This is a genomic window from Roseisolibacter agri, assembly GCF_030159095.1.
Classification (GTDB): Bacteria; Gemmatimonadota; Gemmatimonadetes; order Gemmatimonadales; family Gemmatimonadaceae; genus Roseisolibacter; species Roseisolibacter agri.
The window spans coordinates 402,425-517,330 of sequence record NZ_BRXS01000003.1; the positions used below are offsets into that span (position 1 = coordinate 402,425).

The window sequence follows — 114,906 nt, forward strand, 5'->3', positions numbered from 1 at the left end:
GTACGGGTTCCGCGTCTGCCCTCCGCGGCCGCTCCAGCCGCTGGTCGAGCGCGTCGAGCGGAAGTTGGCCCACTCGCTGAGGTTCGTCTTGCCGAGGAGGACCGCGCCGGCCTCGCGCAGCCGCGTGGCGAGGAAGGCGTCGCGCGGCGCGGGGGCGCCGGCCAGCGCCAGCGAGCCGGCGGTCGTCAGCATCCGGTCGCCGGTGTCGATGTTGTCCTTCAGCAGCACCGGGATCCCGTGCAGCGGCCCGCGCACCCGCCCCGCCTTCCGCTCCGCGTCCAGCCGGTCGGCGATCTCCAGCGCCTCGGGGTTCACCTCGATCACGCTGCGCACGTCGGGCCCCGCGTGGTCCAGCGCCGCGATGCGCGTCAGGTGCGCCTCCGCGATCGCGCGCGCGGTGTGCCGGCCCGCGGCCATGTGCGCCTGGAGGTCGGCGACGGTCGCCTCCGCGAACGCGAAGTCCTGCCCGACGGGCGTGGCGGCGGTGGAGGACGGGAGCGGGGCGGCGGCGCCCAGCGGGCGTCCGGTAGCCAGCGCGGCGGCGCCCAGTGCGGCGGCGCCCAGCGCGCCCGTCCCGAGGAAGCGGCGACGATCCATGACGGTCGATGCGAGGTGGAATCGGGTCAGTCCGGGTCGCGGCGTCCGTGCACCTCCAGCGCCGCTCCGCCCAGCAAGGTGCGGCTGCGCCGGCCCGGGCGGCACTCCCGCCCACTGCCGGGGAGCGTCAGGCAGTCGCCCGGCTCGCGGCCGACGGCGCCCATCGCGAACACGTGCAGCGTGGTCCGCGCCCCGCCGACGTGCCCCACCAGCCCGGGCACCCAGGCCACCGACCGCGACCGGAACTCGCTGCCGCGTCGCACGCTCCACCCCTGGACGGTGGACCAGCCGGTGCCCCGCGCCGACACCCGGCCGACCTGCAGGTAGGGCGTCGCCTGCTCGGTGCCGACGTTCAGGCCGACGCCGCCGGCCGCGCCGCCGGTCCACGCCCGCGGCGCCTGGAGGTAGACGTCGAGCTGCGCCACCGGGAAGTAGACGGGCACGAACGCCCCGACGAAGAGCGAGGGCCGCGCGTCCGAGGCGGCGCGCCAGCCGTGGCCGACGCCCAGCCCGATGGGCGCGTTGCGGAGCCGGATGCCGCCCTCGTCCCCCTCGACGTAGGTGGGGCCGGTGGCCACGGACGCCACCGCCGACCCACGCAGCCCGGGCTCGACCTGCGGGCCGTGGAGCACCGCCGGGAAGCACCCCGCCACCAGAACAGGCGCCAGTGCCGCGACAGCGACCCCGATCCGCTCCCTCACGTCGCGCCACCCGACGTCGTCGGCACCGCCATCAGCCAGTCGTGCTGCACCTCGCGCCCCATCGTGAACGTCGCGGTCGCGATGGTCCGTGCGCCCCGCTTCCGGTAGAACGCGACCGCGCGCGGGTTCCGCTGGTAGACCGAGAACCAGAGCGCCCCCGCCCCGGCGGCTGCGGCCTCCGCTCGGGCCGCGTCGAGCAGCCGCGCCGCCACCCCGCTGCCGTGCCACGGACGGTCCACGTAGAGCCGGGCGAGCTCCGCGGTCGCCACTTCCAGGAGCGCTGTCGCTTCCTGCTCCGACGCTGGCGCGAAGTTGTCCGCCTCGCCCGGGCGCGACGCCGTGCGCACCACCGCGTACCCGGCCAGCGCCCCGCCCGACTCGGCCACCACGACCCGCAGGCGCGCGTCGGCCAGCTCGGCCCCCTGCAGCGCCGGCCCGAAGTGGTCGGCGACGTACGCCTCGACGTCGGCGGGATCGCAGGGCCCGGCCGGCGGCGCGTACGTCTCGCGGAAGGTCCGCGCGGCGAGCTCCGCCAGCGCGACCGCGTCGCCGGGGGTCGCGCGGCGCAGCGTGGCGGCGGGCGGGGTGGGGGTGATGGAGCTCACGCCGAACGGGGGCTCGGGTCCGAGTGTTGCCCTTGTGGGAGGGACCGCGGGGCGGGCGACGGCCTCGGCATGGCGCCACCCCGCTTCACCCTAGCAGGAGAGCATCGGATGATCACTCGCCGCATCGTCACCACCTTCGCCACCCTGGTCGCGCTCGCGGCGCCGGTGGCCGCGCACGCCCAGACCAAGACCGACAAGCCGGTGACGCCGGAGCAGGTGGCGAAGAACACCGAGTCCGAGTCGAAGCGCGTCGCCAACCGCACGGGCAAGACGGTCCGCAAGGCGGGCAAGCAGACCGAGAAGCAGGCGAAGCGCACCGCGAAGTCGATCAAGAAGGTGTACAGTCGCAAGGCGCGCCGCGACACCGCGGTCCTGACGCCGGGCTGGGTGCCGTCGGAGCGCCAGGTCACGTACGTCACGGGCCTCGCCTGATCGACCCGACGCGACGTCGGCAGGCTCGCTGAACGGCGACGGGGGCGCGTCCACGTGGACGCGCCCCCGTCGCCGTTCAGCGAGCCTGCCGGACCCGAACGACAAGAGCGGCAAGGATGAAAGTCTGAGAAGATCTGATAACGACGGATGGCTCCGGTGGAGTGCGAGGACCCTCGCGCCACGCGGAGCCATCCGTCGTTCTCAGATCTGGTCCGATCTTATCCTTGCATGCCGTTCGCCGTTCGGGCCCGGCGCGTTCGACTCAGCCCGTCCACGGCGCACCGCCGCCGGCCGCGCAGCGGTAGTCCAGCCCCTCCAGCCCGCCGGCGCCCTGCAGCCGCCACGCCTCGTGCCGCGCGTGCGGCGCGACGCTCAGCATCGTCCCGTCGCTGAACGCCACCAGCAGCGCGCCCTCGCGCTCGACCTCCAGCGACTCCGCCCGCCGGCCGACGAGCGTCAGCAGCGGCGCCAGCTGCTCGGGCTCCTGCGGGTCGATCCGCCGCGACACCCCGTCGGCCTGCCGCAGGTGGAAGGCGACGCCCACGCGCAGCTCCAGCGCGTCGTGCAGCGTCCAGGTCAGCAGCCGCACCGCGCCCAGCTCCACGACGAACTGCGTGACGCGATGGTCGAGCAGGGTGAGCACGTGCCGGTCGGGCGATTCGTCGAGCGAGGCGGACATGCAGCAGCGGGTACGGCGGTACGGCGTGAATCAGCGACGTCCGACGGCTCAGTCGGCGCGCGGCGGCGTCGCGCGCGGCCGCTCGTCGTCTCCGCCGCGCTCCGCCGCCTCACGCCGGTCGAGGGCGGCGGCCGCGCGCGACAGCTCGCCCGCCGCCGCCGCGATGCGCGTCCACGCGTCGCTGAGCCGCAGCAACGAGTCGCGCAGCACCAGCAGGTCCGCGGCCGCGGTGCGCGGGTCGGGCTGGAGCAGCGCGTCCACCTGGGCGGGCGTCAGCGGATCGGGAGCGGTCGACATGCGGAGAGGGGATGAGGCCGGGGAGGTCGCGCGCGTGCGCGTCTGCGAATGCGAATGCGACGCCAGCGGTCGGCACGATGCACGCCGCGCACGCCGCGCGCCAGCGCCCCGGCGCACGGCGCCGTCACCGCGCGCCCAAGACGTTGTCGCGACGGCGCTTCGCCCGCGGCGACCGCCGCCGCGCGACGCCGCGCCGCTCGCCACGCCCGCGCGGAGCGTCGCGTCGCGGCCACAGCGGACGCGGCGGCGACGCGACGCCCGCGCGGCGCTGGCGACGGTCAGCTCGCGCCGTCGTCGTCCAGCGACGCCTCGGCCAGCGGCGCGCGCGACGGCCCGTTGATGACCGAGCCGTCCGGCGCGAACCGCGATCCGTGACACGGGCAGTCCCACGTCTTCTCGGCCGAGTTCCAGTCGACGACGCACCAGAGGTGCGGGCAGATCGCGGAGCGGACCGTGAGCGTGCCGTCGTGGTCGCGGTGGACCGCGAGCTTGGTCGCGCCGCGCCGGATCACGCGTCCCTCCCCCGCCGGGACCTGCGCCACGTCGTCCACGTCGCCCGGCGTCGCCAGCTCGCGGTACTGCGCGGCGACGTTGACGTTCTCCTTCAGCCACTCGCCGGTCGCCTTCAGCGTCACGCGCGACGGATCGTACAGCGTCGCCCACGGATGGTCCTCGCCGGCGATCAGCGCGGGGAGCAGCAGCCCCGCGATCGTGCCGTGCGTCATCCCGTTCCCCGAGTCGCCGGTCGCGATCCAGAGGCGGCGGCTCCCGGGATTGCGGCCGATGAACGCGATCGCGTCCACCGGCTCGATCACCTGCCCGCTCCACCGGTGCTCGACCGCCTCGATGGGGAAGCGCTGCCGCGTCCACCGCTCCAGCGCGTCGAAGCGCGCGGGCTCGTCGTCGCCGCCCTGCCCCGTCTTGTGGTCCTCGCCGCCCACGATCAGGACGTCGGTGTCGCCGCTCCCCTGCGGATCGAGCAGGCGGACGTAGTGGTACGGCTCGGCCGTGTCCCAGTAGAGCCCCGGCGGGACCGCACCGCGCCGCACGCGCGCGCCGATGACGTACGTGCGATACGGCGCCTGCTTGGTGTGCATCGCGACGCGGTCGTTGATCGGCACGTTGGTCGCGACCACGACGTCGGCCGCGCGCACGGTGCGCCCCGCGTCGGTCGTCACGGTGCAGCGGCCGCCGTCCTCGCTCGCGTCCTCGATGCCCGACACGTGCGCGCCCATGAAGATCCGGCCGCCGTGCTTCACGACCGCGCGCGCGAGCCCCGCGATGTACCTGTGGATGTGGAACTGCGCCTGCCGCGGGAACCGCAGCGCCGGTCCGCCGAGCGGCTCCGCGAGCGGCCACTGCTCCTCGAGCGTGACGTCGGTGAGGCCCGCGCGGTGCGCCGCATCGCGCTCCTCCACCAGCGTGTCGCGCTCCTCGCCGCCGTTGCGCACCGCGGGGAACCACCAGCCGTCGAGCCGCACGAAGTCGCACGCGATGTCCTCCTCGCGCACGATGCGCTCGATCGCGTCGACGCCGGCGACGAAGCTCTCCGCGAGCAGCTGCGACGCGCGCGCGCCGTGCAGGCGCTCCACCTCGCTGTAGTAGTCGTCGAACGCCGTCGCGAGGTGCGCGGTCGTGCGCCCCGTCTCACCGCCGCCCACCGGGCCGTCGTCGAGCACGACGACCGCGCGCCCCGCGCGCGCCAGGTGGTAGGCGGTGGTGAGCCCCGCGATGCCGGCACCGACGACGCACACGTCGGTGTCGAGGTCCTCGGCGAGCGGCGGGAACGCGGGCAGCTCCGCGGTCGCGTCCCACACGGATGGACGGGCGCCTTCTTCGCTGTGCATGGTGCGGACGGTCGAGGTCGTGCGCGGACGCTGCCCATCACGGGCAACCACGCGCGCGTGCTCCACGGGCAGGCGGCGTGCCCCGGTTCCTGCGCTCGAGCTCGCGCACCACTCGCGCAACGCGCGCGGATGTTGCACCGTGGGGCGGGCCACGACGACGACCACCGCGACCACCACCGCGACCACCGACCCGAGCCATCAGGAGGAGCGCATGCAGACAGTCCAGGACGGGCAGTGCGGCCTGTGCGCCCATTTCGGCGAGCACCATCCGACCACGCAGCAGCAGGTGCAGATCCGCCGCAGCCACGAGGCCCCGGAGACGATGCTCGACGACTGCGGCCACCCGCGCCATGCGCCGCTGCACCTGAAGGTCACGCCGCTCAGCGGCTGCGACGGCTTCGAGCCCGCGCGCTGAAGCGCACGCCGAGTCGCGAGATGTGGAACGGGGGGCGCCGAGTCATCGGCGCCCCCCGTTTCGCGTGCGGTCGACGTGCATCCCCCGATCGCTCAGGGCCAGCGCCGCAGCAGGTCCTTCGCCTTGTTGCGCACCTGCTGCTTGGCCGCGTTGCCCGAGCGCCGCTTCGCCTCGGCGTACGCGGCCGCGACGATCGCCGACTCCGGCGCCTTGAGCATCACGGGCCCCAGCTTCTCGATCGCGCCCACGTGGTCGCCGTAGTCGAGGCGCTGCAGCCCCTGCGAGAAGGCGACCATGGTGCCCGCGTCGTCGATGCGGTTCTTCTGCTGCTTCGCCTCCATCTCCGCCATCGCCTCGGGCGACACGGCGATGGGCAGCCCCTTCACGAGCTCCTTCGCGAGCTTCTGCTGCAGGTCGAAGAACTTGTCCTCCTTCCCCTGCACCTTGGCGGTGCGCACGATCTCGCCGGTCTCGACGCGCACGACGCGGGTGTCGATGCGGATCTCGGGATCCCGCGCCGTGAACGCACCGGTCAGCAGGTACTCGGCGCCGAGCAGCTTGCCGGCCTTCACGGCGGTGGCGGGATCGAAGAAGCCGGACTGCTGCATCTTCTGCTCGGTCAGCACGGCCTGGAGCTTGTCGCGCTCGACGAGCTTGATCTCGGGGACGCCGGACAGGTCGGTGATGAGCATCGCGGCGACGCCGCGGCCCATCGCGTCGTAGTCGGCGCTGCCGGTGTTGTTGTCGAAGTAGAGGACGGCGACCGTCTTGGGAGCCTCGCGCGGCGTGCGGCCGGCGCCCTGCGCACCGCCCGCGACGGGCAGGGTCAGCAGGAGGGACGCGGCCGCGGCGAGGCGGCGGACGAACGACGGGGGACGCATCGGGACGACTCCAGCGAACGGACGACGGATACGGAAACGGCGACTCTGCCCGGGCGACGGGCGCCGGGGCATCCTGCAACGTGCAGGTACACCGGAACCGCCGCAATGCTGCGAATGACCCGTACGGCGCCTGCCCGGGGACGGTTCCGTCGAGCGGGCTGCGGCTGCGGGCTGGCGATCCCGTCTCGGCATCCTCGCGCCGGACCCGTCTACCCATTGGAGGGATGCGGATGCCCCGGATCGTAGCGGATCGGACGGATCGCTCCGGGTAGCGCGACGCTCCCCGCGCCGCAGCGGAGCGATCCGAGTGATCCGTTCGGATCCGGAGCATCCGCATCCTCTCCACAGGCCACAGGGTCACTACCGTGGCGCTGGCGCGGGCTGCGGCTGCGACGGCTGCTGCGGGGCCGCCGGCGTGGGCGAGGCGTGCCAGTGGGCGACCCGCCACGTGTCGCCCCCCGCGCGGCGGAAGACGACCGAGCGCCGCGCCGGCGACTGCTCGCCGAGGTGGAAGGTGAGGACGGCCGCGTCGCGTCCGAGCATCTGCACGGCGACGTCGCGGGGCACGAGCCCCTGGACCATCGGGCGGCCGGCGCGGGTGCGGGCCGCGCGCTGGCCCTCGAAGAACTGCTGGAACACCGCCTCCACCGCCGCGCGGCCGTCGGCGCGCCGGGGCACCTGCGCGAACGGGAAGAACATCGTGACGTCGTCGGCGAAGTAGCCGCGGAAGCGGTCCCACTGCAGCGAGTCGAAGGCGGCGACGAAGCCCAGGGCGGCGCGGTGGGCGCTTGCCGAGTCGGCGGGCGAGGGGGCGGCCGAGACGGCGGCCCGGGGTGCGCGGGCGGCGCAGGCGGCGAGCGCCACGGCGGACGCCAGGGCGAGGAGGGCGCGACGGGAGGACATGCGACGGGAGGCGGCGGGAGGGGTGGGGCGGCGACATCCGTTTCGTCGCGCGCGTGGGCCGTACGGCGGCCGCGTGCCGGCGTTTCGCGGGCGCGGGTCCCGAGCCGGCCCGCCGCCCCGTTTGACCGTTCGTTGACCAGTCGGCCGGCTTGCCGCGGGGCGCGCAACTCTACATAGGTAGAGAACGATGCCCCGACTCACCCGACCCACCGCGCTCGTCCTCCTCGCGCTCGCGCGCGGCCTCCGCCACGGCTTCGACGTCCTCGACGCGACGGGGCTGGAGAGCGGCACCGTCTACCCGATCCTGCGGCGGCTCGAGGACGCGGGGCTCGTGCGCTCGCACTGGGAGCCGGTGACCGAGTCCCGCGACGCCGGCCGCCCGCCGCGCCGCTACTACGAGCTCACCGGCGCCGGCGCCGAGGCGGTGCGCGAGGCGCGGCGGCGCCATCCGGACGCCGTCGAAGTGTTCGCGCCGAAGGGCGCTCCCGGCGGCACGCCGCACCCCGCATGAGCGCCCCCGAATCCTCGCCGCCGGCGCCGCCCGGTCTCTCGATCGTGCGCGCCCTCGCCCCGCTCGTCCCGCGGCCGCGCCGCGACGAGTGGATCGCCGAATGGCACGGCGAGCTGGCGTGGGCGGCGCAGCTGGCCGCGCGGCGCGGCGACGCGTCCGGCGCCACCGCGGTCCGGCTGGTCTGGCGCGCGCTCGGCGCGCTCACCGACGCGCTCTGGCTGCGTCGCCACCATGGAGGACACGACGTGATCGGACAGGACGTGCGGTACGCCGCGCGCGCGCTGCGGCGCCGCCCCGGCTTCGTGGCCGTCGTCGTGCTGACGCTGGCCCTCGGCATCGGCGCCACGACGGCGCTCTTCTCGGTCGTCAACGGCGTGCTGCTGCGCCCCCTCCACTTCCCCGAGGCCGAGCGGCTGGTGGAGGTGCGCGGCGAGCCCACCGACGGTGACGTCGAGCGCGTCGGTCCGCAGGCGTCGTTCCCCGACTTCGTGGACATGCGCGAGCAGGCGACGCGCTTCGCGCACCTCGCCGCGTTCCGCACCTGGACGGTGACGCACACCGCCGCGGGCAGCGAGCCCGCGCGCCTGGACGTGCTGTACGCGACCGCGAGCTTCTTCCCGACGATGGGCGTGCGGCCGCTGCTGGGACGCGCGCTGCTCCCGTCCGACGAGCAGCCCGGCGCCGCGCCGGTCACGGTGCTCGGCCACGCGCTGTGGCAGCAGCGCTTCGCGGGCGACCCGGGCGTGATCGGCCGCGCGCTGACGCTCGACGGCGTGCCGACGACGATCGTCGGCGTGCTGCCGCCCGACGCGAACCTCGACCGCGCCGACGCGCAGCTCTGGCAGCCCATCGTTCCCGGGCCCATGGAGCGCGTGCGCGGCGCGCACCGCTACTCGGTGATCGGCCGCCTGCGCCCCGACGCGACGCCCGCGCAGGCGCGGACCGAGCTGCGCGCGATCGCGCGCCGGCTCGAGATCGCGTATCCGCGCGACAACGCGAAGCGCAGCGCGACCGTGCGCCCGCTGCACGAGAGCGTGGTCGGCGACGCGCGCCCCGCGCTGCTGATGCTGTTCGGCGCCGTGTCGCTGGTGCTGCTGGTGGGCTGCGCGAACCTCGCGAGCCTCTTCCTCGCGCGCGGCGCGACGCGCGAGCGCGAGATGGCCGTGCGCACCGCGCTCGGCGCGCCGCGCGGGCGGCTGCTGCGGCAGTGGATGACGGAGAGCCTGCTGCTGACGCTCACCGGCGGGCTCGCGGGCCTCGCGGTGGCGTGGCTCGGCACGCGCGCGCTGCTGGCGTTCGTGCCGCGCTCCATCCCACGCGCGGCGGAGGTGGCGCTCGACCTGCCGGTGCTCGCGTTCCTGCTGGTGGTGAGCGTGCTCGCGGGCCTCGTGTTCGGCGCGCTGCCCGCGTTGCAGCTGCGGCCTGGCACCGGCACATCGGGCGCGCTGCACGGCACGTCGCGCACGGCGACGGCGGGCCGCTCGCGCGCGCGGCTGCGCCAGTCGCTGGTGGTGGCCGAGATGACGCTGGCGACGGTGCTGGTGGTGGGCGCGGCGCTGCTGCTCAAGAGCTTCTGGCAGCTGCACTCGACCGCGCTCACGGTGCGGCCCGAGGGGGTAGTGGTGACGCGGGTGCAGCTGCCCGCCACGCGCTACGATTCGGCGGCGAAGGTCACGCGCTTCTACGAGCGCTTGCGCGACGAGGTGGCCGCGCTGCCGGGCGTGCGCGGCGCGGCGGTCGCGTACGAGCATCCGCTGGGCGAGGGGTGGACGTCGAGCTACGCGATCGTCGGCGAGCCGACGCCATCGGAGGGCGATCGCCCGGAGGCGCGCGTGCGGCCGGTGACGCCGGGCTACTTCAAGACGGTGGGCCTCGCGCTGCGCGCGGGCCGCGACATCAGCGCCGACGACCGCATGGACACGCCCGGCGTGGTGGTGGTGAACGAGGCGTTCGTGCGGCGCCACTTCGCGGGCGGCAATCCGATCGGCCGCGTGATCGACCGGCAGGCGCCGTGGTGGCCGGGCCAGCCGACGCAGTTCCGCATCGTCGGCGTCGTCGCGGACGAGCCGTTCCTCGGCGTGGGCACGGCGGCCGATCCGGCCACGTACTACCCGCACGCGCAGTTCCCGATGGGCGACATGTGGCTGGTGGTGCGCGCCGACCGCGACGCGGCCGCGCTGTCGCCGCTGCTGCGCGAGCGCATCTGGCGGCTGGACGGCGCGCTCCCGGTGGAGCAGGCCACCGCGCTGCCGACGCTCCTCGGGCGCACGCTGGCCGAGCCGCGCTTCAACGCGTCGCTGCTGGCGCTGTTCGCGGGCGCGGCGCTGCTGCTGGCGGCCGTGGGGATCTACGGCGTGCTCGCGTACACGGTCGCGCAGCGCACGCGCGAGATCGGCGTGCGGCTGGCGCTCGGCGCGGCGCGCGCGCACGTGGTGCGACAGGTGGTGGGCCAGGGCCTGCGCGTCGCCGCCGCGGGCGTCGTGCTCGGGACGCTCGGCGCGCTCGCGCTGGGGCGCGTGCTCGGCGCGCTGCTGCAGGGCGTGAGCGGGCACGATCCGCTCGTGCTCGTGTCGGTCGTGGCGGTGCTGACGCTGGTCGCGACGGGCGCGGCGTGGCTCCCCGCACGACGCGCGAGCCGGATCGCGCCGAGCGTGGCGTTGCGGCAGGAATGACGCTGCGTGCTGCGTGTACGGCCACTCGTGATGCCTCGGCGCGTCGAACCTGTTGGCCTCTTGGAGGGATGCGGATGCTCCGGATCGGAACGGATCGAACGGATCGCGCCGCCCCGGCGCACGGGACGTCGCCGCCACGTGGGACGATCCGAAGGATCCGCTCTCATCCGGAGCATCCGCATCCCCCAATAGTCCAGGGGTCCGGCGCGCCAACGCATCCCGAGGCCGTGCACGCAGCACGCAGCAGCCTACGGCTTCGCCTTCGGCGCCCGCGTGAAGATCTTGTTGACGATCTTCCACTCGCCGCCCGTCTTGAGCAGCGCCATGTAGTCCGTCAGCACCGCGTCCGGGTAATCGAGCTCGATCTTCGCGACGGCCGCGTCGCCCGTGCGGTCGATGGCGAGGATGCGGCGGCGGCGCTGCGCCTCGTCGGGCGCGGGCTTGCCGGGCGCGCCGGCGATGTAGTCCGCACCCGTGCGCGTCGCGACCGTGTCGCCGCGCACGAAGTACAGGTTCGCGACCTTGTGGAACGCCGCGCGGTGGTGCGCGCCGTCGCCGGTGGCGTGGCCGGCCAGGTAGTGCTCCAGCGCGACGCGGATCGCCGCGTCCTCCGGATCCTTGCTGGACGACGGGGCCTGCGCGGCGAGCGGCGCGGCCGCCGCGACGACGGCGAGCGAGAGCGCGAGACGACGGATCATCGGGGAGCTCCGGTGGAGTGGATGCCCCATCGTACGACCGTCCCGCACCGCCGGCGCCGGCGCGCGACGGTCGCTGACCGATCCTTGACGCCCTCACCACGTGGCCGCGATGCCGGAGCCGCCCGCGGTCAGCGCTCCGCCGACCAGTCGGTGAGCGCCGCCACCACCAGCGTGAGCGCGGTGAGCCCGAAGCACAGGTTGCGCGCCGCGCGATGCTCCGAGAAGCCCAGCACCCACGGCATCGCCGGGAGCACCGCGGCGATCGCCAGCTCGGCCGCGCCGTGTGCCTTGAACGGCACCATCCGCCGCACGCTCAACGGGTAGTCCGTCACCGACGACAGCCCGGTGTACCCGGCCGCCAGCGACTCGAACAGCCGGCGCGCCGGCCGCGGCATGTCGAACAGCGGCGGCGCGGCGGCCACGGCGGCCGAGGTGGTGTAGTCGAGGACGCCGTGCAGGCGGGGCGAGATCGGATGCTGCATCGTTGCTCCTGGAAGTGGGGAGCGGGCTGCCAATGCCGGCCGCGTTCCACCGCCGCCGCGGACGGCCGCACGTTCGCGCCGTTCGCGGGTAGCAGCGCGGGTCCCTCCCCCTCTCGCACCCCCACGCCCATGCTCGACCGATTCCTGCACTGGCTCGGCGGCGTGCAGCCCGAGCCCGCGACCGAGCGCTACGAGGTGCGCGGCATCGCGGTCGACGTCGAGAACACGCGGCCCGACATCGCGACCGTCGACGTGCTCGAACGGCTGGACGAGGCGCTGGCGCTGATCGAGACGTACCAGCCGTGGCGGCTCGCGCACCTGCGCCGCGACCTCGCGCGCATCCGCGTCGCGCGCTTCGCCTGCCGCGGCGCGTTCTTCGCCGACGACCGCACCTGCCTCACCGAGCTGACCTTCCTCGCGCGGCGCGACATCACCGCCGCGCCGGTCGCCTCGTCCATCCTGCACGAGGGGATGCACGCGCGCGTGCACGCGATGGGCGTGCGGCGCGACGCCGTCGGCCTCGCGCGCGAGGAGCGGCTCTGCCGCCGCGTGGAGCTGGAGTTCGGCCAGGCGCTGCCGCCCGCCCTGGGGGCGCCCGTGGTGGAGCGCGCGCTCGCGACGCTGCAGATGGCGGACGCGGACGTCGCGCCGGCGATCGACTGGAACGTGGCGGCTTCGCGCATCGACGCGGTGGATCGCGCGTCTGGCTGAGCCGACCGGCGGGCCGTACATTCGGTCCGCCGTCGACCCGAGCCGCGAGGTCCCCCGTGTCCGCGTCGCGCACGACCGAGCCGCACCGCCTCGATCCTCCGTCGGCGCCCGGCGCGACGGAGCCCATGTCGTTCGGCCCCTACCGCGTGACCGGCCCGCTGGGCGAGGGCGGGATGGGCGTGGTGTACGCGGCCGAGCAGCTGGCGCCGATCCAGCGCCGCGTGGCCGTGAAGGTCCTCCGCAGCGGGATGGAGGCGGGCGTCCTCGCGCGCTTCGCGGCCGAGCGCCAGGCGCTGGCGCTGATGGAGCATCCGGCCATCGCGCGCGTCTACGACGCCGGCACGACGCCCGACGGGCGCCCGTACTTCGTCATGGAGTACGTCGAGGGGACGCCGATCGGCGAGTTCTGCGCGGCGCGCGGGCTGTCGACGCGCGAGCGGCTGCAGCTCTTCGTCGTCGTCTGCCAGGCGGTGCAGCACGCGCACCAGAAGGGCGTCATCCATCGCGACCTGAAGCCGTCGAACGTCCTGGTGAGCGAGCAGGGCGGCGCGCCGCTGCCGAAGGTGATCGACTTCGGCATCGCGAAGGCGGTGGACCGCCACCTCACCGGCGAGACGCTGACCACCGCGTTCGGCACCGTCGTCGGCACGCCCGCCTACATGAGCCCCGAGCAGGCCGAGGGCGGCGGCGTCGACGTCGACACGCGCACCGACGTGTACGCGCTCGGCGTCATGCTGTACGAGCTGCTCACGGGCGCGCTGCCGGTGGACCCGTCGGAGACGGGCCTGCTGCCGTTCATCGCGCAGCTGATGGCGCGCACCTCGGCCATCTCTCCGCCGAGCGCGCGCGTGGTGCACCGGCCCGACCTCGCGCGCGAGCTGCGCGGCGACCTCGATGCGATCGTCCTCAAGGCGATGGCGCCCGAGCGCGAGCGCCGCTACCAGACGGCGCAGGAGCTGGCGCTGGACCTCGAGCGCCACCTCGACCGGCGGCCCGTCGCGGCGCGCCCGCCGTCGCTGGCGTACCGCTTCGGCAAGCTCGCGCGCCGCCGGCCCGCGGCGGTGGCGCTGGGCGTGTCGTCCATCGTCTTCCTGATCGGGCTGAGCGTCGTCACCACGGTGCAGGCGCGGCGCGTGGAGCGCGCGCGCGTGATCGCGGAGCAGCGGCGCGGGCAGGCCGAGGCGCTCATCGGCTTCATGGTGGGCGACCTGCGCGAGCGCCTGGAGCCGATCGGCCGCCTGGCGATCCTCGACGACGTGAACGAGCGCGCGCTGGCGTACTTCGCCGCCGTGCCGACCGCCGAGCTGACCGACGCGGAGCTGTACCGCCGCGCGCAGACGCTGTCGCAGATCGGGCAGGTGCGCGTCGCGCAGGGCCAGCTCCCGGCGGCGATGCCCGCGTTCCGCGAGTCGCTCGCCGAGTCGCGCGACCTGGCCGCGCGCGACTCGACGAACGGCGACTGGCAGAAGCAGCTCGGCGCGGGGCACTACTGGGTCGGCTACGTCCACTACCTGCAGGGCGCGCTGGACTCGGCGATGGGGCACTTCGAGCCGTATCGCGCGATCGCCGAGGGGCTGGTGCGACGCGAGCCGACGAACGCCGACTGGCTGCTGGAGCTGAGCTACGCGCACGGCAACATCGGCTCGGTGCGGCAGGCGCAGGCGGACTACGCGGGCGCGCTGGCCGCGTTCCGCTTCGCGCTCGCGGCGAAGACGCGGCTGGTCGCGCTCGACGCGTCGAACGTCGAGTGGCAGCGCGCGCTCGGCAACAGCCACAACACGATCGGCGTCGTGTTCGCGCGCCTCGGGCCGCTGGACAGCGCGCTCGCGCACTACCGCGCGGACGTGGCGATCAAGCGCGCGCTCGCCGCGCGCGACACGAGCGACGCCACGCTGCAGCAGGCGCTGGCGACGGCGCTCAACTTCGCGGGCGCCGCCGCCGCGTCGCGCGGCGACGAGCCGGGCGCCCTCGCCCTCTACGACTCGTCGCGCCGCGTGTTCGGCGCGCTGGCCGCGCGCGATCCGGGCAACCGGCTCTGGCGCCAGGAGCTGACGACGAGCGAGGCGCGGCTCGGCCAGCTCGACGCGGCGCTCGGCCGCCGCGCTCAGGGAGTCGTGCGCCTGCGCGACGCGCGGCGCGCGTACGCCGAGCTGGCGGCGCTCGACTCGAGCAACGTCGAGGTGCAGCAGCACGTCGCGCGCGCCGACCTGACGCTCGCCACGCTCCACACGGACGGCCGCGACCTCGCCGCGGCAGGGCCGTACGTGCGCGCCGCGGCGTCGCGGCTGGCGGCGCTCGGCGCGCGGCAGCCCAGACCGCCGGGCATGGCCGCCGACCTCGCGCGCCTGCACCTGCTGGAGGCGGCGCTGCACGAGGGCGCGGGCGCGCATGGCGACGCCGTCGCGGCCCGTGAGGCGGCGCTGAGCGCGCTCGGCGCAGCGCGTGCGACGGAGCCGCTGCGCACCGCCGAGCTGCGCGCGCGTGCGCTGACCGGGCTCGCACGCCGCGCCGAGGCGGTGCCCATCGTCGAGCGCCTGCGCGTCGCGGGCTACCGGCCGTACGAGTTCCGCAGCTTCGCCAACGGGTTTCCCGAGGCGGGAGCCACCCGCCCGTGATCCACCGCGCGCCCCGACGCCGGGTCACCGCGCGGGCCGTCCACCGCTCGCCCGAGGCCACGCCCGATGCCTGACGACACGCCCACGCCCATCAACTTCAACGTCTACGTGAAGTTGAACACGAACGCGGCGCCGAAGCAGCAGGTCACCCTCCTGGACGGCAACAACGCCGCGATCGGCAAGCTGAAGGTGCCGACGGGCTCCACGGCGACGATCACGTTCAGCCAGGCGAACGGCAGCCAGGACCTCTACTTCTCGAGCTTCCTGATCCAGGCGACGCCGTTCAGCACCTTCCCGCCACGGGGATCGCCGGAGAACAACCCGGCCGAGTTCAAGCCGCTGGTCTGGACGCCGGGCCAGACGAACGCCACGTCGCTGACGGTGCCCGACACGAACGTCGATGCCTCCAGCACCGACTACCACTACGCGGTGGGCGTCGTCGCGAAGAACGGCGACGGCACGGTGTACTGGAACGACCCGGAGATCGTGAACCACTCGGAGTCGTCGCCGGAGCTTCCGGCCGTGCGGCTGCCGGACGACATGCCCGCGGTCAGCCCGACGTTCGGGCGCACGGCGTCGGCCACGGACGTGAGCGCGCCGCCGCCAGTGTAGCGTCGAGCGTGTAGCGTCGAGCGGCGAGCGTCTAACAGCGAGAGGGTCCGGCGCGAGGAATCGTTCCTCACCGCCGGACCCTCTCGACGCTCGCCGCTACACGCTCGACGCTCTCAGTTCGGCGGCCGCTGCCCGCCGCCATCGCGGCGGCCCTGCCCGCCCTGCCCGCCGAAGAACTGCCGCAGCGGGTTCTTCACGTTCTCGGGCACCTTCGCCCACTGCTCGGGCGTGAGGATCGCCTGCGCCTCCTTCAGCCCGTCCTGGAAGATCTGCGCGCGCTCGGCGAGCTTCGGCCGCACGGCGGCGAAGAGCGTCGCCTGATCGGGGTTGTTGCCCTGCTTCGCGACCAGCGCGCGCACCTCCGTCGCCCAGCGCGTGTTGCGCGCGGCCACCGAGTCGCGCGCCGTCGCCAGCCGCGCCACCTGCGCCGTGTCGAGCTGCAGCGAGTCGCGCAGGTCGATGATCTGCGCCAGCGGGTTGGCCGCGGCCGCGGCGGCCGCCGCCTCGTTCCCCTGCCCGCCCTGGCCCAGCAGCGCCGCGAGCGGACCGCCGGGCGCACCACCGCCGGGGCCACCGCGGCCGCCCTGCCCGCCGCCGAAGCCACCGAAGCCGCCGCCCTGGCCGTAGACGTAGCGCGCCTGGATGCCGATCTGGAACGTCTGCCGAAACGCGGACGCCGCCTGGCGCGTGCTGCCGAAGCGCTCGTTCACCTCGTACACGTAGCGCTTGCTCGCCGCGTCGAAGCCGCGCACCGCGAGCAGCGTCGGATCCGGGCGCGCGGGCTGGCCCCAGCCGCGCAGGTCGTCCGCGCCGTGCACCAGCTGGTCGAGCCCCGCCAGCGAGTTCACGAACAGCGTGCTGATGGTCAGGCGGCGCTTGAGGCCGAAGTGGTCCGGCTTGTAGTTCAGCTGCAGGTCGAGCGACGGCGTCCACGGCCCGCGGCAGCTGTTGCGCGCGGCCACGCGGCCCATCTGCGACTCCAGGCACTCGCGCGCCGCGTCGGGCGTCGTCGCCAGCACCTTCTGCAGCCCCGCCTGCAGCGTCGGGTCGCCCGCCAGCTGCGCGGGATCGAACACGAACGCCGCGTCGTTGCGCGAGCCGTCGCCGTTGACGTCGCCCGAGACGATGGGCGTGTACGGACGGCCCGACGTCGCGCGCCCGATCGCCGTGATCTCGAGCGACGGGTGCAGCGGATACGTGAGCGTGCCGATCAGGTTGTGGCGCACGTCCTGGTCGGCCGACGCGAAGAGGCGCTCGTTCGGGTCGCCCGACGTCGGCGTCTGGCCGAAGCTGCCCGCCGGGTTGCCGAAGCCCGTCGACGACTGGTCGCGCGTGCGCGCCAGCGTGTACGACAGGTTGAAGTTCACGCCCTTGCTCGTGAAGCCGTTGAGCGACGCCGTCGCCTGCACGTTGCGCGAGCGGAAGCCCGAGCCCACCTCGAACACCTGCGCGAAGCGCGGGTCGACGCGGCTGGCGGAGATCGCGCTGGCGCCGGTCGTCGGCGCGATGGCCGTCGCCGGCACCCACACCGGACGATTGCCTTCGGTGCCGAGCGTGAACTCGGGCGCGCTGGTGTCGAGGTTGAGGTCGCGCACCGCGTACTGCGCGTAGCCCAGCGTGTACGCGCCGTCGAGCGTCGCCGTGAAGCGCTCCCAGAAGCGGCGCGTGACGCCGAGGCTCGCGCGCCACGTGCGCGGCGAGCGGAAGTCGTCGGCGATCGCGGTCACCGCGGGCGACGCGGACAGCGACGCGGCCGGCGTCCCCGGGATGCCGGCGACCGCGAGGCACTCGGTCGGGATCGCGGCGATGCCCTGCGACACGTACGCCGCGTAGTTCGGCAGCGGCACCGCGGCGCCCGCGCACACGAGCTGCGACTCCGCGCCCGCGAGGCCGGAGCCCTGCTGCGCGGCCGAGAAGAGCGACGACGACGCGCGGCCGCGGAACTCGCCGATGCCGCCGCGCACGAACAGCGTGGGCCCACCGCGCAGGAAGGGCGCGGGCTGGCCCTGCGCGCGACCCGCCTGGCGCTCCTGCCGCCCGGCGCGGCGCCCGTTCTCACGCCCGTTCTCGCGCGCGGTGTCCGGGAAGAAGGTGTAGCTGAAGCCGACGCGCGGGCTGATGCGGAGCTCGCCCGGGAAGCGGTCGGTGCGGAGACCGAAGCGCTGCTGCACCGCCGGGTTGAGCGCGGGCGCGCCGGAGTACGTCGAGCCCTCGATGCGCGCGCCGTACGTGAGCTGGAAGCTGCGGCTCTGGCGCCACGTGTCGCCGAGGTAGCCGGCCGCGTTGATCGCGCCGCCCGCGTTCGTGCGCGGCGCGAGCGAGCGCGTGAACAGCGCCGGACGATCCTCGAGGAAGTCCTGCAGCGAGTTGAACGTGTACGTGCCGTACGGGTTGAACGCGGTGCGCTGGTCGTAGCGGCTCGCGTTCACCAGCCCGCCGAGCTTCACGCGGTGCGCGCCGCCCATCGAGGCCCACGACAGCTCGTTGGTGCCCTCGACGTAGTCGGTCTGGTCGTCGTTGTTGAGGCCCGGGTTGCCGCCGAACGAGAGCGTCGAGAGGCCCGTCGTGCCGTCACCGAGGTCGCTCGTCACGCGCACGCGGCTCGCCGGCAGCGCGACGTACGGCGCCGCGGTCCGCTGCTCGGCCGTCGCGTAGACCTTCGCCTCGTTGATGACGGTGCCGCCGAGGATCTCGCGGTCGAGGCGCGACGAGAGCGTGAGCATCAGGCCGCCCGCCTTCGTGCGCGAGTCGCCGCCGAACGTCGGCACCGAGAGCGCGCCGATGCGCGTCGCGTCCTGCTCGCTGATGCGGTAGTCGCCGCGCAGCGACAGCGTGTGCTGCTCGTTGAGATTGAGGTCGAGGCGCGCGATGCCCGAGAGGTTGTCGTTCAGCTGGCTCCCCGGGATGCCGCTGCGCGTCGCGCCGACGCCGAGCGCCTGCAGCTCCGCGAGGAAGCGGCTCACGGAGTCGGGGCTCGCGCCCACGAGGCGCAGCGCGGTCGGGTCGGCGCCGACGAGGCTCTGCAGCGGGTTGCTGCGGCGCTGCACGGAGCCGGACACGAAGTAGAAGGCCCTGTCCTTCACGAACGGCCCGCCGACGCCGAGCGACAGTGAGTTCTGCGTGTAGCCCTGGCCGAACGCGCCCTCGAACTCGGGGCGCCACTGCAGGTTGGGATCGCGCAGGTTGTACGTGCTGCCGACGTACAGGTTGTTGGTGCCGCTGCGCGTCGTGCTGGCCACCTGGCCGCCGCTGAACTGCCCGCGCGCGACGTCGAAGGTGTTGGTGATGACGCGCGTGGCGCGCACGGCCTCCTGCGGGAAGCTGCCGCCGCCGAACGACACGCCGTCGAGCGTGACGTTGTTCTGCGCGGCGCTCTGGCCGGCGACGTTGAAGCCCGCCTGCGTGGAGTCGCTGCCCGGCGTCGAGACGACGCCCGCGGTGAGCGCGGCGATCGCGTTCGGATCGCTGGCGTCGACCGGAAGGCGCAGCGCCTGCTCGGTGGTGACGTTGCGCTCCGTGTTGCCCGGCTCGGGGCGCTGGCCGTTCGGCGGGCCGGCGGGCGCGCGGTTGGCCTGCACGCGCACGGCGCTGAGCTGCGTCGGCGCGGTGCCGAGCGCGATGTTGGCGACCAGGCGGTCCTCGTCGGACTCGCGCTGCACGTTCACCGTCTGCGGCAGCTGGCCGATGGCGCGCACCGTGATGCGGTAGCGTCCCCCGCCGTCGGGGAAGAGCACCGTGTACTGACCCTTGGCGTTGGTGGCGCGCGTGCGGTTGACGCCCGTCTCGACGGACGTGACGGTGACCTGCGCGCCCTCGATGGGCTGGCCGTTGGTGCCGACGACCCTGCCGGTGATGATGTCGGTCGTGCTGCCCACCTGGGCGGCGGCGACGGCGGGGAGCGCGGCGAGGGCGACGACGGCGCCGGCGCCGAGCGCGCCGCCGAGGGCGACGGGGAGCAGGGCCGCCGCGACGCGGCGTGGAGCGGGTGGCATATTCAGCGAGGACGGAAGCGTCGACAGGAAAGCGCGCCCGCCGCCGTGCTGCGGGGCGTGGGCGCGCTGCCTCACGTACGCACCGATGGTGGGCATCGCTGGCGGGTGGACGCGCGAACCGGCGAGCCGTTAACGACGTTCTCTTGTGGTGCCGATGTCGTCCGATCACTCTCCGACCGCCGATCCGACCGTTCCCGAGGCCGAGCTGGCGGTGGCGCGCGCGATCGCGCAGCGGCTGGGGCGCCCGGTGTTCGCGGTGGTCACCGAGACGGGGGGCCGCCGGCTGGCGCACGAGCCGCCCGAGGACCTGGACGAGGTGGCGTACGCGGTGGACCACCGCGGGCGGGTGCGCTTCGGGCGCGCGGGCCGTCCGCCGGCGCCGCCCGCGGGCGTGTCGCTGGTGCGCGATCCAGCGACCATCCCCGCGGTGGAGCTGGCCGCGGCGCGCGACCTGGCGCTGGCGGTCGGGGCGACGGTGTTCGTGGCGGCGCCCGATCCGGCCGATCCGGCGGCGGGGACGCGCTACGCGCTGGAGGCGCCGGTGGACGGGTCGCTGCGCTTCGCGGTGCGCCCCACGGGGGCGCTGCTGGTGGGCGACGCCGCGCGCGAGGAGCGGCCGCGGCGCGTGGCCGACGCGAGCTGGCCGACGCGGGTGGGCCCGGCGATCCGGGCGGTCCGCCGGCTGGCCGAGCGGGGCGAGGCGCTGGCGACGGTGGACGTGGTGCAGGCGCGCGACTGGGGGCGCGTGGAGCGCCTGGTGCCGAAGGCGGAGCGCGACGCGCTGCACCCGCGGGTGATGGTGGGGCTGACGGGCCCCGCGGCGGCGGCGCGTGTGGCCGCGGCGGTGGAGCGCGAGCTGGAGCGGCTGCGGGAGGAGGCGGGGCGGTTGCTGGAGCGGTGAGCGCTCGGCGCTCGCGCGCCGGACCCGAACGGCATTGCAAGGATAAGAGCGGACAAGATCTGATAACGGCGGATGGCTCCGCGTCTGGCGACGTTCCTCGCCGCGATGCGGAGCCATCCGTCGTCATCCGATCGTCTCGGACTTTCATCCTTGCTGCCGTTGCCGTCCGGGTCCGGCGCGAGGATCACGTCCTCGCGCCGGACCCGTCGACCACGGGCGGGTCGGACCGCTCAGGCGAGCTGGCCCGTCCCCTGGCGCACGGCGATCTGGACGCCGGCCTTGGGCTCGCCGTCGATCTCGAGCATGAACGTGTACCGGCCGAACTCCGGCAGGCCGAACATGTCGAGCAGCATCGGCAGGTCGATGGCCAGCGAGTCGACGCCGGCGGGCGCGGGCGGGACGCCGATCTCGCCGGACGGGCGGGCGATCTCGTTGCCCTTCGGGTCGGTGATCACCAGGTCGACCTTGTAGGTCTTCCCGGTCTCCTCGGTCGTGAGGAGGATGCGCGCGGCGAAGGCGACGCGCGGCAGCGTCACCGGGACCTGCATCGCCTGGATGTCGCTGAAGACGCCGATGAGCGACGGCTTGCCGTCGGCGCCGACGAGGACGTGGTCGCACACGGCGACGTACTGGACGTGCATCGGGAGGGGCGGATGAAGCGTGAGTCGGGCGACGCGCGCGGACAGGGGCGCGCGGGCGGGCAATCTAACGGCTCCGGGAGGCGGAAGACGATAAGGCGGAGAACGGACCTGCGGAGGACGGAACGGCGTGAAACGATGAAGCGGACCCTTCCGGCTTGAGGCGTCAAGCTGAAGGTCCGCCTCATCGTTTCACGCCGTATCGTTTTCCGCCGTTCCGGCCTCCGCTCCTCCGTCCTCCGCCGTTCCGTTAGATTCGGTGTGTCTTCGGGACGAGGGGTGGGGAGGATGGAGTTGCAGAGGAAGCTCCAGGTGTTAGCCGACGCCGCGAAGTACGACGCGTCGTGCGCCAGCAGCGGGTCGAAGGGGCGGCGGGCGACCGCCGGCGGGGTCGGGTCGACGGAGGGGATGGGGATCTGCCACAGCTACACGCCCGACGGGCGGTGCGTGTCGCTCCTCAAGCTCCTCCTCACCAACTACTGCCTGTACGACTGCCTGTACTGCGTGAACCGCCGCTCGAGCGACGTCGAGCGCGCGCGCTTCTCGGCCGCCGAAGTCGTGCGCCTCACGCTCGACTTCTACCGGCGCAACTACATCGAGGGGCTCTTCCTGTCGTCGGGGATCATCCGGTCGCCCGACTACACGATGGAGCAGCTGGCCCTGGTCGCGCGCACGCTGCGCGCCGAGCACGACTTCCAGGGCTACATCCACCTCAAGACGATCCCGCACGCCGATCCCGCGCTGATCGCGGAGGCCGGGCGCTGGGCCGATCGCCTGAGCATCAACGTCGAGCTGCCGACGGCCGAGGCGCTGCAGCGGCTCGCGCCGGAGAAGGACCTCGGCGTCATCCGCGGCGCGATGCACGGCATCCGCACGCGCATCGACGAGAGCCGGGCGGAGCTGGTCGCGTTGAAGCGTGCGCCGACACGCGTGAATGTGCGCGCCGATGGACCCGCGCCCTTCGCCCCCGCCGGGCAGAGCACGCAGCTCATCGTCGGCGCGACCGACGCCAGCGACGCGACGATCCTCGGCACCGCGAGCGCGCTGTACACCGCGCACCGCCTGCGGCGCGTCTACTACTCGGCCTTCTCGCCGATCCCCGATGCGTCGAGCGCGCTGCCGCCCGTCGCGCCGCCGCTCGTGCGCGAGCACCGGCTCTATCAGGCCGACTGGCTCGTGCGCTTCTACGGCTTCGACGCGAAGGAGCTGACGACGGCGCAGGCGCCGAACCTCGACCTCGAGCTCGATCCCAAGACGGCGTGGGCGCTGCGCCACCGCGAGCTGTTTCCCGTGGACGTCAACAGCGCGCCGCGCGAGCTGCTGCTGCGCGTGCCGGGCGTGGGCGCGCGCAGCGTCGAGCGGCTGCTGCAGGTGCGGCGCTGGCGGCGCGTGCGCGTGGCCGACCTCGCGGCGCTGCGCGTGGCGCTGCGGCGCGCGCTCCCGTTCCTGGTGACGGCGGACGGGCCGGGCGCCTCGCGCGTGCTCGACGCGAGCGACCTGCGCGCCCGCCTGCTCGGCCGGCGCACGCAGCTGGACCTGTTCGCGCCGCCGCTGGCGTCCGCGCGGTCGGTGATCGGCGGGGAGCTGTAGCGCGTGCGCGAGGCGGTGATCGACGGCAGCGCCGCGGGCTGGCGCGCGGCCGCGCGCGCGCTGCTGGCCGACGACGTGCCGCCCGAGCGCGTGGCGTGGCGCGTGGCCGGCGACGCGCAGGGCGCGCTCGCGCTGGCGGAGGCGCCCGTCGCGTCGCGCTCGGTCGACGTACCCACGGCGCGCGTGCCGCGCCGCTTCCTCGCGCTCACCGACCGCGTCGCGTGCCACCGCGACGACGCGCGCTGGCACCGGCTGTACCGCGCGCTCTGGCGGCTCACGCACGGCGAGCCGCACCTGCTGCAGGTGCGCACGGATCCCGACGTGCGCCCGTTGGCCGAGATGGCGAAGGCGATCGACCGCGAGGTGCACAAGCTGCACGCGTTCGTGCGCTTCCGTGAGGTCGCGGGCGACGACGGCCCGGCGTACGTCGCGTGGTTCGAGCCCGCGCACGACGTGCTCGCGCTCGCGGCGCCGCTCTTCGTGCGCCGCTTCGCGTCGATGCGCTGGGCGATCCTGACGCCATTCGCGAGCGCGCACTGGGACGGCGCGCAGCTCACGCTCGGCCCCGGCGTGGCGCGTCCGGCGACCGACGGCGACGACGCGGAGGCGCTCTGGCGCACGTACTACGCGCACGTCTTCAACCCGGCGCGCGTGAAGGTCGCCGCGATGCGCGCCGAGATGCCGCTGCGCTACTGGAAGAACCTCCCCGAAGCGCCACTGATCCCGACGCTGCTGCGCGAGGCGCCTTCGCGGGTGCGAGAGATGATCGAGAAGGCTCGCGTGGCGATGCCCGCGGAGCGGCGGACTGCGGACAGCGGATCCGCAGCCCGCAGTCCGCAGCGCCCGGTGGAACGCAATGCGGCGCGCGCACCGGCGCCCCTCGACGTCGACGGCTGCGAGGTCAGAGTCGGGACGGCCAGCTGGACCGATCCGACGTTGCTGGTGCCGGGGCTCTTCTATCCCGCGGGCGTGAGCACGCCCGAGGCGCGACTGCGCTACTACGCGAGCCGCTTCCCGCTGGTGGAGATCGACGGCACCTACTACGCGCTGCCGACGGCGAAGGTCGCCGCGCTGTGGGCCGAGCGCGCGCCCGAGGGCTTCGTCTTCGACGTGAAGGCGCACGCGACGATGACCGGCCATCCTGTCGAGACGGCGAAGCTTCCGCGCGCGCTGCGCGACCTGCTGCCGCCGTCGGTCGCGGGCGCGACGCGCGTGCGCGCCGACGAGCTGCCCTCGCACGTGCAGGACGCGGCGTGGCGCACCTTCCTGGACGCGCTCGCGCCGCTGTCGCAATCGGGGAAGCTCGGCACGCTGCTGCTGCAGTTCCCGCGCTGGTTCACCCCCAGCGCCGCGTCGGCGGACCGGCTGCGCGCGGCGCGCGAGCGGCTGCACGACTGGTACGCCGCGGGCCACCTCGCGGCGGTGGAGCTGCGACACCGCGACTGGTACGCGCCGCGGCTGCGCGCGCGCACGCTGGCGCTGCTGGAGCGGCTGGACTTCGTGCACGTGATCGTGGACGCCCCGCCGGGGCACGCGAGCACGGTGCCGTTCACGCCCGTCGCCACGCATCCCCGCCTGGCGATCGTGCGCCTGCACGGCCGCCGCACGGAGACGTGGGAGACGCCGGTGTCCGTGGTGAGCGAGCGCTATCGCTACCGCTACTCGCTGCAGGAGCTGACCGACCTCGTGCCGCCCATCGTCGACGTCGCGCGGCGGGTGCAGGGCGTGCACGTGGTGTTCAACAACTGCCACGCGGACTATGGGACCAGCAACGCGGACGAGATCGCGGCGATCATCCGGAGGAGAGACGAACTTCGGAAAAGCGGAGGACGGAACGGCGGAGGACGATGAAGCGGAGGACGGAACGGCGTGAAACGGACAAGCGGACCTATCGGCTCTAAGCATCGAGCCTGAAGGGTCCGCCGTATCGTCTCACGCTTTACCGTCTTCCGCCGTTCCGTTTTCCGCCCTTCCGTCCTCCGCCGTTCAGTTCACAGGGTTCGTCGCCCACACCGACGCCTCGGTCACGAACCCGCGGTCGTCGAGCGCCAGCATGCTCGCGATCACGTGCGCGATGTCCTCGGGGTGCAGCTTCGTCGGGTTCTCGCGCGCCCCGCCGAGGCCCGCGCTCTCGAAGAACGGCGTGATCACCTCGCTCGGGTTCACCTGCATCACGCGGATGCCGTGCTGCCGGAGCTCGGTGCGCCACACCTCGGTGAGGCCGGTGAGCGCGTACTTGGTGGACGCGTAGGCGGAGGCGCCCGCGCTGGCGCGGCGGCCGGCCGTCGACGCGACGTTGACGATGTGGCCGCGCCGCTGCGGCACGAAGACGCGCGCGCTCTCGCGCGCCATCAGCGTGGCGCCGAGCACGTTGGTCTCCCACAGGCGGCGCATGTCGCCGGCCGTGACGTCGAGCAGCGGCGCGAAGGCGCCGACGCCCGCGTTGTTCACGAGCGTGTCGTACCCGCCCAGCGCGTCGCGCGCCGCGGCCACCATGCGCGCGGCGTCCGCCTCGCGCGTGACGTCGCCCTGGATGGGGACGACCGTCGCGCCGGCGGCGTCGGAGAGCTCGCGCGCGGCGCGCTCCAGGACGTCGGCGCGGCGGCCGCTGATGGCGACGCGGGCGCCGCGGCGCGCGAGCAGCTCGGCGGTCGCGCGACCGATGCCGGTGCCGCCGCCGGTGACGAGGACGTGCGCGGTCGAGAGATCCATGTGGTCGAAAGAGAGAGCGCGAGAGGTCAGACGGCGAGCGCGTCGGCGAGCGCCGCGTCGAGCGCGTCCGGGTCGCGCGCGTCGAGGCGCACGGGATCGGCGCCGGCGCGCACGAGGAGCACCGTCGGCGTCCCGCGCACCTCGTCCGCGCGCGCGCTCGCGGCCTGGGCCTCCAGGCGCGCGCGCACGTCGGCCGCGCGCAGGTCGCGCTCGAACGTCGCAACGTCCAGGCCCAGGGCGGCGGCGTGCGTCGGGAGCGCCTCGGGCCAGAGCGGCGCCGGCGCGGTCATCAGCGCCTCGTGCATCGCCCAGAACGCGCCCTGCGCGCCCGCGGCCTCGACGGCGGACGCGGCGAGCGTGGCGTTGGGGAACGCGCCCGGCGGCGCGAAGTGGCGCCACTCCACCTGCGCACGCCCCGCCTCGGCCAGCGCGCGCAGCGCCGGCCACGCGCGCCGGCAGTGGAGGCACTCGTAGGTGCCGTAGACGACGAGCGTCGCCGCCGCGTCGGCCGGGCCGAGACGCCGGCCGACCGCCGGCGCCTCGGCGAGCGTGACGGTGTCGCTGAGCAGCGTGCTCACGCGGCGCGCGCCGCGGCCGGCGCCTCCGCGTCCGTCTCGTCGGGGAGCGTCCACACCGTGCCGTCGCGCATCGGGTAGTCCGCGTAGCCGTTCGCGCCGCCCGCGTAGAACGTCCCGCGGTCCCCCTCCGCCAGCGGCGCACCCTCGGCGAAGCGCTCGACGAGGTCGGGGTTGGCGATGAACGGCGCGCCGTACGACACCAGGTCCGCGCGCCCCGCCTGCAGCACGGCGTCGCCGCTCGCGCGGTCGTAGCCGCCGTTCACCATCAGCGTGCCGTCGTACGCGGCGCGCAGCGCGTCGGTGAGCGGCGCGCCGGCGGGCCGCGGGTCGACCACGTGCAGGTACGCGAGCCCGCGCGGTGCGAGCGCGCGCGCGACGTACGTGAAGGTCGCGGCGGGATCGCTGTCGTGCATCGAGTTGTACGCGTTGGTCGGCGAGAGGCGCACGCCCACGCGGTCGGCGCCGATCGCGGCGCTGGCGGCATCCACGACTTCCAGCAGCAGGCGCGCGCGGTTCTCGACCGGGCCGCCGTACGCGTCCGTGCGGTGGTTGCTGCCGTCGCGCAGGAACTGGTCGAGCAGGTAGCCGTTCGCGCCGTGGATCTCGACGCCGTCGAAGCCCGCCTCGCGCGCCCAGCGCGCGCCCTGCGCGAACGACTCGACGATCGCGGGCAGCTCGTGCGTCGCGAGCGGGCGCGGCGTCACCATCGGCGCCATGCCGTCGGCCACGCGGATGGTTCCCTCGGCCCCGATCGCGGACGGCGCCACCGGGAGCACGCCGTCGGGGAAGAGCGACGGATGCCCGACGCGCCCCGTGTGCCAGAGCTGCAGCACGATGTGGCCGCCGCGCGCGTGCACGGCGTCGGTCACACGCTTCCACGCGGCGCGCTGCGCGGGCGTGTCGATCCCCGGCGTGTCCGGATAGCCGTAGCCGCGCGGGTGCGCGTGCGTGGCCTCGGTGACGATGAGCCCCGCGCTCGCGCGCTGCGCGTAGTAGCGCGCGGCGAGCGGCGACGGCACGCGGTCCCGCTCCGCGCGGCTGCGCGTCATCGGCGCCATGACGACGCGGTTCGTCAGGGTCCACGCGCCGACGCGCACGGGCGCCAGCAACGAGGAGTCGGTCGGGACGGTCGGGGTCTGGCTCATGGTCGGCTGGAACGGTGGGGGGAACCTTCGCCGATGGTGCAATTGTACAAACGTCTAAATACCAGGAAGCGGACGCACGTCGGGCCCTGCGATGGTCAGGGACTCAGCCGACGGCGACCGTCAGCTTCAGCCGGCGCTCGAGCTCCGCCCGATACGCCTCCAGCACCCCGGCGCGCAGCCGGTAGTGGCCGTGCTGGCCCTCGCGTCGCGCCTCGATCAGGCCGGCGGTCGCGAGCTCCTTCAGGTGGTGCGAGATGGTCGCCTGCGAGACGGGGAACGCCTCGACCATCCGCTTGCACGCGACCTCGCTGTCCCCGGCGATCATCTCGAGGATCTCGAAACGGCGGGGATCGGCCAGCGCCTTGGCGACGCGCGCGAACTGCTCCTGGTCCATGGGCGGGGAAGCTACGGCCGGCGCGCGATTAGATCAATAGGTGATCGTCTAAATATCCCCGCGGCCCATCTTCGGCATCTATTCGGGCGCCGGTCCACCCCAACCGCCCGGACATGCGCCACGCGCCCGACGACGATACGCCCCGACTCGCGCTGGACGATGCGCCCGCGCCGCGGCGGATGCTCCCGGTGCTCGACGCCGCGCTCGGCGTGCAGAAGGACATCGTCTATCGCGAGGTGGCGTCGCGGTCGGTGCTGAACGGCCCCGAGTCCACGGGCATCGGCTGCTGGTCGCTCAACCCGTACGTCGGCTGCGCCTTCGGCTGCGCGTACTGCTACGCGCGCTACGCGCACCGCTACACGATGGAGCGCGCGGGCGGCGGCCCGGACGAGGCGCCGCTGCCGCCCTGGCTCGCGTTCGAGCGGCGCATCCTCGTGAAGCGCGAGGCGCCGGCGCTGCTCCGCCGCGCGCTCGCCGGCCGGTCGGCGCGGATCGCGCGACTGCTCTCCGGTGACGAGACGCTGATCGTCGGCTCGGCCACCGATCCGTACCAGCCGGCGGAGCGGCGCTTCCGCGTCACGCGCGGCGTGCTGGAGGTGCTGGCGGAGCATCCGGGGCTGCGCGTGGTGATCATCACCAAGAGCCCGCTCGTCGCGCGCGACGTGGACGTGCTGGCGCGCCTCGCGCGGCACGCGACGCTGAGCGTGCACGTCTCGCTCATCACGCTCGACCGCGCGCTGGCGCGCCGCGTGGAGCCGCGCGCGCCGACGCCGGAGTCGCGGCTCCGCGCGGTCGCGCAGCTGGCAGCGGCGGGTGTGGACGTGGGCATCAACTGCATGCCGGTGCTGCCGGGGATCACCGACCGTCCGCGCGACCTCGCGGCGCTCGTGCGCGCCGCCGCCGATGCCGGCGCATCGACCGTCGCGGCGGGTGCGCTGCGCCTGCAGCCCGCGGCGCGCGACCGCTATCTGCCCTGGCTCGCGGCGGAGTTCCCCGCCCTCGCGGCGCGCTATCGCGCGACGTACGCCCGCGGGCACTACATGGGCGACGCGTACCGACAGGGGCTGCACGACTACGTGGTGCGGCTGTGCGAGCGGCACGGGCTGCGGGTGCGGGAGTACAGCCGCGATGGTGCGGCGCGCGCGCGTTCTGCCGCGCGCGCTGGGGCATCGGGCGTGCAGCTCACGTTGGATCTGTGAGGCGCTGCGTGCTGCGTGGCCGGCATCCATGCGCCGGACCCGAACGAGAACGGCAGCAAGGATGAAAGTCCGAGAAGATCTGATAACGACGGATGGCTCCGCGTGGGTGCGATCTGGGTCGCGCCGCACCGGAGCCATCCGTCGTTATCAGACGTTATCCGATTTTATCCTTGCAATGCCGTTCGCTCTTCAGGGTCTGGGGCGCGAATACAGGCCATGTCCCACGTCGAGTAGGTCCCTCGCTGCGCTCGGGACACTCCTCACGCCGCTCACCCTTCGAGCACCGCCCCGAGCTCCGCGTCCGGCCGCAGCTCCTCCGCCTCGGCGCCCGCGCGGAACAGCACCGCCGGATGCGCGCCGCGCAGCGTGATGCGCGCGCCGCGCACGTCCAGCCAGTCGCCCTCCGGCAGCCCCACCACGCGTGCGTGCGCGTTCGCGACGAGGTACTCCGCCAGCCGCTCGCGCCGCGTCTCGCCCTGGAAACCCGGCGGGTGCGCGTCGGTGAAGTGCGCGTTGATCTGGAAGCGCACGAGGCCGAGCGCGGAGAAGCCCTGCGGCGGCTGCACGATCGGCATGTCGTTCGTGGTGCCGAGCGTGGGGCATGCGACCACCGAGCCCGCGCTCCAGCCGACGTAGGGCACGCCCGCCAGCGCGCGCTCGCGCACCGCGTCCAGCACGCCCGTGCGCTGCAGCGTGGCGAGCAGGTGGAAGGTGTTGCCGCCGCCGACCGCGATCGCGTCCGCCGCGCGCACCGCCGCCGCGGGATCGTCCCCCGCGTGCACGCCCCTCACCTGCACGCCGAGCGGGGCGAGCGCGTCGCGCACCTTCGCGGTGTAGTCGTCCCACGCGATCCCGACGCCCGCGTACGGCACGAACGCGACGTCGCGCACGCCCGCGAGATGCGCCGCCAGCGCGTCGCGGCAGTGCTGGAGGTAGCGCCCCTCGGGGTCGCGCGAGTTGGAGAGCAGCAGCAGGCGGCGATCGGCCATTCGTGCGTCCTGTGAATCGTGGTCAGCGCGCGCCGCGGTCCCACGGGCGCAGCACGCGGTGGCTCGGCACCGCCGTCGGCCCCGCGCGGTCGATCGCCAGCAGGCGCCGCCGCTCCAGCGTCGCGAGCGCGCCCTGCACCGCGCGCTTCGAGAGGCCCGTCGCCTCCGCCAGCTCGCGCAGGCTCAGCGCGGCCTCGCGGCGGCCGCCCGCGGTGCGGTGCCAGAGCACGAGGTACACCAGGAACGCCGACGGATGGCGGTCGTGGCCCACCAGGTCGGGGAGCAGGACGTCGACGACGTACGGATCGAGCGCGGTCGCGGGCACGCCGGACGCTACGGCCGCGCGCTATGGCACGCAATGCCATGGCAGACGTTGCCATGGCAGCGCCTGCGCGGCTTTACGCGCGCGCGCGGGCCGTCGAGATTGGCGCCGTCCGCACGGCCCACGCACCTCACTACTCACCGGCCACCGCCATGATCCGCGGCGTCAAGTTCGTCAGCATCCCCACGCGCGACCAGGACCGCGCGCTCGCCTTCTGGACCGAGCAGGTCGGCTTCCAGGTCGCCACCGACCAGCCGTTCGACGACAAGCAGCGCTGGATCGAGCTGCGCATCCCCGGCGCCGACACGCGCTTCGTGCTGTTCACGCCCACGGGCCACGAGGACCGCATCGGCGGCTTCACGTCGCTCGCGTTCTGGAGCGACGACCTCGACGCGACCTACGCGAAGCTCACCGCCGCCGGCGTCGAGACGCTCGGCCCGCCGCGGAAGGAGGAGTGGGGCTCGTCGCTGCTGTTCCGGGATCCCGACGGCAACACGTTCGTGATCTCGACGAAGTGAGCACGAGCTCAGCGGCCGAGCGCGAGCTTCACGGACGTCGTGGGCACCCTCGCGAGATTGAGCTCGGCGCCGAGCCGCATGATGGAGAGGCGGGCGTTGATGCCCACCGTCGCCTGCGCGCCGAGCACGCTGACGGCGTCGAGGTCGACCTTCGGCGTGGTCTCGCGCGCGCGCGCCACGTAGCCCGATACCCCCACGTACGGCGCGAACCGCGAGAGCTCCCGGCTCGCCACCAGCTCCACGCCGTACGTGCTCGCGCGCATGTCCTCCGGTCCGAACAGCCGGACCACGGTGATCCGCCCCGCCGCCGACAGGTGGCGGGCGGGATCGTGCAGCAGCGCGTACTGGAGCTGCCCGCCGACCACGCCGTAGTTCGCGCCGATGGCCTTCGTGAAGTACGCGCCGACGTCCGCGCGATCGGTGACCCCCGCCCTCGCCATCAGGCCGGGGAACTGGAGCGTCGCGCCCTCGACGAGGTCGTGCTCGCCGTCGGGATGCGAGAACGTGTCGTTCCACGCGGCGTCCGCGTCGTCGATCCGCGTGCCCCAGCTCACGAGCCCGGCCTCGAAGTGCTTCCGTCCCAGCGGCGCCGCCGAGGCCATCGGACGGAAGTAGGTCACGACCGCGAGCTCGCCGGCGAACTGGCGCCACGCACCCTGCGTCAGGCCCGGATCGAGGACGATGGCGCACTCGCGCCACCGGTCGTTCGTGTGCAGATGCTGCGCGGACGCCCGCGAGGCCAGGACCGCCAGGGGGAGCAGGGCCGCGACTGCCTGCACGACTCGTGGGCGCAGCATGAGCGTACCTCCGGACCGGTGGCTCGATCAGCGCGCCATCGTCGGATCCCCGGGTGGGAGCCGTGCGCCGTCGAAGCGTCTGCATCCAGGGTCGCTCCGGCCGGCATCCGACACATGGGGAGCCGCGCCCTATCCTTCGCGCGTCGCCCGCGCGGGTGCTGAACGCACGTGTGGACGGCAACGGAGGCCCCCGTTACCGCCCACACGTGTCCTGCACCGGCCCACTTCCCGACGACTTCCCCTAGTCGCCGCGTCGCGGAACCGGCCGCTGATTCGCCTTCGGGTCGAACGGCACTGGATACCCGAACTGCCACTGGGAGTTCTCCCGGTCCTTCATCGGCGTCGCCACCATGTTCCGCAGCATCGGGAAGAGCTCGCGCTGCGTGGGCGTGACCACCGAGTCCGCGATCTCCGGCTGCCGCCAGAACGCCTTCCAGTAGGCCTTCTCCACCTTCGCGACGCTGTCCAGCTCCACCTTGCCCGGCTCTCCCTCCGGCCGGCTCGCGAGGAACTGCCCCAGCGCGACGTACATCCCGCGCACCTCGGCCGAGAAGGCGGAGTCGTTGCGCTGCAGCGCCGCGACCTGCGCGCGCGACAGGAAGAGCGAGTCGCTCTCCGCCAGCAGCGCGCGGTGGATGTTGGACGTGCGCGAGAGGTAGAACGCCGCCAGCGAGTCGGCCGAGCGGCGCTGCCACCCGCCGCCGGGCACGCGCACCGGCTCCAGCGCGCGGCGCAGCTGCTGCACCGGGTAGTCCACCGCGAGGTTGACCGAGAAGTCGATGCTGAGGCGGAACGGCTCGCGCAGCAGCGTGCGCGCGCCGCGCGTGTCGCCGAAGCGCGGGTTCACGTCGTAGCGGAAGCGCGGACCGCCCGGCGCCGACGCGTCGAAGCCGCGCGGCACCAGCAGCACCGCGTCCGGCGTCGCCGTCGAGCCCCAGCCGCGCAGCGACGCGTCGTCGTGCAGCAGCTGGTCGATCCCGCCGAGGACGTTCTGCAGGTAGACGTTCGTCGTCAGGCGGCTCGCCCAGCGGCGCGGGATGGGCGGACGCCACTGCATGTTGAGCGTCTGCGTCCACGGGCCGCGGCAGCCATTGCGCGCCGCCATGCGCCCCGCGTACGCGGTGAGGCACTCGCGCGCGCCCGGCGCGCCGCCCACGAGCAGCGCCTGCAGCTGCTCCGCGAGCTGCGCGTCCACGTTCGCCACCGCCGGCACGAACGCGCGGTCGCCACTGCGGCCGTCGCCGTTCACGTCGCCCTGCACCACCGGCGTGTACGGGAGCCCGGACTGCGCGCGCGCGAACAGCGTCACCGTGCCGGTCTTCCGCGTGCTGAAGCCGCCCGTCACGACGAGCTGGTGCCGCGCGTCGTTCGGCCCGGCCGCCCACTCGCGCACCGACGGATCGCCGAACGCCGCGCCGTCGAAGCCGCGGTACTGCCGCTTCGTGCCCTGCAGCGTGTACGCGACCGAGCTGAAGATCGAGGCGCGCGAGCGGAACTTGAACACGTCCGGCGACACCTGGAACGTCAGCTGCCCGCCGTAGCCGCGCAGGTCGCTCGTGCGCACGCCCACGCGCCCGAACTGCGGCGCGCGACGCGCCTCGCTCGCGGACACCGCGCCGCTCCCCGCGTCGATCGCCGCCGGCGTCACGAACACCGGGCGGTTGCCCTCGCCGGCGAGCGCGAAGCGCTGCGTGCCCGCGAAGTTCGCGTCCACCACGCCGGGCTGCGACAGGTCGTACGAGCCGAGCGCGCTCACGCGCAGCAGCAGCCGCTGCCAGCTCGTGTTCCAGTCGAGCGACGCGCGCCAGCTGCGCGGCACGTCGTAGTCCCGATCGATGAGCGTCACGCTCGGCGCGCGCTCGGCGAGGATGCCGCCGCCGCCCGCGCACTGCGTGGGGATCGTGCTCGCGTCGCTCGCGAACAGCGACCAGTCGGCCGCCGGCACCGCGGCGCCCACGCACGACAGCAGCGACGTGCTCCCGGGCAGCCCGGTGCTCGCCGTCGCGTCGGCGAGGAGGCCGGGGCGCAGCAGGTCGCGGAACTCGCCGATGCCGCCGCGGATCACGCCCGCCGTCGTGCGGTAGAAGCGGCCGACCGGGTTCTGGTTGGTGCCGGAGCCGTTCTCGCGGTCGCGGTTGTAGGTGAACGAGAAGCCGGCGCGCGGGCTGACGTGGAAGCGCGTGGGCGCGACGCCCGTGCGCACGCCGAGCGCCTGCTCGAGCGCGGGGTTCGCGGGCGGCCGGTCGCCGAAGACGCTCGTCTCCACGCGCGCGCCGTACAGGACGTTGAACCAGCGCGACGGCGTCCACTGGTGCGCCAGCGCGGCGGCGCCGTTCCACACCGTGCCCTCGCGCTCCGGCTGCACCAGCGTGCGCGTGTAGCTCGCGGGGCGGTTGGCGGCGAAGTCGTCGAGCGACGCGAAGGTGTAGTTGCCCAGCGCGTTGCCGACGGCGCTCTGCCGCAGGCCGTCGCCGCGCATCCACGCCAGCGCCTTGAAGCGGTGCCGGCGCCCGCGCGCGTTCCAGATCGTCTCGTTCGCGCCCTCCACCGTCCAGCGGCGCTCGTCGCTGGCGACGAACGGCCCGCCGCCGAGCGTGAGGCCCGCGACGTCGCTGCGGTCGTCGAGCGCGTCGCCGTCGGCCGCGATGTCGGAGCGCACGAGCACCGTCGCGCCGGGCAGGCGGCGGTACGGCGTCGCCTCGTTCCCCACCAGGCTCGCGCTCAGGCGCGTCTCGGTGAGCACGCGACGCCCCGCGCCCACGAAGTCGGCGAGCACCAGCTGCGCGCCGAGCGTGCGCTCCTTGCGCTCGCCGCCGACGGACGGCGCGGTGAGCGGCCCGAAGCCGAGCGCGCCCTCCTTGGTGAGGCCCGCGTAGCTGGTGAGCGTGCGCGTCTTCAGCGAGTCGCGCGTGTCGTCCAGGCGGCCCAGCCAGGTGAGCGCGTCGCGGTTGCGCGCGGTCGGGATGCCGCCGCCCGAGAGCGGGAGCCCGAGCGGGCCGGTGAGCTGCACAAGCCGCGCGACCGAGTCGGGCGCGACGCCCGCGCGCAGCAGCGTCTCGGCCTGCGCGTTCACCAGCGTCGCCGGGTCGCTCGTGTTGCGCGCGATGTCGAGCGCGACGTTGTACGTCAGCGCCTGCCGGATCAGCTCACCGTCGGCGCCCAGCGACCCGCGGAAGCCGCCGTTCGCGGCGCCGCTGGCGCGGCCCACCGCGTCGGTGAACTGCAGCTGCGGCGCGTCGAGCGTGAGGAAGCCGTTGCGGCGCTGGTAGAAGCGGTCGCCCGGCCCGAGCCGCACGTCGATGTTGGCGCCCGAGAAGCCGCCGCGCGTCGGATCGAAGGTCGCGCCGGTGACGCGCGTCTCGGTGCGCGCCGCGCGCGGGATCGAGCCGCCCGGCAGCGCGAGGCCGTTGAGCGTCGTCAGGTTCGACTCCGCGCCCGAGCCGAGGATCGCCGGACCGCTCGGCGTCAGCGTCACACCGGGGATCGTCCCCGCGAGCGCGCTCAGGTCGCCCGCGACCGACGGCGGGAGCTGGCCGCCGACGCCGTCCACCCACTTCTCCGCCGCGCCGGTCTCCAGCGTCGTCGGGCGGATGGGGTTCGACGCGCGCACCGGGCGCTCGCCGCGGATCTGCACTGCGGCCAGCATCGCCAGGTCGCGGCCGAGGGCGAAGTCGGCGACCAGCTCGCGCTCGGCCCCCTGCCGCTCGACGCGGCGGCGCGCGGGGCGGAAGCCGGGCGCCGCGACGTGCACGAGGTAGTCGCCCGTGCCCGGGTCGAAGCGCACGCTGTAGCGCCCCGCCGAGTCGGTGGTGGTCGTCTGCACCAGCCGGTCGGGGCCGCGCGTGACGGTGATGGCGGCGGCGAACACCGCGCGCGCCGAGTCGTCGGTGACGCGCCCGCGCACGACCTCCGGTGGCCCCGCCGGTGCCTGGGCGAGGGCGGGCGAGGCACCGCCGAGGAGCGCGGCCAGCAGGAACGGGAGGACCGGAGTGCGTCGGGGCATGCTCGGCGCGTGAGGACGGATTGGATCGCGGTGCGGATGAGACACCGGGCGGGACGTCAGCGTTGCTCGGACGATGGGCGAGAACGGCGGCCCGAAAGCGCCGGGCCCGGCGTGATTTCTGCTAGCTTGCGCCACCTTCGCGGGCGGGCCGGCTGGCCGTGCGCGCCCTTCCTCCATCCGACCACCGCATCATGTCGTCTTCCCCGCCCGCCGCGTCGACGGCCACCCCGGCGCCCGCCGAGCGCGCGTCCACCGGCGTCGTGGGGCTGGACGAGATCCTCGGGGGCGGGCTGCCGGTCAACCATCTCTACCTGCTGGACGGGGAGCCGGGCACCGGGAAGACGACGCTCGCGCTGCAGTTCCTGCTCGCCGGCCGGGCGCGCGGGGAGCGCGGGCTGTACGTCACGCTCTCCGAGTCGCGCGCCGAGCTGCAGGAGGTCGCGGCGTCGCACGGCTGGTCGCTCGACGGCATCGACGTGTTCGAGCTCGGGCCCGACGCCGGACTCGCGACCGAGGAGGGGTACACGATCTTCCACCCCGCCGAGGTCGAGCTGCAGCAGACCGTGGACGCGGTGCTCGGCGCGGTGGAGCGCAGCGGCGCGACGCTGGTCGTCTTCGACTCGCTGTCGGAGATGCGGCTGCTGGCGCGCGACCCGCTGCGCTTCCGCCGGCAGATCCTGGCGCTGAAGCAGTTCTTCGGGGGCCGGCGGTGCACCGTGCTGCTGCTGGACGACAAGAGCGCGCCCGAGGGGGACCTGCAGCTGCACAGCCTCGCCCACGGCGTGCTGGTGCTGGAGCACGTGATGCTGGAGTACGGCGCGGAGCGGCGACGGCTGAAGGTGACCAAGCTGCGCGGGCTGCGCTTCCAGGCCGGCTACCACGACTTCCGCATCCGGACGGGCGGCATCGCGGTCTTCCCGCGCATCCGCATCCCCCAGTCGCTGGATGCCGGCGCCGCGGAGCCGCGCCACTGGACGAGCGGGTCGGAGGAGCTGGACGCGCTGCTGGGCGGCGGGCTGCAGGAGGGGACGAGCGTCGTCATCACCGGCCCCGCCGGCACGGGCAAGTCGGTGCTGTGCGCGCAGTACGCCTGCGAGGCGGTGACGCGCGGCGTGCGGGCGCGCTTCTACCTGTTCGACGAGCGGCTCAGCACCTTCCGCATGCGCGGGCTCGGCCTCGGGATGGACCTCGAGGCGCCGCTCGCCGACGGACGGCTGCAGCTGCAGCAGGTGGAGCCGACGCAGCTCTCGCCCGGCGAGTTCGCCAGCCAGGTCACCGACGCGGTGGAGAACGACGGCGTGCGGCTGATCGTCATCGACTCGCTGAACGGCTACCTGCAGTCGATGCCCGAGGAGCGGATGCTGCCGACGCAGGTGCACGAGCTGCTCAGTTTCCTCGCGACGCGCGGCGTGACGACGATCATGACGCTCGTGCAGCGCGGCGTCTTCGGCAGCCCGGTGGACGAGGCGGCCGAGGTGAGCTACCTGGCGGACACGGTGCTGCTGCTGCGCTACTTCGAGGTGCACGGCGCGGTGCGGCAGGCGATCTCGGTGGTGAAGAAGCGCACGGGCGACCACGAGCGCAGCATCCGCGAGTGCCGCGTGGGCAGGGGCGGGCTGCACGTGGGGGCGCCGCTGCGCGAGTTCCAGGGCGTGCTGACGGGCGTGCCGCGGTACGTGGGCGAGATCGGGCCGCTGATGCGGCCGCAGGGCGCGTCACCCCGGCAACCCGACGCGGGCGAATGAGCGAGGTGGCGGCCGCGCACGGGCCACTCGTCGCGGTGCTCGCGCCGACCGGACGCGACGCCGCCGTCGCGTCCGCGGTGCTGACGCGCGCGGGGTTCGCCGTTCGCGCGTTCGCCGACATGGCCGCGCTGTGCGCCGCCATCGGCGACAGTGACGACGTGGGCGTGCTGCTGGTGGCCGAGGAGGCGCTGACGGCCGGCCCGCGCGCGGCGCTGCTGCGGACGCTGGCCGCGCAGCCGTCGTGGTCCGACCTGCCCGTCGTGCTGCTGACCGGCGAGGACGCGCTGTCGCGCGGTGTGCCGCCCGCCGCCGCCGCGCTGGCCGCCGCCGCCAACGTCACGCTGCTGGAGCGGCCCGTGCGCGTCGCCACGCTGGCCACCACGCTCGGCGCCGCACTGCGGGCGCGGCGGCGACAGCTGGACCTGCGCGACCACCTGGCCGAGCGCGCGCGCGCCGAGGCGACGCTGCGCGCCAGCGAGGAGCGCGAGCGCGCCGCGCGCGGCGACGCCGAGCACGCGAACGCCGCCAAGGCGCAGTTCCTGGCGATGATGTCGCACGAGCTGCGCACGCCGCTGAACGCGATCGCCGGCTACGCGCAGCTCATCGGGCTGGGGCTGCGCGGGCCCGTGACGCCGGCGATGCGCGAGGACCTCGCGCGCATCGACCGCAGCCAGCGCCACCTGCTGTCGCTCATCAACGACATCCTGAACTTCGCCAAGATCGAGGCGGGGCACGTGGACGTCGTCGTGCGCCCCGTGCCGCTGGCCGAGGTGCTGGCGAGCGTCGAGCCGCTGGTGGCGCCGCAGCTGCAGGCCAAGGCGCAGCACTATGCCGACGACAGCGGCGACTGCGACGCGGTGATCCTGGCGGACCCCGAGAAGGTGCGGCAGGTCGTGCTCAACCTGCTGTCGAACGCGATCAAGTTCACGCCGCCGCGCGGCTCGATCGCGGTGCACTGCGCCGTCGAGGGAGACGCCGCGCGCGTGCAGGTCACCGACAGCGGCGTCGGCATCCCGGCCCACCAGCTCGGCGCGATCTTCGAGCCGTTCGTGCAGATCAACCGCAACTTCACCTCGGACCACCAGGGCACGGGCCTCGGCCTCGCGATCAGCCGCGACCTCGCGCGCCGCATGGGCGGCGACATCGCGGTCACGAGCACGCAGGGCGTGGGCACGACGTTCACGCTCACGCTGCCGCTCGCGCCCGCGTCGCGCGCCCCCGCCGCGGCGAGCGATCACCGCCCGAACCAGTAGGACGCCTTCACCAGCAGCGTGTTGTCGGGCCGCGCGCCGAACAGGTTGCGGTAGTCGCGCCACGCCTGGAAGTCGCCCGGATCGCGGTCGCCCTGGTCGCGCCCCTGCTGCCACACCACGAACAGCGTCGAGCCCGGACGGTACTCCCAGCGCATCACGGCGTTGGAGCGGAACTGCTTGGCGTTGAAGCCCTCGACCTCCTGGTCGACGGAGCGGAAGCGATCCGCGTACTTCACGGCGCGCGGCGCGACGGCCTCGCGCACGTCGGAGTACGCGCCCGTGCTCACGAACGGCTCCGCGTAGAGCTGCAGCGAGAGCGTGGGGCGGATGGTGTAGTCCAGCCGCGCCTGCACGCCGAGCGTGTGCTGGTCGAGGTGGGCGAACCGGCTGCGCATGGCGGCGCCGCTGCCGACGTTGGCGACCCACTGCGTCGCGTTCCGGTTGCGCTCGTAGCGCGTGCCCAGCTCGCCGCTGACCTGCGCGCCCGCGCGCAGCCGCACCAGCGGGCGCACGCGCCAGAGCTGCGAGCGGCCCTCGTCGCCGCGCGTGAGGATCGCGGCCACCAGCGGCGACACCGCCTTGCGCGGGTCGTCGGTGAGCTGGAGGAAGTAGTTCTGGCTCGGCGACAGGCGCAGCGCCGGCCCGCCGAACGCGCACCGGTCGCACATCGAGCCGCCCCACTGGTCCACCCACGCCTCGACGAAGACGCCCTTCTGGTTCTTGAACTGCACGTCCGTCCAGGCGTCGATGTTGTGGTACAGCGGCATGCCGCCCGCCGTCCACTGGTGCGACGTGAACAGCGTCGCCGTCGCGTTGCGCCAGAACGCGCGCGGCCGCCGCGACACCCACAGCAGCTCGGCGTACGTGCGCTGGATGTCGGCGCGGCTGAGGAAGCCGACGTCGTTGGTCTCGAATCCGGGCGTGATGCGCTCGTAGAGCGAGTTCACGCGGAAGGTGCCGCTCACCTTGTTGAGCGCGACCGACGCCGCGGTGCCGGCGAGCGAGGTGCGCGTGGAGTCGTACGCGAGGTCGTCGTCGGGGCGCTGGTAGTAGTGCACGCCGCCGCGCTGCGTGCGCGCGATGGCGGCCGGCGTGCCCGCGACGCGGCTCGCCTGCGCCGACGCGTTGAGCTGGTAGCCACCGTTCAGGAAGCGGTGCCGCAGGTCCACGCCGCCCGCCAGCGCGTCGCCGCGCAGCCGCTCGGCCACCGCGCGGTCGCCGTCGTCGCGCTGCATCCCGCTCAGCATGACGCCGAGCCCCGTCTCGCCGCGGCGGAAGTCCTGCGCCACGCGCACGACGCCGAACGCCGTGCGCGGCTCGATGACGGTGCCGCGCACGTGCTCCTCCTGCGTCACCGCGGAGAGCACGCCGAGCGACGTGCCGCGCGCCAAGCGGCCCGTGAGCTTGGCGGCGCCGAGGATCGTGCTCTGGCCGGGGATGCGCACGGTGGGGTCGGAGACGAGGCCCGCGAGCTGCGGCGCGCGCCCGATGCGCCGCGAGTAGAAGAGACGCGTGGGATCCTGGCCGGCCGCGAAGATGCCCGTGCCCTCGAGGAAGAACGGGCGCCGCTCGCTCTGGAACACCTCGAACGCGGTGAGGTTGAGCACCGCGGGATCGGCCTCGACCTGGCCGAAGTCGGGGTTCACGCTGAGGTCGAGCGTGAGGTTGGGCGTCACGCCGTACTTCAGGTCCCCGCCGACCGACTGCTGCTGCGCGCGCGCGAAGCCGTTCGCGGTGCGCGCGCTGACGTTGCGCGTCAGCACGTAGGGCGCGACCTCCAGCCGGCGCGGCGCGCCGAGGCCCGTGAGGCCCGCGAGGTCGCCGAACTGCGACGCGATGCCCGGGCGCGATCGGCGGTACGTGGGCCACGCGATGCGCTCGTTCAGCCGGCCGATGTCGCGCATGATCATCAGCCCGAACGTGTGGTCGTCGCGCTCGGGAAAGCGCAGCTGGCTGAGCGGGATGCGGAACTCCGCCGTCCACCCCAGCGAGTCCACGCGCGTGGCGACGTCCCAGACGGCGTCCCACGAGACGTCCTCGCGCGAGTCGTCGTACGTGTAGTAGTCGCGCTTCACGCCCACGGGGTTCACGGCGAACTCGTACCCCGTGCGCCGGTCGTGGAACGAGTCGATCATCAGCTTCAGGTGGTCGCTCGGCGTCCGCACGTCGCGGCGGCTGAGCAGCGCCACGATGCTGTCGGGCCGCGGGTCGTGCGCGCGCACGAACACGTACAGGTTGCGCGCGTCGTGCAGCACGCGCGCCTCGGTGCGGAAGCGCGGGTCGCCGTCCTCCACCGGGTCGAAAGTGCGGAACGCGTCGATGACGGGCGCCGCCTTCCACGCGGCGTCGTCGTCGCGGCCGTCGATGTCGGGTGCGCGCTCCGTGCGCGCGGAGCGCGCGACGCGGGCCGCGGCGGCCGTCGCGGTGACGGCGGGCGACGCGCCGGACGGCGTGGGGGTGTTGCTCCCCGGGGCCTGTCCCGGCGTCTGTGCGGGCAGGGCGCCCGCGCCGAGCAGCGTGAGCGCGAGCAGTGATCGGATCGGGCGCATCGGGAATCCTCGGCGGCTCAGCGGATCACCGCGTCCATGACGCGGCGGTACTCGCTGCTGGAGGAGATCTCGCGGGTCGTCTTCAGGAAGGTGCGGCGGACCTCCTCGTCCGCGAGCGCGTCGCGGCGCGCGGCGGCGGCCAGCAGCACCTCGGCCTTCTCGCGGTCGGACGAGATGCGGCCGGCCGAGCGGAGCGCGGCGAGCAGCGCGGGCTGCGAGAGGCGGTCGCGGCGCACGATCGCGCGCAGCACCGTGCCGCGCTCGCGGTCCGACGAGATGCCGTCCACGACGTCGAACAGCGCGTCGCGCGCGCCGGGCGCGGTGAGGAGCGCGTCGCCCTGCGTGGGCGAGTCGAGCGCCGCCATCAGCACGCGCCGCCGCTCGCTGTCGCTGGAGATCGTGCGCGCGCCGCGCAGCCACTCGGCGCGCATGACGTCGGACGCCGTGGCACCCGGCGCCAGCGCGGCCAGCAGCTCGCCCTTCGCGCGGTCGCTGGAGATCGTGCGCGTCACCGCCGCCGCGGTCGTGCGCGTGTCGGCGTTGGCGGCGGGCGCGGACAGCGCGGAGGCGAGCACGCGCGCCTTCTCGGAGTCGGAGCTGATCGAGCGCGCCGCGTCGACGACCGCCGCCAGCGTGCCCGCGTCCACGCCGCGCCGCTCGGCCACCGCGCGCAGCACCTGGCCCTTGTCGGAGTCGGACGAGAGGTGGCGGTCCGCCGCGCGCACGACGGCGCGCAGGTCGTCGTCGGTGGGGCGGCCGCGCTCCAGGATCTCGGCGAGATAGATGCGCTTCACGCTGCCGCTGGCGATCTGGCGCACCTCGTCGAGCACGCCCGGCACGCCGCGCTGCCGCAGCACGCGCGCCGCGCGCGCCTCGGCGCCGATGTGGCTCTCGCGCGCGACCTGCGGCAGGATGCCGCGGATCCACGCCGCGCCGTCGGCCTCGTCGCGCACCTGGCCGTCCTGCAGGTAGCGGCGCGCGATGCGGCCGTCGCGCTCCACGAACTCGACGCGGCGCGTGACGCCGCCACGCGTCTCCTCGACCGAGAGCGTGCCGCCGAAGGCGAGCCGCCGCACGTCCGCGTCGTCGTCGGTGAACTCGACCGCGCCGACGCTGCGCACCTCGAGGCACCGCTCGGCGTCGGAGATGAGGAGGGCGCGGCGCTCGTTGTTCTCGCTGATGGAGATGTGCGTGCCGCGGCGCGCGGTGGAGCAGCCCCACTGCGCGCGCGCGGGCGCGGCCAGCAGCGCGACCAGCAGGATGGCGAGGAGCGGCAGCGCGAAGAGGGCGATGAGCGCGCGCGGCGACTGGACGGGACGGGACACGACGGCCTCCGGTTGATTGCTAGTTTCTTAGCACCACACGATACGACTCATGCGGCGGGGCGGCCAGCGCCGCCCCGCCGCGGGCACCTCAGGGCACGACCGCGTCCATCACGCGGCGGTACTCGCTGCTGGACGTCATCGTCTTCAGGGCGTCGAGGAACTGCGCGCGGGTGGCCGGCTCGCGCAGCGCGGGCGTACTCTTCGCGACCTCCAGGAGCACGTTCGCGCGCTTCGTGTCGGAGACCATGTTCCTGGTCGCGGCGATCGCGCCCTTCTGCGTGTCGACGCACGTCGGCTGCGCGCGGAGCGCGGCCAGCAGCACCGTCTCGCGCGCCGTCTCCGAGACCATCCCGTTCACCGCGGCGAAGAAGCGCTCGCGCACCGGCACGACCTCCATGCGCCGCTTGCGGGCGACGGCGCGCAGCACCTCCACGCGCTCGCCGTCCGACGTCATGCGGTGCGTCTGGTCCAGCGTCGCGGCGACGGTCGCGTCGTCGCCGGCCGAGTCGAGGGCGGCGATCAGCACGCGCCGGCGCTCGCCGTCGCTCGTGAAGCCGTCGAGCGTGCGGAAGAACGCGGTGCGGATCTCACCCGTCTCGCCGACGCGCCGCGCGAGCTTCTGCAGGACCGCCGACTTGTCGCCGTCGGAGGTCATGCCCGCCACCGCGCGCACGAGGTCCGCGATCACCGCGGGCGTCAGATCGGGCCCCAGCGTGCGCTCCAGCACGCGGCGCCGGTCGCCGTCGGAGGTGATGCCGCGCGACGCGCCGACGATGGCCGCCGACACCGCCGGCGTGCGCGCCTGCTGCGCCGCGACGGCGCGCAGCACGGACGACTTGTCGCCGTCGCTCACGATGCCGCGCGCGGCCAGCGTCACCTGCTCCAGCTCCGACGCGGTCAGCGCGCGCGCCGCGAGCAGCGACTCGAGCAGCCGCCGCTTGTCGCCGTCGCTCGTCACGCGGCGCACCTCGGCCAGCACCGCGGGCAGGTCGCCCGCGCGGACCAGGCGCGTGTTGCTGGTCGTGGCGCGCGCGGTGCTCGCGAACGTCCGGCTGCGCCGCACGACGTTCGTGAGGATGCCGCGGAACCACGCCTCGCCCTCGGCCGTGGGCCGCTCGTCGCCGCCCACGGTGTAGCGGCGCACGAGGCGGCCGTCGCGCGGCGTGACCTCCATGATGCGCGTGATGCCGTCGCGCGTCTCGGCCACGCGCAGCACGCCGCCCTCCGAGATCACGCGCACGTCGGCGTAGTCGGGCGTGAACTCGACGGTGCCGTACGTGCGCACCTCGAGGCAGCTGGTGTCGCTGGCGCTCTGGTAGACCTGGGCGACGCCGGCGCGGCGGTACGCGGGGCGGCAGGCGTCGGCGACGGGCGTGATGCCGGTGAGGTGCGGCGTCATGCTCGCCATCCGCTCGGCGACGGCGCCGAGCCCGGCGCCCACCGTCGCGAGGCTGGAGCGCAGCTCCGGCATGCGCGGCGCCTCGGGCGCCATCGCGACCGTGGGCATCGGGACCGGCGGCATCGCGACGGTCGGGACCGTGGTCGACGTCTGCGGCTCGACCGGCGTCGCGCGCGCGGGCGACGGCGCGGCGGGACGCGCGGCCGCCATCTCTTCCGCGGTCTCCATGCGCGCGGCCGGCGCGGCGACCGAGGCGCGCAGTCCGGCCAGCGGCACGGCGGCCAGCGCGACCAGCGCGGCGGCGGCGAGCGCGCGGCGGCGGTCGGTGCGCGCGCGCGGCGCGGCGGGATCGAGGATCGCGAGCAGCCGCCCCTCGAACTCGGAGCGGCGCGCCATCGCCAGCGCGGCCGCCGCGGGCGACGCCTCGCCGAGCGTGCGCACGAGGTCCAGCAGGTCGTCGGCGTAGCGCGTGGCGGGGACGCCGCCGGCGGCGAGCACCAGGTCGTCGCACGCGCGCTCGCGCTCCGCGCGCAGGCGCCGGCCGGCGAGCGTGACGAGCGGGTTGAACCAGAAGATCGCGGTCGCGAGCTGCGCGAGGACCTGCGTCAGCGCGTCCAGCCGCTCGACGTGCGCGAGCTCGTGCAGCAGCACGGCGCGGCGGCGGTCCTCGGTCCACTCCGCGGCGTCGGCCGGCAGCAGCACGACGGGATAGACGACGCCCCACGTCACGGGCACGGTGCCGGTGCGCCCGACGTACAGCGACACCGGACGGCGGATGCCCAGCTCGCGCGCGAGGCGCTGCAGCGGCATCACCCACGCGGGATCGTCGGCCGGCTGCGCGCGGCGCACGAGCCGCGCGAGCCCCGCGGTGCCAAGCGCGAGGCGCAGCAGCACGAACAGCACGCCCGCGGCCCACACGCCGAAGAGCGCGAGCAGCCAGGTCGGCGCGCTGCCGGCGTTCCCGGTCGGCGTGGCGTCCGGCGTGCGCGGCACCTGCACGGTCAGCGCGTTCGGGCCCACGGTCACGCGCGACGGCTCGGCGCCGGCGGGCGTGGGAGGCACGGTAGCGATCCCGGCGGCGACGCCCGCCTCGTAGTCGCGCTGGGTGAGCGCGGGCGCGTCGGGCGCGCGCTCGACGCGGAAGCGCTGGGCGACGTCGGGCGTGGTGGCGACAGGCGTCGCCGCGGCGGGCGGCTCGCGCAGCGCGGCGGCGGCACGCGCGAGCGCGGCCGGCACGACGGGCGCGCTCCACCGCGGGACGAGCGCGGTGAGCACGGGGAGCGCGAGCACCGCGACGACGGCGGCGCTCCACACGAGGTGGCGCGTGGCGGCGGCGGCGCGGCGCATCCCCCATGTCGTCGCGAGCCCGGCGACGCCGAGGATGACGGTGCCCTTGAGCGTGACGTCCACGAGGGCCGGCAGCCAGTCGGCGGCCAGCCCGCCGAGCGAGGCGACGAGGTCGGACATGCTAGCGGCCCTCCCGTTTGCGCTGCTCGATGAGCTGCGACATCCGGTCGATCTCGTCGCGCGACAGCTTCCGCTCGGCGCCGTCCAGCAGGGCGGCCATGGCGTCCTCGACGGAGCCGTCGAAGAAGGTGCGCAGCAGGTGCTTCACGGCCGAGCGCTGCGCGGTGTCGCGCGCGACGACGGGGGCGAAGACGTAGCGGGGCCCGTCCTCGTGGTGGCGGATGTGCCCCTTGTCCTCGAGGATGCGGAGCATGGCGCGCACGGCCGAGTAGCTGGGCGGCTCGGGGAGTCGCTCCTGCACCTCGGCGGCGGTGGCCTCGCCGAGCTGGTAGAGGACGTCCATGATCTGGCGCTCGCGGCGGGAGAGCCGGTTGGCGAGGGAGTCGGCCATGCGGGTGCTCGGGTGCCTCAGAGGTGCTCGGGACGGTGCCTGCTAAACTTCTAGCATCGTGCTGGATTTTTAGCAATAGTGGGTTTTGGGAGGGGCCTGGCTGCGTGCTTCGCGCTGCGTGCTGCGTGAACTACCTCGGGACGAGCCGGCGCGCCGCGGAGATGGTGCTCTTGGGGAGGATGCGGATGCTCCGGATCGGAACGGATTCGTCGGATCGCTCCGCCCCGGCGCATGGGGCATCGCCGCCACGAGGGACGATCCGAAGGATCCGTGCTCATCCGACGCATCCGCGTCCTCCCCACAGGCAGCAGGGGTCCGGCGCGCAAGCCCCTGAACGACGTTGGACAGGATGACAGGATGACGAAGAGGCTCCGCACCGGCGCTTGGGACAGTGCGCCACGCGGAGCCTCCTGGTCATCCTGTCTCGTGCTGTTCGCGGTTCACGCAGCACGCAGCCGTCAGCGCACCGGCCGCACGTCGACGCCGCCCGCCATCTGCCCGACGTCCGCGCTCGCCACGCGCTGCCGCGTCTGCAGGTCGATCACCTCCAGCGTGCCCGGCTCCGAGCCGATCCCCTCGACGCTCACGAACGCGTACCGGTCGTCCGGGCTGATCGCGACGCCGTGCACCACCTTCCGCCGCGTCGGCACGCGCGCCAGCTCCTTCCCCGTGACCGCGTCGAGGATCGACACGCTCTGCCCGCGCTTGTTCGTGCCCACGAGCAGCTTGCCGTCGCGGGTCGCGGCCAGGTTGTAGACGCCCTCGCCCGTCGGGATGCGGCGCTTGAGCGACCACGACGCGACGTCGACCTCGACGATCTCGCTCGTCTTGTTGCAGGCGACGAACACCGAGCGCCCGTCGGCCGAGGGCTGCGCCCACGTCGGCGAGCAGACCGTCTCGCCGGGCTTCGGGGCATCCATCCCGTGGCCGCCCATGTCGTGACCCGCATGCGCGCCGCGCCGCACCATCGGCGCGCCCGGCATCCCCTGCTCCTTGCCCTTCGTCAGCAGGAAGTGGCGCGACACGCCGAGCGTGCGCGTGTCGATCTCGACGAGCAGGTCGTCCATCATGCACGCCGAGTAGTGGCGCGTGCCGTCGGCGGTGAGGCGCGAGCCGTGCGGCATCGCGCACGTCGGGATGCGCGCGATCTCCACCAGCTCCTCGTCCGTCGTGCCGGGCGCGGAGCCCGCCGTCGCCGTCGTCGCGAGCGCGACCACGCTCACGCTCGACGGCACCATCTCGCCGTGCAGGTTGAAGTTCACGACGTACGCCGTGGCGCCGTCGGGGCTCACCTGCAGCGTCGCCGGGAACAGCCCCAGCTCCACGCGCCCCAGCGTGCGCCCCGTGGCCGCGTCGAAGCGCCACAGCGAGCCGTAGGGCGCGCCGTGCGCCGTCGACACGAAGTACGAGCGGCCGTCCGGCGCGAAGCCCAGCCCGTGCGGGCCGTCGGGGTCCATCGGGTTCATGCCGACGGGGCGCGACTCCTCGACGCGCGCCAGCGGCGTGCCGCCCGGCCCGAGCCGCGCGCCGAAGCGCACGACCGCGATCTGGTCGGTGGCCTCGGACGCGACGTAGACGACGTACTCCTGCGCGCCGGCCGGCGCCGCCGCCAGGGCGAGCGCCAGCGCCAGCATCCCGCGGGTCCCGCGTGGCGTCACTGCATCACCTTCGGCTTGGGCGCCTTGGACGGCTCCATGCGCACGATCCAGAGCCCGTTGTACATGTCGTTGACGTACGCCAGCCCGTCGCGCACCACCACGCCCCACGTCATCGGCGTGTTGATCACCTTGCCCTGCGGGTCGGCCGTGTGCACGTGCGCCATCTCGCGCGCCTGCGCGCGCAGGTCGCCGCGCAGCTCGCCCGAGATGTCGAACGTGCGGAAGCCCGCGTTGTACGCGCCCATGTAGAGCGTGTCGCCGGCGATCCAGATGTTGTGCACGCCGCCGTTCTCCGGCTCGTAGAACGCGACGCTCTTCGGCTTCGTGAGGTCGGAGATGTCGATCACCTGCAGGCGGCCGTACGCGCGCCCCGCGGACGCGGAGTTCGCCGGCGCGCCCTGCAGCCCGCTCGCCGGGAACACCTCGTCGGCGATGAAGACGTAGTTCCTGTGGCGCCACGCGGTGTGCGTGCCGCGGATGAAGCCCGGGCCGCCCGCCGCCTCGACCTGCCGATAGAGGTCGTTCAGGTCGTACTTGTACTGGCTCACGAGCACGGGGTTCGACGGCGAGCCGCCCTTGATGCCGTTGCCGACGTCGAGGATCACCAGCCCGTCGTTCCAGTAGCTCAGGTACGCCAGCCCGTCCTGCACGTCCACGTCGTGCAGCGAGCGGCCCGCGTCGCCCGCGAACTCCGGGCGCGGCGTCTTCCACACCGCGACCTCCTTCGGGCTCTTCGGGTCGTTGAGGTCGAGGATGTGGAACGCGCCCGTGCCGTCGTTCGTGAGGTAGACGTGCGTGCCGAACTTGGGCTGCGTGTACACGAACGCCGAGTGCACGCCGGCCGTCACCGTCGCGGTGTACTCGCTCAGCACCTTCGGATGGCGCGGATCCTCCAGCGACGCCACGACGACGCCGTTGCGGCGGTCGCTCGCGCCCTCGCGCGTGAAGACGAGGTACCTGCCGTCCGCCGTCGTCATCACGTCGTTCACGCGGCGCGTGTTCGACACGAGCGAGTCGGTCACCACCGGCGCGGCGGGATTCGAGATGTCGATCGCGTACATCACGTCGCCGCCCGAGCCGGAGCCGAGGTACGCGACCTTCTCCGTCGGGTGCAGCCAGACCTCTTCCGTCGTGAAGCGCGTGCGCGGCAGGCGGCCGACGACGCTCGCCGGGCGGCGCACGTCGCGCGGCGCGAGCGTCACGATGGTCGTCGCGCTGCGGTCGCCGAGCGAGGCGGTGATGGTGTAGGGCCGCGCCTCGTAGCCGACGAAGGCGCCGTCCGGATCGATCATCCCCTGCCCCGGGCTGAAGCTCCACGTCGCGGCGACGCCGGGGATCACCTTCCCCTGCGCGTCCTTCGCGACCGCGCTGAAGCGGATCACGTCGCCCGTGCGCCAGCCCGCCGACGGCGCGGCGCCCGCGGTCACCTGCAGCGACGCGACGCGCGCCGCCACCACGGTCACCGGCACGGTCGTCCTCGCGCGCCCCGCCTCGGCCGTCAGCACGGCGCGGCCGGGCGCGAGCGCCACCACGAAGCCGTCGCGCACCGCGACCGCGCCGGGCATCGAGCTGCTCCAGCGCACCGCGTCCTCGCGGCGGTCGTTCTGCGCCGAGTACGCGGTGGCCTGCAGCGCCACGCGCTGGCCCACCACGAGGGTGCTCGGCAGCCCCTCGACGGCGACGCGCGCGGCGGCGCCGGGCACCATGCGCACGGACACGCGCTCGACGAACGGGCGCGACCCCGGCACCATCGCGACGACGCCCACCGGCAGGATCCCGGTCGCGCCGGACTTCACGAGGCCCGTCGTGTCGACGGTGCCCTCGAACCAGCCGCCGGTCGGGACGAAGCGCAGGTGGACGTTCTCCATCACCTTCCCCTGCGCATCGAAGGCGCGGGCGCTGAGGCGGAGGGTGTCCATCGCGGCGACGACCGGGTCGGCCGGCGAGACCTCGATGCGGGCGACCGGCGAGGGGGCGGCGGGCGCGGGCGGCTGACCGGCGGCCGGCTGTTGCAGCAGCGCCAGGAGCGCGAGCGTGGGTGCGGACATGGGGCGGGGCACGTGGGCGGACGGCGCGTGCAGCCGGGAGCGATGAGCATCCCATGGCCGCGCGCGGGGATGGAAGCCCCGCAAGTTGAGGCGGGACCGCCCCCCCGACCAGAGGGACCGGTCCCGCCCGCGCGGGGCTCACCCGATCCTTTACCCGCGGACGGCCAGTTCGGACGGGAGCGGCTCTCCCGGCGCGAACACGGCCACCGGGTGCCCCCGCTCCCGCGCGTAGTCCTGCAGCGCGGTCGCGTCCTCCGGACAGACCAGCCGCCCGCCCGGCGCCAGCCCGTCCACCATCACGGTGAGCAGCTGCTCCAGCCGCTCCGGCGCCCGGAACCCGACGGGCACCCCGCGCGTGCCCGCCTCCAGCACCACGGCCGTCCGCGCCGCGGCGTACGGCAGGCCGCGCGTGACGATCCTCGCGGGCGTGACCCGTACGCCGTCGTGCGTGCCGTCGTGGGTGCTGGCATAGACGGCGACGTCCACCTGCGCCGTCGGGGCGGGATCGTCGGGGAGCGCGCGCCCGGCGCGCAGCGCCGCCACCGCCGCGTCGGGGTCGAGCGGCTCGCCGTCGAACGCCGCGCGCACCAGCGCCGTCGCCTGCAGCGCCGCGGCGCGCCCCACGGCCGCGTGCCGGTGCGCGAGCGCGACGACGTAGCTCCCCGGCCGCTCCGCCCCGCGCGCGCGGCCGTAGCCCACGTCGTCGCCCGCCAGGTTCTGGAGCGCGAGCCCGACGTGCTCGATGATGTGCGGCGCGTACGTGCCCCGCTCCAGCCGCTCGACGAAGCCGCCGCGCCGCCCGACCGAGCATTCGTGCTCCACCAGCGCGGGCAGCGCCGCCACCAGCCGCGCCGTGAAGCCCTCGACCTCGTCCGACGGGACCTCGTCGAACCGGCCGACGTCGAGGTCGAGGCGCGTCACCGGACGGCGCGCCCAGTAGTTCAGCCCCGCGACCGTCCACAGGCCCGTGACCCGGATCTGGTCGCGCGCCGTGGCGGCGAGGGACGGCGCCGTGCCCACGGTCACGCGTCGCCTCCGGCGGTCAGCGTGCCCACCAGCCCGAGCGTCGTCGGCACCTCGTCCGAGAGCGCCACGAGCAGGTCGTCCGCCTCGAGCGCGGCGAGCCCCTGCCGCAGCGCCTCCTCCTCCTCCAGCACGATCGCGATCCGGTCGTCCGCGAGGCCGCCCGCGCGGAGCCCGTCCGCCAGCAGCGCCGCCACCTCGCCCGGCGCGCGGCCGCGGCGGTCGTGGTCCTCGCGCACGATCACGCGGTCGAACGCGGCCAGCGCGCGCCCCGATGCCACGATGTCCGCGTCGCGCCGATCACCCGGGACGGCGACGACGGCCAGCCGGCGCCGCGCCGGCAGCCGCCGCGCCATCTCCGCCAGTCCCGCGAGCGCCGCGACGTTGTGCGCGTAGTCCACCAGCACGCGCGCGCCGCCCCGCAGCGGGATGAGGTTGAGGCGCCCCGGCGTCGTCGTCGCCGACGGCACGAACGACAGCAGCCCCGCGCGGATGTCGTCGTACGGGATGCCGCGCACGAACGCGGTGGTGATCGCCGCCAGCACGTTCTCGCGCTGGTAGCGCGCCGCCCCGCCCAGCATCAGCGGCACCTCGGCCTCCGCCGCGACCGGGATGCGCACGCGCCCGCGGCGCAGCGTGAAGCGCCCGTCCTCCATCACGCCGGCGATGCCGCCGCGCGCCAGGTGCGCCGTCACGCGCGGGCTCTCCACGTCGGCGGCCGAGAAGAGCGCCACGTCGCCGGGCGTGCGCTCGCGCATCGCGTAGACGAGCGGGTCGTCCGCGTTCAGCACCGCGTGCCCCTCGCGCTTCACCACTGCGGCGATGACGCCCTTCACGTCGGCCAGCTGCTCGATCGTGTGGATGCCGCCGATCCCCAGGTGGTCGGACGTCACGTTCAGCACCACGCCGACGTCGCACTGCTCGAAGCCGAGCCCGGAGCGCAGCAGCCCGCCGCGCGCGGTCTCCAGCACCGCGACCTCCACCGCCGGGTTGGACAGGACGACGTTGGCGGAGAACGGGCCGGTCATGTCGCCCTGCATGATGGGCCGGTCCTGCAGGTAGATGCCGTCGGTGGTCGTGAAGCCCACGACCTTGCCCGTGCTGCGGAAGAGGTGCGCGATCAACCGCGTGGTGGTCGTCTTCCCGTTCGTGCCGGTGACCGCGACGACGGGGATGTCCACCGGCGCGCCGGGCGGGAAGAGCATCTCCAGCATCGGCGCCGCGACGTTGCGCGGCGTGCCCTCGCTGGGGTGCGTGTGCATGCGGATGCCCGGCGCCGCGTTCACCTCGACGATCACCGCGCCGTTGTCGCGGAACGGCACCGAGATGTCGGGGCTCAGCACGTCCACGCCCGCGATGTCGAGGCCCACGGCGCCCGCGGCGATCGCGCACGCCGTCGCGTTGTCCGGATGCAGCACGTCCGTGCGGTCGATCGAGGTGCCGCCCGTCGAGAGGTTCGCGGTCGCGCGCAGGTACACGACGTCGCCCGCGTCCGGCACGCTGTCGAGCGTCAGGCCGCGGGTCGCGAGGTGCGCCACCGTACGCTCGTCGCAGGGCAGCTGCGTGAGCACGTTGCTGTGGCCGACGCCGCGGCGCGGGTCGCGGTTGGCCTCCTCGACCAGCGCGCGCACCGTGCGCACGCCGTCGCCCACCACGTGCGCCGGCACGCGCTCCGCGCACGCCACCGTGCGCCCGTTCACCACCAGCACGCGGTAGTCGCGCCCCGCCACGTAGCGCTCCACCACCACGCGGCTGCACACGGCGGACGTCGCGGGCCAGGCGGCGCGCACGGCCGCGGCGTCGTCCAGCCGCCCCGAGATGCCGCGCCCCTGGCTCGCGTCCAGCGGCTTGAGGAGCACCGGATATCCGGTGTCGGCCGCGAGGTCCAGCGCGTGCGCCAGCGTGCGCGCGACGCCGCCGTGCGGCACCGCGAGGCCGAAGTTCGCGAGGACGCGCTTGGTGTCGTCCTTGTCCTGCGCGATCTCGACGGCGATCGCGCTGGTGCGGTCGGTCATCGCGGCCTGGATGCGCTTCAGCCGGGCGCCGAGCCCCAGCTGCACGAGCGAGCCCGCATTCAGCCGCCGCACGGGGATGCCACGCCGCCGCGCCTCCTCCACGATCGCGCCCGTGGACGGCCCCAGGCGCACGGTGTCGTGCAGCGCCTGCAGGTCGGCGACGACCCGCGCCACGTCGTGCGGCGTGTCGTCGATCGCCGCGCGCATCAGCGCGAGCGCCTCGTGCATGCACGCGACGCCGACGTCCTCCTCCTCGTACGCGACCACCACCCACCACACGCCCGGATCGCCCGACGGCACCACGCGGCCGAAGCCGACGTCGCTGCCCGCGAGCGTCTGCAGCTCCAGCGCGACGTGCTCCAGCACGTGCGGCAGCTCGGTGCCCTCCCACATCCGCTCGATGAAGCCGCCGGGCCGGTCGCGGCTGCAGGGATGCTCGTGCAGCGTGGGCAGCGTCGCGATCAGCCGCTCGGTGAAGCCAGGCAGCGCGGTGGTGGGCACGCCCTCCAGCCGGCCGAGCACGAGGTCGCACACGACCACGGGCGCGAGCCGCCAGTAGTTGGGTCCGCGCAGCACGCGCACGCGCGCCGCGCGCAGGTCGTCGCCGGTCGCGCGGACCGCCGCGGTGTGCTCGATCGCCGTCGTCATGATGCTCCGTCACGCAGGCCGAGGGCGGCGTCCACCTCCTCGGCCGGATGGTTGGTCGGGGTGCGGGACGCGAGGTCGAACTCGTCGCCCTGGCTCAGCACGTGGAGCCGCACGCCGAACAGGGAGAGCGTGCGGTTCTCCTCCTCCTCGCTGACGTTCGTGTAGCTGGCGCCCTGCCCGTCGACGACGAACACGCCGCCCTCGCCGACGACGCGGAAGCACGGCGCGTCCGGCGCCTGCTCGACGAGGACGGCGGTGTTCTCGTCGATGCCGACGCCGAGGATGGTGGGGTTCTGCGCGACGGCGCCGAGCAGCCGCCCGACGCGCCCGCGCTCGGCGAAGTGCTGGTCGACGATGACGTCGGGGAGCAGCCCGAGGCCGGGCGCCATGCGCAGCGAGCCGCCGAGCCGGTGCGACTCCTCGGCCGCCCCGCTGACGAGCATGGTGACGCTCATGACGGACGCGCCCGCGGACGTCCCGCCCACCAGGCCGCCCGTCTCGTAGACGTCGCGGATGCGCTCCGCCGCCAGCGTGCCGCCCAGCAGGCCGGTGATGCGCAGCTGGTCGCCGCCGGTGAAGAAGACGCCGCGCACGCCGTCCAGCGCCGCCATCGCCTCGGGCGCGTCCGCCTCCGCGCGCGACGCGATCGCGAGGTGCCGCACGTCCGCGACGCCCAGCGTCCGGAAGAGCGCGGCGTACTCGCGCCAGAGCGCGTCGGGCTGCTCGCTGGCGACGGTGGCGATCGCGAGCCCCCCGCCGCCGAGTCGGTGCACGAGCGCGCGATGGATGACGCGCTCGCCTGTCTTGTCCTCGTGTCCGCCGACGATGACGAGGGTGCCGTACCGGGGTCGTCCTGAAGCGCGCGTGGAGGGCATGGGGGCGATGGCTGGTCCGCGGGCACTCCTCGGCCCGCAATCATTTGGTATCCCATGCTATCGGCACGTCGCGTGCGCAGACGACGGCACGCGCCGAAACGGCGGGCGAACGCCGGCCCGCCCGGTTCGGTGCGACGACCCTGCAACGTTGTGATGCATGCGACCGCACATCTCCGGACGCCACGGCCCCACCGAGGGCCCGGACCCCCTCCCCCACGCGACCGACGATCCCCACGCGCCCGACGCGCGCGGCGCGTCCACGCCAGCGTCCGATGCCGCGCGCTGGAGCGGCGCGGCCGACCGCCGCGCGCCCGACACGGGCGAGCGCCGTGCGACGACGCGGCGCATCGACTGCTCGCCGGACCGCCGCGCGGGCGCCGACACCGGCCGGCGCCATCACTGATGCGGTACGCCAGCGTACACTCCGAGGAGGCGCCGCCGTGCACACGCTGATCGAGAACGGCGAGGTCCTCGCGCCGCGCCCGCTCGGCCGCTGCTCGGTGCTGCTCGCGGGCTCGCGCATCGCCGCGGTGGGCAAGGTGAACCGCGCCGCACTGGAGTCGCTCGGCGTCGAGCACGAGGTCGTCGACGCCGAAGGGTGCCTCGTGACGCCGGGATGGATCGACCCGCACGTGCACCTGCTGGGCGGCAGCGGCGAGGAGGGCTTCAGCACGCAGTCGCCCGAGTTCTTCGTCGGCGAGATCGTGCGCCACGGCTTCACCACCGTCGTCGGCTGCCTGGGCGTCGACACGACGATGAAGACGATGCCCGGCCTGCTCGCGAAGGCCAAGGCGCTGCGCGAGGAGGGGCTGAACGCCTACGTCTGGACCGGCGGCTACAACGTGCCGCCGACGACGATCCTCGCCACGCCGCGCGAGGACATCATGTTCATCGACGAGGTGATCGGCGTCGGCGAGGTCGCGATCGCCGACGCGCGCGGCATGGAGCCCGACGCGCGCTCGCTCGCGCGCATGGTGCTCGACGCGCACGTCGGCGGGATGCTGGCGCGCAAGGCCGGCGTCACGCACTTCCACGTCGGCGAGGGGCGGCGGCGGCTCGCGCTGCTGCGCGAGATCCTCGACCAGTTCGAGGTGGAGCCGGGCTGGCTGTACGTGACGCACATCGAGCGCAACGAGGCGCTCATGCGCGAGGCGATCGGGCTCGCGCACCGTGGCGTGGCCGTGGACATCGACACGGTGGAGGGCGACCTCGCGCGCTGGCTGCGCTTCTACGTCGACAACGACGGCGACCTCGCGCAGCTGACCGTGTCGTCCGACGCGTCGGTCAACAGCCCGGCCGCGTCGGCGGCGCAGATCCGCGGCTGCGTGGTGGACCACGGCTTCCCCATCGAGCAGGTGCTGCCGCTCGTCACCGAGAACACCGCGCGCATCCTCAAGCTGCCGCACAAGGGCGTCCTGGAGCGGGACCGCGTCGCGGACGTGCTGGTGCTGGAGCGCGACACGCTGGAGGTGCGGCACGTGTGGGCCGAGGGCCGCTGCGCGGTGCGCGACGGCGAGCTGCAGCTGCGCGAGGGCTTCCTCAAGGACAGCAAGCGCGAGATCATGATGGTGGGCGACGAGCGCGACGCCGGCGTGATGGCCGGCTGAACGACCGGCTGACGCACGCCCGGGCGCCGTCGATGCGGCGCCCGGGCGCGTCGTCGTCAGCGCCGGCCGCGCAGCCGCTGCAGGCCGACGGGCAGCAGCACCACGCCGAGCCCGGCGAGCGCGAGCCCCGCGGTCCGCGCGTCGAACGACGCGTCGTTCGACGCGTCGTTCGACGCGTCGGCCGACGCCACCGTGCGCGCCGTCGCGACGCGCAGCATCGCGTCCACCTCGGCCGTCGTCGCCTCGCGCGGGACGATCCAGCGGCCGTTCTCGCGCGAGTCCTGGGGCACGCGCACGCCGGCCACCTCGCCGCGCCGGTCGAGCGCCACCAGCGCCGAGGCGCGCGACGTCTCGCCGGAGCTCATCGTGAGGACGAGCACCCAGCCGTCGCCGCGCGGCAGCGCGCCGTGGATCGCGAACACGCCCTGCGGGCCGACCGGGCGCACCTCCAGGCGCACCGTGCGGCGCGCGCCGTCCACCATGCCGACGGCTTCCGCGCGCAGCGGGTACCCGGTGGCGTCGCCGTGGTGGTAGAGGTGCGCGACCGCCAGCGCGCCGCGCGTCGCGGGCTGGTGCGGGTTGGCCGGCAGCTCGACGCCGATCCACGGCGGGCCGGCGGCGGCCGTGCGCGGCACCGCCGCGGCGGCCGTCAGGGTGAGCGCGAGCGTCGCGAGCGTGCGGGCACTGGAAAGGGAGAGGGTCCTGGCAGACATGAGAGCGCTCCACGTGAGAGGAAGACGAACAGCTCCTCGAGCTGCTCCCGTGTGATGCCGGCCGGCGCGCGGTTGCGCACAGGCGGACGGCGACGGATTCTCGTGCGACCTCACGGGCGGGCGCGTGTAAACGGGAGCGCCGCGGCCGGCATCCAATCTCCGGACCCGATGACGAGACCTGGTGACGCCGGCGACCCGCGAGTGCCCGCACGTGACGACGGCTGACGGTCCGGCGGACTTCGCCGGCCTGTACCGCGCGCACGTGGGGCGCGTGTACGCGCTCTGCCTGCGCATGGCGGGCGACGCCGCGGAGGCGACGGAGCTGACGCAGGACGTGTTCGTGCGCGCGTGGGAGCGGCTGGACAGCTTTCGCGGCGACAGCGCGATCGGCACGTGGCTGCACCGCCTGGCCGTGAACGTCGTGCTGGAGCGGCTGCGCGCGGACCGGCGGCGCCTGGCGCGCGTCGAGCCGGCGAGCCACCTGCTGGACGACGGCACGTGGGCCGCAGGGCCCGACGCGGTGCTGGACCGCATCGACCTCGACGCCGCGCTGCCGCGGCTGGCCGAGGGGGCGCGCGTGGTCTTCGTGCTGCACGACGTGGAGGGATACGGCCACGACGAGATCGCGCAGCTCACGGGCCTCGCGCCGGGCACCATCCGCACGCAGCTGCACCGCGCCCGCAAGCGTCTCGCCCAGCTGCTGAGCGAGTGACCATGATCCCACCGATGCATTCTCCCCCTCCCCACTGCTCCGACGACGCGCTCGGCGACTGGATCGACGGTCGCCTGGACGCGGACGCACGCGAGGCCGTGGCGCGGCACTGCGCGACGTGCGCCGCGTGCGCCGACCGGGCCGCGGCGCTGCGGCGCGTCGTGGACGCCGCGCGGCGCGCGCCGGCGGAGCTCCTGCCGCCCGACCCCGACGCGCTGGAGCGCGCGATCGCCGCGACGCTCCAGGCGCGCGCCGCGCGCCCGACGCTGCACGTGGAGTCGCGCGTGGAGTCGCGCGTGGAGTCGCGCACCCCACCGAAGCGCGCGCTGGCGACCGCGTGGCGGAGCGCCGCGCTGCGCATCGCCGCGGTGCTGGCGCTGATGGCGATGACCGCCGCGATCACCGCGCGCCTCGTGCGCCGCGGGCCGCCACCCGCCGTCGCGGTCACGCACGCGCCGGACTCCGCGCGTGAAGAGACGCCCGCGCCCGTGCAGCCGGCCGCCGACGTTGCCGCGCTGCGCGAGGAGACGGACCGCACGCTGGCCGTGCTGCGCGCCGCGGCCGCGACCGGCGACCGCGTGCTGGCGGCGGAGACGCTGCGCGCGCTGGAGCGGTCGCTGGCGACGATCGATGCGGCGATCGCGGAGGCGGGCGCCGCGCTGGCGCGCGATCCGGGCAACGCCGCGCTGGCGGAGCTGCTGTCGCGCACCTACGCGCGGAAGCGCGAGCTGGTGCGGCGCGGCGCCTCGCTGGGGTCGCGCTCGTGAGCGTCGCGCGCCTGGCTGCCGCGCTGACCGTCCTGCTCCCGGCGCTCGTCGCGGCGCAGGACACCACGCGCACGCTGGTGCGCGGCCAGCGCATGGACGCCGACGGCGCGGTGCGCGTCTGGAACCTCCTCGGCAGCGTGCGCGTGATCGGCTGGGCGCACGACTCGATCGCGGTCACCGCGCGCGTGGCGGCGGGCGCACCGTTCCACTTCGGTGGCGGCCCGCGCGGCGTGAAGCTCGGCGTCGAGGAGCGCGGCGGCTCCGCCGCGACGGGCGAGCTCGAGGTGCGCGTCCCGCGTCGCGCGAAGGTGTGGGTGAAGTCGTCGACGGCGCCCATCACCGTGTCGGGCGTGGTGGGCGACGTGGAGCTCTACACCGTGACGGGCGACGTGCGCGTGAGCGGCCGCCCCGCGACGCTGCGGATCGAGGCGCTGGCGGCGCCGGTGACCGTGCAGGACGGCGCCGACTGGCTGCGCGCGCGCACGTCGTCGGGCGCGATCCGCATCGCGGGCGCGGTCGGCGACGCGGAGCTCGCGACGGTCGGCGGGATGCTCACGCTCGACGGCGCGGTCACGCAGCAGGCGCGCCTGGAGAGCGTGACCGGCGGCGTGCGCCACCGCGGCGCCGTCGCGCGCGGCGCGTCGCTCGGCATCGAGACGAACTCCGGCGACGTCACGCTGCAGCTCGCGCGCGAGGCCGCGACGCTCGACCTGCTCACGCTGGGGGGCCGCATCACGAGCGCGATCCCCGCCGTGCGCGCGGCCGTGCGTCCGCAGAAGCAGGGACAGGCGCTGCGCACCGACGCCGGCGCCGACGCGGGCCGCATCGAGGTGCGGAGCTTCAGGGGCGCGATCGTCGTGGAGGGCGCGGCGGGGCAGCGCGCTCCGTAGCTGCTGCGTGCTGCGTGTCGAGCCGCTCGGGATGCGTTGGCGCATCGCCTCCCCTACCTATTGGAGGGGATGCGGATGCTCCGGATCTGAACGGATCATGCGGATCGCTCTGTGGAGTGCACGGGACGTCGTCGCCATGCGGAACGATCCGTCGGATCCGCTGCATCCGGAGCATCCGCATCCCCTCGTTCGCCGACCAGCGCACGGCGCGCGGGGCCCGCTACGGCTGCCGCGCGAAGACGAGCTTCAGCTTCGTCGGCCCGCGTGGCGTCTCGACGTCCTGCTCGAGCGTCATCGTGCGCCCGTCGGGCGAGAGGCTCCAGCGGCTGACCTGGTGCGCAGGCGTCTGGCCGCGCGTGATCGTCGCGTCCACCGTGATCCCGGCGTCCGTCGCGCGCGCCGAGCCGACCACCTTCACGCCGTCGGGCGTGGGCTGCGTGCGCTCCTTCCCGTCCAGCGGGTACGACTGCGTCGCGCTGCGCTCGCCCGTGGGCGTCGCCACCGTCTGCGTGAAGGTGAAGGTGCTGTCGGTCTGCGCGACCGTCATCAGCATCCTCGCGGGCGGCGTCACGTGCGCGAAGTCGCTGCGCGCGGTGTCGACGATCCAGCGGCCCGTGAAGTCCGGGCGCGGCTGCGCCTGGGCGGGACTGGCGACGACGACGGCGGCGACGAACGCCGCGGCGAGCAGGCGGAGGCGCATGGCGGGGAGCGCGAGGGGAGGCGGCCGGCGGTGGTCCCCTCGTCAGACCCGCGCGGCGGCGCGGAGGGTTGCCGCATGGATGGCACTGGGTGGTGCGCTGTTCGTCGCGACCCCACGGCGCAACCCGCTCGCATCCGACATTCCCGGCTTCGATTCTCGGGGCGCATGTCGTTCGGGTCCGGCGCGCCGGAGGTGTTGGCCTGGTGGAGGGTTGCGGATGCTCCCGATCGGAACGGATCGAACGGATCGCTCCGCCGCGGCGCCTGGGACGTCGCCGCCACGAGGGACGATCCGAAGCATCCGTTCCGATCCGGAGCATCCGCATCCCCCCAATGGGCAGAGGATGAAGAAGCGAAGAGATCCGACGACGACGAATGGCTCCATGTGGCGGCGAGGAATCGCGCACCACACAGAGCCATCGGACCTGCCATCAGAACCGTTCAGATCTTCGTCCTTGCAATGCCGTTCGTCGCGCGGTCTACCGCCCCGCCGGCGCCGGCTTCTTCGCGGGCGTCTTCGAGGCCGGCGTCGTGAAGTCCTCGCCCGGGTTCGTGAACCGGTTGCTCTCCCACGCGTACTGCTTGTCGTGCAGCGTGCGATAGCGGCCACCGAGCGCCATCAGCTCGTCGTGCGAGCCGCGCTCCACGATCTCGCCGTTCTCCAGCACCAGGATCTGGTCCGCGCTGCGGATCGTCGACAGGCGGTGCGCGATCACGAACGTCGTGCGCCCGCCGCGCAGCCGCGCCAGCGCCTCCTGGATCAGCGCCTCGCTCTCCGAGTCGAGCGACGACGTGGCCTCGTCGAGGATCAGGATCCCCGGATCGGCGAGCAGCGCGCGCGCGATCGCGATGCGCTGCCGCTGGCCGCCCGAGAGCTTCACGCCGCGCTCGCCGACCACCGTGTCGTACGCCTGCGGGAAGCCCTTCACGAACTCGTCGCAGTTCGCCAGCCGCGCCACCGCCTCTACCTCCTCCCGCGTCGCGCTCGGCCGCGAGAAGGCGATGTTCTCGGCCACCGTGCCGTCGAACAGGAAGTTGTCCTGCAGCACCACGCCGAGGCGCGCGCGGTAGTCCGTGAGGCGCACGGCGTCGAGGTCGCGGCCGTCGATCAGCACGCGGCCGCGCGTCGGGCGGTTGAACGCCATCACCAGCGACACGAGCGTGCTCTTGCCGCTGCCGCTGGAGCCCACGAGCGCCGTCGTCGAGCCGGCGGGCGCCGTGAAGTTGACGTCCTTCAGCACCGGCTGCCCCTCGCGGTACTCGAACCAGACGTCCTCGAACGCGACGTCGCCGCGCAGCACGTCCAGCGGCGCGCGGCGCACGTCCTCGTCGATCTCCGTCGGCAGGATGAGGATCTCGCGGATGCGGTCGAGCCCCGCGATCGCCTCGCTGATCTGCGTGCCGATCGACGCGATGCCCACCACGGGCGCCGCCAGCAGGCCGACGAAGAAGACGAACGTGATCAGGTCGCCGAGCGTCATCGTGCCCTCGATGACCGCCGGGCCGCCGACGCCGAGGATGAGCAGGCCGACGAGGCCGATGACGACCGTGCTCGCCGACGTCGTGGCCGACACGCCGGTGATCGAGCTCGCGATGTTGCGGAAGAGGCGGTGCACGCCCTTGGCGAACGTCACCTGCTCGCGGCGCTCGGTGCCGTACGCCTTCACGACGCGGATCCCGCCCAGCGTCTCGTTGAGGCGCCCCGTGACCTCTGCCTGGATCTTGCCGCGCTCGCGGAAGATCGGGCGCAGCCGCCCGAACGCCATCGCCATCCCGCCGCCGAAGCCCGCGAGGATGACGACGATGACGAGCGTCATCACCCAGTTGAGCCAGAGCAGCACGCCGAGCGCGAGGACCGCGGTGACGATGCCGCCGACGAGCTGCACGATGCCGGTGCCGACGAGGTTGCGGATCCCCTCGGCGTCGTTCATCACGCGCGAGATGAGCACGCCGGTCTGGTGCTCGTCGAAGTAGCGCACGGGGAGCCGCGAGATGCGGTTCAGCACGCGGCGGCGCATGTCGCTGATCGCGCGCTGCGCGGCGACGCTGATGACCTGCGACAGCGCGAAGCCGGTCGCGGCCTGCACGAGCGTCGCCAGCGTGGCGCCGAGGGCGATCGGCCAGAGGAGGTCGTGGCGCGACTTGCCGATCACCTCGTCGATCAGCCCCTTGGAGCTGAGCGGGAGCACGAGGCCCGCCACGCGGCTCACGAGCATGAGGCTGAAGCCGATGGCGAGGGCGCGCCGGTGCTGCCACATGAGCGCTCTCGCGTCGCGCCACGCGGCCTTGGTGTCGACCTTCTTCTTCGCCGGCGTGGCGCCGCCCGCGGCCTTGTCCGGCCCCGCGCCGTTGCGCGCCGCCCGCGCCTGCGCGGCGCGCCGCGCGCGCGGTCCCACCTTCCCGACCGACCGTCCGATCACGTGCCCTCGCTGGCAGCTGCGCTCCGTCGCCGCGCGACGCCGGGCGGCGCCGCGACCTGTCCCCAAGGTAGCGCCGAAGGCGGGGACCTGCCGTCGTCCGTTCGGGTGAAGGGCTGCGGGCTGCGGACAGCGGGTCTCGAACCCGGGACGCGTCGGCGCGCCGGACCACCTTTGCCGTTGGGGAGGATACGGATGCTTCGGATGACTCGGATGCTCCGGATCGTCCCGCGTGGCGGCGACGCTCCGTGCACTCCGAGGAGCGATCCGAAGGATCCGGCGCATCCGGAGCATCCGCGTCCTCCCCAATAGGCACAGTGGGGGTCCGGAGGACCGACGCGTCCCGAGCGGCCGGACACGCAGCATGCAGCACGCAGCGCCCTACCCGAACGCCCCTCCCCCGCCTCCCCCGTTCGACCGATGGCTGCGGCCCCCGCGCGGCGGCACCGTGCACCCAGTCGGGAGCGGTCGATCCGCAGTCCGCAGCCCGCAGTCCGCAGCCTCCCCTGCCATGCCGACCCTGCTCGAGCAGCTCTCGACCGACCTCGCCGACGCCACGGCCGCCGCCGCGCGCAGCGTCGTCGCGGTCCACGCCCGCCGCCGCATCCCGGCCAGCGGCATCCTCTGGCGCCCCGGGATCGTCGTCGCGACGCACCACACCGTCCACAAGGACGACGACGTCGCCGTCACCCTCCCCGACGGGACCCGCGCGCGCGGCGCGGTCGCCGGGCGCGATCCGTCCACCGACCTGTGCATCCTCCGCCTGGAGGGGGAGCCGGCGGGCGAATCGACGCCCGCCATCCTCGCCCAGGAGCCGCTGCGCGTCGGGCAGCTGGTGCTCGCCGTCGGCCGGCCCGGCACGGAAGTCACGGCAGCACTCGGCGCCGTCTCGGCCGTCGGGCCCGCTTGGCGGACCTGGCAGGGCGGCCAGATCGACCAGTTCGTCCGCCTCGACGTCGCGGTCTACGACGGCTTCTCCGGCGGCCCGCTGGTCGACGGCGGCGGACGCGTGGCCGGCGTGAACACCTCGGCCCTCGCCCGCTCGGGGGCGCTCACGATCCCCGTCGCGACGGTGGACCGCGTGGTCGACCACCTCCTCGCCGGCGGCCGCACCCGCCGCGGCTGGCTCGGGATCGGCGCGCAGGCGGTGCGCCTCCCGGACGCCGTCCGGCGCGAGCTGGCGGAGGCCGGCCGCGAGCAGACGCAGGCACTCATGCTGGTCGCCATCGAGCCGGGCTCGCCCGTCGACCGCGCGGGGCTGATGCTGGGCGACATCCTCCTCACCCTCGCCGACGCCCCCACCGAGGACGTCACCGACGTCCTGTCCGCCCTCGGCCCCGAGTCGGTCGGGACGACCGTGCCGGCCCAGGTGCTGCGTGCCGGCGAGCGCCGCATCGTCATGATCACGGTCGACGAGCACCCGGGCCGGCGCTGACCATGGCCGACGCGTCCCGCTTCCACGCCCCGGGCATCGACGACGCGCTGGACGCCGTCGCGACACGCCTCCGCCAGAGCACCGCCATCGTCCTGACGGGCGACGGCCAGCGCGGTCGCCCCGCCGGCCAGGGCGCCGCCGTCGTCTGGTCGGCCGACGGCCTGCTGCTCACCAACGCCCACGTCGCCCGCGGCGCCCGCGCGCTCGTCGACCTCCCCGACGGCCGGCGGCTGGCCGGCCACACCGTCGCCCGCGATCCGGCCCACGACCTGGCCGCCCTCCGGGTGGACCCGGGCGCGACGCCGCTCGTGCCGGCACCGCTGGGCGACCGCGCCACCCTCCGCCCCGGTGCGATGGTGCTCGCCTTCGGGCATCCGCTGGGGATCTCGAACGCGCTCGCGATCGGCGTGCTGCACGGCACCCGCGCGCCACTCCTGCGCCACTCGCGCGCAGGAACGCCCGAGCCGCTCCTCTGTGCCGACATCCGGCTCGCGCCGGGCAACTCGGGCGGCCCGCTGGCCGACGCCGGCGGTCGGGTCGTCGGGATCAACACGCTCATCGCAGGCGGGCTGGGGTACGCGGTACCCGTCGACCGCGCGCGCCGCCTCGTCGCCGCCCTTGCCCCCCGCCCCCGGCTCGGGCTCACGGTCCGCACCGTCACCGTCCGTCCTCGGGGCGTCGCCCCCGACTCGGCCCTGCTGGTCCTCGAGGTCGCGCCCGGTCTTCCCGGCGACCGCGCGGGCCTCCTCCCGGGCGACGTGCTCTTCGCCCTCGACGGCCGCCCGCTGCACGAGCCGGGCGACCTGCTCGACGCCCTGTCGTCGGCCCGGCCGGACGCGCCGCTCACCCTTGAGATGGGGCGGGCCGGCCGGCGCTCGACGCGCGCGATGGCGGACTTCACCCAATACTCGAACCTGGCAGCGTGAAGTCTTTACGGCGGAAGACGATGATGCGGAGAACGATGAGGCGGAGGACGATGAGGCGTGAGACGGTGAGGCGAAACCTTCACGCTTGAAGCGTCGAGCCGAGAGGTCCGCTCTATCGTATCGCGCCTTTCCGTCCTCCGCCCCATCGTCTTCCGCCGTTCCGTCCTCCGCCTCAGCGATCAGTGCCCACCGTCAGAGTCGTGATCCTCGCCGGTTCTCCCGTCGTCCGCGCCGGGCTCGAGTCGCTCCTCGGAGAGCGGCCCGGGCTCGTGGTCGTCGGCGCCGGCGCCGTGGGGGCCGAGTCGGAGGGCGTGGAGGCGGCGTTCGACCGGGTGGCGGAGTGGGACGCCGACGTCGTGCTCTGGGTGCTCGACGCCGGCATGCGCGAGCCGGTCGCATCGCTGCTCCGGCGCGCCGGGGTCGTGCCGGCCGCGCCGCCCGCCGGCGACGATGGGGACGGGGCGGAGTTCCTCCCGTCCGGCGCGCCCGAGCGCGAGGGGGCCGCGGCGCCGGCCGTCGTGCTGCTGGTGGACCGGGGCGACCCCGGGCCGTCCGCGCTCGCGGCGCTGCGGGCCGGCGCGCGCGCCGTCCTCCCCGCCGACGTCGGCGCGGCGACGCTGGCGCTCGTCACCGAGTCGGCCGCCGCGGGGCTGACCACCCTCCCCGCCGACGCGGCGCACGCGCTGCTCGCCGCGCCCCCCGAGGCGGGCGACGCCCGCGTGCGCGTCGCCGGCGCCGCCCGCGTGGCCACGCCCGACGGCGCCCCCGCGCGCGCGCCCGCCCTCAGCGCCCGCGAGCGCGAGGTCCTGGCGCTGCTGGCGGAGGGGCTGCCGAACAAGGTCATCGGGCCGCGGCTGGGGATCAGCGAGCACACCGTGAAGGCGCACGTCGCCGCCATCTTCGAGAAGCTGGGCACCGGCACGCGCGCCGAGGCGGTGGTGACGGCCGCGCGGCTGGGGCTGCTCCTGCTCTGACGCGGAGCGCCGCCCCGGCGTGCTCGGCCGGTGATGGTCGTCACGCGGGGCGCGTGCGCCCGTGACGGTCGGTCGGCCTGCCGCGATAGATTGGTCGCCCGGCTCCGACCGGCTCCGACCCATTCGCATGACGCCCCGCCTCACCGCACCCGCCCGCCCGCCGCGCCGCGCCGCCGCGCTGCTCGCCCTCGCCGCCACCGTGCTCGCGACGGCCTTCGCCGCCGCCTGCGGCGGGGCGGCGCGCCGCCCGGCGGCCGCGAAGCGCGACCCGCTGCTGCAGCCCGACCCCGTCCTCGCGACCGCGCCCGACACCTTCGCGGTGCGCTTCGAGACGACGCAGGGCGCGTTCACGGTGCAGTTCATCCGCAGCTGGGCGCCGCGCGGCGCCGACCGCGCGTACTACCTGGTGCGGAGCGGCTTCTACGACAGCACCCGCTTCTTCCGCGTGCTGCCGCGCTTCGTCGCGCAGTTCGGCGCGCACGGCAACCCGGCCGTCAACAAGGTGTGGGAGGCGCGCACCTTCCCCGACGATCCGGTGCGGCAGAGCAACGTGCGCGGGATGGTGAGCTTCGCGACCGCGGGCCCCAACACGCGCACGACGCAGCTGTTCGTGAACCTGGCCGGCAACGCCCGCCTCGACCGGCTGGGCTTCGCGCCGGTGGGCCGCGTGACCGAGGGGCTCGCGCGCGTCGTCGACTCGCTCTACTCCGGCTACGGCGAGGGGCCGCCGCGCGGGAAGGGCCCCGACCAGGACAAGCTCGCCGCGCAGGGCAACATCTACCTGCAGCGCGACTTCCCGCGGCTCGACTACATCCGGACGGCGCGGGTGGTGAGCGAGTCCGTGCGCCGGACGGTGCGGTGAAGTGAGGCGGAGGACGGTACGGCGGAGGACGGAACGGCGGAAGACGATGGAGCGTGAAACGGTGCGGCGGACCTTCGCTTGAGGCTTCGAGCTGACGGGTCCGCCCTTCTCGTCTCACGCCGTTTCGTCCTCCGCCTCATCGTCCTCCGCCGTTCCGTCCTCCGCTTCTCGGTTGTGGCCATTCCGTCCTCCGCCGTTCCGTGGGCCTTCTGGCTCCGAACCTGCCTTTGTCGGTCGGTGTAAACCCCTGTCTCCGTCAGCTCAGCCGTCGCCGTCCCGGATCGCCGTGAACCGTCCGCTCCGCTCGCTCCGCACCGCCCTGCTCCTTCCGTTGCTCGCCGCGCTGCCGGCGTGCGGCGGCGACGGGATCCTGGTGCCGCGGGCGCCCGACTTCGCGGTTCTCCCGAGCCTGCTCACCCTCGCGCCCGGCGACACCGCCCGCCTGAGCCCGCAGCTCGACCTGCGGCCCGCGGGCGGCGTCCAGTTCCTGTCGCGCGGCACGGTCGCCACGGTCACCGCCGGCGGGCTCGTCCGGGCACTCGGCCCCGGCCAGGGCGCGGTCACCGCGCTGGAGCCGAACGAGGGGATCATCTACACGGTCCCCATCACCGTGCGCGGCGTGCGCATCCGCCTCGGCGCCCGCGACGTCGGCCCCGCGACGATCCTCGCGCCCGACCAGGTCGGCGCGCTCGATGCCCGCGTCTTCGGCCTGCGCCCGGGCGCCGACTCGGGCGTCCGCTGGACCTCCAGCGACACGATGGTCGCCACGGTGGAGCCGGGCGGGGTGCTGCGCACGCGCGCCCTCGGCCACGCCACGATCACCGCCACCTCCGCCGCCGATCCGTTCCTGCGGGGGACGCTGGCGATCGACGTCTCCCCGTCGCGCCGCGCGCCGGCGCTGCGGGTGGCCGCGTTCACGGGCGGCGAGACGCCGCGCGCCCTCGACCCCGACGCCGTCGCCGGCACGATCGAGGTCGCGGTGCAGACGCTGCGCGCGGCCTTCCCCGCCGGCGCCCGCGTCGAGCTCTCGCTCGGCGGCGACCTGGTGGCCACGCGCGCCCTCGACGCCGACGGCGCGCTCCGCTTCACCGTCCCGACGGCCGCGCGCGACTCGCTCGGCGTCCCGCGCTGGACCGACGGCGCCCGCGGCCTGGTGGCCCGCGTGCTGGCCCCGAACGGCGCGCTGCTCGCCCGCTACGAGCGCCCGCTCACGCTGCGCAACCAGTAGCCGGTCGGCTCGTCAGTCGGCCGCGAGGTCCTGCGACGCGGGGCCGGGCGGCAGCGCCTTCTGCGGCGCCGCGGGCGGAAGGACGGGCGTCGCCGCGGGCGGCAGCGCCACCCGCTCGCCGCTCGACGCTCCCCGCTCGGCGCTCTCGGCCGCCTCCCCGATCGCCGCGCCGATCTCCGACACCACCTGCTGCACGAACGCGAACAGCCCGCGCCCCACGCGCACGGCCGTCGCGGCCGCCTGCCCCGCGGCGGCGCCCAGCAGCTGCGCCCAGTCCACCGGCGGCAGCCCCGTGTCGCCCGTGACGGGATCGCGCAGCGACGCCATGATCGCGCCCCGCATGCGCAGCGCGATCGGCCCCGCGAACGTCACCGCGTTGAAGCGCGCGTCGTAGCGCGTCCCCAGCCCCTCGATCAGCGCCGCCGTGCGCGCGAAGTACACCAGGTCGCTCGGCAGCGTCACGGGGAAGGAGTAGAGCGTCGCCATCACGCGGTCGGCGACGAGCTGCATGCGGTCGAGCGTCGTCGTGTCGGCCAGGTGCGCGATGTCGAGCAGCGTGTCCACCAGCGCGCGCGCCATCGCACGGTCGGCGTGCGGCTCCAGCACGCCCAGCGCGTAGAAGCCGTCGATCAATCCGTCCACGTCGCGCTGGATGCCCGCGAACGCAGTGCGCGCCAGCCGCCGGCGCAGCGTGCGGTCCACGCGCACCACCATCCCGAAGTCGAGCACGACGATCGTCCCGTCGTCCTGCACGAGCAGGTTGCCCGGATGCGGATCGGCGTGGAACAGCCCGTCCACCAGCATCATGTGCATGTACAGCTCGATCACACGGCGCACGAGCGTCGGCGCGTCGAGCGTGCCCGCGCGCACGCGGTCCTGCAGCCGGTCGATGCGCGTGCCGGGCACGTACTCCAGCACCAGCGCGCGGTGGCGCACGAGCGACGGGACGACGTACGGGATCTTCACCCCCTCGCGCCCCGCGAAGTTGGCGCCCATCGCCTGCGCGTACTCGGCCTCGCGGCGGAAGTCCATCTCCTCCCACACGCGCGTGCCGAACTCGCGCAGCACGTTGCGCAGCCCGCGGAAGTGGCCGGCCGCCGGGCCCTGCCCCCACCGCTTCTCCGCGAACTCGAACAGCGACTCGGCCGCGCGCAGGTCCTCCACCATCAGCGCCTCGACGCCGGGGCGCAGCACCTTCACGACGACGTCGCGCCCCTCCCAGCGCGCGCGGTGCACCTGCCCCAGCGACGCGGCGGCGAGCGGCGTCCACGCGAAGTCCTCGAACAGCGACTCGACGGGCGCGCCGTACTCGCGCTCCAGCGTCGCGCGCACCTGCGCCGCGGACACGGGCGGCACCTGGTCGTGCAGGGTGCCGAGCGCGCTCAGGTAGGGCTCGGGGATCAGGTCGGCCCGCGAGCCGACGATCTGCGCCATCTTCACGAACGCCGGCCCCAGCTCGGCCACCGTCGCCACCAGGCGCGCCGCGCGCGCGTCGTGGAACTCGCGCGTGCGCCGCACCGGCGCCCCGAACCAGAGCCAGCGGCGGTGGTCGCGGACGAACGAGGCGACGAGCGGCGTGAGCCGGGCGGCGACGGCGAGGGTGCGGAGCACGGTTGTGATCTACACCGGTCGGGTGACGTACGCTCCCCCGGACCATCGCGCTCGGCTCGTTGGCATTGGGGAGGACGCGGATGCTCCGGATGCGTCGGATCCGACGGATCGCTCCTCGGAGTGCACGGTCCGTTGCCGCCACGCGGGACGATCCGGAGCATCCGCATCATCCGGAGCATCCGTAACCTCCCCAAGAGCTACAGGGGTCCGGTGCGACGCTCCGAGGCCCTGGGTCGTCCTCCCCATACGCGCCTCGATGACCCGCCATACCATGGCGGAGTAGTGCCATGCGGGGTGCGCCGCGTCACGCGCACGCTCGACCCCGGTGGCACGTCGCGGGGCGCGTTCCCGTACCATCTCCATACAGCCCCACGACGGTCGCCCCATCCGGCACGCGCCCCACGCGCGTACTCCAGTCGCCCATGTCGCCGCTCCCGTCCCTCCACCGCCGCCTGATCGCCGCCGCCCTCGCGGGCGCGCTGGCGAGCGTGCCCGTGCCCGCCGCGCTGCGCGCGCAGCCCGCCATGCGCGCGGCGGCGGTCGCGACCACGGCGGTGCGCGGCGACGCGGCGCCGATGGCGGACGTGCTGGCCGCGCTCCCCTTCGGGGTCGGCGAGCGGCTGGAGTACGACGCCAAGGTCGGCCCGTTCCGCGCCGGGCGCGGGCACATGGAGGTCGTCGCCGTCGAGGACGTGCGCGGCCGCCAGGCGCTGCACCTCGCGATGCACGTCTCGGGCAGCGCGCTGGGCTGGAAGGTCCGCTACCAGCTGGACAGCTGGGTCGAGCCGCGCAGCTTCAGCTCCCTGCGGCACACGCAGGACAACCTGGAAGGGCGCACCGTCCGCGCACGCGCCTTCGAGATCTTCCCCGACCGCGGCGTGTTCGCGAGCGGCGACGATCCGGAGTCACCCACGGTCGCGAACCCGCTCGACGACGGCTCGTTCCTGTACTTCGTGCGCACGGTGCCGCTGGTCGTCGGGCAGACGTACACCTTCGACCGCTACTTCCGTCCCGACCGCAACCCGGTCCGCGTGACGGTGGCGCGCCGCGAGCGCGTGAAGGTCCCCGCGGGCGAGTTCGACGCGATCGTCCTCCAGCCCGTGATCAAGACCAAGGGCCTCCTCTCGGAGAGCGCGCGCACCGAGATCTGGCTGTCGGACGACTCCAGGCGGATGCTGCTGAAAATGGAGTCGCACCTGAAGTTCGGGACGCTGTCGCTGCATCTCCGTTCGCTGCAGGGGACGAAGCCGTAAGGCCGCGCGGGATTGGCTCCGCACGTGGCTTGGGACGCGGTGGGGTGCGCGCCGGCTCGGAAATCGGCGGGTCGGAGCCACGACGCTTCGCTCGTGTCTCCTCAACCGCCGATTTCAGGTCGCTCGGCGCACACCCCACCGCGTCCCGCGCCCCACGGATGGTCACCCGCGCGAGCCGTTCAGCGCGAGTCTCCCCACACGAGCCCGCGCCGCGCGACAGCGCTCCGAAGTGGCGCGCCCGCTTCGCGTGGAGCTGTGGAGCGTGGGGTGATGCGAGGGGCGCAGGCGACCTCGTTCGCAGCAAGGAGACTCACGCGCAGCGGTGAGGCTCCGCAGCGGCCGCGATCGCCGGGAGCCGAAGCCCCTCGCATCACCCAACGCTCGCGCGCATCAGCGTCCGTGAATCCGCAGCCCGCAGTCCGCAGCCTTCTTCACGGCGCGGACTCGTGCCACTCCACCTTGGTTTCCTTGTCGAGCGCGCTCCGCATCGCCCACCGATCCGAGAACAGGATCATCGGGTTGCCCTTGATGTCATAGAGCAGGATGCGGCCGTGCACGGAGCCGACGCGCTCGATCTCCTTGCGGTCGCCCGTCACCCAGCGCGGGTTGCCGTAGCCCAGCGACTCGAGCTTGGCCGGCGCGCCGTACTCGCTCTCCAGGCGGAACATCATCACGTCGAACTGCAGCTGACCGATCGCGCCCACGATCGGCGACGGGCCGCTGCCCAGCTTCGCGTCCGCCTCGGCGAAGAACACCTGCGCCGCGCCCTCCTCCGAGAGCTGCTTGAGGCCCGTGTCGAGCTGCTTGCGGCGCATCGGGTCCGCCGACAGCACGCGCACGAAGTGCTCGGGCGGGAAGCGCGGGATGTCGCTGAACTGCGGCGGGTCCTTCGGCGCGACCTCCAGCAGCGTGTCGCCGATGCGCAGCGTCCCCTTGTCGACGATGCCCACCACGTCGCCCGGCCACGCCTCGTCGATCGCCTGGCGCTCGCGCGCCATCACGCTCTGCGGCGCGGAGAGGCGCAGCGTCTTGCCCGTGCGCGTCAGCGTCGTCTCCATGCCGGCCGCGTAGCGCCCGCTCACCACGCGCACGAACGCCATGCGGTCGCGGTGCTTCGGGTCCATGTTCGCCTGGATCTTGAACACGAAGCCCGCGAAGCCCGTCGTCTCGGGCGCGATCGGCCCCTTCGTCGTGTCGCGCGGGCCCGGGCCCGGCGCCAGCTGCACGAACTCGCGCAGGAACGGCTCGACGCCGAAGTTCGTCAGCGCGCTGCCGAAGAACGTCGGCGACAGCTGGCCCGCGCGGAACGCCTCCGGATCGAACTGGCCGAGCCCGACGTCGAGCAGCTCGAGGTCCTCGCGCAGCCGGTCGAGCGCGTACGGGCTGCAGTGCTCCGCGATCTCCGGCGCATCGAGCCCGCCCTCGATCGTCGCCAGCTGCTGCGAGCCGTGGTGCTCGCCGCGCTCGAACAGCAGCACGTGCTGCGTCAGGCGGTCGTACACGCCGACGAACTTGTCGCCGTCGACGATCGGCCACGTCACCGGCGCGCACGTGATGCCGAGGTCCTTCTCGACGTCGTCGAGGAGCTTGAGCGGATCCTCGCCGGCGCGGTCGCACTTGTTGACGAACGTGAAGATCGGCGTGCGCCGCTTGTGGCAGACCTCGAACAGCTGCCGCGTGCGCTCCTCGACGCCCTTGCGGTTGTCGAGCAGCATCACCGCGCTGTCGGCGGCGATGAGCGTGCGGTACGTGTCCTCGCTGAAGTCCGCGTGGCCGGGCGTGTCGAGCAGGTTGACCTTGTAGCCCTGCCAGTCGAACTGCAGCACCGAGCTCGTGACCGAGATGCCGCGCTCCTGCTCCAGCTTCATCCAGTCGGAGGTCGCGTGCCGCGCCGCGCGCCGCGCCTTCACGCTGCCGGCGAGGTGGATCGCGCCGCCGTAGAGCAGCAGCTTCTCGGTGAGGGTCGTCTTCCCCGCGTCGGGGTGCGAGATGATCGCGAACGTCCGCCGGCGCGCGGCCTCCAGCGCCACGCGCGCGGGCAGCGCGTCGGTGGCGGCGGGGTCGGAGAGATGGACGGACAGGTCGACGGGGGCGCTCATGGAACCGCTGCGGGGACTGGAAGGAAGCAGACGCGCGGCGGGCGGGCCCGCGCCTCGTGCCGGGCCCGCCCGCCGCGCCTAAGTATAACCCCGACGGCGACTTGTGTTCAGTCTCCGGAGACGGGGCCGATCCTGACCCGCGTCCAGGTGCGGATCTCGCCCGGGTCGCGCAGCGGCCCCTCCCCCGCCTTCCAGCGCGGCCGGTACCCCAGCACCTCCCGCGCGCGCGTCGTGTCCAGCGTGTGCTCCTCCGAGAGCTGCGCGACGGCGTAGCGCGTGATCGGCGGCCCGCGCCGGGCCCCGGCCAGCCGCCACGTCCACTCGGCCGCCGCCGCGACGCGCATCGCCACCGCGGCCGGCACCGACACGACGTCGGCCGGCTGGCCCGAGTCGGAGAGCACGCGGTAGAGCAGTTCGCGCGCGGTGCGCGGCGCGCCGGCGTCGGCGACGTTGAAGGCGCCGTGCGCGTCCTGCACCGCGAGCGCACGCTCGATCGCGTGCACCAGGTTGTCGACGTGCGTCGACGAGAGGCGGTGGCGCCCGCCGTCGGGCACGGGGACGACGCGGCGGACTTGCCACCGGCCGGCGTAGGTCGTGGCGCGCACGCGCGGCCAGCGGGCGGCCAGCACGCGCGGCATCAGCGTCGTGTCGCCGGGGCCGTAGACCACGTGCGGCCGCAGCACGACGCCGCGCGCGCCCAGCGCGAGCACCAGCCGCTCGCCCGCGGCCTTGGTGCGCGCGTAGGCGGACAGCGCGCAGTCGCCGGTGGGCGCGTCCTCGCGCACGTCGACCATGCGCACGCCGTCAGAGTAGACGCTGCTCGTGCTGACGTAGACCACGCGCGCCGCGCGCGGCCAGGTCGCGAGCACGGCGCGCGTGCCCTCGACGTTCGCGGCGTGGAACGCGGACTCGGGGCCCCAGTCGTCCACGCGCGCGGCGCAGTGCACCACCGCGTGCACGGCCGGCGCGTCGATCGGCCCGCCGGTGACGTCCCACGCGACGTACCCGGGCAACGGCTCGCGCAGCGCCGCCGCCGGCCGGCGGCCGTAGGGCAGCACCGTGTGCCCCGCGGCCGCCAGCGCGCGCGCGACGCGCCCGCCGACGAAGCCGCTCGCGCCCGTGACGGCGATCCTCATCGCAGCCTCACGCGCGCTCCGCCGTCTCGCGCAGCGCGCGGCCCGCGAGCGCGCGCAGCGCGGCGCGGTCGATCTTGCGCGAGCGCCCCACCTCGGGCAGGGCCATCACGAGGATGCGGTCCGGCAGCGCCGCGTCGTCGATGCGCGTGGCCTCCGCACGCAGCGCCGCGGGCAGCGCGCGCGCGAGCGCCGCCGCGTCGGTTCCCGCGTCCGGCTCGACGACGAGCACGATGCGCTCGTCGGACGCGCGGTCGTCTCGCACGCCGACCATCGCGCACCGCCGCACGCCCGGGATCCGTGCGACCACCGGCTCGTGCAGCGCCGGATAGACGTTGTGGTGGCCGCGGATGATCATGTCCTTCGCGCGCCCCAGCAGCACCAGCCGTCCGTGCTCGTCGACGCGCACGACGTCGCCCGTCGCATGCTCCGTCATCTCAGGCTCGCCGAGGTAGCCGGCGCAGAGCTGCGGGCCGCGCAGCAGCAGCTCGCCGTCGTCGGCGACGCGCGCCTCGATCCCTGGCACCGGCGCGCCCAGCAGGTCGCCCTCGCCGGTCCACGCGAGCTTCTCGTCGATCGAGACGGTCGCCACCGGCAGGATCTCGGTCATCCCGTAAATCGCCCACGCCGTCGCCGACGGCGGCAGCACCGCGCGCAGCCGGCGCAGCAGCGGCACCTCCACCGGCGCGGCGCCGAGGAGGAGGTGGCGCAGCGTGGACGGGCAGGCGGCGCCGCGCGCGGCCAGGTGGTCGGCCACGCGCTGCGCGTCCGCCGGCACGAGGAAGGTGTGCGTCGCGCCGTGTGCCGCGAGCGCGCGAATGGTGGCGGCGGGATCGAGCGCGCCGCGCGGCGGCACCACGACGCGCGCGCCGGCCAGCAGCGCGGGGAGCGCGAGGTGCAGCTCGCCCGCGTACAGCACGTCGCCGTCAGCGACCGCGAGCGATGCGCCGACGACGTCCAGCGTGGCGCGCAGCGAGCGCTGCGTGTGCACGACCGCGCGCGGCGCGGCCGTCGTGCCCGACGTGAAGACGACGAACGCCGGCGCGTCCTCCCTCGCGGCGGGCAGCGCGACGTGCGGCGCCTCCACGCCCGCGCGCTCGATCGCGGTGGCCGCGCGCGCGCCGCGCATCCCCGGCAGCCAGGGGCCCACGCGCACCAGCCGCGCCTCGCGCAGCGCGTCCAGCGAGGGCAGGTCCACGCCGCGGCGGCGCGCGATCGCCCGCGCCACGCGGCTCCCGGCGGCGGCCAGCAGCAGCGACTCACCGATCACCCAACGTGGCCGCACCAGCGCCATGCGCGCGGCGAACAGCGCGCTCCCCGTGCCCACCTCCGCGGCGACCAGCACCCCGCCCGCCTCCACCACCGCGAGGATGGCGACGATCGCCTCGACGCTGGGGCGCACGGCGAACAGCACGCGATCGCCGGGCGCGAGCCCCGCGGCCACGAGGCCGCGCGCGAGCGCGCGCACGCGGCGCACGAGCGTCGCGCGGTCCACCGGTCGCCCATCGTCGTTGGCCACCGCCGGCGCGTCCGGTCGCTCGGCCGCGCGCGCGGCCAGCCGGTCCAGCAGCGCGAGCGTCCTCATGCCGGCTCCACCCGCAGCACGAGCGACGCGTACGCCGGGATCAGCGCGCCGCGCGCGGCGCGGCGGTGCACGATGCGCGGCGTGCCCGGCACCGCCAGCAGCGCCTCCAGCGTGCGGCGCAGCTGCCGCTGCGCCAGCGCGAAGCCGATGCAGAAGTGCGGCCCCGCCCCGAACCAGAGGTGCCGCGCCCGCGCGTCGTGCGTGCGCGTGACGTCGAAGCGATCGGGATCGGGGAAGAGCGCGGGATCGCGCGCGGCGTTGCAGGCGAGGACCACGACGCGCGTGCCCTCGCGCACGCGGCGGCCGTCGAGCGACACGTCGCGCGCCGCGATGCGCACCGTCGCGGGCACCGGCGCCGCGAAGCGCAGCCCCTCCGCCAGCACGGCTCCGAGATCGTACTGTGCGCGAGCGCGCGCCGCTTCCCATTGCTGGCCGTCCACCAGCAGCGCGACGAGGCGCGGCAGCGCGGCCGCGGTCGTGATCGCGCCCGCGAGCAGGAGGATCGACAGCACGCCGCGCGCCTCCTCGAAGGTCAGCCCGAGCGCGCGCAGCCGTCCGATCACGGAGCGCGGCGCGACGTCCGGCGCGTCCCACCGCGCGCGCGCCATCGCGGCCAGGCGGTCGCAGTCGGCGTGCATCGCGCGCGCGCGCCGCGCCGACGGCGCGCGGAAGCCGAGCCCCGCCGCGATGCGCTCGCCGAGGGCGAGCAGCGCCAGCGCCGAATCGTCGCCGTCGTCCGCGGTCACCCCCAGCATGTCGAGCGCGACGCGGCCGCTGAGCGCGCGGGCGCGCGGCACGAGGTCCACCGCGTCGCCCGCGGTCAGCTCCGCGCGCAGCCGCGCGAGCGGCGCCTCCGCCAGCGCCAGCAGCGCCTCGGCCGGCGCGGGCGCGAGCAGGTCCGCGACGCGCGCGCGCAGGCGCTGGTGCGCGTCGCCGTCCATGTTCGAGAGGGCGGCGGGGCCGAGGAAGCGCGTCATGGTCGCCGCGAAGCTGCCGGGGCCGTTCTTCGCGAAGTCGCGGTCGCGCGTCAGCACCTCGTGACAGAGCGCCGCGCCGCTGACGACGAGCCCGAGCCCCGGCACGCGCACCACGGGCCCCGCGCAGCGCACGAGGCGCGTCAGCGGCCAGCCGAACGGGTGTGCCGCCGCGTTCACGCGCGCGTCGTGCCATGCGGCCGTCGCGCTCACCGGACGTCCACCGTCGCCGGGCGGTAGCCGTGGTTGCGGTACCAGCGCAGCGTGTTGAGGTAGCCGTACGCGCGCACGCGGCGCACCGAGTTGTAGACGACGACGTCGCGCCGCACCGCCGCGCGGTCGGTGAGCGTGCGCACGACCTCCGAGAGCGCGCGGTCCTCGTGCGCCTCCTCGATCGCGGTGCGCGGGAAGCCGCCGGCGCGCTCGTACAGCGCGGCGCCGATGGCGAGGTTGTTCCCCGCCGCCATGATGTACGGATAGCGGAACTGCGGCCCGCGGCGGTGCAGCCGCCCGTACCGCTCGGCCACGAACAGCATCGCGGCCAGCGCGGCGCGCGCGCGCCACGACAGCGGGCCCTCGTCGCGCCGGGGGCGGATCTTCCCCGCGACGAACTCCAGCCCGTCGTCGTCGAGGGCGCGGCGGAGCGCGCGCACCCAGTCGGGTGCGGGGATGCAGTCGGCGTCGGTGCGCGCGATCCACCGCGCGCCGTGCGCGATCGCGTGGCGGAAGCCCGTGTCCGACGCGGCGCCCGTGCCCTTCCGCGGCTCGTGCACGAGATGGACGCGCGGCAGCCCATCGGGTGCCGCGGCGCACGACGCGGCGAAGCGGGCCGCGATCGCCGGCCCGTCGTCGGTGCTCGCGTTGTCCACGAGGACGAGCGTGAACGCGCGGTCGGTCTGCGCGGCGAGGGCGCGCAGCGTGGCCGCCATCCCGCGGGCCTCGTCGTGGTAGGGGACGACGACGAACAGGGCGTGCGGCGCGTCCGTGGCGTCAGACATCGCTCATCATCACGTGCACGCTGATCCCGCTCGCCAGCCCCACCCAGAGCACGCGGTCGCCGGGCGCGAGGGCGCCGCGCGCCGTGGCCTGCGCGTACGCCACCGGGAGCGACGCCGCGGCCATGTTGCCGTGATCGACGACGGTGAGCTCCACGAGATCGGCCGGCATCCCCGTCGCCGCGAGCATCTCGTGCAGGTACGGCAGCGTCGCCTGGTGCACGAGGATGCGGCGGAAGTCGGCGAACGTCACGCCCGCGCGCTCCATGCTGCGCGCGAGCACCGCCGGCCCGTGCGCGATGAACGCGTCCTTGAGGCGCACGCCGTCGGCGTGCAGGAAGTCGTGGGCGTGGTCGCGCGGGTGCATCGAGCCGCCGCCGCGGATCGTCGCCAGCTCCCAGTGGTCGCTCAGCGCCTCGGTGTGGTGGTGGAAGATCCCGCGCCCGTCCGGCGCGCGCCCGAGCACCGCGGCGGCGCCCGCGTCGCCCATCGTGTAGCCCGGGAAGCTGCGCCGGAACTCCGCGCCGTCGCGCACCCGCCAGGCTACCGCGCGCGAGCACGGCTCGCCGGTGGCGACGAGCGCCGTGCGCGCCGCGCCGCTGGCGATCAGCGACTCCGCCACCTGCACGCCGGCGAGGAAGGAGTTGCAGGCGTTCTTGACGTCGAACACCTGCGCGCGCGTGCCGAGCTTCGCCTGCACGATGTGCGCGGTCGCCGGCTCCATGAGGTCCTGCGACGCGGCGGCGAAGACCAGCAGGTCGACGTCGGCCGGCCGGCGCTCGGCTACGTCGAGCGCGCGCCGCGCGGCGTCGACCGCGAGGTCGGAGCACTGCACGTCGTCGGCGGCGACGCGGCGGGTCCGCACGCCGGACAGCGCCTCGACGGCGCCCGGCCGGACGCGGTAGCCGGGGCTGGCCCGGGCGATCAGCGCCTCGACCTCGCTGCTGGTGCGGACCTGGGGTGGCAGGGAGGCGGCCACACCAAGGAGGCGCACGCGGTGAGCCATGCGGTGCTCGACGGCTGGTCCTGGGCTGATCCGGAGAGCGGAGGAGCGCAGCGCCGGATCGGCCCACGCCTGTGAGAGCGTACCCCCAAGCTAGCCCGTCCGATCCCGAGGGCGCATGTTCGGGACGCCGCCGGGGAAACCCCACCGCCGCGCCACCCGTACGTCGCCTCCGATGTCACCCCTCGCCACCGCCGACCTGGCCCGCCTGGAGCACGCGCTCCGCGTCGCGCTCTGCCCCGCCGATCACGGGTCGGCGTCCACGTGGAGCGCCACGCTCTGTCGGGCGGCCGCGGACCTGGTGGGCGGCGGCGCGTACGGGACGGTGCTGGCGATGAGCGAGCGCACCGTGCACCGCGTCCTGCACACCGACGTCCCGGACGACATCGACCGCGTCTACCGCGCGGAGTTCGCGGCGCAGGACCTGGTGCAGACGCGCATGCTCGCGCGGCGCCTGCCGGTGGGCCACGAGCTGGACGTGTGCACGCGCGAGGAGCTGGCGCGGAGCCCGTTCTACAACGAGTTCTCGCTCGCGCTCGGGGTGCCGTTCAGCTTCGGCGTCAGCGCGTTCCGCGGCGCGAGCGCGCCGCACCGCCTGATGCTGACCCTCCCCCGCTGGCCCGACGACGCGGCGCGCGACCGCGCGGCGGCGATGCTGCGCCTGCTGGCGCCGGCGTTCGCTGCGGGCGTGGAGGCGGTGGACCGGCTGACCGCCGATCCCGCGGAGCTGGCGCGCCTGCTGGACGTGCTGGCCGAGCCGACGCTCGTGTGCGACCGCCGCGGCACCGTGCTGCACGAGAACCCCGCCTGCGCCGCGCTGCTGGCCGACGTGCGCCTGCGCGCCGGCGCGGCGGGCGAGGCGTCGCTGCGCGCGGAGCTGCGCGCGCTGGCCGCCGGCGTGGGCGCGCTGCGCGGCGGCCGCGCGGCGCGCGAGGCGGCGCTCGCCGACGCACCGCCCGCCGCCGCCCGCGAGCTGCGCGTCGGCACGCAGCGGCTGCGCGCGCGCGCCTGCTTCACCGCCGAGGGCACGCTGGCCGCCGAGGCGCTAGTGTGGGTGAGCGTGGAGCGCGCGGGCGCCGAGGCGGCGGTCGCGGCGCCCGACGCGCTGCGCGCGCGCTTCGGCCTCACGGCGCAGGAGTGCGCGGTGGCGCGCCTGCTCGCCGACCGCCGCACCGACGCCGAGATCGCGACCACGCTCGGCGTCAGCCCGCACACCGCGCGCACGCACGCCGAGCGCGTGCGCCGCAAGCTCGGCGTCGCGCGGCGGACCGAGGTCGCCGCGCGGATCGCCGAGGCCTGACCGCGCGCGATCAGCGCGCGATCAGCGCGCGATCAGCGCGCGATCAGCGCGCGCGGTCGCGCGCGGGCGCGGTGGCCAGCGCGAGCCCCAGCGCGCCGAACGACAGCGCGGTCGCCGGCCCGAACACCGCGCCCATCGCCTCGCGCCCGAAGATCCCGGCGCCGGCCGCCATCAGCGGGAAGGCGAGCCCGCACGCCAGCGGCGTCCACCGCCGCCACCCGCGCCAGACGCCCGCGCGCAGCGCCGCGATCCCCACGACCAGCATGAAGACGTGGCTGGCCGGCCACGCGATGTCGGTCGCCATGTAGAACGCGCCGCCGCGCGCGCGGCCCACGGTGAGGTCGAGCAGCGGCTGGCACGAGGCCAGGAACAGGCCGACGGCCTGGATCGCGGTGATGGTCGCCGCGCCGCGCCCCGTGCCGGTCACGCGGAGCAGGCGCAGCCCGATCGCCGCCGCCGCGAAGCCCCAGATGTAGAGGAGGAACTCGGCCTGCGCGATCAGGCTCTCGGGCGAGGGCGCGGCGCTGCCGGCGATGCGCCACGAGACGTACTGCACGAGCATCATCGGGCTGCCGATCATCGCCAGCACGCCGAGGGTGCGGTGGAGCGGCGGACGGGCGGCGGAGACGACGGGAAGAGGGGAGACGCTGGCGGTCATCGGGAAGGTCCTCGGGAAGGTCCTCTGGGATGCATGTCGGTGAGGGGCGAGCGATCGCCCACCCGACAGTACGCCCGCCCCGCGCGGCCGCCGTACGCAGTTTCCGCGTATTTTCGCGTCCTTCGCGTGCCCCGCGCCTCCGAGCCTGCTTGACGGCGTGCGGCGCCGGTCCTACGCTCGCCACATGACGTCCCGCATGACGGCCCGCATGGTGCCCGTGCTGCTGCTCGCGGTGGCGGCGCACGCGTGTGCGCGCCCGGTGCGCATCCCCTCCGCCGGCGACACCGCCGCCGCGGCCGAGCGGGCCGGGTCGCGCACGCCGGCGCGCGCGCCGGACGTGGACGTCGTGGTCGAGAACCACAACTCCTCCGACGTCACGGTCACGCTGCAGGGCGCGGGCGGGCGGCGCGTGCGCCTGGGCAACGTCTCGGGCTCGACGACGCGCACGCTGCGCTTCGCGGCGGAGCTGGCCGCCGCGTCGCAGCCGCTGTCGCTGATCGCGCACCCCATCGGCGCGCGCGAGACGTTCACCAGCGAGCGCTTCACCGTGCAGCCGGGGCAGCAGGTGGTGCTCACGCTGGGCTCGCGCATCGGCCAGTCGTCGGTGGCCGTGCACTAGGCGCGGTGAAGCGCGTGCGGGCTCAGCGCCCGCCGCCGCTCCCGCCGCCCGGCACGCGCACCACGCTCTCGCTGCCGCCCAGCGCGGCGCGCAGCAGGAGCAGCCCGGCCACCACGCCGCCGGCCAGCAGCGCGCTGCGCTTCACCGACGTGCGCACCACGTCCACGCCCGCCACGCCGCGCCGCGCGACGCGCAGCCGCTCGGCCGGCCAGCGCTCGTCGTCGCCGCCCTCGCGCGTCACCGCGCGCACGTCCATGGTGACCGTCGAGTCGTCGGCGGTCACCAGCGTCCCCTCGAGCGCGGTGCCGCGCGGCCCGATGGTGGACGCGAGCGCGCTGCCGCCGTCGGGCGTCAGGCGCACGCGCACCACGCGGCCGGCGTTGCCGTCCCCGGGCGTCACGGGCGCGTAGCTGCGGCACCCCGCCGCCGGCGACGCCATCACCAGCAGCGTCGCCAGCAGCGTGCGCGTGGCTCTCGCGGACCGCGCGCGGCGGGCGCGCGATGCGCGCCCGCCGCCCACGTCGTCGTGTCGCATTCCCGTCACTGCCCCTTGCACGCCTCGCCCGTGGCGTCGGACGTGGCGTTGGCGGGATCGTTGGCGTTGCGGAACGGCTGCGCCGCCGCGTCGGGGATGCTCGTGTTGGTCTGCCGCTCGGCCGTGTCGTAGAACAGACGGCCGGGCACGCGCTCGCCCGCCACCGCCGGCGTCAGGTTCGGGAAGCAGGTGCGCTTGTAGTCGTTCCACACCTCCAGGCTCTGGAACATCGCGATGTACTTCTCGGTCAGGATCTCGCGCAGCAGCGCCTGCCCCGAGAGGCTCGGGGACGACGCGGGCAGGCCGGCGAGCGCCCGCGCGCGATCGAGCTGCGTGCGCGCCTCCGCCTCGTTGCCCGTGCGCTGCGCCGCCTCGGCCCAGATCAGCAGGTTCTCGTTGGCCGTGATGAGCGCCTGCGGGGCGTTCGGCGCCAGCCGCGCGTCGGAGAGGTCGCTCTGGTCGGCGTTGAAGTACTGGCCGAGGCGCGGGTCGTTGCGCTGCTTCAGCAGCGCCACGAACGTCTCGCCCGGCACCAGGTAGCCCGGCCGGTTCACGACCGCGAACTGGTACCAGAAGTTCTGCTGCAGCGGCCCGCCCGAGAACGTCGCGACGTAGTTCTGCGACGCGGTCGTGAGCCCCTGCCGCGCCTCCGCCAGCGCGCTCTGGTACGCGCTCGCGCCGCGCACCTCGGCCAAGTGCAGGTAGTAGCGCGCCTTGAGCGTGTGCGCCAGCCGCGCCCAGCTCTCGGCGTCGCCCGCGTAGGCCAGGTCGGCCGCGCCCGGGCCCACGTTCTTGGGGTTCGTCGACGAGACGTTGGTGATGCCGCGCGTCAGCAGCGCCAGCGCCGAGTCGTAGACGGCCAGCTGCGGCGTGAGCGCCGGGTTGGGCGTCCCGGAGAGCGCCTGCGTGTACACGATGTCGCCGAAGATGCTGGCGCCCGTGCCGATCAGCAGCGCCTCCTGGATCTGCGAGATCCCGACGAACAGCGAGTCGCCGAGCTCGCGCGCCAGGCGCCGCTCCTCGCGGATGTCGGGCAGCCCGCCGCCGATGTAGAGCGACTGGTAGAAGCCGTTGGTCGTGCTCTCGTCGCGGCCGTAGTTGTAGATGTCGATGTACTGGATGTTGCCCCCCTCGAACTGCTGCGTCCACAGCCCCGCGATGCGGGTCGGGTCGCTGGAGAGGAGCGCCCACAGCGCGCTCTGCACGCCGACGAACAGCTGCGACGGCAGCGCGGTGAGCGGGCGGTTGGGATCGCGGTCGAGGTCCCCGCCGGTGAGGAAGTCGTTGCACGCCATCGGGCCCGCGAGGGCGCCGGCGAGGGCCAGCGCCGCGACGGGCACGGCGCGTCGGAATCGTCTCAGCACGCGAGTCTCCCGGTCAGCGGTTGAAGGTGGCGGAGAGCACGAACGACCGCGTCTGCGGGTTGTTGAAGTAGTCCACGCCCTGCGTCAGGTACTCCGCGCCGCCCAGGTTCGACTCGGGGTCGAGGCCGCGGTAGTCGGTCCACGTGGCGAGGTTGCGGCCCGCCAGGCGGAGGTCGATGCTCGAGACGCCGATGCGCGACCGCACCCAGCGCTGGCCGAGCGTGTAGGCGAGCGACAGCTCGCGCAGCTTCACGAAGCTGCCGTCCTCGACGAACTGCGCCTGCGCCAGGCTGGCGTTGCCGCCCTTGGTCGTGAACCACGTCTGCCACTGCGCCGGCGTGGTGGCGAACGGGACGCCCACGCCCGGGCCGGCGACGTCGGGATACTCCTCGGTGTAGAAGTTCTCGCCGAACGTCCCCGAGCCGCCGCGCACCTCGGTGTCCTGGTGCGTGCCGAAGCGGTAGAGCGCCCCACGCGTGCCGTTCCACACCTGCCCGCCGCGCCGGATGTCGAGCAGCCCCGAGACGCGCAGGTTGCCGAACAGCTTCAGCGACGAGTTGATGCCCATGTTCCACCGCGGGTTCGGATCGGCGATCACGCGATCCGTCGGATCGTAGATCGGCTGCCCGTTGGCGGCGAGGTAGAGCGCGTCCTTCTTCGCGTTGGGGCCGCACCCGGCGTCGATGTCGACGTCGTTGATCACGAGGCCGCGGCCGCAGCGCGCGAAGTCGGAGCCGCGGATGACGCCCGGCGCGAAGCCCACCGACGACGTGCCGATGGAGCCCGTGAACCCCTCGTTGTTGTAGGGGATGAACTCCGCGCCCAGCAGGTCGGTGACCTTGCCGCGCAGCCGGCCGTAGTTGAGGCCCAACTCCCACGCCACCGCCGACGTCGTGTACGGCCGCAGGTTCAGCGTCACCTCGACGCCGCGGTTGTCGATCGTCGCGCCGTTGGCGAGGCGCCGCTGGAAGCCCGTCTCCGACGCGTTGGTCGGGACGAACAGGATCACGTCGGACGACTTCTTCCGGAAGTACGTGAAGCCGAGGTCCGCGCGCTGGTCGAAGAAGCCGAAGTCGGCGCCGAGCTCGATCTCACGATTGCGCTCGGGCTTGAGGTCGGGATTGCCGCCGGTGAGCGAGCGCACCACGCCGCCCTGCCCGCCCTGGATGCTGCTGATGAAGTCCCCGAAGCCGCTGCCGAACACCGACGTCGTCGAGAACGCGGTGATGGTGCCGTACACCGGCGGCTCGCGGCCCGTCTCACCGTACGCCGCGCGCAGCTTGCCGAGGCTCAGCAGCCCGCGCTGCTCCGTGTTGCCGAGGGCGTTGGTGAACGTCCAGGCGAGGCTCGCCTTCGGGTAGTTGGCGCGCCGCTCACCCGATCCGAAGGTCGAGAAGCCGTCGTTGCGCAGGCCTGCGGTGAAGAAGAGCTGGTTCCACAGGTCCGCCTCGACCTGCCCGAAGTAGCCCTCGATGTGGACCAGCGAGCGCAGCTCCTGCGGCACCGCCGGGTTCACCGTGTTCTGCATGACGTAGGGCTCGGCCGCGATCAGGTTCTGGCCCTGCGCCCAGATCTGCCGGTAGCGCCGCGAGTTGAGGTTCTGCCCGACCGACACGCGCCCCGTGAACGCCGGCGAGAACTCGCGGTTCGCCGTCAGCAGCAGGTTGTTGTCGATCATCAGGTTGTTGAGGTCCAGCCGCGTCACCTGCCCGACGGGATTGCTGGACGACGTGAGCGGCAGCGCCTCGAGGCGCGCGTCGGCGTAGTAGTCCGCGCCGAGCTGCTCCTGCACGCGCAGCCACGAGAACGGGTTCCACTCGACGTTCACGTTGCCGACGAAGCGACCCAGCTCGCTCTGGTTGCCCGGGCTGTAGGCGACGAACAGCGGGTTGTCGTAGCCGCGCGTGCCCGTGGCGCTGGCGCTGGTCGGGTTCGGGAAGCGGTACGACCGGTGCAGCCCGCTCGTCGGGTCGAGATACGGCTGGTTGTTGAAGTCCGGCGGCGTGCGCAGCGCGCCGAGCAGCAGGCCCGAGGTGTTGGAGCCCTTCTGCACGAAGCGGCCGCGCGTGTCGATGTAGCTGAGGTTCCCGCCGACGTTGATCTGCGAGTTCAGCGCGTGCGTCGCCTTCAGCCGCACGCTCGTGCGGTTGTAGCGGTTGTTCGGCCCGATGATGACGCCGTCCTGCGCCGTGAGGCCGCCCGACAGGAAGAACGACGTGCGCCCGGTGCCGCCGGAGATCGACAGGTTGTTGTCGAACGTCGAGCCGGTCTTGAAGATGTCCTCACCGTGGTCGTACGTCGTCGCGCCGGAGAGCCGCGGGCCCCACGTCAGCAGCTGCGCGAAGCAGTCGGGGTCCGCGCAGGCCCCCGCGTTGCCGCCCGTGCCCTGGCCGTACGAGCGCTGCAGCGGCACGGTGTTCGACACCTTGTCGAACGTCGACGTCGAGCCGAGCGTGTAGCGCGTCTGGCCGGGGCGACCCCGCTTGGTGGTGATGAGCACCACGCCGTTGGCCGCGCGCGCGCCGTAGATCGCCGAGGCGGCCGCGCCCTTGAGGATCTCGACCGACTCGATGTCGTTGGGGTTGATGTCGGCGGCGCGGTTCTGCGACACCGAGCTGCCCGTGCCGACGAAGTCCGCCGGCCCCTGCGCGGTGGACGTGGTGGTGTTGTCGATCGGCTGGCCGTCGACGACGAACAGCGGCTGGTTGGTGCCGGTGACCGACGTCGCGCCACGGATCTGGATGGACGCCGACGCGCCCGGCTCGCCGGACGACGTGCGCACGATGACGTTGGGCGCCGTCCCGCTGAGCGCGGAGACGACGTTCTGCGGCTGCGTCGCGCGCCGCAGCACGCTGCTGTCCACCGAGTTGATGACGTTGCCCAGCCGCTCGCGCGTCGACACGGTGCCGGCGCCGGTGACGACGACCGCGCTCAGCGTGGCCGGCGCGGAGGCGAGCGCGAAGTCCTGCGTGATGGTGCCCGGCCGCAGCGTGATCTGCACGGTCTGCGGGCGGAAGCCGACGAGGCGCGCCGTGAGGCCGACGGTCTGGCCGGTGACGCGCGAGGCCGGGACGGAGAAGGTGTAGCCTCCCGTGGCGTTCGTCGTCACGCCGAGGTTCATCGTCGGGATGAAGACGCTGGCGGCGGCGAGCGGGCGGCCGTCGTCGGCCACGACGCGGCCGGAGATCGTCGCCGCCTGCTGCGCCTGGGCGGCGGCGGGTGACGCGAGCGCGAGCGCCGCGACGGCGAGCGCGCGGCGGAGCGGTCCTCTCATGATGCGGTCCTCCTACGTGTGGGGAGCGCGGGCACGCGCGAACAGGCACGCGCGTGCGATGCGAAGGGCCATCGCGTGGCCATTCCCGCGGGCGGACTCGCGGCCGCGGCGCGACAGTCACCGGACGCGTCCGGGCCGCGAGCCGCGCGCGCGATCCGTCCCCACTCGCCGTATCCACGCGGGCGCACGCCGCGCATGCGGCCACGCGCGGCTCGTCCCATCCCGCGGTGGGATGACCGGCCGTTGCTCCACAACTCCGCGACAACTCCCCGACGACGTCCGAACGCCGCGGGCCGGTCCTCGCGGGGTCCGGCGCCCCCTGGCGCGACCGGCGATCCGGCGTACCATGTGCGGGCGGCCACGGCCGTTCCCCTCCCCGCCCATGTCGCCCACGCCCCTCTCCCACGGCGATCTCGCCCGCCTCCAGACCGTCCTCGGCACCATGCTCGCGCCGCACGAGTACGGCGACGCGCAGGCGTGGGGAGATGCGCTGTGCGGCGAGCTGGCGGCGCTCATCCCCGACGGGATGGTGGGCCTGCTGCGCGCGACGCCGCAGGGGCCGTACACGCACACGCCGCTGCCGCTCGACGACCAGGTGCTCTACGTGCGGCACTTCGCGCGACTGGACCTGGCCTCCGCGCGGCAGGCCGAGCGCCGGCTGACCATCGCGCACCGCTGGTCGCTCACGGCGCCCGACGAGATGCGCGGCTCCGAGTTCCAGGAGGAGTGGCTGCGCCCGCGCCGGCTGGCCGACGCGTTCTGGCTCAACACGTACGACGGGCCGACCGCGCGCCACCGCGTCTTCCTGAACTTCGCCGCGGTGCAGGACGGCGCGGCGCGCGACCGCGTGCTGACGCTGCTGCGGCTGATGGAGCCCGCGTTCCAGGCGGGCACGATGGCGCTCGACCGGCTGGGGAGCGACGCCGTCGCGCTGCATCGCACGCTGGACGCGCTCGCGCACGCGGTGCAGGTGAGCGACGCGGCGGGCCGCGCGCTGCACCGCACCGCCGCGCTTTGCGCGCTGCTGGCCGAGGAGCCCGAGCGCGCGCGGCTGGAGGCGGCGCTGGCGGCGGCGGCGCACGACGTGAGCGCGCTGGTGGCGCCGCGCGCGGGCGGCGCGGCGGTGCTGGGCCACACGGCCGCGACGCGCACCGTGGACACCGCCCGCGCGCGCTACACGGTGCGCGGCACGCTGGCGCCGCACGCCACCGCGGGGCGGCTGGCGATCGTGCTCGACGTGACGCACGCGCCGCGCGGCGCCGCGCAGGCGACGCTGGACGACGACACGCTGCGCGCGCGCTACGGGCTCACCGCGCGCGAGGTGGCGGTGGCGCGCCTGCTGGCCGAGCGCCTGAGCGACGCGGAGATCGCGACGCGGCTGGGCACGAGCCCCAACACCGCGCGGACGCACGTCGAGCGCGTGCGCACGAAGCTGGGCGTCGCGAAGCGCGGCGAGGTGGGCGCGCGGCTGCGGGGCGGCTGACGCGCCCACCTCCTCACGATCCGTCGCGCGTCAGTCGCGCGTCAGTCGCGCTTCGCCAGCTGCACGAGCGCCACGCGGTACTCCTTCGCCGCCGCGTCGTACGCGATGCGGTACGCGCCGGGATACCAGCCGGGCACCGCGTGCCGCGCGGCGGTGCCGACGGGCCGCACCTCGTCGCGCACCGCGGGATCGGTGGCCGTGCGCTTCGCCATCAGGTAGGCGCGCGTCACCATCGGCTCCGCGAAGATGAACTGCCCGTCCCACGAGCCGTAGATGAACGTCGCCGTGAACGGGCGCACGCCCTGCGGGTTGCCGAGCATCCCCTGCAGCTCGGGCGAGCGGCGGTCCACCCAGTGCACGCCCATCAGCGGCACCGCGATCGCCGACGGCGCCGCGCCCGGCGGGCCGAGCACGAGGTTGTGCGCCGGACGGAGCTCGTCGGCCGGCAGGCGGTCGGCCTCGGCCGCGAACTGCGGGTTCGCGAGGACGATGCGGCGGTCGCGCTCCGCCTTGTCGATCGTGTAGAAGTGGAAGTCGAAGTGCGGCGTGTCGTAGACGCCGGGCGGCTCGTGCCCGCCGACGTTCCAGTTCAGGCTCGCCCACTTGAAGGGCGTGGGGTTGTTGGCGGTGGGGAAGACGAGCGCGAGCTCGTGGTCGGGGCCCTTGTGGCCGACGGCGTGCCCCATGCCCGTCGTGGGCAGCCCCTCCATCACGGCCTCGTCGAGCGCGACGCCGATCTCGAGCGGGACGTCGGCGCGCTGCGCGTCGACGACGACGTACGGCCGCACCTTCCCGCGGCCGAGGGGGAGCGACGCGCCGTAGTGGATGCGGGTCGGGGACGCGGCGGTCGCGTCGGGCGCGGCGTCGGCGGTGGCGATGACGGCGACGCCCGCGACGGCCGCCAGCGCGGCGGCGCGCAGCGTGGAGCGGGAGGGGCGGAAGCTGGTGGACATGGCGGTGGACCTCGGATCCCGGATGGCACGTGGTGGTGATGCGGCGGTGGGTGCGCGCTGGGGGGTGGTGCGCGCCGCCACGATCGGGATTCCGGGCTGGCCGTGCGTGGGTCGTTTTACCCCAGCACTGAGATTCCTTGCTCGGACGCCGAACGGGCGGGCCGGACCGAGGTCCGGGCCCGCCCGCGCGGCCGTGCGGTGGCGCCGGATCAGGGCGTGAAGGTCAGCCCGCCGGAGATCGCGACGTTGGCGGGATCGTCGGTCCGCGCGTCGCTGCCGTAGAGCATCGACAGCCCCTGCGACACGCCCGCGCTCATCGAGACCATGTAGCGGCCCGGTGCCAGCCGCGTGGGTGGCGAGACGAGGCCGCAGTAGCCTGCCGCGACCAGCGTGTGGGGGAAGTCCGCGAGGAGCACCAGCATCGAGCCGGACGCCTGCGAGCTGGCGCCCACGCAGTTCGTGGTCATCGCCATCGTCACCGGCGCGCCCGTGACCTCGAAGACGACGGCCGACCACGCGTCGGCCCCGTGGTACATGTAGAACGAGTGGTACAGCGACTTGCCCGCCTCGATGGACGCGTGGCTGGACATCGAGGCCGCCGCCGACCACGACAGGCCGCGGATCGCCATCGGCGAGGCCGCGCCGCCGACCGGCGAGTAGGCGACGCCGATGCTCGACCCGCTCGTGCTCCCCATCGTGAAGGTGGCGATCGGGTTGCCCATGAACCGGTCGGTCCCGTTCACCGTGATCGACGCGCTCGCGCGCCCGGTGATGCCGGCCAGCGTCGTCGGCGCACCCTCCGCGCGGTCGAGGACCTCCGCGGGCTTCTCGGGCCAGTCGCCCGACGAGCCGGCCGCGCCGGCGGCGCGCGCGGTCGCCTGGTACTGCTGCGTCACCACGCGCACCTCGGCGTTCGCGGTGTTCGCCTTCACCACGATGGTGCCCTTCGCCTGCGTGCCCGAGCTCGCGTGGCGCGCGTAGACGACGTACGTGCCGACCTGCGACGGCGCGGTGTAGTAGCCGTACGCGTTGACGTCGCCGTTCCCCGCCGCGGCGAACCAGGTGATCGCCGTGTCCGCGAGGCCGGCGCCGAGCACGCGCGCCTTCAGCGCCACCGTCTGCTGCGGCTCCACCGTGACCGTGTCGGGCGTCATCACGACGCGCGCGCACGGCGCGGCCCACGCCACGTCGCCGCCGAGCGCGACCTGCACCTCGCGGCTCGCGCTGCCGATCAGCTGGCCCGCGGCGTCGTACGCCTCCACCTCGGCGATGTACGGCGTCGGCGTGCCGCCGGCCGGCACCGTGTACGTGATCGCGGCGCGCCCGCCGGCGTGGACCCGGACGTCCTGCGCCAGCCCGTCGCTCGCGCGCCGCAGCTGCGACGTCACGGTGCGCACGCCGGGGAGCAGGAGGCACGCCTGCGCGTCGACGCGCACGTCGCCGGAGCTGACGAGCGCCGTCAGCCTCGAGGCCGGGACGTCGACGTCCTGGAAGAGCGGCGTCATGATCGCGAGATCGGCGCGCGTGAGGCGGCCGTCGCCGTCGAAGTCGCCGCGCGGGAAGACGTTCTCGTTGTCGCCGTCGCCGTTCGTGTTCCAGCGGTGGTTGCCGTTGACGTCCTTCTTGGGGTGCATCGCGGGCCCGTCGAGCGCGAGGCCGGCCGCCCCCTCGACCGCGAGCAGCCAGTCGCGCCAGCGGCGGAAGTCGCTCATGTCGATCGCGCCGTCGCCCGCGCCGCCGTCGCCGTCCGCGTCCTCGTCCAGGACCACCGCGCCGTCGCGCAGGCGCTCGTTGCCGTCGGCGGTGCCGTCGTCGACGTCCACCAGCAGCCGGCGCACGTGCGTCGCGGACACGCCGTGGCGCCCCTCGAGCGCGAGCGCCGCGCCGAACGCGTCGATGCGGGGCGCCGCGCCCGGCACCGGCACCGCGCTCGCGAGCAGCACGTCGAGCATCGGGTTGGCGTCCACCGACGCCCACGGGAGCTGCGGCGCCAGCGCGTACAGGTAGCCCACGAGCGCGGCGACCTGCGGCGCGGCGAACGACGTGCCCTTGTCGGCCATGACGCCCGCGTAGTCGGTCAGCACGCGGATGTCCTCACCCGGCGCGGAGAGCTGGCCGCCCATGTTGGAGAACGTCGCGCGCGCGAGCGCGCCGCCGGACAGGCGCGTGATCGCCTCGACGCTGATGATCGCCTTCACGCCCGCGGCGCGCGCCGCGTTGAACGGGCTGGTGTAGCGCGAGTCCACGCGCTGCGCGTCGCCGCGCGAGTCGTTGCCGGCGGAGGCGACGATCACCGGCAGGCGCCCGCCGCGGAACGCCTCGGTGCCGCGCAGCATCACCTTCGCGAACGCGCCGTGCAGGTCGGCGAGGTCGCGCGCGTCGGCGTTGGTGGTCGGGTCGATGCCCGCCTGCTTCCAGCCGTAGCCCATGCTGACGTTGACGACGCGCGTCTGCACGCCGGCCGCGCTGCGCAGCAGCGAGTCCAGCCCGGTCAGCAGCGCCTGGCCGACGCTGCGGCGGTAGTCGTACAGCGTGCCGGCGCTGTCGGGGGCCGAGAGGCGCACGAGGTTGAGGGTCGCGGCGGGATTCAGCCCGTCGATCCCGCGGTCGTTGTCGAACGTCGCCGCGATCATGCCGGCGACCTTGGTGCCGTGGCTCGTCATCGGGCCGGCCGTCTGCCCCACCGCCGGCAGGTCCTCGTGCTCCGTGAACTCGGCGTCGAGCACCGCGGTCACGGGCTTCGCGGCGCTCTTGCGCGCCGCGCCGTTCAGGTTCCACAGCTGCGGCACGCGCGACAGGATGTGGTGCCAGTGCGCGCCGACCGCCTCGCGCTGCCACTGCTCCGCCGGCGCCGCCGCCATCGGCACGTAGCTCACCACGTCGCCCTGCACGAGCGCGTCGGGCGCGGCGGCCGCGATGACGCCGGTCGCGGCGCGCAGCGTGGCCAGCGCCGCGGCGGCCGCGGCGTGCGTCGTGCCCGCGAGGCGCAGCACCAGCACGCCGCCCTGCGCGCCGCCCGGCGAGCCGCCGATCACGAGCCCGCCCACCTGCGCGACGAGCGCGTTCACCTGCGCCACCGTGGCGCCGGGCGTCACGGCCACGAGCAGCGTGTTGTGCGAGACGCCCACGCCCGGCAGCGTCGCGTGCGGCACCGCGTAGTCGCCCGCGCGTGGCCGGAAGGTGCGCTGCGGGATGGCCGACGCGGCCGGCGCGCCCGGCGCGCCCGGCAGCTCGTAGATGCCGTCGCGCGGCGGCGTCTCGAGACGGAAGCGCACGGGGAGCCGTCCACTCGCGTCGATCGCCGCGTAGCCCGCGGCCGCGAGCTGCTCGGCCGTCTCGCCGCTGGCGGGGATGCGGGCGTGCGCGCGGCCGAGCTCCGCGCCGTCGAGCAGCACGCGCACGCGCACCGCGGTGCGCGCGGCGAGCCCCGTCGCCGGCCAGTCGAGGCGGTACGCCTGCTGCGCCGGATCGACGACGAGCTGCACGCCGCCCATCATCGGGCCCGTGCCGTCGGACGGCGTGTAGCGCGCGAGGTATCCGCCGTCGCACTCGGCCGCGTCGCGCGAGGCCACGCGGCAGATCTCGACGACCGGCGCGCGCCCGCCGTCGAACGTGCCGTGGTACCCGCGCGCGGGGCCGAGCGGCGCGAGGAAGGCGAAGGACGTCGCGGCGGGCGCGGGCGCGACGAGCGCGTGCAGCGACTGCAGCGCGCCGGACGCGCGGTCGATCAGCGTCGGCTCGGCGGGCGAGCGGTCGCCGCACGCGGCGGCGAGGAGCGCGGCGCCGACGACGGCGGCGCGCGGGAAGGCGAGGGGGGATCGCATGGCGCTGTATGGGTGCAGGGTCGGAGCGCGCGCATCGCGCATCGGGCGCATGTCGCGTCGCGCAGGACCCTACGACCGCCGGTCGCGCGGCCCGTACGTCGTTTCTGCGTATCTTTTCGCCCTCGCACTCGCGCCCGGATCCGCGGTCCCGCACGCACGACGGGCGGGCCGGACCGAAGTCCGGACCCGCCCGCGTGGTGCCGTCCACGCCGCGTCCCCTCCCCCCGAGGTCGCGCGACGTGTGCGGCGTGCCGGCCGTGCGATCAGCTGCGCGGCGCGACGTATGACTGCAGGTGCTGCTGTATGCGGTTCAGCGCGCGCACGCGGCGCCGCGCGGTCACGGTGTACGGATCCTCCGTACGGGGCGGCGTCGTGTGCGCGGTCGTCACGGCGCTCGCATCCGCGAGCGCGGCGACCGTGAGGGCGAGCACGCGGCCTCGGTGGTCGCGAGGCGCGCGGGTGGACGGAGCGAGGACGGTGGGGCGCATGGGACGGCGGGTCGGGGACTCGGGTGTCGGCGTGCCGCACGTCGGCGCCGCCTGCCACCAGTCTCGCATCCCCGCCGCCGCCGCACGTGGGTCGAACGACCCGATTTTCTCGCGTGCTTCAGGCGCGCTGACCCCTCCGGCCTTTGGAGGGATGCGGATGCTTCGGATGAGAACGGATGCTTCGGATCGTTCCGCGTGGCGGCGAGGTCCCGCGCGCTCCATGGAGCGATCCGCCTGATCCGTTCCGATCCGCAGCATCCGGATCCTCTCCAATGACGAAGGGGATCGGGCGCGCCGGACCCGACGCTCTCAGGCCTTCATCCTTGCTGCCGTTGCCGTTCGGTTCCGGCGCGCGACCGTGCCGACCGCGACCAGGCCGAGGCCCATCAGCCCCATCGTCGCCGGCTCCGGCACGGTGCTCACGGGCGTCTGGGCCGCCAGCGCGTCCGCGCGGAAGAACCCGAGCCCGCCGCCCGACGGCGACACGTCGACGCGGATCGTGAGCGAGTGCGCGCCGGCTCCCAGCTCGAACGCGGCGTGGCTCATGATCGGGTTGTCGAAGCAGCCCTGCGCGCCGGTGCCGTTGCAGCCGCCGGGCACGCGCGCGACCGGCGGCGTGCTGCCGACGAGCACCCCGTTGTCGAAGAGCGAGAACGCGTCGCCCGGCGCGAGGCCGTCGGTGACGCTGACGCGCACGCCGGTGGCGCTGGTGAACTCCCACGGCGCGGCCGGCGTGGAGCCGATGCCGCTCTGCGCAAACGAGCCGACGCCGCCGAACGAGAACGTGTACCACTGGCCGAGGGTAATGGGCGCGGCGGCGGCGACGCGCGGCGCGGCCGCGACGGCGCCGAAGGCGAGCAGCGCGGCGACGGCGGCGCGCGCGGCGCGGAGCGAGAGGCTGTGCATGGTCGGGATCTCCGATCGAGTCGATGTATGTGGAAGGCGCGCGGCTCAGCGGAGCGCGCGGCGACGACGGGCGACGACGGCGGTGCCGAGCAGGCCGCCCGCGAGCAGCGCGACGGTCGCGGGCTCGGGCACGGTGCTCACCGGCGCGGCGCCGTTCGAGAACGTGGCGCGGAAGGCGAAGTTCGAGCTGGCCGGCATCGACCAGCGCATCGCGGCGTACGAGTCCACCGTGCCCGGGTACGCGGTGCTGAAGCGCGACGAGAGGCCGTCGCCCATCGTGGACGTCGTGCGGTACGCGACGCCGCCCAGCTGGTTGAAGCTCCCCGCGAGCGACGGGATGCCGAGGAACGCGATGTAGCGCTGGCCGGGGAGGATCGAGAGGCCGCCGTCGATCTCGAACACCGTCTCGACGGGCGACTGCGACGCGGTGCCGAGGCGCGCGGCGCTCTGCCAGAGGATCGGGCCGGAGATCATGTCGGTCGTGCCGTCGTACGCGGCGACGAACGCGTTGTACGACGTGAGCGCGAAGCTGCGCGAGTCGCCGAGGAAGAAGCTGAAGCGGTCGAGCTGCGTGTACTGCGGCGCGACGAACGTCTGCCCGACGAGCGTCGCCTGCGACGGGTTGAGCTGGCCGAAGCCGTTGGCGTTGACCCCGCCGAGGGGCGCGCCGGTGTCGATCTGCTGCGCGGACAGCGCGGTGGTGAACGCGGCGGTCGCGGCGACGGCGGTGATGGCGAGCGTGGCGGTCAGGCGTACGAACGACATGGGGGGTATCCTCGACGCGCGGGGGCGCGGTATGGGGTCGGTCCCGGGCGCGCGGCGCGGCTCGTGCCGCGCGGTCGCCCCTGGGGTGCGCTCACCCTACGGCGTCGGTTCCAGCCGGCCGTACGTAGTTCCTGCGTATTTTTTGACGGGGTGCGCGAACCCCGGGGCGCGCCGCGACGTATCTTCCGACCCTCCCGCCGCCGGCCCCTCAGGCCCGGCCCGTCGCCACATCCGGTTCGGTGGAGATCCGACGCATGGCCCACCTTCCCCGCGCGCTCGCCGCGGTCGCCTCGCTGGCGGCGCTCGCGCTCACGGCGGACGCCCTGTCCGCGCAGACGCCGGCCGCGCCGGCCGCCAACGCCCCAGCCTCTCCCAGCACGCGCGTGCAGTATCCCAGGACCAAGGCCGTCGACCACGTCGACGACTATCACGGCACCCGCATCGCCGATCCGTACCGCTGGCTCGAGGACCTCGACGGCGCCGACACCAAGTCGTGGATCGAGGCGCAGAACGGCCTCACCTTCGGCTACCTCAACGGGCTGCCGGGCCGCGACCTGATCAAGCAGCGGCTCACCGAGATGTGGAACTACCCGCGCGTCTCGCTGCCGTACCGCCAGGGCGGACGCCTCTGGTTCACGAAGAACACGGGGCTGCAGCGCCAGTCGCCGTACTACACGGCCACCGGCGCCGCCAAGGGCGCGGCCGAGCGCGCGACGCTGATCCTCGATCCCAACGAGATCTCGAAGGACGGCTCGACGTCGCTGTCGCTCTTCTCGCCGGATCCGACGGGCACCTACGTCGCGTACGGGCTCTCCGCCGGCGGCGCCGACTGGCGTACCGTGAAGGTGAAGCGCGTCGCCGACGGCAAGGACCTCGACGACACGGTCGACTGGCTGCGCTACTCGGGCGTCAGCTGGACCGAGGACGGCAAGGGCTTCTACTACACGCGCTATCCCGAGCCGCCCAAGGCCGCGGGGAAGACGCTCTCCAACGCGTCGCGCGACCCGAAGGTCTACTACCACGCGCTCGGCACGCCCCAGTCGAAGGACGTCGAGATCTTCAGCTTCGCCAAGGAGCCGACGTGGGGCGTGGGCGCGGGCGTGAGCGAGGACGGGCGCTGGCTGTTCGCGTACGTGAACCGCGGCACCGACCCGGAGAACCACCTCTACGTCGCGGACCTGAAGAACCCGAAGGCGCCGGACGTGAAGGCGGCGCTGAAGCCGATCGACACGACGCTGGAGGCGTCGTTCACGCCCATCGGCGTCGTCGGCACCACGGCGTACGTGCACACCAACCTCGGCGCGCCGAAGTACCGGCTGGTCGCGATCGACCTCACGAAGCCCGCGCGCGCGAGCTGGAAGACGATCATCCCCGAGACGGAGCACACGCTGGAAGGCGTGTCGCTCGTGGGCGGGAAGCTGTTCGCGCAGTACCTGGCCGACGTGAAGAGCCAGGTCAGCATCCACGACCTGTCGGGGAAGAAGACGGGCGACCTGCCGCTGCCGGGGATCGGCACGCTGGCGGGGCTCTCGGGGCGCGAGGACGAGCCGGAGCTCTTCTTCGGCTTCACGTCGTACCTCGTGCCGGGGAGCGTGTACCGCTACGACGTCAGCACCGGCGCGGTGGAGCAGTTCTTCAAGCCGAACGTGCCCTTCGACGCGTCGCGGTACGAGACGAAGCAGGTCTTCTTCCCGAGCAAGGACGGGACGCGGATCCCGATGTTCGTCACGCACCGGAAGGGCATCGCGCTCGACGGCACGAACCCGACGATGCTCTACGCGTACGGCGGCTTCAACGTCAACCAGGTGCCCGCGTTCTCGGCCTCGGTGGCGACGTGGCTGGAGCTGGGCGGCGTGTACGCGGTGCCGAACCTGCGCGGCGGCGGCGAGTACGGCGAGGCGTGGCACCAGGCCGGGAAGCTGGACAAGAAGCAGAACGTCTTCGACGACTTCATCGGCGCGGCGGAGTACCTGATCCGCGAGAAGTACACGTCGCCGCAGAAGCTGGCGATCCGCGGCGGCTCGAACGGCGGGCTGCTGGTGGGCGCGGTGATGACGCAGCGCCCCGATCTCTACGGCGTCGCACTGCCGGCGGTGGGCGTGATGGACATGCTGCGCTACCACAAGTTCAGCGCGGGCGTGTTCTGGGTGCCGGAGTACGGCTCGGCCGACGACCCGAAGCAGTTCGAGACGCTGAAGCAGTACTCGCCGCTGCACAACCTGAAGCCGGGCGCGTGCTATCCGGCGACGCTGACGACGACGGCCGACCACGACGACCGCGTGGTGCCGAGCCACTCGTTCAAGTGGGCGAGCGCGCTGCAGGCGGCGCAGGGGTGCGACAACCCGGTGCTGATCCGCATCGAGGCGCAGGGCTCGCACGGCTACCGGCCGCTGGACAAGGCGATCGCCGAGCAGGCGGACATCTGGGCGTTCGCGGCGAAGAACCTGGGGCTGGACGTAAAGTTCGAGCGGAAGAACGCGATGTGAGTCCGGGCTGCGGACTGCGGGCCGCGGATCCTCGCGCTGCGAACGGCATTGCAAGGATAGGATCGGACAAGATCTGATAACGACGGATGGCTCCGCGTGGTGGCGACGAACGTCGCGCCGCATGGAGCCATCCGTCGTTATCAGACGTCATCCGATCTTCATCCCTGCAAATTCAGTTCGCAGTTCGGGTCCGGCGCGAAGGAGCCGCTACACAGATCGTGGTCAGCCGTCGATACTGATGTTCATGTCGACGCCACCCCGTTTCCGTCTCATCCCCGCGCTGCTCCTGCTCGCCGCGCCCACGCTCGCCGCCGCGCAGGCGCCGCGCGATCCCGCGGTCCCCTACGCCTCGTGGGGCGAGGCGCAGCGCGAGGCCGCCGACGCGATCGCCGGCCGCAAGCTCGCCCGGCCCGCCGACGGCCGCTATCGCGTGGGCGACGCGGTGATCGTCGACGACGAGAACGGGAAAGTCTACCGCGCGCACGTCATCCTGGCCGAGGACACGCGCTACCGCGTGCGCTACGACGGCTTCGGCCCCGAGAACGTGCGCTACTACGACGCCGCGCGCATCCTCGGCTACCAGCCGGGCGTCGTCGCAGCTCCGGCATCCGCCCCACCGTCTCACGCTGCATCGGCTTCCGCCGTTCCGTCCTCCGCCGTTCCGTCCTCCGTGATCGGTCCTGGCAAGTGGGGCTGCACCGAGAGCTACTGGCGCGTCACGAAGGCCACCTACGACTTCGAGATGCGCGGCTCCTTCACGCTCGCCGCGAACGGGACGTACGACTATCCCGGCCAGGGTTCGCGCGGCCGCTGGCGCTGGGACGCCGCGACGTCGGCGGTGCGCTTCACCGGTGGCTTCTTCGACGGCGCGCGCGCCGTGCGCATCGAGGACTCGAACAGGATCCGCCTCGAGCTCCCGACCAACGATCCCCAGCGGCCGCGGAAGTGGAGCTGCGGCCCGGTCTGACGCGCGGCGCCGTCGCGGCGGCGCTGCTGCTGGCCGCGGCCTGCCGCCCGCACCCGACGACGACGCTGACGCTCGCCGTGTCGCCCCGTGAAGTCGTCGCCGGCGACACGGTGCGCATGACGCTCACCGTCGCCAACCCGCGCGACGACACGCTGCACCTCGCGTTCGAGCCGCCGTGCGCGGCGCGCTTCCTGGTGCGGCGCGTCGCCGACCGGCGCGCCGTGCACCCGATCCCCGATCCCTGCGCGCGGATCGCCGGCGACTCGGCCCGCGTGACGATCCCGCCGCGCGCCACGTGGCGCGCCGAGCACGCGTGGGTGGCGTTCAGCGAGGACTCGCTGCGCCCCCTGACGCCCGGCGCCTACGAGGTGCAGGCCTCGCTGCCGCAGCGCGTCGAGCGGCGCGGCGGCCGGTCGGGCTTCCAGCTGGCCGGATCGTCGCCCGTCGTGACGCTGACCGTCGCGCCGCGCCGCTAGGCAGTCCCTTCCTCCGTTCCTCGTGCGCCCACCGCTCGTGACGTTCCGACCGCTCGCCACCCTGCTGCTCGCCGCCGCGCCCCTCTCCGCGCTGCGCGCGCAGCCGCGCCCGCCCGCCGACCTCCACGGCGCGTGGCAGTGCATGCGCAGCGTCGCCACCGGCGACCCGTCGCAGCGCATGCTCACCTTCGACGTGCGGCCGGGCGGCGTGTGGATCGACCGCACCACGCGCCAGGCCATCACCGCTCGATACGCCTACGCGCGGGCGACCGGGACGCTCCGCCTGCAGTCGGCAGGCGGCGCCCTGCTGTACACGCTGCGCTGGACCCCGCCGGGCGACGGCGGCTCGGCCGAGCGCCTGGTCGAGCAGGTCGCCGAGCGCACGCGGGCGGGCGAGGTGTGCTACCGCGCGGGCAGTGCGACCACCGCAGCGGCGCCCGTCGCAGCAGCACCCGCGCCCGCGCCCGCCGCCGCCGGCCGGCCGGTGCCGCGCCCGGGCGGCGACCCGTTCAACAAGTTCGCCTACCCCGTGCACCTCGAGATCGCCGCCTCGACGGACGGGCTGCCGGCGGACGCGGTGTTCTCGTTCACCATCACGCCGGCCGGCGGCGCGCCGTTCGTCCTGCGCCGCACGACGCGCCAGCTCCTCACGTCGCCGGCGGCGAGCCATCGCGTCCCGCTCGACGAGACGGCCACGCTCCTGCTGCCGGGGCCCGGGCGGTACCGCGTGACGGCGAGCGTCGCCGCGGCGGGGCGCGAGACGCCGCTGCAGCTGGGGTACGACCGCGCGGCGAGCGTCGAGCTGACGTGGGGCCCCTCCGACACGTACCTCAACGGCGGACGCTCGCTGATGGTGCTGCAGCCGGAGTAGCCGCGCGGCGCGCTCGCCGCCGGCGCGGGGCTGCGCAACCGGCCGCGACGACGCATGTTCGATGGTCCGCGCCCCGCAGCCCGCAGTCCCGCCCATGTCCGTCCTCCTCACCGAACGCGACGCGCGCCTCCTCGGCGCCGCCAGCGAGGCGCTGCTCTCGCCGCTCCTCACGGGCAGCGCGGACCCCGCCCCCTGGTGGGCGCGCGTCGAGCCGGTGATCCGCGAGCTGTTCCCCGGCACCAACGCGCTGCTCGCGCGGCCGGCGGAGGGCGGGCTGAAGATCGTCTCCGAGAGCGCCGACTGGCCCGGCGTCCACACGATGGAGACGATGTCGTGGAGCGACCCGCGCTCCAACCGCTTCGTCTTCGAGTGCCCCGTGGCCGAGGCGTGGCTGAAGCACCGCCGCGCGCTGGGGAGCGAGGTCTCGGGCGAGACGATGTCCGAGCGCTGGCTCGCGGACCTGGGCCATCGCCTCGATCGCAGCATGTACCTGCACGAAGGGCTCTACGGCGCGCGGATGCACGGCTTCATGACGCTCACGCCCGTGCTCCCCGACGGCGGCGAGGTGTTCCTCACCGTGGGCCACGAGCGCAGGACGGGCGCGCGCGACCTGGAGGCGGCGCGACTGCCCGTGCTCGGCATGCTGCTGCCCGCGCTGCGCACCGGCTTCCACACGCTGCGCACCTTCGCCGCGCGACAGGCCGCGATGGCCGCGACGCTGGACGCGGTGCCCGAGGCGCTGCTGGTCATCGGCAGCGACGGCCGCGAGATGCACCGCAACGCCGCGCTGCGGCGCCGCCTGGGCGAGGAGCCCGAGCGCGAGCGCGTGGCGGCCGAGATGCTGGCGCTCGCGCGCGGACTGCAGGCGCTGCACGCGCGCACGCACGGCGCGCCCGGCACGGCCGCGCGCCTCGCGCTCCCCACCGCCGGCGTGCCGCGCACCGAGCGCACGCTGGCGACGCCGCTCGCGCGCTACGTGCTGCGCGCCGCGTTTGGGGCCGAGGCGGTGTGGGGCGCGGCCGGCACGGTGCTCGTGTCGCTGGAGCCGGACGCGGCGCCGGCGCCGCTCGCGGGCGGACCGCTGGCCGCGCTCACGCCGCGCGAGGCGGAGGTCGCGCGCCTGCTCGCGCGCCGCGCCACCAACACCGAGGTCGCCGCCGCGCTCGGCGTCAGCCCGCACACGGCGCGGCACCACGCGCAGCGCGTGCTCGAGAAGCTGGGCCTCAGGTCGCGCCGCGAGCTGGGCGCGCTGCTCGGCGTCGCGGGCTGACGTTCGCCTACTCGTAGCGCAGCGCGTCGATCGGATCCAGGCGCGCCGCCTTGCGCGCGGGGAGCAGGCCGAAGACGAGCCCGATCCCGACCGACACCGCGACCGCGACGAGCGTCAGCGCGAGCGGCGGCGTCGCGCTGACGTTCATGAACGCGGTGGCGGCGCGCCCCACCGACAGCCCGACGGCGATGCCGATCGCGCCGCCCACGCCGGTCAGCGCCGCCGCCTCCAGCAGGAACTGCTGCATGATGTCGCGCCGCGTCGCGCCCACCGCCTTGCGGATGCCGATCTCGCGCGTGCGGTCGGTGACGCTGATCATCATCACGGCCATCACGCCGATCCCGCCGACCAGCAGCGCGACGGCCGAGAGCACGAGCATCACGAGGAAGAAGACGCCCGTGAGCTTGTTGAACGTGTCGAGGATCTGGTCCTGCGTGATGAAGTCGAAGGTGTTCCGGTCGCCGGGTCGGAGGCCGCGCCGCTCGCGCAGCGCCACGGTGACCGCGCCCTGCGCGTCGGCGACGCTGACGCCGCGCCGCGGCTTCACCGGCACGAACAGCGCGTTCGTGCGGTCGATCGCGAACCGGCGGTCCATCATCCGGTAGCCGACGATCGCGTGCACCTTCTGCCCCGGCGGCTCGAAGATGTTCGCGGCCGCCTGGTAGATGCCGATCACGCGCGCCGGATGCCCGCCCACGCGCACCCACGCGTCGAGCGCGCGCGTGGCGCCCTGCGCGGCGCCGAACAGCTTCGTCGCGGCGTCGGCGTCGAGGACCACCACCGCGTCGCCGCGGCGCAGCTCGGCCTGCGTGAACCAGCGCCCGGCCACCAGCTCCCCGCCGTAGATCTCCGGGTAGCCGGCGTCCGCGCCCATGACGATGCCGAGGTTCGTGCGCGTGCCCGCGTACTCCACGCGGTTGAGGATCTGCGCCCAGATCGCCGCGTACTGCACCTCCGGCAGCGCCGCCAGCCGCTCGGCCTCCGCGGGCGTGAGGTCGGGGCGCGCGCGCACCCACGCCGGCAGGTTGTCGGGATTGAGCGGCGTCTGCGAGAACACCTTCATGACGTAGAACGTCGTCGGCCCGGCCAGCTCGATGGTGTGGATGATCTGCGCCTGCACGCCGCGCACGATCGTCGCCATCGCCATCACCGTCGCCACGCCCAGCACGACGCCGAGGATGGTGAGCGCACTTCGCCCCTTCGCCTGGCGCAGCGACGCGGCGGCGACGGCGACGTTCTCGCCGAAGCCCAGGAGGGCGCGCAGCGCGTTCATTCGGCCCGCATCGCGCGCACGGGGTCCAGCCGCGCCGCGCGCATGGCGGGATAGACGCCGAACAGCACGCCGACGACGGCGCCCAGCGCGAGGGCGAGCGCCACGGACCACGCGGTGACGCGCGCCGGCAGCGGCGACGCGGCCGCGACGAGCAGCGCCAGCGCCCATCCCGCGCCCGCCCCCATCGCGCCGCCGAGCGTCGCCAGCGCCGTCGCCTCCACGAGGAACTGCAGCGCGATGTCGCGCCGCGTCGCGCCGACGGCCTTCCGGATCCCGATCTCGTGCGTCCGCTCGCGCACGGTCATCAGCATGATGTTCATGATGACGATGCCGCCGACGACGATCCCGATCGCCACCATCGCCGGCACGACGCTGAACAGCACGCGCGTGAGCTGCTGCCAGAACGCCACCAGCGCGTCCGCCGTCTCCACCGAGAAGTCGTCGGCCTCGCCGGGCCGCAGCCGGCGCACGACGCGCATCGCCTCGCGCGCCCGCGTCATCCCGGCCGCGACCTCGTCGGCGCGGTGCATCTTCACCGAGACGGTCGTGGTCTGCCGGCGCCCGAACAGCGACTCGAACGTCGAGATCGGCATCATCACGAAGCCGTCGAACGACTGGCCGAGCACGCGCCCCTTCGCCGCGATCACGCCGCCGACGGTGAACAGCGCGCCGCGGATGCGCACCTGCCGCCCCACCGGGTCGACGCCCTCGAACAGCTTGTCCGCGACGTCGGCGCCGATCACGATGACCGGCCGCCGCCCGCGCACGTCGAGGTCGGTGAGCGGCTCGCCGCGCGCGAAGCGGTAGTCCTGCACCACCTGGTACTCGGCCGTCACGCCGAAGATCAGCACGTCGCCGAGCGTGCGGTCGCCCCACACGACGTCGGCCTGCGGCGTGGGCCAGCCGGACGTCACCGCGACCGCCATCGCGTCGGGGAGCGCGCCGCGGATCGCCTCGGCGTCGGCGCGCGAGAGCTTGCGCCGCCGCTGGATGCGCCGCCACTCGTCGTCCTCGATGAGCGCGAAGTTGAGCGGCGTGCGCCGCACCTGGAACGCGTTCGACCCGACCATCGCGTCGGCGATGTTCTCCGTCACGTACGCGTTCATCCCGTGGATGATCGCCAGCACGGCCACGAGGAACCCCACGCTGACGATGATGCCGAGCAGCGTGAAGAGGGAGCGCAGCTTGCTCACCCGGATCTGGGTGAGCGCGGTGACGAGCACGTCGCCGGGGCGCATGGCGGGCGGGCCGGGGAGAGGGCGCTCCGACAGTATCGGGCCGCCGGCGCGCGCCGGCCAGCGTCCCAGGTCAGCGCCGCGGCGCCGTGCTGCGTTGTATCGTTGCTCGGTCCCGCGCTCGCCTCACCGTCTTCCCGACCCATGCGCCGCTTCCTGCCCGCCCTTCTGCTCGCCCTGCCCGCCGCCTCGCTCGCCGCGCAGCCCGTCCGCAAGGACGCCGCGCCGCCGTCCGATCCGGCGAAGGTCGCCACGCTCCCCGCGATGAAGCGCGTGCTCGACTCGCTGCGCGTCACCAACGCGTGGACGCTCGACCAGCAGGCGTCCATCTGCGAGATCCCCGCGCCGCCGTTCAAGGAGCAGGTGCGCGGCCAGGAGCTGAAGAAGCGCTTCGAGCAGCTCGGCCTCCGCTCGGTGCGCATCGACGCCGAGGGGAACGTGATCGGCGAGCGGCCGGGCACCGCGCAGGACGGGCCGACGGTCGTGATCTCGGGCCACCTGGACACGGTGTTCCCCGAGGGCACGGACGTGAAGGTGAAGCGCAGCACCGCGCCCGACGGCTCGGCGCGCCTCACCGCGCCCGGCATCGGCGACGACTGCCGCGGCCTCGCGGTGCTGCTGTCGGTGGCGCGCGCGTTCCAGCAGAGCAACGTGCGGACGCCGGGCACCATCCTGTTCGTCGGCACGGTCGGCGAGGAGGGCGAGGGCAACCTCCGCGGCGTGCGCCGCCTCTTCAACGAGACGCTGAAAGGCCAGGTCGACTACTTCATCTCGGTGGACGGCACGGGCTTCGGCGTCACGCACAAGGCGGTCGGCAGCAACCGCTACAAGATCAGCTTCAAGGGCCCGGGCGGGCACAGCTTCGGCGCGTTCGGCATGCCGAACCCCGCGCACGCGCTCGGCCGCGCGGTGGCCAAGATCGCCGACCTGCAGACGCCGGCCGATCCGCGCACGACGTTCAGCGTCAGCATCCTGCGCGGCGGCCAGTCGGTGAACTCGATCCCGGCCGAGGTGTCGATGGACATCGACATGCGCTCGGAGAGCGCGGAGGCGCTGGCGGACCTCGACCGGCGCGTGCACGCGGCGGTGGACGCGGCTGTGGCGGAGGAGAAGGCGCGCTACCCGAAGTCCACGGCGGCGCTCGCGGCGGCGTGGGACACGATCGGCATCCGCCCCGCGGGCTCGCAGCGCGACGACGCGCCGATCGTGCGCGCGGCGCTGGCGGCAGCGCGCGTGCTCGGCGAGCAGTCGGAGCTCAGCGCGTCGAGCACGGACTCGAACGTGCCGATCGGGCTCGGGATTCCCGCGGTGACGATCGACGGCGGCGGGCGCGGGCGCGGGTCGCACTCGCTGGGGGAGAGCTACGACGACACCCCGCGCGGCTACGTCGGGCCGCAGTGGGCTGCAGTGCTCGTCGCCGCACTGGCCGGGGCGAAGTAGTCGTCGCTCGTTTCGGTGTGGGGAGCCGGCTCCGTCGCGGGGGCCGGCTCTTTTTTCATCCCGAGCGCAGCGAGGGATCTCTCACACCGGCGGGCGCGGCGGCCATGGGCTGCGGCTCCCGGCGATCGCGGCCGCTGCGGGCTGACCTCGGTCTTCCCTCGCTTCGCTCGGGACAAGCCTTGCTGCGATCGAGGTCGCCTGCGCCCATGCCCGCCGCGCCCGCCCCACCATCGTTGTCGTCCCGAGCGTGCGCGCAGCGCACGGCGAGGGACCTCGGGGTTCACGCTCGGCGCTCGGCGCTCGGCGCTCACCGTCCCTGCGGCGTGGGACGCATCACCCCCCACTCGCCCGACTGCGCGCAGAGCTTCGAAACACGCAGCACGCAGCACGCAGCCGTTACACGCTCGCCGCCGCGATGAACTCCACGACCCGCTCCACCACCTCCGGCGCCGCGAGGATGCGGAAGTGCCCCTCGCCGACCACCGGCTCCACTGCGCCCAGCGGCCACGCGTCGGCGATGGCGGCGCCGTCGGCCCACGGGACCTCGTCGTCGGCCGGGTCGTGCAGCACGAGCGCCGGCACGGTGAGCGTCGCGGCCGCGCGCGCCGCGTCGAAGTGCGCGAGCGCGCCGCCGACCAGGGATTCCAGCCGACGCTCCATCCCCGCTGCGCGCGCGCTCGGCAGGCCGAGGAAGCGGCCCACGCGCGCGACGTAGGGGCGCGGCGCGCGCGCGGGCGCGAGCAGCACCGCGGCGTGGGCCTGCAGCCCCGCCTCCAGCGCGAGCGTCACCGCGGCGCCGCCGAGCGAGTGGCCGACGACCGCGTGGATGCCGCCCAGCTGTGCGGCCAGCGCGGGGAGGATGCGCCTCCACTCGGCGATCGAGGTGCGGCGCCCGGGCGAGCGGCCGTGCGCGGGCAGGTCGATCGCGACGGCGCGATAGCCGGCGTGCACCAGCCCCTCGGCCAGCGCGACCATGTCGGCCGCGCGGCCGTTCCAGCCGTGGACCAGCAGCACCGTCGGGCCCTCGCCCCAGCTCCAGCCGACGATCGGATGGCCGGCGGCGACGAAGGCGCGCGGGTCGGCGGGGATGCCGGGGATGACGGGGTCGCGCAGCGACCGGCGGCGCGGCGTCAGGAAGAGGCGGGCCGCCTGCCACTCGGCCAGCGGCGGCGCGACGCGGCTTGCGACGGCGAGGCCCAGCCGCGTCAGGCGCAGCCCGAGGACGGGCCCGGCGGACGGACGACGGGGCGGACGGGCGGCGACGGGCGCCGGGGAGGGCGCGGACGTGGGTGCGCTGGGCCAGGCGATGTCGACGGGCATCGGGAGCCTCTCGTGATGGCGGTGGCGCCATTAAATACGACCGATCGTGCTATTTTGCAAGCGTGCGCGTATCTTCTCCCTTGGCCAACCTGCCGCCCCGCCCCGTCCAGCGTTGATGGACACGACCGGTCGTCCTATTCTTTCGCCATGAGCAAGGGCCTCCGCACCCGCCGCGAGATCGTCGACCGCGCCCTCGCCATGGCGCTCGACGTCGGGCTCGAGAGCGTCACCCTCGGCACCCTCGCCACCGAGCTGGAGCTCTCCAAGAGCGGGCTGTTCGCCCACTTCCGCTCCAAGGAGACGCTGCAGCTCGCGGTCGTCGCGGAGGCCGTCGAGCGCTTCAGCAGCACGGTCGTCGTGCCGGCGCTCGCCCTCCCGCGCGGCGAGCCGCGCGTCGTCGGCCTGTTCGAGCGCTTCCTGCTCTGGGTGCAGGGCATCCCCGGCGACGGCGACGACGCCGGCGGCCCGCCGATGTTCGGCGGCAACCGCTGCATCTTCATGGCGCTCTCCGAGGAGTACGACGACCGCCCCGGCGAGATCCGCGACGCGCTCGTGCGCGCGCAGCGCGACTGGCGCGCCACCATCGAGCGCGCCGCGCGCATCGCGATGGACGAGGGCCACTTCCGCGCCGACCTCGATCCCACGCAGTTCGCGTTCGAGTTCATGGGCGTCGTGATGACCTTCAAGCACGCGCTCAAGCTCCTCGACGACCCGGGGGCCGAGTCGCGCGCGCGCGTCGCGTTCGAGGGGCTGCTGGCGCGGAGCCGGCGCGGACGGCGATAGTCCGGGCGAGCGGACTTCTCGCGGAGTCCCAGGCAGTCTTCCGCCCCTCGCACCGGGAGCGCCCATGTCCGAGCCGACCACTCCCCCGCCGGGCCCCGACCTCGCGCGCGACGGCGTCGCGCTCGACCAGCTGCGCGAGGGCGAACCGTTCCTCGGCCACGCGGGCGACGAGGCGGTGCTGCTGGTGCGGCAGGGCGACGCGGTGCACGCCGTCGGCGCGACGTGCACGCACTACGGCGGACCGCTGGCCGAAGGCCTCGTCGTGCTCGACGACCGCGACGGCGAGCCGACGGTGCGCTGTCCCTGGCACCACGCCTGCTTCAGCCTGCGCACCGGCGAGGCGCTGCGCGCGCCCGCGCTCAACCCGATCCCCTGCTGGACGGTGGAGCGCCGCGACGGTCGCGCGTACGTCGGCGCGCGGCGGCAGCTGGAGCCGCTCGCCGCGGACGTCGCGCCCGATCACGCGCGCGCGACGTTCGTGCTCGTCGGCGCGGGCGCGGCGGCGCACGCGGCGGCCGAGATGCTGCGGCGGCGCGGCTTCGGCGGGCGCATCGTGATGGTCGGCCGCGAGGAGGACGCGCCATACGACCGCCCGAACCTCTCGAAGGAGTACCTCGCCGGCGACGCGCCCGAGGAGTGGATCCCGCTGCGCCCCGACGACTTCTACGCGCAGCACGCGATCGAGCTGCGGCGCGGCGCCGCGGTGGAGGCGATCGACGTCGCGGGACGCACGGTGCGACTCGTCGGCGGCGAGGCGATCGCGTGGGACCGGCTGCTGATCGCCACGGGCGCGTCGCCCATCCGCCTGGACATCCCGGGCGCGACGCTGCCGCACGTGCACGTCCTGCGCTCGCTGCGCGACAGCCGCGCGCTCGCCGCCGCCGCGGTGGACGTCGGCGCGCGCACCGGCGAGCACGGACGCGTCGTCGTCATCGGCGCGAGCTTCATCGGCCTCGAGGTCGCGGCGTCGCTGCGCGCGCGCGGGCTCGCCGTCGACGTCGTCGCGCCCGAGGCGCGGCCGCTCGAGCGCGTGCTGGGCCCGCAGCTGGGCGACCGGGTGCGCGAGATCCACGAGGCGAAGGGCGTGCGCTTCCACCTGCGCCGCAAGCCCGCGCGCATCGATGCGGACGCGGTGACGCTCGACGACGGCACCACGCTGCCCGCGCACCTCGTGGTGATGGGCGTCGGCGTGCGCCCCGAGCTCGCGCTGGCCGAAGCCGCGCGGCTGGCGATGGACCGCGGCGTGGAGGTCGACGCGTACCTCGAGACGAGCGCGCCCGGCGTGTTCGCGGCCGGCGACATCGCGCGCTGGCCCGATCCGCACACCGGCGCGCGCATCCGCGTCGAGCACTGGGTCGTCGCGCAGCGCCAGGGCCAGGTGGCCGCGCGCAACATGCTGGGCGAGCGCGTGCCGTACGACGACGTGCCGTTCTTCTGGAGCGCGCACTACGGCACGTCCATCCGCTACGTCGGCCACGCGGAGCTGTTCGCCGCGGAGGTGGACGGCGACCTCGCGCGCGAGGACGCGACGGTGCGGCTGCGCGAGGTCGTGACCGAGGGCGACGCGCCGCGCCCGGTGCACGCGGTGGTGACGCTCGGCCGCGACCGCGCGGCGCTGGAGGCCGAGGTGGCGATGGAGCGCGCGGCGCGGACGTAGCGCGCGCCACGCGCCGACGCGGCGCCGGATCAGGGCGTGGAGCGCAGGCCCTCGTCGCGCACCTCGCGCCACGGCATCACGCGCTCCGTCGTCCACGACCGCGCGTCCTCCAGCAGGTCGTGCACCTCCGCGTCCTCGGTCTGCCGGAAGTCGTCGTACCACCGCCCCAGCGCCTCGAACCGCTCGGGCGTGCGCGCGCACACGACGTCGTCCACCTCGCGCCGGATCGCCTCGCACGTCTCGGGCGCCGCGATCGGCACCGCGACCACCACGCGGCGCGGGCCCTCCTGCCGCACCGCCGCCACCGCCGCGCGCATCGACGCGCCCGTGGCGAGGCCGTCGTCCACGAGGATCACGGTGCGGCCCGCGATGTCGGGCGGCGTGCGGTCGCCGCGGTAGCGCCGCTCGCGCCGCTCCAGCTCGCGCCGCTCCGAGGCGAGCACCGACGCCAGCTCGTCGTCGCTCACGCCCGCGCGGCGCACCAGGTCCTCGTCCAGCACGACGATGCCGCCGCTCGCGATCGCGCCCATCGCCAGCTCCTCGTGCCACGGGAGGCCGAGCTTGCGCACGATGAAGACGTCGAGCGGGGCGCGCAGCGCGCGCGCGACCTCGTAGGCCACCGGCACGCCGCCGCGCGGCAGCGCCAGCACGCGCACGTCGGGATCGTCGGCATAGCGCCGCAGCTCGGCGGCGAGCGCGCGACCCGCGTCGACGCGGTCGCGGAATCGTGCGACCATGGGCACCTCCGCCCGGGGATGCCGCCGATCGCCGCATGCGCCCTGCCAGCGCGCTCCCGGCGGCCCTTGCAGCGGTCGCGGCCGCGCTGCCGTATTCGGACGGCACCAGCACCGTCCCCCCATCCCCGCCCCATGTCGCACCGCTCCCTCGTCGCCGCACTGGCCGCCGTCGCCACCCTCGCCGCCTGCGGCGGCACCGCCACGCGCGGATCGGCCGAGCCGTACGACCTGATCATCGCCGGCGGCACGGTGCTCGACGGCACGGGCGCGCCCGGCGTCCGCGCCGACGTCGCCGTGCGCGGCGACCGCGTCGTCGCCGTCTCGACCACGCCGCTCGCCCGCACGGGCGCGAAGCGCGTCATCGACGCCGCGGGGATGGTGGTCGCGCCGGGCTTCGTGGACCTGCACGCGCACCTCGAGCCGCTGCTCCAGATGCCGCTCATGGAGAGCGCGATGCGCCAGGGCGTGACGACCGCGCTCGGTGGGCCCGACGGCGGCTCGCCGGTGCCGCTCGGCCCCTACCTCGATTCCGTCACCGCCGCGCGCCCCGGCATCAACGTCGCCCACCTCGTCGGCCACAACGACGTGCGCCGCGCGGTCCTCGGCATGAGCGACCGCGCGCCGAGCGCGGAGGAGCTGGCGCGCATGCGGGGGCTGGTGGCGCGCGCGATGGGCGAGGGCGCGTTCGGGCTGTCGACGGGGCTGCTCTACCTGCCGGGCACGTACGCGAAGACCGACGAGGTGGTGGCGCTCGCGCAGGCGGCCGCGGACTCGGGCGGCATCTACACGTCGCACCTGCGCAAGGAGGGTCTGGGGCTGTTCGAGGGCGTGGGCGAGGCGATGGAGATCGGGCGCCGCGCGCGCATCCCGATCGTGCTCACGCACCACAAGGCGGTGGGCCGCGCGATGTGGGGCCAGAGCGTGCGCACGCTGGCGATGGTCGACAGCGCGCGGCGCGCGGGCACCGACGTGATGGTCGACCAGTATCCCTACACCGCCACGCACACCAACCTCGGCGTGCTCGTGCCGTCGTGGGCGATGGCGGGCGGCAACGCGGAGTTCGAGAAGCGGCTCGCGCAGCCCGCGCTCAAGGACTCGATCGTGAAGGGGATCGTCTTCAACATCCTCAACGACCGCGGCGGCGGCGACCTGTCGCGCGTGCAGTTCTCGCGCGTGAGCTGGGACCGCACGCTGGAGGGGAAGACGCTCAAGGACTGGGCGGCGCGCCGCAACCTGGAGCCGACGCCGGAGAACGGGGCGACGCTGGTGCTGGAGGCGATGCGGCAGGGCGGCGCGAACGCGATCTACCACGTGCTCGACGAGGGCGACGTCGCGCGCATCATGCAGCACCCGCAGACGATGATCGCCTCCGACGGGCGGCTGTCGCGGCCGGGCGACGGGCATCCGCACCCGCGCGCGTACGGCACCTTCCCGCGCGTGCTCGGGCGCTACGTGCGCGAGCAGCGCCTGCTGCCGCTCGAGACGGCGGTGCACAAGATGACGGGCATGCCCGCGGCGCGGCTGGGGCTGCGCGACCGTGGCGTGCTGCGCGCGGGCGCGATGGCGGACGTCGTCGTGTTCGACGCGGCGACGGTGCGCGACCAGGCGACGTTCGAGGCGCCGCACCAGTACCCGGTCGGCATCCGCACGGTGGTGGTGAACGGCGTGGTGGCGGTGGACGGCGGCACGCCGACGGGCGCGCGCGCGGGCCGCGTGCTGCGGCGCGGCGCGCGCTGAACGCGCGCTGAACGCGCGCTGAACGCGCGCTGAGCCGTTTCGCGGCGTCGCGAGGTCTCTCCAGTGGGCGCGGCTCTTGCCGCGCCGTCGGGGTTCCCGCTGCAGGCTCCACCCTTCACTGGAGGAGAGCATGAGTCGCGGCTCGCAGCGTCTGTTCGCAACGCTGGTCGCAGGGATGTCCGTGCTCGCCGTCGCGCGCGCGGACGCACAGGTCGTCGCCAATCAGCGCGACGACTTCGAGGGAGGCACGACGATGGGCTGGCACGTGGGCGACCCGACCCATCCCGCTCCGCCCACCGTGATCGCCACCGATGGGCCCGCGGGCGCCGGCGACGCGTACCTGCGCCTGACCTCGTTCGGCAGCGGCGGGCCGGGCAGCCGGCTCTCCGCCCTCAACACCACGCGGTGGGCCGGCAACTACATCGCGGCCGGCGTCACGCAGATCGAGATGGATCTCATCAACCTCGGGCAGAACGACGTGTCGCTGCGCCTGCTGTTCGGCGCCTTCCCGGACGGCCAGGGCCCGCCGACCGACCTCGCATGGTCGGCCGACGCGTTCTTCCTGCGCGCGGGCGCGGGGTGGGTGCACGCCGTCTTCCCGATCCTCCCCGGCGCCATGATCGTGCCGTTGGGCACGTACGCCGGCGCGCTCGGCGGCGCCGACGAGCTGCGGCTCTTCCACAACCCCGCGCCCGTGTTCGCCGGCCCGGAGAACTCGAGCCCGCCCATCGCCGCCGTCGTCGGCGTCGACAACATCCGCGCGGTCGCCGTGGTGCCGGAGCCGGCGACCGTGGCGCTGCTCGCGACGGGCGTGCTGGGCCTGGCGGCGGCACGGCGCCGCACGCGGCGCGCATGACGCCCGTGCCGCGGGCCCGCGCCCTGACGACGCTCGTGCTGGGGCTCGGGCTCGCGGCGACGGCCGCACCGGCGGACGCGCAGGTCCCGCCGCCCGACTCGACGGCCGTGCAGACGCCCTACGGCATGCGCTGGTGCCCCGCCGCGGTGCGCGACGGTGCGCGCGTGCGCGCGTTCGACGACGGCGTCCGCCGCTGGCAGGTCGGCAGCGCGCTCGGCTGGGCGACGCCGGCGCCGCGGCTCGTCACCGCGCGCGGCGACACGATCGACGTCACCGGCCGCCGGCTGGTCGCGGTGAGCGAGGGGCGCACCGCGCGACGCACGCTGCAGGGCGCGGTCATCGGCTGGCTCGCGGGCGTGGTCACGGTCATCGCCGACTGCGGCGTCGAATCGACCTGCGGCGAGCAGAACCCCATCCCGCTGCTCGGGGTGGCGATCGGCACGGTGGTCGGCAGCAAGCTGCGCCAGGAGCGCTGGGTACGCACGTCGGACGCGGCGTGTCCAACGCGCGCCGCGCCGGACCCGAACGGCGAACGGCAGCAAGGATGAAAGTCTGAGAAGATCGGATAACCGCCGATGCTCCGTGGGGCGGCGACGAACGTCGCCCAACGTGGAGCATCCGTCGTTATCAGACCTCATCCGATCTTCATCCTTGCACGCCGTTCGCAGCTCACGGCACTCGCACCACGCCGTCCACGTCCCGATCGAGCGCGATCATCCGCTCCACCAGCGGCAGCGCCTCCTTCGACGAGCGCGCGACGACGACCCACGTGCGCGCGCCGTTCGCGCGACGCGCGCCGTACAGCACGGGCCCTGCGGCCGCGGCGCGGCGGATGGCCGCGACCTCCGACGCGCGGAACGCCCCGCGCGCGGCGAGCGTCGTGAGCGCGCGCGGCGGCGCGACCACCACCGCGCCGATCCACGGATCGCGCGCCAGCGTCTCGGTCGGCATGCCGCCCGTCGAGTCGACGCCGAGCGAGAAGTTGCCCGCGCGCAGCCCGCGCTGCAGCGCGCGCGTCACCGCGAACGGCTCCGCGACGCCGTCGTCCACGAAGCCCCACACGTCGTGCAGCAGCGCGCGCGGGCTGAGGAGGCGCGGGCCCATCGCCGTCGCCACCGCGCGGCGGATCGCGTCGAGCGTCGCGGGCTCGCGCAGCGTCGCGCCCGCGCGCAGCAGCGAGTCGAGCACCGGCATCAGCGCCTTGCCCGCGACGTCGATCACGTCGTCGTTGTAGAACGACAGCGGCCGCTCGACGTACGCCGCCCACGTCGCGACCGGCCGCACCGTGCGCTCCACGAGCCCGTTGCCGAACGCGGTCGCCAGCCCCTCGTCGAGCAGGCTGCGCACCGCGCGCCCCTCCACGCCCGCGCGCGCCAGCCCGGCGGCGACGGCGGCGCGCGTGGTGTCGGTGGCCAGCGACAGCATGAGGTGCGCGACCTCGTGCAGCGTGACGCCCGTCTCGCGCGCGGCCGACGCGGTGGGTGTCAGCTCCTGCACGGCCCAACCCTCCACGACCTCGGCGTTCGTGCTGCCGCGCACGAGCCCCGGGCGCGACACGAGCGTCAGCGTCACCGTGTCGGTGCCGGGCCCCGTCGCGTCGTAGAAGCGCCGCGCGCCGGCCAGCAGCCCGCGCAGCTCGGGGCCGTCCAGCAGCGCGGCGACCGAGTCGCGCCCGCGCGTCAGCCGATCGCGCGACTCCGCCTCCCACCACGCGAGGAAGCGCGGACGGAAGTGCGCGGTGATCGTGGCGACGCGCGCGCGGTCCCGCGGCAGGAGCAGCAGCGCGAGCCGCTCGTCGTAGTCCTCCCACGACCGCGCCTGCAGCCCGGCCAGCCGCCAGCGCTGCGAGAGCGAGACGTGGCGGTGCTCGCGGCCCACGGCGTCGGTGGACGCGGTGTCGATCCGGTAGTCGACCGCGTAGCGCGCCCGCAGCCGCCCCCACGCCTGCGCGGCGGCGGTGTCGGCCGCATCGCGCAGGAAGCGCTCGCGCCACAGCTGCCGGTAGTCCGCGGTGCCGCAGACGTGGACGATGCCGGTGACGCAGTCCAGCTGGTGCGCGAGGTCGGCGACCGGCGAGACGCGCACGACCACGTGCAGCTGCGCACGCGCCGCGGGCGCGGCCACGCACAGCGCCACGGCGGCAAGGAGGAAGAGTCGGAGGCGACGCATGGGACGGGACGATGTATGGGTGCAGCGTCGCGGCGAGCCGCGCGCGCCGCCCCTACGGCGTCACCGGGCGTCGGGTTGCAGCACATCTGCTACGCGGATGCTCCGGATTGTGCGGATGCTGCGGATCGCTCCGCACCGGTGCATGGAGCGTCGCCCCGCGAGGAGCGATCCGAATGATCCGTTCCCATCCGGAGCATCCGCACCCCTCCCAACGGCACCATCTCCGCGGAGCGCCGGCGCGCCCCGAGCGGCCGTGGATCCGCAGTCCGCAGCCCGCAGCCGACGCTCAGACGGCGGGCGCGAACGAGGCCGTCGTCGCATCGTCGCGGGCGGGCACGCGCCCGAGCGCGAGCGTCCCTCCCAGCGTCAGCACCGTGAGCCCCGAGATCAGCGACCCGAAGAACGCGTGCACCGGGATCGTCGGCGCCGCGATCGCGAGCACCAGCAGCGCCGTGCGCAGGATCGCCGCGCGGGCCGCCGGCTCGCCGCGGCCGAGCCCCGGCGTCGCGCGCAGCACGCGCACGCCCTGCACGATCAGCAGCACGCCGAACAGCAGCAGCGAGTACGTGCGCCAGTCGTACGCGAACGGCCGGCCGTCCACGAACGAGCGGTTGCCCAGCACCGTGTTGTACGTGACGTCCGCGCAGTGCGCCGTCAGCATCGCCACCAGCACCACGCCGTAGAACGACGCCAGCACCGTCGCCGCCAGCCGCCGGCCGCGCACGCCCGCGCGCCAGTGGAACGTGCCCGACGCCACCAGGCCGGCGAGCAGGGCGAGCATCACGATCTGGTCGATGTGCGGCATCGGCGTCTCCGGTGACGGGGAGCGCCGAGCTTACCGTCGCCCGCGTCGGCCCGCGAGGGTCGATCGACCCGGGCGGGCCTCACCCCTCACCAGCTCGCGCCGACGCCGAGCAGCAGCTGGCCGTCCGTGTTCACGCGGGCGCCGCGGGTCGTGGCCTCGCTGTCGTGGTTCACCAGCAGCGACGTCGAGACGTTGAGCGCGCGCGTCAGCGCGTAGCGCGCCTCCGACGTCGAGAGCACCACGAAGTCGCCCGTCGTGCGCACGCGCGGGCGCCAGAAGGTGACGTGCGTGACGCGCAGCCGCCGATCGAGGCCGTGCTGCACGCGGGCGCGCGCCGACCAGCGCGTCACGCGCGTCTCCCGCGGATCGGCGTCGGCCGCCGCGCCGGGCGCCGCCAGCGCCACCGTGCGCTCGTCCAGCAGCGCGGCGCTGAGGCTCGCCTCGTTGCGCTTGGTGCGCACGAAGGTGTGCTTGGCGCCGGTGCCGAGGCTCGTGCGCGCCGCGATGCGCTTCTCGAGGTTCGACTCGAACGTCGCCGTGAGGAAGGGCGACACCGTGCCGGTCGGCTGGTACTCCAGCGACGTCGCGCCCAGCCAGAGCCGCTTCGTGACGCGGCGCGGGGCGTCCTCGCGCGTCGCGTCGCCGTAGAGCATCTGCAGGCTGACGTCGAGCGCCAGCACCGAGTCCGAGCGCGACACCGCCGTCCGCCCGCCGAGGATGCGCTGCTCCGCGTCGCCGAACAGCAGGCTGCCGTTGGCCTGCGCGCTCCACTTCCACGGGCGGGGCGCCGGCTTCGCCGACGACTGCGCCGCCGGCGGCTGCGCGGACGAGACGGCGAGGGGCAGGGCGAGCAGGACGAGCGCGAACGACAGCGGACGACGGGGCATGGCGACGACGGCGGAGCGGGAGCGGGGCGGACCGCCGCAAGATAACCCTGCGG

At 74.6% G+C, this 114,906-nt stretch carries 94 protein-coding genes (1 of these 94 running past the window's edge); 39 read left to right on the forward strand and 55 right to left on the reverse strand.

The window, feature by feature from the left end:
• The 3 genes from rosag_RS10355 to rosag_RS10365 form a co-directional block, all read right to left on the reverse strand.
• Positions 1-597: the beginning of an amidase gene (locus rosag_RS10355; RefSeq protein WP_284350038.1), read on the reverse strand. Its footprint begins 1,050 nt before the window's first position; 597 of the gene's 1,647 nt are visible here — the first part of the coding sequence; it begins with the start codon at positions 595-597; its stop codon lies off the left edge, out of view.
• Between the two features lie 26 nt (positions 598-623).
• Positions 624-1,175, reverse strand: a complete 552-nt coding sequence (locus rosag_RS10360; RefSeq protein ID WP_284350039.1) for a hypothetical protein — start codon at positions 1,173-1,175, stop codon at positions 624-626.
• A gap of 119 nt (positions 1,176-1,294) precedes the next feature.
• The gene (locus rosag_RS10365) at positions 1,295-1,903 is read right to left on the reverse strand and encodes a GNAT family N-acetyltransferase (RefSeq protein ID WP_284350040.1); all 609 of its coding nucleotides are present in this window, start codon (positions 1,901-1,903) and stop codon (positions 1,295-1,297) included.
• Between the two features lie 108 nt (positions 1,904-2,011).
• Between rosag_RS10365 and rosag_RS10370 the strand changes: the two genes are divergently transcribed.
• Positions 2,012-2,335 (forward strand): hypothetical protein, encoded by a 324-nt coding sequence (locus rosag_RS10370; protein WP_284350041.1) that lies wholly within the window; start codon positions 2,012-2,014, stop codon positions 2,333-2,335.
• Positions 2,336-2,597: 262 nt separating this feature from the next.
• Here rosag_RS10370 and rosag_RS10375 read toward each other — a convergent pair whose 3' ends face one another.
• From rosag_RS10375 to rosag_RS10385, 3 genes are all read right to left on the reverse strand, one after another.
• Positions 2,598-3,014, reverse strand: coding sequence for a DUF6188 family protein (locus tag rosag_RS10375; RefSeq protein WP_284350043.1), 417 nt, complete (start codon positions 3,012-3,014; stop codon positions 2,598-2,600).
• Between the two features lie 48 nt (positions 3,015-3,062).
• Complete coding sequence (locus tag rosag_RS10380; RefSeq protein ID WP_284350044.1) at positions 3,063-3,311, reverse strand: hypothetical protein; 249 nt, start codon at positions 3,309-3,311, stop codon at positions 3,063-3,065.
• Positions 3,312-3,589: 278 nt separating this feature from the next.
• Positions 3,590-5,158: an FAD-dependent oxidoreductase gene (locus rosag_RS10385; protein ID WP_284350045.1), complete on the reverse strand. Its 1,569-nt coding sequence runs from the start codon at positions 5,156-5,158 to the stop codon at positions 3,590-3,592.
• 211 nt (positions 5,159-5,369) lie between these two features.
• Between rosag_RS10385 and rosag_RS10390 the strand changes: the two genes are divergently transcribed.
• Positions 5,370-5,573: a hypothetical protein gene (locus tag rosag_RS10390; protein ID WP_284350046.1), complete on the forward strand. Its 204-nt coding sequence runs from the start codon at positions 5,370-5,372 to the stop codon at positions 5,571-5,573.
• A 92-nt stretch (positions 5,574-5,665) separates the two neighbouring features.
• On the opposite strand, the gene rosag_RS10395 is transcribed toward rosag_RS10390, so the two are convergent.
• Complete coding sequence (locus rosag_RS10395) at positions 5,666-6,454, reverse strand: CsgG/HfaB family protein (RefSeq protein WP_284350047.1); 789 nt, start codon at positions 6,452-6,454, stop codon at positions 5,666-5,668.
• A 360-nt stretch (positions 6,455-6,814) separates the two neighbouring features.
• Positions 6,815-7,357: a YybH family protein gene (locus tag rosag_RS10400; RefSeq protein WP_284350048.1), complete on the reverse strand. Its 543-nt coding sequence runs from the start codon at positions 7,355-7,357 to the stop codon at positions 6,815-6,817.
• 187 nt (positions 7,358-7,544) lie between these two features.
• Here rosag_RS10400 and rosag_RS10405 point away from each other — a divergent pair, with 187 nt between their 5' ends.
• Both rosag_RS10405 and rosag_RS10410 read left to right on the forward strand, forming a co-directional pair.
• The gene (locus tag rosag_RS10405) at positions 7,545-7,868 is read left to right on the forward strand and encodes a PadR family transcriptional regulator (protein WP_284350049.1); all 324 of its coding nucleotides are present in this window, start codon (positions 7,545-7,547) and stop codon (positions 7,866-7,868) included.
• Entirely contained in the window at positions 7,865-10,540 is a 2,676-nt protein-coding gene (locus rosag_RS10410) for an ABC transporter permease (RefSeq protein WP_284350050.1), read from the forward strand. Before rosag_RS10405 ends, rosag_RS10410 begins: the two co-directional genes overlap by 4 nt.
• A gap of 248 nt (positions 10,541-10,788) precedes the next feature.
• Here the strand turns inward: rosag_RS10410 and rosag_RS10415 are convergent, their stop codons facing one another.
• Both rosag_RS10415 and rosag_RS10420 read right to left on the reverse strand, forming a co-directional pair.
• On the reverse strand, positions 10,789-11,238 hold the full coding sequence (locus rosag_RS10415) for a nuclear transport factor 2 family protein (RefSeq protein ID WP_284350051.1): 450 nt from the start codon (positions 11,236-11,238) through the stop codon (positions 10,789-10,791).
• A gap of 128 nt (positions 11,239-11,366) precedes the next feature.
• On the reverse strand, positions 11,367-11,720 hold the full coding sequence (locus rosag_RS10420; RefSeq protein WP_284350052.1) for a hypothetical protein: 354 nt from the start codon (positions 11,718-11,720) through the stop codon (positions 11,367-11,369).
• 129 nt (positions 11,721-11,849) lie between these two features.
• On the opposite strand from rosag_RS10420, the gene rosag_RS10425 reads away from it, so the two are divergent.
• From rosag_RS10425 to rosag_RS10435, 3 genes are all read left to right on the forward strand, one after another.
• Positions 11,850-12,431, forward strand: coding sequence for a hypothetical protein (locus rosag_RS10425; protein WP_284350053.1), 582 nt, complete (start codon positions 11,850-11,852; stop codon positions 12,429-12,431).
• Positions 12,432-12,487: 56 nt separating this feature from the next.
• Positions 12,488-15,046 carry a serine/threonine-protein kinase gene (locus rosag_RS10430; RefSeq protein ID WP_284350054.1) on the forward strand — a complete coding sequence of 853 codons (2,559 nt, stop codon included), beginning with the start codon at positions 12,488-12,490 and terminating at the stop codon, positions 15,044-15,046.
• A 66-nt stretch (positions 15,047-15,112) separates the two neighbouring features.
• Positions 15,113-15,658 (forward strand): hypothetical protein, encoded by a 546-nt coding sequence (locus tag rosag_RS10435; protein WP_284350055.1) that lies wholly within the window; start codon positions 15,113-15,115, stop codon positions 15,656-15,658.
• A gap of 113 nt (positions 15,659-15,771) precedes the next feature.
• Here the strand turns inward: rosag_RS10435 and rosag_RS10440 are convergent, their stop codons facing one another.
• A complete protein-coding gene (locus rosag_RS10440; RefSeq protein ID WP_284350056.1) occupies positions 15,772-19,650 on the reverse strand; it encodes an outer membrane beta-barrel protein in 3,879 nt (1,292 codons plus the stop codon).
• A gap of 154 nt (positions 19,651-19,804) precedes the next feature.
• Between rosag_RS10440 and rosag_RS10445 the strand changes: the two genes are divergently transcribed.
• Positions 19,805-20,551, forward strand: a complete 747-nt coding sequence (locus rosag_RS10445; protein ID WP_284350057.1) for a hypothetical protein — start codon at positions 19,805-19,807, stop codon at positions 20,549-20,551.
• A 230-nt stretch (positions 20,552-20,781) separates the two neighbouring features.
• On the opposite strand, the gene rosag_RS10450 is transcribed toward rosag_RS10445, so the two are convergent.
• Positions 20,782-21,192: a DUF6941 family protein gene (locus tag rosag_RS10450; RefSeq protein WP_284350058.1), complete on the reverse strand. Its 411-nt coding sequence runs from the start codon at positions 21,190-21,192 to the stop codon at positions 20,782-20,784.
• Positions 21,193-21,477: 285 nt separating this feature from the next.
• On the opposite strand from rosag_RS10450, the gene rosag_RS10455 reads away from it, so the two are divergent.
• Positions 21,478-22,779: a putative DNA modification/repair radical SAM protein gene (locus rosag_RS10455; protein WP_284350059.1), complete on the forward strand. Its 1,302-nt coding sequence runs from the start codon at positions 21,478-21,480 to the stop codon at positions 22,777-22,779.
• Positions 22,780-22,782: 3 nt separating this feature from the next.
• A complete protein-coding gene (locus rosag_RS10460) occupies positions 22,783-24,630 on the forward strand; it encodes a TIGR03915 family putative DNA repair protein (protein WP_284350060.1) in 1,848 nt (615 codons plus the stop codon).
• 135 nt (positions 24,631-24,765) lie between these two features.
• On the opposite strand, the gene rosag_RS10465 is transcribed toward rosag_RS10460, so the two are convergent.
• From rosag_RS10465 to rosag_RS10480, 4 genes are all read right to left on the reverse strand, one after another.
• On the reverse strand, positions 24,766-25,491 hold the full coding sequence (locus rosag_RS10465) for an SDR family oxidoreductase (RefSeq protein ID WP_284350061.1): 726 nt from the start codon (positions 25,489-25,491) through the stop codon (positions 24,766-24,768).
• A gap of 26 nt (positions 25,492-25,517) precedes the next feature.
• A complete protein-coding gene (locus rosag_RS10470) occupies positions 25,518-26,069 on the reverse strand; it encodes a DsbA family protein (RefSeq protein ID WP_284350062.1) in 552 nt (183 codons plus the stop codon).
• Positions 26,066-27,214 (reverse strand): alkene reductase, encoded by a 1,149-nt coding sequence (locus rosag_RS10475; protein WP_284350063.1) that lies wholly within the window; start codon positions 27,212-27,214, stop codon positions 26,066-26,068. Before rosag_RS10475 ends, rosag_RS10470 begins: the two co-directional genes overlap by 4 nt.
• Positions 27,215-27,317: 103 nt before the next feature.
• Positions 27,318-27,608, reverse strand: a complete 291-nt coding sequence (locus rosag_RS10480) for an ArsR/SmtB family transcription factor (protein WP_284350064.1) — start codon at positions 27,606-27,608, stop codon at positions 27,318-27,320.
• 113 nt (positions 27,609-27,721) lie between these two features.
• On the opposite strand from rosag_RS10480, the gene rosag_RS10485 reads away from it, so the two are divergent.
• Positions 27,722-28,807: an SPL family radical SAM protein gene (locus rosag_RS10485; protein WP_284350065.1), complete on the forward strand. Its 1,086-nt coding sequence runs from the start codon at positions 27,722-27,724 to the stop codon at positions 28,805-28,807.
• 269 nt (positions 28,808-29,076) lie between these two features.
• Here rosag_RS10485 and pepE read toward each other — a convergent pair whose 3' ends face one another.
• Complete coding sequence (gene pepE, locus rosag_RS10490; protein ID WP_284350066.1) at positions 29,077-29,796, reverse strand: dipeptidase PepE; 720 nt, start codon at positions 29,794-29,796, stop codon at positions 29,077-29,079.
• A 22-nt stretch (positions 29,797-29,818) separates the two neighbouring features.
• Positions 29,819-30,121, reverse strand: coding sequence for a helix-turn-helix domain-containing protein (locus rosag_RS10495; protein ID WP_284350067.1), 303 nt, complete (start codon positions 30,119-30,121; stop codon positions 29,819-29,821).
• 149 nt (positions 30,122-30,270) lie between these two features.
• On the opposite strand from rosag_RS10495, the gene rosag_RS10500 reads away from it, so the two are divergent.
• Entirely contained in the window at positions 30,271-30,636 is a 366-nt protein-coding gene (locus rosag_RS10500) for a VOC family protein (protein ID WP_284350068.1), read from the forward strand.
• A gap of 8 nt (positions 30,637-30,644) precedes the next feature.
• On the opposite strand, the gene rosag_RS10505 is transcribed toward rosag_RS10500, so the two are convergent.
• Both rosag_RS10505 and rosag_RS10510 read right to left on the reverse strand, forming a co-directional pair.
• The gene (locus tag rosag_RS10505) at positions 30,645-31,433 is read right to left on the reverse strand and encodes a hypothetical protein (RefSeq protein WP_284350069.1); all 789 of its coding nucleotides are present in this window, start codon (positions 31,431-31,433) and stop codon (positions 30,645-30,647) included.
• 241 nt (positions 31,434-31,674) lie between these two features.
• Positions 31,675-35,436, reverse strand: coding sequence for a carboxypeptidase-like regulatory domain-containing protein (locus tag rosag_RS10510; RefSeq protein ID WP_284350070.1), 3,762 nt, complete (start codon positions 35,434-35,436; stop codon positions 31,675-31,677).
• 191 nt (positions 35,437-35,627) lie between these two features.
• On the opposite strand from rosag_RS10510, the gene rosag_RS10515 reads away from it, so the two are divergent.
• Together rosag_RS10515 and rosag_RS10520 are read left to right on the forward strand one after the other, a co-directional pair.
• Entirely contained in the window at positions 35,628-37,181 is a 1,554-nt protein-coding gene (locus rosag_RS10515) for an ATPase domain-containing protein (protein ID WP_284350071.1), read from the forward strand.
• Positions 37,178-38,434: a sensor histidine kinase gene (locus rosag_RS10520; RefSeq protein WP_284350072.1), complete on the forward strand. Its 1,257-nt coding sequence runs from the start codon at positions 37,178-37,180 to the stop codon at positions 38,432-38,434. The genes rosag_RS10515 and rosag_RS10520 overlap by 4 nt, the downstream gene beginning before the upstream one ends.
• Here the strand turns inward: rosag_RS10520 and rosag_RS10525 are convergent.
• The 9 genes from rosag_RS10525 to rosag_RS10565 form a co-directional block, all read right to left on the reverse strand.
• Positions 38,416-40,983: a DUF5916 domain-containing protein gene (locus rosag_RS10525; RefSeq protein WP_284350073.1), complete on the reverse strand. Its 2,568-nt coding sequence runs from the start codon at positions 40,981-40,983 to the stop codon at positions 38,416-38,418. The genes rosag_RS10520 and rosag_RS10525 overlap by 19 nt on opposite strands.
• A 17-nt stretch (positions 40,984-41,000) precedes the next feature.
• Positions 41,001-42,308: a hypothetical protein gene (locus rosag_RS10530; RefSeq protein ID WP_284350074.1), complete on the reverse strand. Its 1,308-nt coding sequence runs from the start codon at positions 42,306-42,308 to the stop codon at positions 41,001-41,003.
• 88 nt (positions 42,309-42,396) lie between these two features.
• Positions 42,397-45,174, reverse strand: coding sequence for a M56 family metallopeptidase (locus rosag_RS10535; RefSeq protein ID WP_284350075.1), 2,778 nt, complete (start codon positions 45,172-45,174; stop codon positions 42,397-42,399).
• 1 nt (position 45,175) lies between these two features.
• Positions 45,176-45,565, reverse strand: coding sequence for a BlaI/MecI/CopY family transcriptional regulator (locus tag rosag_RS10540; RefSeq protein WP_284350076.1), 390 nt, complete (start codon positions 45,563-45,565; stop codon positions 45,176-45,178).
• Between the two features lie 458 nt (positions 45,566-46,023).
• The gene (locus tag rosag_RS10545) at positions 46,024-47,223 is read right to left on the reverse strand and encodes a YncE family protein (RefSeq protein WP_284350077.1); all 1,200 of its coding nucleotides are present in this window, start codon (positions 47,221-47,223) and stop codon (positions 46,024-46,026) included.
• On the reverse strand, positions 47,220-49,271 hold the full coding sequence (locus rosag_RS10550) for a hypothetical protein (RefSeq protein WP_284350078.1): 2,052 nt from the start codon (positions 49,269-49,271) through the stop codon (positions 47,220-47,222). The genes rosag_RS10545 and rosag_RS10550 overlap by 4 nt, the downstream gene beginning before the upstream one ends.
• 150 nt (positions 49,272-49,421) lie before the next feature.
• Complete coding sequence (locus rosag_RS10555; RefSeq protein WP_284350079.1) at positions 49,422-50,297, reverse strand: cyanophycin synthetase family protein; 876 nt, start codon at positions 50,295-50,297, stop codon at positions 49,422-49,424.
• A complete protein-coding gene (gene cphA / locus rosag_RS10560) occupies positions 50,294-52,957 on the reverse strand; it encodes a cyanophycin synthetase (RefSeq protein ID WP_284350080.1) in 2,664 nt (887 codons plus the stop codon). Before cphA ends, rosag_RS10555 begins: the two co-directional genes overlap by 4 nt.
• Positions 52,954-53,832 carry a cyanophycinase gene (locus rosag_RS10565; protein ID WP_284350082.1) on the reverse strand — a complete coding sequence of 293 codons (879 nt, stop codon included), beginning with the start codon at positions 53,830-53,832 and terminating at the stop codon, positions 52,954-52,956. Before rosag_RS10565 ends, cphA begins: the two co-directional genes overlap by 4 nt.
• Before the next feature lie 157 nt (positions 53,833-53,989).
• Between rosag_RS10565 and rosag_RS10570 the strand changes: the two genes are divergently transcribed.
• Both rosag_RS10570 and rosag_RS10575 read left to right on the forward strand, forming a co-directional pair.
• Complete coding sequence (locus tag rosag_RS10570; RefSeq protein WP_284350083.1) at positions 53,990-54,235, forward strand: hypothetical protein; 246 nt, start codon at positions 53,990-53,992, stop codon at positions 54,233-54,235.
• Between the two features lie 37 nt (positions 54,236-54,272).
• Entirely contained in the window at positions 54,273-55,439 is a 1,167-nt protein-coding gene (locus tag rosag_RS10575) for an amidohydrolase family protein (RefSeq protein ID WP_284350084.1), read from the forward strand.
• 56 nt (positions 55,440-55,495) lie between these two features.
• On the opposite strand, the gene rosag_RS10580 is transcribed toward rosag_RS10575, so the two are convergent.
• Complete coding sequence (locus rosag_RS10580; RefSeq protein WP_284350085.1) at positions 55,496-56,152, reverse strand: hypothetical protein; 657 nt, start codon at positions 56,150-56,152, stop codon at positions 55,496-55,498.
• Between the two features lie 181 nt (positions 56,153-56,333).
• Here rosag_RS10580 and rosag_RS10585 point away from each other — a divergent pair, with 181 nt between their 5' ends.
• The 3 genes from rosag_RS10585 to rosag_RS10595 are packed head-to-tail and all read left to right on the forward strand — an operon-like array spanning position 56,334 to position 58,521.
• On the forward strand, positions 56,334-56,864 hold the full coding sequence (locus rosag_RS10585) for an RNA polymerase sigma factor (protein ID WP_284350086.1): 531 nt from the start codon (positions 56,334-56,336) through the stop codon (positions 56,862-56,864).
• 2 nt (positions 56,865-56,866) lie between these two features.
• Complete coding sequence (locus tag rosag_RS10590; RefSeq protein WP_284350087.1) at positions 56,867-57,631, forward strand: hypothetical protein; 765 nt, start codon at positions 56,867-56,869, stop codon at positions 57,629-57,631.
• Positions 57,628-58,521, forward strand: a complete 894-nt coding sequence (locus rosag_RS10595) for a DUF4097 family beta strand repeat-containing protein (protein WP_284350088.1) — start codon at positions 57,628-57,630, stop codon at positions 58,519-58,521. The genes rosag_RS10590 and rosag_RS10595 overlap by 4 nt, the downstream gene beginning before the upstream one ends.
• Before the next feature lie 220 nt (positions 58,522-58,741).
• On the opposite strand, the gene rosag_RS10600 is transcribed toward rosag_RS10595, so the two are convergent.
• Positions 58,742-59,221 (reverse strand): hypothetical protein, encoded by a 480-nt coding sequence (locus tag rosag_RS10600; protein WP_284350089.1) that lies wholly within the window; start codon positions 59,219-59,221, stop codon positions 58,742-58,744.
• Positions 59,222-59,699: 478 nt separating this feature from the next.
• Entirely contained in the window at positions 59,700-61,640 is a 1,941-nt protein-coding gene (locus rosag_RS10605; RefSeq protein WP_284350090.1) for an ABC transporter ATP-binding protein, read from the reverse strand.
• Positions 61,641-62,148: 508 nt separating this feature from the next.
• Here rosag_RS10605 and rosag_RS10610 point away from each other — a divergent pair.
• From rosag_RS10610 to rosag_RS10630, 5 genes are all read left to right on the forward strand, one after another.
• Complete coding sequence (locus rosag_RS10610; RefSeq protein ID WP_284350092.1) at positions 62,149-63,072, forward strand: S1C family serine protease; 924 nt, start codon at positions 62,149-62,151, stop codon at positions 63,070-63,072.
• A gap of 2 nt (positions 63,073-63,074) precedes the next feature.
• Positions 63,075-63,998, forward strand: a complete 924-nt coding sequence (locus rosag_RS10615) for a S1C family serine protease (protein WP_284350093.1) — start codon at positions 63,075-63,077, stop codon at positions 63,996-63,998.
• Between the two features lie 182 nt (positions 63,999-64,180).
• Entirely contained in the window at positions 64,181-64,972 is a 792-nt protein-coding gene (locus tag rosag_RS10620) for a helix-turn-helix domain-containing protein (RefSeq protein ID WP_284350094.1), read from the forward strand.
• 127 nt (positions 64,973-65,099) lie between these two features.
• A complete protein-coding gene (locus tag rosag_RS10625) occupies positions 65,100-65,834 on the forward strand; it encodes a peptidylprolyl isomerase (RefSeq protein ID WP_284350095.1) in 735 nt (244 codons plus the stop codon).
• Between the two features lie 286 nt (positions 65,835-66,120).
• On the forward strand, positions 66,121-67,062 hold the full coding sequence (locus rosag_RS10630) for an Ig-like domain-containing protein (protein WP_284350096.1): 942 nt from the start codon (positions 66,121-66,123) through the stop codon (positions 67,060-67,062).
• A gap of 12 nt (positions 67,063-67,074) precedes the next feature.
• Here rosag_RS10630 and rosag_RS10635 read toward each other — a convergent pair whose 3' ends face one another.
• Positions 67,075-68,673 (reverse strand): ABC1 kinase family protein, encoded by a 1,599-nt coding sequence (locus rosag_RS10635; protein ID WP_284350097.1) that lies wholly within the window; start codon positions 68,671-68,673, stop codon positions 67,075-67,077.
• 422 nt (positions 68,674-69,095) lie between these two features.
• On the opposite strand from rosag_RS10635, the gene rosag_RS10640 reads away from it, so the two are divergent.
• Positions 69,096-69,926, forward strand: a complete 831-nt coding sequence (locus rosag_RS10640; protein WP_284350098.1) for a DUF3108 domain-containing protein — start codon at positions 69,096-69,098, stop codon at positions 69,924-69,926.
• A 431-nt stretch (positions 69,927-70,357) separates the two neighbouring features.
• Here the strand turns inward: rosag_RS10640 and rosag_RS10645 are convergent, their stop codons facing one another.
• The 6 genes from rosag_RS10645 to rosag_RS10670 all read right to left on the reverse strand — a co-directional run bounded on the left by rosag_RS10645 (position 70,358) and on the right by rosag_RS10670 (position 77,718).
• Positions 70,358-72,025 (reverse strand): peptide chain release factor 3, encoded by a 1,668-nt coding sequence (locus tag rosag_RS10645; protein WP_284350099.1) that lies wholly within the window; start codon positions 72,023-72,025, stop codon positions 70,358-70,360.
• Between the two features lie 107 nt (positions 72,026-72,132).
• Complete coding sequence (locus rosag_RS10650) at positions 72,133-73,161, reverse strand: NAD-dependent epimerase/dehydratase family protein (RefSeq protein ID WP_284350100.1); 1,029 nt, start codon at positions 73,159-73,161, stop codon at positions 72,133-72,135.
• A gap of 7 nt (positions 73,162-73,168) precedes the next feature.
• Positions 73,169-74,743, reverse strand: a complete 1,575-nt coding sequence (locus rosag_RS10655) for a class I adenylate-forming enzyme family protein (protein WP_284350101.1) — start codon at positions 74,741-74,743, stop codon at positions 73,169-73,171.
• The gene (locus rosag_RS10660) at positions 74,740-75,930 is read right to left on the reverse strand and encodes a cytochrome P450 (protein WP_284350102.1); all 1,191 of its coding nucleotides are present in this window, start codon (positions 75,928-75,930) and stop codon (positions 74,740-74,742) included. Before rosag_RS10660 ends, rosag_RS10655 begins: the two co-directional genes overlap by 4 nt.
• The gene (locus tag rosag_RS10665) at positions 75,927-76,715 is read right to left on the reverse strand and encodes a glycosyltransferase family 2 protein (protein ID WP_284350103.1); all 789 of its coding nucleotides are present in this window, start codon (positions 76,713-76,715) and stop codon (positions 75,927-75,929) included. The genes rosag_RS10660 and rosag_RS10665 overlap by 4 nt, the downstream gene beginning before the upstream one ends.
• Positions 76,708-77,718, reverse strand: coding sequence for a 3-oxoacyl-ACP synthase III family protein (locus tag rosag_RS10670; protein WP_284350104.1), 1,011 nt, complete (start codon positions 77,716-77,718; stop codon positions 76,708-76,710). The genes rosag_RS10665 and rosag_RS10670 overlap by 8 nt, the downstream gene beginning before the upstream one ends.
• Before the next feature lie 172 nt (positions 77,719-77,890).
• On the opposite strand from rosag_RS10670, the gene rosag_RS10675 reads away from it, so the two are divergent.
• Entirely contained in the window at positions 77,891-79,015 is a 1,125-nt protein-coding gene (locus rosag_RS10675; RefSeq protein WP_284350105.1) for a helix-turn-helix transcriptional regulator, read from the forward strand.
• 43 nt (positions 79,016-79,058) lie between these two features.
• On the opposite strand, the gene rosag_RS10680 is transcribed toward rosag_RS10675, so the two are convergent.
• Entirely contained in the window at positions 79,059-79,673 is a 615-nt protein-coding gene (locus tag rosag_RS10680; protein WP_284350106.1) for a hypothetical protein, read from the reverse strand.
• A gap of 184 nt (positions 79,674-79,857) precedes the next feature.
• On the opposite strand from rosag_RS10680, the gene rosag_RS10685 reads away from it, so the two are divergent.
• Entirely contained in the window at positions 79,858-80,292 is a 435-nt protein-coding gene (locus rosag_RS10685) for a hypothetical protein (protein WP_284350107.1), read from the forward strand.
• Positions 80,293-80,314: 22 nt separating this feature from the next.
• Here rosag_RS10685 and rosag_RS10690 read toward each other — a convergent pair whose 3' ends face one another.
• Genes rosag_RS10690 through rosag_RS10700 form a run of 3 tightly spaced genes read right to left on the reverse strand, consistent with a single transcriptional unit; the run spans position 80,315 to position 85,465 of the window.
• Positions 80,315-80,827 carry a hypothetical protein gene (locus tag rosag_RS10690; protein ID WP_284350108.1) on the reverse strand — a complete coding sequence of 171 codons (513 nt, stop codon included), beginning with the start codon at positions 80,825-80,827 and terminating at the stop codon, positions 80,315-80,317.
• A gap of 5 nt (positions 80,828-80,832) precedes the next feature.
• Positions 80,833-82,191 (reverse strand): SusD/RagB family nutrient-binding outer membrane lipoprotein, encoded by a 1,359-nt coding sequence (locus tag rosag_RS10695; RefSeq protein WP_284350109.1) that lies wholly within the window; start codon positions 82,189-82,191, stop codon positions 80,833-80,835.
• A gap of 13 nt (positions 82,192-82,204) precedes the next feature.
• Entirely contained in the window at positions 82,205-85,465 is a 3,261-nt protein-coding gene (locus rosag_RS10700; protein ID WP_284350110.1) for a SusC/RagA family TonB-linked outer membrane protein, read from the reverse strand.
• Positions 85,466-85,847: 382 nt separating this feature from the next.
• Here rosag_RS10700 and rosag_RS10705 point away from each other — a divergent pair, with 382 nt between their 5' ends.
• Complete coding sequence (locus rosag_RS10705) at positions 85,848-86,948, forward strand: helix-turn-helix transcriptional regulator (protein ID WP_284350111.1); 1,101 nt, start codon at positions 85,848-85,850, stop codon at positions 86,946-86,948.
• A 41-nt stretch (positions 86,949-86,989) separates the two neighbouring features.
• On the opposite strand, the gene rosag_RS10710 is transcribed toward rosag_RS10705, so the two are convergent.
• From rosag_RS10710 to rosag_RS10730, 5 genes are all read right to left on the reverse strand, one after another.
• The gene (locus rosag_RS10710; RefSeq protein WP_284350112.1) at positions 86,990-87,901 is read right to left on the reverse strand and encodes a hypothetical protein; all 912 of its coding nucleotides are present in this window, start codon (positions 87,899-87,901) and stop codon (positions 86,990-86,992) included.
• Between the two features lie 209 nt (positions 87,902-88,110).
• Complete coding sequence (locus tag rosag_RS10715; RefSeq protein ID WP_284350113.1) at positions 88,111-91,725, reverse strand: S8 family serine peptidase; 3,615 nt, start codon at positions 91,723-91,725, stop codon at positions 88,111-88,113.
• 263 nt (positions 91,726-91,988) lie between these two features.
• Positions 91,989-92,156, reverse strand: coding sequence for a hypothetical protein (locus tag rosag_RS10720; RefSeq protein ID WP_284350114.1), 168 nt, complete (start codon positions 92,154-92,156; stop codon positions 91,989-91,991).
• A 366-nt stretch (positions 92,157-92,522) separates the two neighbouring features.
• The gene (locus rosag_RS10725) at positions 92,523-93,119 is read right to left on the reverse strand and encodes a PEP-CTERM sorting domain-containing protein (RefSeq protein WP_284350115.1); all 597 of its coding nucleotides are present in this window, start codon (positions 93,117-93,119) and stop codon (positions 92,523-92,525) included.
• Between the two features lie 45 nt (positions 93,120-93,164).
• Positions 93,165-93,884 carry a PEP-CTERM sorting domain-containing protein gene (locus rosag_RS10730; protein WP_284350116.1) on the reverse strand — a complete coding sequence of 240 codons (720 nt, stop codon included), beginning with the start codon at positions 93,882-93,884 and terminating at the stop codon, positions 93,165-93,167.
• Positions 93,885-94,138: 254 nt separating this feature from the next.
• Here rosag_RS10730 and rosag_RS10735 point away from each other — a divergent pair, with 254 nt between their 5' ends.
• The 5 genes from rosag_RS10735 to rosag_RS10755 all read left to right on the forward strand — a co-directional run bounded on the left by rosag_RS10735 (position 94,139) and on the right by rosag_RS10755 (position 99,954).
• Entirely contained in the window at positions 94,139-96,370 is a 2,232-nt protein-coding gene (locus rosag_RS10735) for a prolyl oligopeptidase family serine peptidase (protein WP_284350117.1), read from the forward strand.
• Positions 96,371-96,614: 244 nt separating this feature from the next.
• Complete coding sequence (locus rosag_RS10740) at positions 96,615-97,337, forward strand: hypothetical protein (protein WP_284350118.1); 723 nt, start codon at positions 96,615-96,617, stop codon at positions 97,335-97,337.
• Positions 97,316-97,813 (forward strand): hypothetical protein, encoded by a 498-nt coding sequence (locus rosag_RS10745; RefSeq protein WP_284350119.1) that lies wholly within the window; start codon positions 97,316-97,318, stop codon positions 97,811-97,813. Before rosag_RS10740 ends, rosag_RS10745 begins: the two co-directional genes overlap by 22 nt.
• Positions 97,814-97,835: 22 nt before the next feature.
• Entirely contained in the window at positions 97,836-98,684 is an 849-nt protein-coding gene (locus rosag_RS10750) for a hypothetical protein (RefSeq protein ID WP_284350120.1), read from the forward strand.
• A gap of 94 nt (positions 98,685-98,778) precedes the next feature.
• A complete protein-coding gene (locus rosag_RS10755; RefSeq protein WP_284350121.1) occupies positions 98,779-99,954 on the forward strand; it encodes a helix-turn-helix transcriptional regulator in 1,176 nt (391 codons plus the stop codon).
• Positions 99,955-99,961: 7 nt separating this feature from the next.
• Here the strand turns inward: rosag_RS10755 and rosag_RS10760 are convergent, their stop codons facing one another.
• Together rosag_RS10760 and rosag_RS10765 are read right to left on the reverse strand one after the other, a co-directional pair.
• Positions 99,962-101,227, reverse strand: coding sequence for an ABC transporter permease (locus tag rosag_RS10760; RefSeq protein WP_284350122.1), 1,266 nt, complete (start codon positions 101,225-101,227; stop codon positions 99,962-99,964).
• The gene (locus tag rosag_RS10765) at positions 101,224-102,465 is read right to left on the reverse strand and encodes an ABC transporter permease (RefSeq protein ID WP_284350123.1); all 1,242 of its coding nucleotides are present in this window, start codon (positions 102,463-102,465) and stop codon (positions 101,224-101,226) included. The genes rosag_RS10760 and rosag_RS10765 overlap by 4 nt, the downstream gene beginning before the upstream one ends.
• Positions 102,466-102,606: 141 nt before the next feature.
• On the opposite strand from rosag_RS10765, the gene rosag_RS10770 reads away from it, so the two are divergent.
• Entirely contained in the window at positions 102,607-103,902 is a 1,296-nt protein-coding gene (locus tag rosag_RS10770; protein WP_284350124.1) for a M20/M25/M40 family metallo-hydrolase, read from the forward strand.
• Between the two features lie 396 nt (positions 103,903-104,298).
• On the opposite strand, the gene rosag_RS10775 is transcribed toward rosag_RS10770, so the two are convergent.
• Positions 104,299-105,222: an alpha/beta fold hydrolase gene (locus tag rosag_RS10775; protein ID WP_284350125.1), complete on the reverse strand. Its 924-nt coding sequence runs from the start codon at positions 105,220-105,222 to the stop codon at positions 104,299-104,301.
• Between the two features lie 147 nt (positions 105,223-105,369).
• On the opposite strand from rosag_RS10775, the gene rosag_RS10780 reads away from it, so the two are divergent.
• Together rosag_RS10780 and rosag_RS10785 are read left to right on the forward strand one after the other, a co-directional pair.
• The gene (locus rosag_RS10780) at positions 105,370-106,005 is read left to right on the forward strand and encodes a TetR/AcrR family transcriptional regulator (RefSeq protein ID WP_284350126.1); all 636 of its coding nucleotides are present in this window, start codon (positions 105,370-105,372) and stop codon (positions 106,003-106,005) included.
• Positions 106,006-106,069: 64 nt separating this feature from the next.
• Positions 106,070-107,662: an FAD-dependent oxidoreductase gene (locus rosag_RS10785; protein WP_284350127.1), complete on the forward strand. Its 1,593-nt coding sequence runs from the start codon at positions 106,070-106,072 to the stop codon at positions 107,660-107,662.
• A 29-nt stretch (positions 107,663-107,691) separates the two neighbouring features.
• On the opposite strand, the gene rosag_RS10790 is transcribed toward rosag_RS10785, so the two are convergent.
• Positions 107,692-108,399 (reverse strand): phosphoribosyltransferase, encoded by a 708-nt coding sequence (locus rosag_RS10790; RefSeq protein ID WP_284350128.1) that lies wholly within the window; start codon positions 108,397-108,399, stop codon positions 107,692-107,694.
• 132 nt (positions 108,400-108,531) lie between these two features.
• Between rosag_RS10790 and rosag_RS10795 the strand changes: the two genes are divergently transcribed.
• The 3 genes from rosag_RS10795 to rosag_RS10805 all read left to right on the forward strand — a co-directional run bounded on the left by rosag_RS10795 (position 108,532) and on the right by rosag_RS10805 (position 111,540).
• Complete coding sequence (locus tag rosag_RS10795) at positions 108,532-110,136, forward strand: N-acyl-D-amino-acid deacylase family protein (RefSeq protein WP_284350129.1); 1,605 nt, start codon at positions 108,532-108,534, stop codon at positions 110,134-110,136.
• Positions 110,137-110,266: 130 nt separating this feature from the next.
• Positions 110,267-110,992, forward strand: a complete 726-nt coding sequence (locus rosag_RS10800) for a PEP-CTERM sorting domain-containing protein (RefSeq protein WP_284350130.1) — start codon at positions 110,267-110,269, stop codon at positions 110,990-110,992.
• On the forward strand, positions 110,989-111,540 hold the full coding sequence (locus rosag_RS10805) for a hypothetical protein (protein WP_284350131.1): 552 nt from the start codon (positions 110,989-110,991) through the stop codon (positions 111,538-111,540). The genes rosag_RS10800 and rosag_RS10805 overlap by 4 nt, the downstream gene beginning before the upstream one ends.
• A 121-nt stretch (positions 111,541-111,661) precedes the next feature.
• Here the strand turns inward: rosag_RS10805 and rosag_RS10810 are convergent, their stop codons facing one another.
• The 3 genes from rosag_RS10810 to rosag_RS10820 form a co-directional block, all read right to left on the reverse strand.
• On the reverse strand, positions 111,662-113,161 hold the full coding sequence (locus rosag_RS10810) for a hypothetical protein (protein WP_284350132.1): 1,500 nt from the start codon (positions 113,159-113,161) through the stop codon (positions 111,662-111,664).
• Between the two features lie 286 nt (positions 113,162-113,447).
• A complete protein-coding gene (locus rosag_RS10815; RefSeq protein ID WP_284350133.1) occupies positions 113,448-113,966 on the reverse strand; it encodes a hypothetical protein in 519 nt (172 codons plus the stop codon).
• A gap of 86 nt (positions 113,967-114,052) precedes the next feature.
• On the reverse strand, positions 114,053-114,853 hold the full coding sequence (locus rosag_RS10820) for a DUF481 domain-containing protein (RefSeq protein ID WP_284350135.1): 801 nt from the start codon (positions 114,851-114,853) through the stop codon (positions 114,053-114,055).
• Between the last annotated feature and the right edge of the window lie 53 nt (positions 114,854-114,906).

Bases quoted from the DNA above. Each gene is read 5' to 3' on its own strand.
- rosag_RS10370 (WP_284350041.1), top strand. From the start codon at position 2,012: ATGATCACTCGCCGCATCGTCACCACCTTCGCCACCCTGGTCGCGCTC.
- rosag_RS10375 (WP_284350043.1), bottom strand. From the start codon at position 3,014: ATGTCCGCCTCGCTCGACGAATCGCCCGACCGGCACGTGCTCACCCTG.
- rosag_RS10380 (WP_284350044.1), bottom strand. From the start codon at position 3,311: ATGTCGACCGCTCCCGATCCGCTGACGCCCGCCCAGGTGGACGCGCTG.
- rosag_RS10385 (WP_284350045.1), bottom strand. From the start codon at position 5,158: ATGCACAGCGAAGAAGGCGCCCGTCCATCCGTGTGGGACGCGACCGCG.
- rosag_RS10390 (WP_284350046.1), top strand. From the start codon at position 5,370: ATGCAGACAGTCCAGGACGGGCAGTGCGGCCTGTGCGCCCATTTCGGC.
- rosag_RS10395 (WP_284350047.1), bottom strand. From the start codon at position 6,454: ATGCGTCCCCCGTCGTTCGTCCGCCGCCTCGCCGCGGCCGCGTCCCTC.
- rosag_RS10400 (WP_284350048.1), bottom strand. From the start codon at position 7,357: ATGTCCTCCCGTCGCGCCCTCCTCGCCCTGGCGTCCGCCGTGGCGCTC.
- rosag_RS10405 (WP_284350049.1), top strand. From the start codon at position 7,545: ATGCCCCGACTCACCCGACCCACCGCGCTCGTCCTCCTCGCGCTCGCG.
- rosag_RS10410 (WP_284350050.1), top strand. From the start codon at position 7,865: ATGAGCGCCCCCGAATCCTCGCCGCCGGCGCCGCCCGGTCTCTCGATC.
- rosag_RS10415 (WP_284350051.1), bottom strand. From the start codon at position 11,238: ATGATCCGTCGTCTCGCGCTCTCGCTCGCCGTCGTCGCGGCGGCCGCG.
- rosag_RS10420 (WP_284350052.1), bottom strand. From the start codon at position 11,720: ATGCAGCATCCGATCTCGCCCCGCCTGCACGGCGTCCTCGACTACACC.
- rosag_RS10425 (WP_284350053.1), top strand. From the start codon at position 11,850: ATGCTCGACCGATTCCTGCACTGGCTCGGCGGCGTGCAGCCCGAGCCC.
- rosag_RS10435 (WP_284350055.1), top strand. From the start codon at position 15,113: ATGCCTGACGACACGCCCACGCCCATCAACTTCAACGTCTACGTGAAG.
- rosag_RS10440 (WP_284350056.1), bottom strand. From the start codon at position 19,650: ATGCCACCCGCTCCACGCCGCGTCGCGGCGGCCCTGCTCCCCGTCGCC.
- rosag_RS10445 (WP_284350057.1), top strand. From the start codon at position 19,805: ATGTCGTCCGATCACTCTCCGACCGCCGATCCGACCGTTCCCGAGGCC.
- rosag_RS10450 (WP_284350058.1), bottom strand. From the start codon at position 21,192: ATGCACGTCCAGTACGTCGCCGTGTGCGACCACGTCCTCGTCGGCGCC.
- rosag_RS10455 (WP_284350059.1), top strand. From the start codon at position 21,478: ATGGAGTTGCAGAGGAAGCTCCAGGTGTTAGCCGACGCCGCGAAGTAC.
- rosag_RS10465 (WP_284350061.1), bottom strand. From the start codon at position 25,491: ATGGATCTCTCGACCGCGCACGTCCTCGTCACCGGCGGCGGCACCGGC.
- rosag_RS10475 (WP_284350063.1), bottom strand. From the start codon at position 27,214: ATGAGCCAGACCCCGACCGTCCCGACCGACTCCTCGTTGCTGGCGCCC.
- rosag_RS10480 (WP_284350064.1), bottom strand. From the start codon at position 27,608: ATGGACCAGGAGCAGTTCGCGCGCGTCGCCAAGGCGCTGGCCGATCCC.
- rosag_RS10485 (WP_284350065.1), top strand. From the start codon at position 27,722: ATGCGCCACGCGCCCGACGACGATACGCCCCGACTCGCGCTGGACGAT.
- pepE (WP_284350066.1), bottom strand. From the start codon at position 29,796: ATGGCCGATCGCCGCCTGCTGCTGCTCTCCAACTCGCGCGACCCCGAG.
- rosag_RS10500 (WP_284350068.1), top strand. From the start codon at position 30,271: ATGATCCGCGGCGTCAAGTTCGTCAGCATCCCCACGCGCGACCAGGAC.
- rosag_RS10505 (WP_284350069.1), bottom strand. From the start codon at position 31,433: ATGCTGCGCCCACGAGTCGTGCAGGCAGTCGCGGCCCTGCTCCCCCTG.
- rosag_RS10510 (WP_284350070.1), bottom strand. From the start codon at position 35,436: ATGCCCCGACGCACTCCGGTCCTCCCGTTCCTGCTGGCCGCGCTCCTC.
- rosag_RS10515 (WP_284350071.1), top strand. From the start codon at position 35,628: ATGTCGTCTTCCCCGCCCGCCGCGTCGACGGCCACCCCGGCGCCCGCC.
- rosag_RS10520 (WP_284350072.1), top strand. From the start codon at position 37,178: ATGAGCGAGGTGGCGGCCGCGCACGGGCCACTCGTCGCGGTGCTCGCG.
- rosag_RS10525 (WP_284350073.1), bottom strand. From the start codon at position 40,983: ATGCGCCCGATCCGATCACTGCTCGCGCTCACGCTGCTCGGCGCGGGC.
- rosag_RS10535 (WP_284350075.1), bottom strand. From the start codon at position 45,174: ATGTCCGACCTCGTCGCCTCGCTCGGCGGGCTGGCCGCCGACTGGCTG.
- rosag_RS10540 (WP_284350076.1), bottom strand. From the start codon at position 45,565: ATGGCCGACTCCCTCGCCAACCGGCTCTCCCGCCGCGAGCGCCAGATC.
- rosag_RS10550 (WP_284350078.1), bottom strand. From the start codon at position 49,271: ATGTCCGCACCCACGCTCGCGCTCCTGGCGCTGCTGCAACAGCCGGCC.
- cphA (WP_284350080.1), bottom strand. From the start codon at position 52,957: ATGACGACGGCGATCGAGCACACCGCGGCGGTCCGCGCGACCGGCGAC.
- rosag_RS10565 (WP_284350082.1), bottom strand. From the start codon at position 53,832: ATGCCCTCCACGCGCGCTTCAGGACGACCCCGGTACGGCACCCTCGTC.
- rosag_RS10570 (WP_284350083.1), top strand. From the start codon at position 53,990: ATGCGACCGCACATCTCCGGACGCCACGGCCCCACCGAGGGCCCGGAC.
- rosag_RS10580 (WP_284350085.1), bottom strand. From the start codon at position 56,152: ATGTCTGCCAGGACCCTCTCCCTTTCCAGTGCCCGCACGCTCGCGACG.
- rosag_RS10590 (WP_284350087.1), top strand. From the start codon at position 56,867: ATGATCCCACCGATGCATTCTCCCCCTCCCCACTGCTCCGACGACGCG.
- rosag_RS10600 (WP_284350089.1), bottom strand. From the start codon at position 59,221: ATGCGCCTCCGCCTGCTCGCCGCGGCGTTCGTCGCCGCCGTCGTCGTC.
- rosag_RS10610 (WP_284350092.1), top strand. From the start codon at position 62,149: ATGCCGACCCTGCTCGAGCAGCTCTCGACCGACCTCGCCGACGCCACG.
- rosag_RS10615 (WP_284350093.1), top strand. From the start codon at position 63,075: ATGGCCGACGCGTCCCGCTTCCACGCCCCGGGCATCGACGACGCGCTG.
- rosag_RS10625 (WP_284350095.1), top strand. From the start codon at position 65,100: ATGACGCCCCGCCTCACCGCACCCGCCCGCCCGCCGCGCCGCGCCGCC.
- rosag_RS10640 (WP_284350098.1), top strand. From the start codon at position 69,096: ATGTCGCCGCTCCCGTCCCTCCACCGCCGCCTGATCGCCGCCGCCCTC.
- rosag_RS10645 (WP_284350099.1), bottom strand. From the start codon at position 72,025: ATGAGCGCCCCCGTCGACCTGTCCGTCCATCTCTCCGACCCCGCCGCC.
- rosag_RS10650 (WP_284350100.1), bottom strand. From the start codon at position 73,161: ATGAGGATCGCCGTCACGGGCGCGAGCGGCTTCGTCGGCGGGCGCGTC.
- rosag_RS10655 (WP_284350101.1), bottom strand. From the start codon at position 74,743: ATGAGGACGCTCGCGCTGCTGGACCGGCTGGCCGCGCGCGCGGCCGAG.
- rosag_RS10665 (WP_284350103.1), bottom strand. From the start codon at position 76,715: ATGTCTGACGCCACGGACGCGCCGCACGCCCTGTTCGTCGTCGTCCCC.
- rosag_RS10670 (WP_284350104.1), bottom strand. From the start codon at position 77,718: ATGGCTCACCGCGTGCGCCTCCTTGGTGTGGCCGCCTCCCTGCCACCC.
- rosag_RS10675 (WP_284350105.1), top strand. From the start codon at position 77,891: ATGTCACCCCTCGCCACCGCCGACCTGGCCCGCCTGGAGCACGCGCTC.
- rosag_RS10680 (WP_284350106.1), bottom strand. From the start codon at position 79,673: ATGACCGCCAGCGTCTCCCCTCTTCCCGTCGTCTCCGCCGCCCGTCCG.
- rosag_RS10685 (WP_284350107.1), top strand. From the start codon at position 79,858: ATGACGTCCCGCATGACGGCCCGCATGGTGCCCGTGCTGCTGCTCGCG.
- rosag_RS10690 (WP_284350108.1), bottom strand. From the start codon at position 80,827: ATGCGACACGACGACGTGGGCGGCGGGCGCGCATCGCGCGCCCGCCGC.
- rosag_RS10700 (WP_284350110.1), bottom strand. From the start codon at position 85,465: ATGAGAGGACCGCTCCGCCGCGCGCTCGCCGTCGCGGCGCTCGCGCTC.
- rosag_RS10705 (WP_284350111.1), top strand. From the start codon at position 85,848: ATGTCGCCCACGCCCCTCTCCCACGGCGATCTCGCCCGCCTCCAGACC.
- rosag_RS10710 (WP_284350112.1), bottom strand. From the start codon at position 87,901: ATGTCCACCAGCTTCCGCCCCTCCCGCTCCACGCTGCGCGCCGCCGCG.
- rosag_RS10715 (WP_284350113.1), bottom strand. From the start codon at position 91,725: ATGCGATCCCCCCTCGCCTTCCCGCGCGCCGCCGTCGTCGGCGCCGCG.
- rosag_RS10725 (WP_284350115.1), bottom strand. From the start codon at position 93,119: ATGCACAGCCTCTCGCTCCGCGCCGCGCGCGCCGCCGTCGCCGCGCTG.
- rosag_RS10730 (WP_284350116.1), bottom strand. From the start codon at position 93,884: ATGTCGTTCGTACGCCTGACCGCCACGCTCGCCATCACCGCCGTCGCC.
- rosag_RS10735 (WP_284350117.1), top strand. From the start codon at position 94,139: ATGGCCCACCTTCCCCGCGCGCTCGCCGCGGTCGCCTCGCTGGCGGCG.
- rosag_RS10740 (WP_284350118.1), top strand. From the start codon at position 96,615: ATGTCGACGCCACCCCGTTTCCGTCTCATCCCCGCGCTGCTCCTGCTC.
- rosag_RS10755 (WP_284350121.1), top strand. From the start codon at position 98,779: ATGTCCGTCCTCCTCACCGAACGCGACGCGCGCCTCCTCGGCGCCGCC.
- rosag_RS10760 (WP_284350122.1), bottom strand. From the start codon at position 101,227: ATGAACGCGCTGCGCGCCCTCCTGGGCTTCGGCGAGAACGTCGCCGTC.
- rosag_RS10765 (WP_284350123.1), bottom strand. From the start codon at position 102,465: ATGCGCCCCGGCGACGTGCTCGTCACCGCGCTCACCCAGATCCGGGTG.
- rosag_RS10770 (WP_284350124.1), top strand. From the start codon at position 102,607: ATGCGCCGCTTCCTGCCCGCCCTTCTGCTCGCCCTGCCCGCCGCCTCG.
- rosag_RS10775 (WP_284350125.1), bottom strand. From the start codon at position 105,222: ATGCCCGTCGACATCGCCTGGCCCAGCGCACCCACGTCCGCGCCCTCC.
- rosag_RS10780 (WP_284350126.1), top strand. From the start codon at position 105,370: ATGAGCAAGGGCCTCCGCACCCGCCGCGAGATCGTCGACCGCGCCCTC.
- rosag_RS10785 (WP_284350127.1), top strand. From the start codon at position 106,070: ATGTCCGAGCCGACCACTCCCCCGCCGGGCCCCGACCTCGCGCGCGAC.
- rosag_RS10790 (WP_284350128.1), bottom strand. From the start codon at position 108,399: ATGGTCGCACGATTCCGCGACCGCGTCGACGCGGGTCGCGCGCTCGCC.
- rosag_RS10795 (WP_284350129.1), top strand. From the start codon at position 108,532: ATGTCGCACCGCTCCCTCGTCGCCGCACTGGCCGCCGTCGCCACCCTC.
- rosag_RS10800 (WP_284350130.1), top strand. From the start codon at position 110,267: ATGAGTCGCGGCTCGCAGCGTCTGTTCGCAACGCTGGTCGCAGGGATG.
- rosag_RS10805 (WP_284350131.1), top strand. From the start codon at position 110,989: ATGACGCCCGTGCCGCGGGCCCGCGCCCTGACGACGCTCGTGCTGGGG.
- rosag_RS10810 (WP_284350132.1), bottom strand. From the start codon at position 113,161: ATGCGTCGCCTCCGACTCTTCCTCCTTGCCGCCGTGGCGCTGTGCGTG.
- rosag_RS10815 (WP_284350133.1), bottom strand. From the start codon at position 113,966: ATGCCGCACATCGACCAGATCGTGATGCTCGCCCTGCTCGCCGGCCTG.
- rosag_RS10820 (WP_284350135.1), bottom strand. From the start codon at position 114,853: ATGCCCCGTCGTCCGCTGTCGTTCGCGCTCGTCCTGCTCGCCCTGCCC.